The organism is Vagococcus sp. WN80Y (assembly GCF_059621045.1).
On the sequence record NZ_JCAQHY010000001.1, the window covers coordinates 115343 to 230685 of the forward strand.

Annotated in this window: 108 protein-coding genes, 1 tRNA gene, 7 pseudogenes and 1 other annotated feature (2 of these 117 running past the window's edge); of the genes and pseudogenes, 82 read left to right on the forward strand and 34 right to left on the reverse strand. The window is 38.8% G+C overall.

The window, feature by feature from the left end; translation table 11 throughout:
- The 5 genes and pseudogenes from AC5KOD_RS00550 to AC5KOD_RS00570 form a co-directional block, all read left to right on the forward strand.
- Positions 1 to 704 (forward strand): annotated as a pseudogene (locus AC5KOD_RS00550) (transposase) (its annotated part extends 169 nt beyond the left edge of the window); the annotation flags it as partial.
- A 143-nt stretch (positions 705 to 847) separates the two neighbouring features.
- A complete protein-coding gene (locus AC5KOD_RS00555; protein WP_496912604.1) occupies positions 848 to 988 on the forward strand; it encodes a hypothetical protein in 141 nt (46 codons plus the stop codon).
- Between the two features lie 21 nt (positions 989 to 1009).
- Positions 1010 to 1168 (forward strand): annotated as a pseudogene (locus AC5KOD_RS00560) (transposase family protein); the annotation flags it as partial.
- Positions 1169 to 1327: 159 nt separating this feature from the next.
- Positions 1328 to 2080, forward strand: a complete 753-nt coding sequence (locus tag AC5KOD_RS00565) for a transposase (protein WP_496912750.1) — start codon at positions 1328 to 1330, stop codon at positions 2078 to 2080.
- A 948-nt stretch (positions 2081 to 3028) separates the two neighbouring features.
- Positions 3029 to 3247 (forward strand): annotated as a pseudogene (locus AC5KOD_RS00570) (transposase); the annotation flags it as partial.
- Between the two features lie 203 nt (positions 3248 to 3450).
- Here the strand turns inward: AC5KOD_RS00570 and AC5KOD_RS00575 are convergent.
- The 6 genes from AC5KOD_RS00575 to AC5KOD_RS00600 all read right to left on the reverse strand — a co-directional run bounded on the left by AC5KOD_RS00575 (position 3451) and on the right by AC5KOD_RS00600 (position 10690).
- Positions 3451 to 4173 (reverse strand): amino acid ABC transporter ATP-binding protein, encoded by a 723-nt coding sequence (locus AC5KOD_RS00575; RefSeq protein WP_496912605.1) that lies wholly within the window; start codon positions 4171 to 4173, stop codon positions 3451 to 3453.
- The gene (locus AC5KOD_RS00580; protein WP_496912606.1) at positions 4166 to 5608 is read right to left on the reverse strand and encodes an ABC transporter substrate-binding protein/permease; all 1443 of its coding nucleotides are present in this window, start codon (positions 5606 to 5608) and stop codon (positions 4166 to 4168) included. Before AC5KOD_RS00580 ends, AC5KOD_RS00575 begins: the two co-directional genes overlap by 8 nt.
- A gap of 138 nt (positions 5609 to 5746) precedes the next feature.
- Positions 5747 to 7198 carry an ABC transporter substrate-binding protein/permease gene (locus tag AC5KOD_RS00585; RefSeq protein WP_496912607.1) on the reverse strand — a complete coding sequence of 484 codons (1452 nt, stop codon included), beginning with the start codon at positions 7196 to 7198 and terminating at the stop codon, positions 5747 to 5749.
- A 201-nt stretch (positions 7199 to 7399) separates the two neighbouring features.
- Positions 7400 to 8779, reverse strand: coding sequence for an argininosuccinate lyase (argH, locus tag AC5KOD_RS00590; protein ID WP_496912608.1), 1380 nt, complete (start codon positions 8777 to 8779; stop codon positions 7400 to 7402).
- A 6-nt stretch (positions 8780 to 8785) separates the two neighbouring features.
- Positions 8786 to 9991, reverse strand: coding sequence for an argininosuccinate synthase (locus AC5KOD_RS00595; protein ID WP_496912609.1), 1206 nt, complete (start codon positions 9989 to 9991; stop codon positions 8786 to 8788).
- Positions 9992 to 10168: 177 nt separating this feature from the next.
- Positions 10169 to 10690, reverse strand: coding sequence for a DNA-3-methyladenine glycosylase I (locus AC5KOD_RS00600; protein ID WP_496912610.1), 522 nt, complete (start codon positions 10688 to 10690; stop codon positions 10169 to 10171).
- 261 nt (positions 10691 to 10951) lie between these two features.
- Between AC5KOD_RS00600 and AC5KOD_RS00605 the strand changes: the two genes are divergently transcribed.
- Positions 10952 to 11917 carry a ribose-phosphate diphosphokinase gene (locus AC5KOD_RS00605; protein WP_496912611.1) on the forward strand — a complete coding sequence of 322 codons (966 nt, stop codon included), beginning with the start codon at positions 10952 to 10954 and terminating at the stop codon, positions 11915 to 11917.
- Positions 11918 to 12018: 101 nt separating this feature from the next.
- Here the strand turns inward: AC5KOD_RS00605 and AC5KOD_RS00610 are convergent, their stop codons facing one another.
- Positions 12019 to 13203 (reverse strand): DNA glycosylase AlkZ-like family protein, encoded by a 1185-nt coding sequence (locus AC5KOD_RS00610; RefSeq protein WP_496912612.1) that lies wholly within the window; start codon positions 13201 to 13203, stop codon positions 12019 to 12021.
- Positions 13204 to 13337: 134 nt separating this feature from the next.
- Between AC5KOD_RS00610 and AC5KOD_RS00615 the strand changes: the two genes are divergently transcribed.
- The 6 genes from AC5KOD_RS00615 (at position 13338) to AC5KOD_RS00640 (ending at position 21379) form a co-directional block, all read left to right on the forward strand.
- Complete coding sequence (locus AC5KOD_RS00615; protein ID WP_496912613.1) at positions 13338 to 14117, forward strand: suppressor of fused domain protein; 780 nt, start codon at positions 13338 to 13340, stop codon at positions 14115 to 14117.
- A 38-nt stretch (positions 14118 to 14155) separates the two neighbouring features.
- Entirely contained in the window at positions 14156 to 15232 is a 1077-nt protein-coding gene (locus tag AC5KOD_RS00620; protein ID WP_496912614.1) for an ABC transporter substrate-binding protein, read from the forward strand.
- A gap of 9 nt (positions 15233 to 15241) precedes the next feature.
- Positions 15242 to 16849, forward strand: coding sequence for an amidohydrolase (locus AC5KOD_RS00625; RefSeq protein ID WP_496912615.1), 1608 nt, complete (start codon positions 15242 to 15244; stop codon positions 16847 to 16849).
- Between the two features lie 1140 nt (positions 16850 to 17989).
- Positions 17990 to 19378 (forward strand): guanine deaminase, encoded by a 1389-nt coding sequence (gene guaD / locus AC5KOD_RS00630; RefSeq protein ID WP_496912616.1) that lies wholly within the window; start codon positions 17990 to 17992, stop codon positions 19376 to 19378.
- A 7-nt stretch (positions 19379 to 19385) separates the two neighbouring features.
- Positions 19386 to 20735, forward strand: coding sequence for a uracil-xanthine permease family protein (locus AC5KOD_RS00635; RefSeq protein WP_496912751.1), 1350 nt, complete (start codon positions 19386 to 19388; stop codon positions 20733 to 20735).
- 374 nt (positions 20736 to 21109) lie between these two features.
- A complete protein-coding gene (locus AC5KOD_RS00640) occupies positions 21110 to 21379 on the forward strand; it encodes a hypothetical protein (RefSeq protein ID WP_496912617.1) in 270 nt (89 codons plus the stop codon).
- A gap of 112 nt (positions 21380 to 21491) precedes the next feature.
- Here AC5KOD_RS00640 and AC5KOD_RS00645 read toward each other — a convergent pair whose 3' ends face one another.
- On the reverse strand, positions 21492 to 22196 hold the full coding sequence (locus tag AC5KOD_RS00645; protein WP_496912618.1) for a TIGR00266 family protein: 705 nt from the start codon (positions 22194 to 22196) through the stop codon (positions 21492 to 21494).
- Positions 22197 to 22382: 186 nt separating this feature from the next.
- Between AC5KOD_RS00645 and AC5KOD_RS00650 the strand changes: the two genes are divergently transcribed.
- Together AC5KOD_RS00650 and AC5KOD_RS00655 are read left to right on the forward strand one after the other, a co-directional pair.
- Positions 22383 to 23264 carry an SPL family radical SAM protein gene (locus AC5KOD_RS00650; protein ID WP_496912619.1) on the forward strand — a complete coding sequence of 294 codons (882 nt, stop codon included), beginning with the start codon at positions 22383 to 22385 and terminating at the stop codon, positions 23262 to 23264.
- 296 nt (positions 23265 to 23560) lie between these two features.
- Positions 23561 to 26188 carry an HAD-IC family P-type ATPase gene (locus AC5KOD_RS00655; RefSeq protein WP_496912620.1) on the forward strand — a complete coding sequence of 876 codons (2628 nt, stop codon included), beginning with the start codon at positions 23561 to 23563 and terminating at the stop codon, positions 26186 to 26188.
- A 278-nt stretch (positions 26189 to 26466) separates the two neighbouring features.
- On the opposite strand, the gene mafR is transcribed toward AC5KOD_RS00655, so the two are convergent.
- Complete coding sequence (gene mafR, locus AC5KOD_RS00660; RefSeq protein WP_496912621.1) at positions 26467 to 27924, reverse strand: global transcriptional activator MafR; 1458 nt, start codon at positions 27922 to 27924, stop codon at positions 26467 to 26469.
- Positions 27925 to 28192: 268 nt separating this feature from the next.
- Between mafR and AC5KOD_RS00665 the strand changes: the two genes are divergently transcribed.
- Together AC5KOD_RS00665 and AC5KOD_RS00670 are read left to right on the forward strand one after the other, a co-directional pair.
- Complete coding sequence (locus AC5KOD_RS00665) at positions 28193 to 29713, forward strand: flavocytochrome c (protein ID WP_496912622.1); 1521 nt, start codon at positions 28193 to 28195, stop codon at positions 29711 to 29713.
- A 467-nt stretch (positions 29714 to 30180) separates the two neighbouring features.
- Positions 30181 to 30396 carry a helix-turn-helix domain-containing protein gene (locus tag AC5KOD_RS00670; RefSeq protein WP_496912623.1) on the forward strand — a complete coding sequence of 72 codons (216 nt, stop codon included), beginning with the start codon at positions 30181 to 30183 and terminating at the stop codon, positions 30394 to 30396.
- Between the two features lie 289 nt (positions 30397 to 30685).
- Here the strand turns inward: AC5KOD_RS00670 and AC5KOD_RS00675 are convergent, their stop codons facing one another.
- Positions 30686 to 31714: a zinc-binding dehydrogenase gene (locus AC5KOD_RS00675; protein WP_496912624.1), complete on the reverse strand. Its 1029-nt coding sequence runs from the start codon at positions 31712 to 31714 to the stop codon at positions 30686 to 30688.
- A 202-nt stretch (positions 31715 to 31916) separates the two neighbouring features.
- Between AC5KOD_RS00675 and AC5KOD_RS00680 the strand changes: the two genes are divergently transcribed.
- The 11 genes from AC5KOD_RS00680 (at position 31917) to lpdA (ending at position 42743) form a co-directional block, all read left to right on the forward strand.
- Positions 31917 to 33980: a BglG family transcription antiterminator gene (locus AC5KOD_RS00680; protein ID WP_496912625.1), complete on the forward strand. Its 2064-nt coding sequence runs from the start codon at positions 31917 to 31919 to the stop codon at positions 33978 to 33980.
- Positions 33961 to 34428 (forward strand): PTS sugar transporter subunit IIA, encoded by a 468-nt coding sequence (locus tag AC5KOD_RS00685; protein WP_496912626.1) that lies wholly within the window; start codon positions 33961 to 33963, stop codon positions 34426 to 34428. The genes AC5KOD_RS00680 and AC5KOD_RS00685 overlap by 20 nt, the downstream gene beginning before the upstream one ends.
- Positions 34429 to 34464: 36 nt before the next feature.
- Complete coding sequence (locus tag AC5KOD_RS00690; RefSeq protein ID WP_496912627.1) at positions 34465 to 35826, forward strand: PTS galactitol transporter subunit IIC; 1362 nt, start codon at positions 34465 to 34467, stop codon at positions 35824 to 35826.
- A 28-nt stretch (positions 35827 to 35854) separates the two neighbouring features.
- Positions 35855 to 36133, forward strand: a complete 279-nt coding sequence (locus AC5KOD_RS00695) for a PTS sugar transporter subunit IIB (RefSeq protein ID WP_496912628.1) — start codon at positions 35855 to 35857, stop codon at positions 36131 to 36133.
- A gap of 15 nt (positions 36134 to 36148) precedes the next feature.
- Positions 36149 to 36910, forward strand: coding sequence for an SDR family NAD(P)-dependent oxidoreductase (locus AC5KOD_RS00700; protein ID WP_496912629.1), 762 nt, complete (start codon positions 36149 to 36151; stop codon positions 36908 to 36910).
- A 20-nt stretch (positions 36911 to 36930) separates the two neighbouring features.
- On the forward strand, positions 36931 to 37206 hold the full coding sequence (locus AC5KOD_RS00705; protein WP_496912630.1) for a PTS sugar transporter subunit IIB: 276 nt from the start codon (positions 36931 to 36933) through the stop codon (positions 37204 to 37206).
- Positions 37207 to 37226: 20 nt separating this feature from the next.
- Positions 37227 to 38045, forward strand: coding sequence for a Cof-type HAD-IIB family hydrolase (locus AC5KOD_RS00710; protein ID WP_496912631.1), 819 nt, complete (start codon positions 37227 to 37229; stop codon positions 38043 to 38045).
- A gap of 16 nt (positions 38046 to 38061) precedes the next feature.
- Positions 38062 to 39051 carry a thiamine pyrophosphate-dependent dehydrogenase E1 component subunit alpha gene (locus AC5KOD_RS00715; RefSeq protein ID WP_496912632.1) on the forward strand — a complete coding sequence of 330 codons (990 nt, stop codon included), beginning with the start codon at positions 38062 to 38064 and terminating at the stop codon, positions 39049 to 39051.
- 15 nt (positions 39052 to 39066) lie between these two features.
- Positions 39067 to 40050 (forward strand): alpha-ketoacid dehydrogenase subunit beta, encoded by a 984-nt coding sequence (locus AC5KOD_RS00720; RefSeq protein ID WP_496912633.1) that lies wholly within the window; start codon positions 39067 to 39069, stop codon positions 40048 to 40050.
- A 75-nt stretch (positions 40051 to 40125) separates the two neighbouring features.
- A complete protein-coding gene (locus tag AC5KOD_RS00725) occupies positions 40126 to 41322 on the forward strand; it encodes a dihydrolipoamide acetyltransferase family protein (protein WP_496912634.1) in 1197 nt (398 codons plus the stop codon).
- A 32-nt stretch (positions 41323 to 41354) separates the two neighbouring features.
- On the forward strand, positions 41355 to 42743 hold the full coding sequence (lpdA, locus tag AC5KOD_RS00730; protein ID WP_496912635.1) for a dihydrolipoyl dehydrogenase: 1389 nt from the start codon (positions 41355 to 41357) through the stop codon (positions 42741 to 42743).
- A gap of 69 nt (positions 42744 to 42812) precedes the next feature.
- Here lpdA and hisJ read toward each other — a convergent pair whose 3' ends face one another.
- On the reverse strand, positions 42813 to 43637 hold the full coding sequence (hisJ, locus tag AC5KOD_RS00735) for a histidinol-phosphatase HisJ (protein WP_496912636.1): 825 nt from the start codon (positions 43635 to 43637) through the stop codon (positions 42813 to 42815).
- A 219-nt stretch (positions 43638 to 43856) separates the two neighbouring features.
- On the opposite strand from hisJ, the gene hisZ reads away from it, so the two are divergent.
- From hisZ to AC5KOD_RS00790, 11 genes are all read left to right on the forward strand, one after another.
- On the forward strand, positions 43857 to 45056 hold the full coding sequence (hisZ, locus tag AC5KOD_RS00740) for an ATP phosphoribosyltransferase regulatory subunit (protein ID WP_496912637.1): 1200 nt from the start codon (positions 43857 to 43859) through the stop codon (positions 45054 to 45056).
- Positions 45049 to 45693, forward strand: coding sequence for an ATP phosphoribosyltransferase (hisG, locus tag AC5KOD_RS00745; RefSeq protein ID WP_496912638.1), 645 nt, complete (start codon positions 45049 to 45051; stop codon positions 45691 to 45693). The genes hisZ and hisG overlap by 8 nt, the downstream gene beginning before the upstream one ends.
- Positions 45694 to 46968, forward strand: a complete 1275-nt coding sequence (gene hisD / locus AC5KOD_RS00750; protein WP_496912639.1) for a histidinol dehydrogenase — start codon at positions 45694 to 45696, stop codon at positions 46966 to 46968.
- A gap of 43 nt (positions 46969 to 47011) precedes the next feature.
- Positions 47012 to 47599, forward strand: coding sequence for an imidazoleglycerol-phosphate dehydratase HisB (gene hisB, locus AC5KOD_RS00755; RefSeq protein WP_496912640.1), 588 nt, complete (start codon positions 47012 to 47014; stop codon positions 47597 to 47599).
- A complete protein-coding gene (gene hisH, locus AC5KOD_RS00760; RefSeq protein ID WP_496912641.1) occupies positions 47600 to 48208 on the forward strand; it encodes an imidazole glycerol phosphate synthase subunit HisH in 609 nt (202 codons plus the stop codon).
- Entirely contained in the window at positions 48205 to 48921 is a 717-nt protein-coding gene (gene hisA / locus AC5KOD_RS00765; protein ID WP_496912642.1) for a 1-(5-phosphoribosyl)-5-[(5-phosphoribosylamino)methylideneamino]imidazole-4-carboxamide isomerase, read from the forward strand. The genes hisH and hisA overlap by 4 nt, the downstream gene beginning before the upstream one ends.
- A complete protein-coding gene (hisF, locus tag AC5KOD_RS00770) occupies positions 48921 to 49682 on the forward strand; it encodes an imidazole glycerol phosphate synthase subunit HisF (protein WP_496912643.1) in 762 nt (253 codons plus the stop codon). Before hisA ends, hisF begins: the two co-directional genes overlap by 1 nt.
- Complete coding sequence (gene hisI, locus AC5KOD_RS00775) at positions 49676 to 50011, forward strand: phosphoribosyl-AMP cyclohydrolase (RefSeq protein ID WP_496912644.1); 336 nt, start codon at positions 49676 to 49678, stop codon at positions 50009 to 50011. Before hisF ends, hisI begins: the two co-directional genes overlap by 7 nt.
- Positions 49986 to 50315 carry a phosphoribosyl-ATP diphosphatase gene (hisE, locus tag AC5KOD_RS00780; protein WP_496912645.1) on the forward strand — a complete coding sequence of 110 codons (330 nt, stop codon included), beginning with the start codon at positions 49986 to 49988 and terminating at the stop codon, positions 50313 to 50315. Before hisI ends, hisE begins: the two co-directional genes overlap by 26 nt.
- A 20-nt stretch (positions 50316 to 50335) precedes the next feature.
- Complete coding sequence (gene hisC / locus AC5KOD_RS00785) at positions 50336 to 51421, forward strand: histidinol-phosphate transaminase (RefSeq protein ID WP_496912646.1); 1086 nt, start codon at positions 50336 to 50338, stop codon at positions 51419 to 51421.
- A gap of 113 nt (positions 51422 to 51534) precedes the next feature.
- Complete coding sequence (locus AC5KOD_RS00790; RefSeq protein ID WP_496912647.1) at positions 51535 to 52206, forward strand: DUF5680 domain-containing protein; 672 nt, start codon at positions 51535 to 51537, stop codon at positions 52204 to 52206.
- A gap of 75 nt (positions 52207 to 52281) precedes the next feature.
- Here AC5KOD_RS00790 and AC5KOD_RS00795 read toward each other — a convergent pair whose 3' ends face one another.
- The 3 genes from AC5KOD_RS00795 to lpdD all read right to left on the reverse strand — a co-directional run bounded on the left by AC5KOD_RS00795 (position 52282) and on the right by lpdD (position 53954).
- The gene (locus tag AC5KOD_RS00795) at positions 52282 to 52779 is read right to left on the reverse strand and encodes a flavodoxin domain-containing protein (protein WP_496912648.1); all 498 of its coding nucleotides are present in this window, start codon (positions 52777 to 52779) and stop codon (positions 52282 to 52284) included.
- 17 nt (positions 52780 to 52796) lie between these two features.
- On the reverse strand, positions 52797 to 53417 hold the full coding sequence (locus AC5KOD_RS00800) for a TetR/AcrR family transcriptional regulator (protein ID WP_496912649.1): 621 nt from the start codon (positions 53415 to 53417) through the stop codon (positions 52797 to 52799).
- Positions 53418 to 53582: 165 nt separating this feature from the next.
- Entirely contained in the window at positions 53583 to 53954 is a 372-nt protein-coding gene (lpdD, locus tag AC5KOD_RS00805; protein ID WP_496912650.1) for a prenylated flavin chaperone LpdD, read from the reverse strand.
- A gap of 145 nt (positions 53955 to 54099) precedes the next feature.
- Here lpdD and AC5KOD_RS00810 point away from each other — a divergent pair, with 145 nt between their 5' ends.
- Positions 54100 to 54963, forward strand: coding sequence for a LysR family transcriptional regulator (locus AC5KOD_RS00810; RefSeq protein ID WP_496912651.1), 864 nt, complete (start codon positions 54100 to 54102; stop codon positions 54961 to 54963).
- 22 nt (positions 54964 to 54985) lie between these two features.
- Here AC5KOD_RS00810 and AC5KOD_RS00815 read toward each other — a convergent pair whose 3' ends face one another.
- The 7 genes and pseudogenes from AC5KOD_RS00815 to AC5KOD_RS00845 all read right to left on the reverse strand — a co-directional run.
- Positions 54986 to 55546, reverse strand: coding sequence for a UbiX family flavin prenyltransferase (locus AC5KOD_RS00815; protein ID WP_496912652.1), 561 nt, complete (start codon positions 55544 to 55546; stop codon positions 54986 to 54988).
- The gene (locus AC5KOD_RS00820) at positions 55546 to 56274 is read right to left on the reverse strand and encodes a DUF554 domain-containing protein (protein WP_496912653.1); all 729 of its coding nucleotides are present in this window, start codon (positions 56272 to 56274) and stop codon (positions 55546 to 55548) included. The genes AC5KOD_RS00815 and AC5KOD_RS00820 overlap by 1 nt, the downstream gene beginning before the upstream one ends.
- 16 nt (positions 56275 to 56290) lie before the next feature.
- The gene (locus AC5KOD_RS00825) at positions 56291 to 57775 is read right to left on the reverse strand and encodes a UbiD family decarboxylase (protein ID WP_496912654.1); all 1485 of its coding nucleotides are present in this window, start codon (positions 57773 to 57775) and stop codon (positions 56291 to 56293) included.
- Positions 57776 to 58016: 241 nt separating this feature from the next.
- Positions 58017 to 59021: an aspartate--ammonia ligase gene (gene asnA, locus AC5KOD_RS00830; RefSeq protein ID WP_496912752.1), complete on the reverse strand. Its 1005-nt coding sequence runs from the start codon at positions 59019 to 59021 to the stop codon at positions 58017 to 58019.
- 309 nt (positions 59022 to 59330) lie between these two features.
- On the reverse strand, positions 59331 to 60398 hold the full coding sequence (locus AC5KOD_RS00835; protein ID WP_496912655.1) for an LCP family protein: 1068 nt from the start codon (positions 60396 to 60398) through the stop codon (positions 59331 to 59333).
- Positions 60399 to 60617: 219 nt separating this feature from the next.
- Positions 60618 to 61271: a CPBP family intramembrane glutamic endopeptidase gene (locus AC5KOD_RS00840; protein WP_496912656.1), complete on the reverse strand. Its 654-nt coding sequence runs from the start codon at positions 61269 to 61271 to the stop codon at positions 60618 to 60620.
- A 246-nt stretch (positions 61272 to 61517) separates the two neighbouring features.
- Positions 61518 to 61724 (reverse strand): annotated as a pseudogene (locus tag AC5KOD_RS00845) (transposase); the annotation flags it as partial.
- 418 nt (positions 61725 to 62142) lie between these two features.
- Between AC5KOD_RS00845 and AC5KOD_RS00850 the strand changes: the two are divergent.
- On the forward strand, positions 62143 to 62679 hold the full coding sequence (locus AC5KOD_RS00850) for a GNAT family N-acetyltransferase (RefSeq protein ID WP_496912657.1): 537 nt from the start codon (positions 62143 to 62145) through the stop codon (positions 62677 to 62679).
- Between the two features lie 46 nt (positions 62680 to 62725).
- Here the strand turns inward: AC5KOD_RS00850 and AC5KOD_RS00855 are convergent, their stop codons facing one another.
- The 3 genes from AC5KOD_RS00855 to AC5KOD_RS00865 form a co-directional block, all read right to left on the reverse strand.
- Positions 62726 to 63055, reverse strand: a complete 330-nt coding sequence (locus tag AC5KOD_RS00855) for a hypothetical protein (RefSeq protein ID WP_496912658.1) — start codon at positions 63053 to 63055, stop codon at positions 62726 to 62728.
- A gap of 72 nt (positions 63056 to 63127) precedes the next feature.
- Positions 63128 to 63328 carry a DUF4177 domain-containing protein gene (locus tag AC5KOD_RS00860; protein WP_496912659.1) on the reverse strand — a complete coding sequence of 67 codons (201 nt, stop codon included), beginning with the start codon at positions 63326 to 63328 and terminating at the stop codon, positions 63128 to 63130.
- Between the two features lie 267 nt (positions 63329 to 63595).
- Positions 63596 to 63667 (reverse strand) — tRNA-Arg (locus AC5KOD_RS00865).
- Between the two features lie 90 nt (positions 63668 to 63757).
- Here AC5KOD_RS00865 and rpoN point away from each other — a divergent pair.
- From rpoN to yqeK, 8 genes are all read left to right on the forward strand, one after another.
- Positions 63758 to 65086 (forward strand): RNA polymerase factor sigma-54, encoded by a 1329-nt coding sequence (rpoN, locus tag AC5KOD_RS00870; RefSeq protein WP_496912660.1) that lies wholly within the window; start codon positions 63758 to 63760, stop codon positions 65084 to 65086.
- A gap of 395 nt (positions 65087 to 65481) precedes the next feature.
- Entirely contained in the window at positions 65482 to 66522 is a 1041-nt protein-coding gene (locus AC5KOD_RS00875; protein ID WP_496912661.1) for a sugar-binding transcriptional regulator, read from the forward strand.
- Between the two features lie 77 nt (positions 66523 to 66599).
- Positions 66600 to 67604 carry a type I glyceraldehyde-3-phosphate dehydrogenase gene (gap, locus tag AC5KOD_RS00880; RefSeq protein ID WP_496912662.1) on the forward strand — a complete coding sequence of 335 codons (1005 nt, stop codon included), beginning with the start codon at positions 66600 to 66602 and terminating at the stop codon, positions 67602 to 67604.
- A 162-nt stretch (positions 67605 to 67766) separates the two neighbouring features.
- Positions 67767 to 68963 (forward strand): phosphoglycerate kinase, encoded by a 1197-nt coding sequence (locus AC5KOD_RS00885; RefSeq protein WP_496912663.1) that lies wholly within the window; start codon positions 67767 to 67769, stop codon positions 68961 to 68963.
- 92 nt (positions 68964 to 69055) lie between these two features.
- Positions 69056 to 69811, forward strand: a complete 756-nt coding sequence (gene tpiA, locus AC5KOD_RS00890; protein WP_496912664.1) for a triose-phosphate isomerase — start codon at positions 69056 to 69058, stop codon at positions 69809 to 69811.
- A gap of 1 nt (position 69812) precedes the next feature.
- Complete coding sequence (gene gpmI / locus AC5KOD_RS00895; RefSeq protein WP_496912665.1) at positions 69813 to 71342, forward strand: 2,3-bisphosphoglycerate-independent phosphoglycerate mutase; 1530 nt, start codon at positions 69813 to 69815, stop codon at positions 71340 to 71342.
- Between the two features lie 377 nt (positions 71343 to 71719).
- A complete protein-coding gene (eno, locus tag AC5KOD_RS00900; RefSeq protein ID WP_496912666.1) occupies positions 71720 to 73018 on the forward strand; it encodes a phosphopyruvate hydratase in 1299 nt (432 codons plus the stop codon).
- Between the two features lie 222 nt (positions 73019 to 73240).
- Positions 73241 to 73837, forward strand: coding sequence for a bis(5'-nucleosyl)-tetraphosphatase (symmetrical) YqeK (gene yqeK, locus AC5KOD_RS00905; RefSeq protein WP_496912667.1), 597 nt, complete (start codon positions 73241 to 73243; stop codon positions 73835 to 73837).
- On the opposite strand, the gene AC5KOD_RS00910 is transcribed toward yqeK, so the two are convergent.
- Complete coding sequence (locus AC5KOD_RS00910) at positions 73792 to 74253, reverse strand: hypothetical protein (RefSeq protein ID WP_496912668.1); 462 nt, start codon at positions 74251 to 74253, stop codon at positions 73792 to 73794. The genes yqeK and AC5KOD_RS00910 overlap by 46 nt on opposite strands.
- Positions 74254 to 74344: 91 nt before the next feature.
- Positions 74345 to 75220 (reverse strand): MurR/RpiR family transcriptional regulator, encoded by an 876-nt coding sequence (locus tag AC5KOD_RS00915; RefSeq protein ID WP_496912669.1) that lies wholly within the window; start codon positions 75218 to 75220, stop codon positions 74345 to 74347.
- A gap of 193 nt (positions 75221 to 75413) precedes the next feature.
- Between AC5KOD_RS00915 and AC5KOD_RS00920 the strand changes: the two genes are divergently transcribed.
- The 4 genes from AC5KOD_RS00920 (at position 75414) to AC5KOD_RS00935 (ending at position 77995) form a co-directional block, all read left to right on the forward strand.
- Positions 75414 to 76433, forward strand: a complete 1020-nt coding sequence (locus AC5KOD_RS00920) for a Gfo/Idh/MocA family oxidoreductase (RefSeq protein WP_496912670.1) — start codon at positions 75414 to 75416, stop codon at positions 76431 to 76433.
- 10 nt (positions 76434 to 76443) lie between these two features.
- Positions 76444 to 77421: a Gfo/Idh/MocA family protein gene (locus tag AC5KOD_RS00925; protein WP_496912671.1), complete on the forward strand. Its 978-nt coding sequence runs from the start codon at positions 76444 to 76446 to the stop codon at positions 77419 to 77421.
- A 135-nt stretch (positions 77422 to 77556) separates the two neighbouring features.
- Positions 77557 to 77826, forward strand: coding sequence for a 30S ribosomal protein S14 (gene rpsN / locus AC5KOD_RS00930; protein ID WP_496912672.1), 270 nt, complete (start codon positions 77557 to 77559; stop codon positions 77824 to 77826).
- 49 nt (positions 77827 to 77875) lie between these two features.
- The gene (locus tag AC5KOD_RS00935) at positions 77876 to 77995 is read left to right on the forward strand and encodes a putative metal homeostasis protein (protein WP_496912673.1); all 120 of its coding nucleotides are present in this window, start codon (positions 77876 to 77878) and stop codon (positions 77993 to 77995) included.
- Positions 77996 to 78091: 96 nt separating this feature from the next.
- On the opposite strand, the gene AC5KOD_RS00940 is transcribed toward AC5KOD_RS00935, so the two are convergent.
- Positions 78092 to 78937, reverse strand: coding sequence for a GNAT family N-acetyltransferase (locus AC5KOD_RS00940; protein WP_496912674.1), 846 nt, complete (start codon positions 78935 to 78937; stop codon positions 78092 to 78094).
- 121 nt (positions 78938 to 79058) lie between these two features.
- Between AC5KOD_RS00940 and AC5KOD_RS00945 the strand changes: the two genes are divergently transcribed.
- The 8 genes and pseudogenes from AC5KOD_RS00945 (at position 79059) to AC5KOD_RS00980 (ending at position 86813) form a co-directional block, all read left to right on the forward strand.
- Complete coding sequence (locus tag AC5KOD_RS00945; RefSeq protein ID WP_496912675.1) at positions 79059 to 79658, forward strand: flavoprotein; 600 nt, start codon at positions 79059 to 79061, stop codon at positions 79656 to 79658.
- A gap of 162 nt (positions 79659 to 79820) precedes the next feature.
- A complete protein-coding gene (locus tag AC5KOD_RS00950) occupies positions 79821 to 80312 on the forward strand; it encodes a prolyl-tRNA synthetase associated domain-containing protein (protein WP_496912676.1) in 492 nt (163 codons plus the stop codon).
- Positions 80313 to 80568: 256 nt separating this feature from the next.
- Positions 80569 to 81402, forward strand: a complete 834-nt coding sequence (licT, locus tag AC5KOD_RS00955) for a BglG family transcription antiterminator LicT (RefSeq protein ID WP_496912677.1) — start codon at positions 80569 to 80571, stop codon at positions 81400 to 81402.
- Between the two features lie 120 nt (positions 81403 to 81522).
- Complete coding sequence (locus AC5KOD_RS00960) at positions 81523 to 83382, forward strand: beta-glucoside-specific PTS transporter subunit IIABC (RefSeq protein ID WP_496912678.1); 1860 nt, start codon at positions 81523 to 81525, stop codon at positions 83380 to 83382.
- A 27-nt stretch (positions 83383 to 83409) separates the two neighbouring features.
- On the forward strand, positions 83410 to 84813 hold the full coding sequence (locus AC5KOD_RS00965) for a glycoside hydrolase family 1 protein (protein WP_496912679.1): 1404 nt from the start codon (positions 83410 to 83412) through the stop codon (positions 84811 to 84813).
- Between the two features lie 754 nt (positions 84814 to 85567).
- Positions 85568 to 85849: an NUDIX hydrolase gene (locus AC5KOD_RS00970; RefSeq protein ID WP_496912680.1), complete on the forward strand. Its 282-nt coding sequence runs from the start codon at positions 85568 to 85570 to the stop codon at positions 85847 to 85849.
- A 478-nt stretch (positions 85850 to 86327) separates the two neighbouring features.
- Positions 86328 to 86372 (forward strand): annotated as a pseudogene (locus tag AC5KOD_RS00975) (hypothetical protein); the annotation flags it as partial.
- Between the two features lie 315 nt (positions 86373 to 86687).
- Entirely contained in the window at positions 86688 to 86813 is a 126-nt protein-coding gene (locus AC5KOD_RS00980) for an ArsR family transcriptional regulator (protein WP_496912753.1), read from the forward strand.
- Positions 86814 to 87284: 471 nt separating this feature from the next.
- Here the strand turns inward: AC5KOD_RS00980 and AC5KOD_RS00985 are convergent, their stop codons facing one another.
- Positions 87285 to 87629, reverse strand: a complete 345-nt coding sequence (locus AC5KOD_RS00985; protein ID WP_496912681.1) for a hypothetical protein — start codon at positions 87627 to 87629, stop codon at positions 87285 to 87287.
- Positions 87630 to 88225: 596 nt separating this feature from the next.
- Between AC5KOD_RS00985 and AC5KOD_RS00990 the strand changes: the two genes are divergently transcribed.
- Positions 88226 to 88582 (forward strand): winged helix-turn-helix transcriptional regulator, encoded by a 357-nt coding sequence (locus AC5KOD_RS00990; protein WP_496912682.1) that lies wholly within the window; start codon positions 88226 to 88228, stop codon positions 88580 to 88582.
- Positions 88583 to 88928: 346 nt separating this feature from the next.
- Positions 88929 to 89093 (forward strand): hypothetical protein, encoded by a 165-nt coding sequence (locus AC5KOD_RS00995; protein WP_496912683.1) that lies wholly within the window; start codon positions 88929 to 88931, stop codon positions 89091 to 89093.
- Positions 89094 to 89405: 312 nt separating this feature from the next.
- On the opposite strand, the gene AC5KOD_RS01000 is transcribed toward AC5KOD_RS00995, so the two are convergent.
- The gene (locus tag AC5KOD_RS01000) at positions 89406 to 91190 is read right to left on the reverse strand and encodes a vWA domain-containing protein (RefSeq protein WP_496912684.1); all 1785 of its coding nucleotides are present in this window, start codon (positions 91188 to 91190) and stop codon (positions 89406 to 89408) included.
- 11 nt (positions 91191 to 91201) lie between these two features.
- Positions 91202 to 92254: an AAA family ATPase gene (locus AC5KOD_RS01005; RefSeq protein WP_496912685.1), complete on the reverse strand. Its 1053-nt coding sequence runs from the start codon at positions 92252 to 92254 to the stop codon at positions 91202 to 91204.
- A gap of 217 nt (positions 92255 to 92471) precedes the next feature.
- On the opposite strand from AC5KOD_RS01005, the gene AC5KOD_RS01010 reads away from it, so the two are divergent.
- From AC5KOD_RS01010 to AC5KOD_RS01020, 3 genes are read left to right on the forward strand one after another with little or no spacing between them, the layout of a single operon-like run.
- Positions 92472 to 92891 carry a helix-turn-helix domain-containing protein gene (locus AC5KOD_RS01010; RefSeq protein ID WP_496912686.1) on the forward strand — a complete coding sequence of 140 codons (420 nt, stop codon included), beginning with the start codon at positions 92472 to 92474 and terminating at the stop codon, positions 92889 to 92891.
- Positions 92892 to 92910: 19 nt separating this feature from the next.
- On the forward strand, positions 92911 to 93633 hold the full coding sequence (locus AC5KOD_RS01015; protein WP_496912687.1) for an ABC transporter ATP-binding protein: 723 nt from the start codon (positions 92911 to 92913) through the stop codon (positions 93631 to 93633).
- The gene (locus AC5KOD_RS01020) at positions 93630 to 94361 is read left to right on the forward strand and encodes an ABC transporter permease (RefSeq protein ID WP_496912688.1); all 732 of its coding nucleotides are present in this window, start codon (positions 93630 to 93632) and stop codon (positions 94359 to 94361) included. The genes AC5KOD_RS01015 and AC5KOD_RS01020 overlap by 4 nt, the downstream gene beginning before the upstream one ends.
- 44 nt (positions 94362 to 94405) lie before the next feature.
- Here AC5KOD_RS01020 and AC5KOD_RS01025 read toward each other — a convergent pair whose 3' ends face one another.
- On the reverse strand, positions 94406 to 94732 hold the full coding sequence (locus AC5KOD_RS01025) for a hypothetical protein (protein WP_496912689.1): 327 nt from the start codon (positions 94730 to 94732) through the stop codon (positions 94406 to 94408).
- Between the two features lie 194 nt (positions 94733 to 94926).
- Positions 94927 to 95172: a binding site (T-box leader), on the forward strand.
- A 58-nt stretch (positions 95173 to 95230) separates the two neighbouring features.
- On the opposite strand from AC5KOD_RS01025, the gene AC5KOD_RS01030 reads away from it, so the two are divergent.
- The 4 genes from AC5KOD_RS01030 to AC5KOD_RS01045 are packed head-to-tail and all read left to right on the forward strand — an operon-like array spanning position 95231 to position 99186.
- Positions 95231 to 96079: a MetQ/NlpA family ABC transporter substrate-binding protein gene (locus AC5KOD_RS01030; RefSeq protein ID WP_496912690.1), complete on the forward strand. Its 849-nt coding sequence runs from the start codon at positions 95231 to 95233 to the stop codon at positions 96077 to 96079.
- 28 nt (positions 96080 to 96107) lie between these two features.
- Positions 96108 to 97133 (forward strand): methionine ABC transporter ATP-binding protein, encoded by a 1026-nt coding sequence (locus AC5KOD_RS01035; RefSeq protein ID WP_496912691.1) that lies wholly within the window; start codon positions 96108 to 96110, stop codon positions 97131 to 97133.
- Complete coding sequence (locus tag AC5KOD_RS01040; protein WP_496912692.1) at positions 97133 to 97792, forward strand: methionine ABC transporter permease; 660 nt, start codon at positions 97133 to 97135, stop codon at positions 97790 to 97792. The genes AC5KOD_RS01035 and AC5KOD_RS01040 overlap by 1 nt, the downstream gene beginning before the upstream one ends.
- 35 nt (positions 97793 to 97827) lie before the next feature.
- Positions 97828 to 99186 (forward strand): FAD-binding oxidoreductase, encoded by a 1359-nt coding sequence (locus AC5KOD_RS01045; RefSeq protein WP_496912693.1) that lies wholly within the window; start codon positions 97828 to 97830, stop codon positions 99184 to 99186.
- Between the two features lie 167 nt (positions 99187 to 99353).
- Here the strand turns inward: AC5KOD_RS01045 and AC5KOD_RS01050 are convergent, their stop codons facing one another.
- Both AC5KOD_RS01050 and AC5KOD_RS01055 read right to left on the reverse strand, forming a co-directional pair.
- Complete coding sequence (locus tag AC5KOD_RS01050; protein WP_496912694.1) at positions 99354 to 99470, reverse strand: hypothetical protein; 117 nt, start codon at positions 99468 to 99470, stop codon at positions 99354 to 99356.
- A 75-nt stretch (positions 99471 to 99545) separates the two neighbouring features.
- Positions 99546 to 99842, reverse strand: coding sequence for a hypothetical protein (locus AC5KOD_RS01055; protein WP_496912695.1), 297 nt, complete (start codon positions 99840 to 99842; stop codon positions 99546 to 99548).
- A gap of 199 nt (positions 99843 to 100041) precedes the next feature.
- Between AC5KOD_RS01055 and AC5KOD_RS01060 the strand changes: the two are divergent.
- Positions 100042 to 100566: pseudogene (locus tag AC5KOD_RS01060) on the forward strand (nucleotidyltransferase family protein); the annotation flags it as partial.
- 1142 nt (positions 100567 to 101708) lie between these two features.
- On the opposite strand, the pseudogene AC5KOD_RS01065 reads toward AC5KOD_RS01060, so the two are convergent.
- A pseudogene (locus tag AC5KOD_RS01065) lies at positions 101709 to 101978 on the reverse strand (helix-turn-helix domain-containing protein); the annotation flags it as partial.
- A 326-nt stretch (positions 101979 to 102304) separates the two neighbouring features.
- Between AC5KOD_RS01065 and AC5KOD_RS01070 the strand changes: the two are divergent.
- From AC5KOD_RS01070 to grdD, 12 genes are all read left to right on the forward strand, one after another.
- Positions 102305 to 103408: a M20/M25/M40 family metallo-hydrolase gene (locus AC5KOD_RS01070; RefSeq protein ID WP_496912696.1), complete on the forward strand. Its 1104-nt coding sequence runs from the start codon at positions 102305 to 102307 to the stop codon at positions 103406 to 103408.
- A 25-nt stretch (positions 103409 to 103433) separates the two neighbouring features.
- Positions 103434 to 104273, forward strand: a complete 840-nt coding sequence (locus tag AC5KOD_RS01075; RefSeq protein ID WP_496912697.1) for a YitT family protein — start codon at positions 103434 to 103436, stop codon at positions 104271 to 104273.
- Between the two features lie 18 nt (positions 104274 to 104291).
- Positions 104292 to 105455 carry a hypothetical protein gene (locus AC5KOD_RS01080; protein ID WP_496912698.1) on the forward strand — a complete coding sequence of 388 codons (1164 nt, stop codon included), beginning with the start codon at positions 104292 to 104294 and terminating at the stop codon, positions 105453 to 105455.
- 678 nt (positions 105456 to 106133) lie between these two features.
- On the forward strand, positions 106134 to 106514 hold the full coding sequence (locus AC5KOD_RS01085; protein ID WP_496912699.1) for a GrdX family protein: 381 nt from the start codon (positions 106134 to 106136) through the stop codon (positions 106512 to 106514).
- A gap of 107 nt (positions 106515 to 106621) precedes the next feature.
- Positions 106622 to 107908: a glycine/sarcosine/betaine reductase component B subunit gene (locus AC5KOD_RS01090; protein WP_496912700.1), complete on the forward strand. Its 1287-nt coding sequence runs from the start codon at positions 106622 to 106624 to the stop codon at positions 107906 to 107908.
- 29 nt (positions 107909 to 107937) lie between these two features.
- On the forward strand, positions 107938 to 109239 hold the full coding sequence (grdB, locus tag AC5KOD_RS01095) for a glycine reductase complex selenoprotein B (protein ID WP_496912701.1): 1302 nt from the start codon (positions 107938 to 107940) through the stop codon (positions 109237 to 109239).
- Positions 109240 to 109320: 81 nt separating this feature from the next.
- Complete coding sequence (gene selB / locus AC5KOD_RS01100) at positions 109321 to 111201, forward strand: selenocysteine-specific translation elongation factor (RefSeq protein WP_496912702.1); 1881 nt, start codon at positions 109321 to 109323, stop codon at positions 111199 to 111201.
- Between the two features lie 26 nt (positions 111202 to 111227).
- Positions 111228 to 112184 (forward strand): NAD(P)/FAD-dependent oxidoreductase, encoded by a 957-nt coding sequence (locus AC5KOD_RS01105; RefSeq protein WP_496912703.1) that lies wholly within the window; start codon positions 111228 to 111230, stop codon positions 112182 to 112184.
- A gap of 17 nt (positions 112185 to 112201) precedes the next feature.
- Complete coding sequence (gene trxA / locus AC5KOD_RS01110; protein ID WP_496912704.1) at positions 112202 to 112525, forward strand: thioredoxin TrxA; 324 nt, start codon at positions 112202 to 112204, stop codon at positions 112523 to 112525.
- Between the two features lie 20 nt (positions 112526 to 112545).
- On the forward strand, positions 112546 to 113013 hold the full coding sequence (gene grdA, locus AC5KOD_RS01115) for a glycine/sarcosine/betaine reductase complex selenoprotein A (RefSeq protein WP_496912705.1): 468 nt from the start codon (positions 112546 to 112548) through the stop codon (positions 113011 to 113013).
- Positions 113014 to 113151: 138 nt separating this feature from the next.
- Positions 113152 to 114687, forward strand: coding sequence for a glycine/sarcosine/betaine reductase complex component C subunit beta (gene grdC / locus AC5KOD_RS01120; protein ID WP_496912706.1), 1536 nt, complete (start codon positions 113152 to 113154; stop codon positions 114685 to 114687).
- A gap of 10 nt (positions 114688 to 114697) precedes the next feature.
- Positions 114698 to 115343, forward strand: the 5' portion of a protein-coding gene (grdD, locus tag AC5KOD_RS01125; RefSeq protein ID WP_496912707.1) for a glycine/sarcosine/betaine reductase complex component C subunit alpha. The gene runs 503 nt beyond the window's last position; the window shows 646 of its 1149 coding nt (coding positions 1-646); its start codon is at positions 114698 to 114700; the stop codon falls past the right edge of the window.

The window sequence follows — 115343 nt, forward strand, 5'->3', positions numbered from 1 at the left end:
AATTTACTTTAGCTTATAAACGGTATCCCAATCCAACTGACACGCGCACACTTCCTGATTTTCTAGCCACCTATCAAAAATTACATCGGGAGTTACCAGAGTATATTGTTGCAGATGCAGGATACGGGAGTGAATCGAATTATCAACATATTATCGATGATTTAAATAGAATCCCTCTTATTACTTATGGGTCCTACTATCGAGATAAAAAGAAGAAACAAAAAGAGAAGCCATTCGTTAGTGATAACTGGATTTATCTTGAAACAGAAGACTTATACATATGTCCATCTAAGCGCCCAGTTTCATTCAAGCGGTATAGTAAGCGCAAAGACATGTATGGATTCGAGCGCAATTTTAAAGTTTATGAATGTGAGGACTGCCGTGAGTGTACCTTATGGTCACTTTGTACAAGAGCGAAAAGTCATCGTAAGCGGCAAATTCACCTTAATCCAACATGGGAATACTTCAAACATTATACTAAAGACAAACTTTCAAGTAAGAAAACGAAAGAAATCTATAAACAACGTAAAGTTGATGTAAAACCAGTTTTCGGAAATCTGAAGGCTAATTTAGGTTTCACTCAATTTCATGTCAGAGGGCACCTACAAGTGACCAATGAAATAGGATTTGCCTTAATGGCACTAAACTTGAAAAAATTGGCCATAAATTGGCCTAATCTACTCAATGCACAAAAAATATCTTGACGATTATTAGTCATTCTGATTTGCACCAAGATATTTTTCTGTTTTAAGAGAATTTTGTCTCACTCTCTTTTTTTGTGATTTCAAAGATTTTTCTTGTTCAATTTGAGATAATGGAGTTAGAAAAAATAAAGGATGGTATGGTTGTGTTAAACTTTCAAAATGAGTTAGATATGAGTCTCTATTCAGGCTTGTATGATAGTTTGGTAAAGGAAGATCATTTGCTTAGAAAGTTAAATAATCTTGTGAATTTTTCGTTTATCATCAATGAAGTTAAAGACAATTAGTGTTTAGACGATGGACACAATGCAATTGATCCAGTTCAATTATTTAAATATCTGCTACTGAAAGTCATTTATGATTTATCCGACCGTGATTTAGTTTCTCACACATTTACAGACTTATCATTTAAATATTTTCTTGGTTTGGCTCCTGAAGACAACGTTATTTACCTCACTACGCTCACGAAATTTCGGCGCCTACGTTTAAAAAATGCTGACTTTTTAGATAAGCTTATTTCGAAATCCATTAAAATAGCTAGTCAAAAAGGAGTCATCACATCGAACACCATTATTATTGATGCAACGCATACGAAATCCGCTTATAATGCCAAGTCTCCGATTGAAATATTAAGAGAGCGGTCAAAAAACTTACGAAAAAAAGTGTACCAAATTGACGAAACACTGAAAGAAAATATGCCGAAAAAATGCACTGGTACTGAGTTGACAGATGAATTAATCTATTCAAATCAATTATTGAGAACGCTTGAAAAAGAACCGAAGGTAGCTTCAATTCCTGCCATTAAAGAGCGAATGAATTTTCTAGAAAAAACTATCGAAGATGAGTTAGAACAGATAAAAAGTATCGTTGATCATGATGCAAAAAAGACAAGCATTAAGCTTGTCGCAAAATTAAATCCCAACGTGTCAAAAGGTGGGTGTAAAGATAGTGATGGGATTGCCTTTAATAAAGATGCTGACATGACGGCCTGCCCTGCGGGAAAATTGGCAGTCCGAAAAGCACGCCAAGGAAAGAAAACTCAAAATGCAAATCAAGTTATGACGTACTATTTTGACGTTGAAAAATGTAAAAAATGTCCTATGTGTGAAGGTTGTTATACAGATGGCGCGAAAAGTAAAAGCTACTCGATTTCAATCAAGTCTGACTTACATCAAGAACAAATTAAATTTGAAAATACCGAAGAATTTAAAGAACTAGCTAAAAATCGCTATATGATTGAAGCTAAAAATAGTGAAATAAAAAACCGGCACGGCTATGCAACAAGCAAAAGGGATAGTTTATTTGGCATGAATATTCAGGCAGCCACGACTCTGTTTGTCGCGAATTTGAAAAGAATTATGACCCTAATCAACGAATGAAACCTTATGTTTTTATGTCTAAAGATTAAAGTGATAGAAATCTGTTCGTTTTTCAGCAGCCTCCAGCTAACTCACGCTTTTTTAACTCGTTCCTCCTTAGGGAAAACCTCCGTAACACCTGATATAACACGCTTTCTTGACAATTCTTATCTCAAAAACAACAACCTTATTAACCAAAAGGCACGAGTTAGCCACTTTTACATTGACTAATAAATATGTCAGAATGAACACAACGCACCATCTTGACCGTTTCTCCTAATTACAAAGAGGAGAAAATGCACACATCTATTGCTTTTTTTGAATCAGGCACATTAAATTTATCTTGCTACACTGTCAGCGAGAACCATCTCCTCACCTACCTAGCCAAGATACCTATAACAGAAATAATACGCTAAGAAGATATCAAGATAGCTCGTGTCAGGTCAACTAAGATAACCTAACACGAGTCTCCTATTGTCTTCATCGCTAATCAAGTTAAGATAACACTATCATCAATTATTAACTTACAGAAAAGTATTTCAGTTGACAGCTAATAAATAGTTGCCTATCTGGCCGATTCATTGATACATCAACATTTCTCGTCCAACCAACTAATCGCCTATGTCAACTGATTCCAGACGTGAGCTAAATTACCCTCTTCAATTAAATAACATCTTTAAAATAAAAAAATCTAGTATTCTTTATCATTTAATAACATGCTATTCAACTATCGACTTACTAAAAAGTCGTTCAGACGACAGCTTACAAACATGAGGAAGAGTTTGGGACGTAAGTCCCAATGAAAAATCCAGATACCAGTCAAATTGATTGGCATCTGGATTATTTTTTTGTACAAAAATAAGAACACCTTTGCTAAAATAAAAGTGACAAAACAAATAAACTAGCGAGGTGTTCTTATGTTTAAAAATTATACCACAAATCAAGTCATTCTTCCTCNAAATTCACCTTAATCCAACATGGGAGTACTTTAAACATTATACTAAAGACAAGCTTTCAAGTGAGAAAACGAAAGAAATCTATAAACAACGTAAAGTTGATGTAGAACCCGTTTTCGGAAATCTGAAGGCTAATTTAGGTTTCACTCGATTTCTTGTTAGAGGGCACCAACAGATGACCAACGAAATAGGATTTGCCTTAATGGCACTAAACTTGAAAAAATTGGCCTAATCTGTTCAATGCACAAAAAATATCTTGGCGATTATCAGTTATTCTGATTGTCACCAAGATATTTTTCTGTTTTAAGAGAGTTTTGTCTCACCTTCTTCTTTGTTTTCATAATTATTATGTCATAAAGACATTTCCAACGTTAGCTTACTACTCATTAGTTTGTTATCTCAGTTTTCTTAGCATTTGTTAGCAACAAAAGGATGTTACAGTACCTTGCTTAAGAAATCTTGTGTTCTTGGATTTTGCGGATGATTAAAAATTTCTTCAGGTGTTCCTTCTTCTTGGATGATTCCTGCATCCATAAAGATGACACGATCAGCCACCTCTTTTGCGAAGCCCATCTCATGGGTCACAATTACCATAGTCATCCCAGATTCAGCGAGAGATTTCATGACGGCTAGAACTTCGCCAACCATTTCAGGATCAAGCGCTGAGGTTGGCTCATCGAAGAGCATGACATCAGGGTCCATTGCTAAAGCTCGTGCGATGGCGACCCGTTGCTGTTGTCCCCCAGATAAGCTACTAGGGAAGCTGCCACTTTTATCTTGTAGCCCAACCTTAGTTAAAAGCTCGGTAGCTTTCTTTTCGGCTGCTTCTTTACTTTCTTTTTTTACCTGAATCGGGCTAATTGTTAGGTTATCCAATACCGTTTTGTGTGGGAAAAGATTAAAACTTTGAAAAACCATGCCCATCTTTTGACGCAACTGATTGATGTCAGTCGTTTTATTTGTTAAGTCTTGTCCTTCAAATTCAATGCTGCCACTAGTCGGTTCTTCTAATAAATTTAGGCAGCGTAAGAAGGTACTTTTACCACTACCAGAAGGGCCGATAATAACAACGACCTCACCTGCATTAATCGTTAAATCAATCCCTTTTAAAACCTCATTTTTGTCAAAGCTTTTATGTAAGTTAGAAATTTTAATCACTTGTACTCATTCTCCTTTCAGCTACCCCAACCAAGCGAGAGAGGGTAAATGTTAAAATAAAGTATACGATTGATACGAGAACTATTGGTAAAAAAGGTTTAAAACTAGCCCCTTGAACAACGCCCGCTTGGAACATCAATTCAGAGACACCGATAACAGATACTACCGAGGATTCTTTAATAACAGTGACAAATTCATTTCCCAAAGCTGGTAAAATATTCTTGATCGCCTGAGGCATGATGATGAAGCGCATCGCTTCTAATTGGTTCATCCCTAATGAGCGGGCGGCTTCTAATTGACCTTTGTTGACTGCGTTGATTCCTGCGCGAATAATTTCAGCCACATAAGCTCCGCTGTTAAGTGCTAAGGCAAGACAGCCAGCAGTTAGGGCGTTAACATCTAAGTTTAAAGCGGTGGAGCCGAAGTAAACTAAGAAAATTTGAACTAATAAAGGTGTTCCACGGACGTATTCGATGTAAATAACGGCTAACCATTTTACTGGTTTAGTTTCTGATAGCTTCATTAACGCTAAAAGTGCTCCGATGATAGCTCCTGCAAAAACACCAACAAAAGCTAAGAAAACAGTGTAGCCGGCACCTTTGAGATAATTAAAGCCGTATTTCTTGAAGAAGCTCTCTTCGCTAAACATCAGTTTGCCCGCTTCTTTTTTGTACTCGTCCATTAGATTTTGATCTTGAATTTCTTTAACTGTTTGATTGACATGCTCCAGTAGCATAGGGGCTTCTTTTGAAACCGCAATGGCCATATCGGCTTGCCCATCTTCAAAGGTGATGTCGGTTAAAGCTAGACCAGGATTTTGTGAGACATACGCTTCGGCGACGGGGCCCTCAATGACAGCACCATCAACTTTTTTGTTTTGTAAGTTCAGGACAATATCTGTGACTTTTTGTAAAGAGACAACATCAGCTCCAACTAATTCACTTTTTGCCAAGGCTTCTTGGGTGGTCTGTTTTTGTGCGGCCACTTTTAGACCATCAAAATCAGTGACCTTGGTGAAGTCATCCTTATCTGCCTTGCGAACAACCACCTTTTGGTTAATCGTGATATAGGTGTCGGAAAAGTTGACCTCTTGACGTCTTTCTGGTGTGGGCGACATGCCGGAAATAATTAAATCAATTTTACCAGTTTTTAAAGCACCAAGTAGTGCATCAAACCCCAGTTCTTCTATTGCTAGGTCTACACCTAAGTCATCAGCGATTTTTTGTCCCATAGAAATATCCGCTCCGACCACTTTATCTTTGCCGTCGACAGTCGCATGAAATTCATAGGGCGGATAATCTGCTGAAAGGCCAATTGTTAATTTCCCGCTCTCCTTAATTTTATTTAGCACTGGATCACTTTCAGCCGCTACAGCTGTTGTGCCAATTAGCAAAATAGCTAAACCAAGTATGGCACTGATTAATTTTCTTTTCATTATAAAACCCCTAACATTCTCTATTAAACATAAGGTATTATATGACGAAATGAAAAAATATGCAAGAAAATCACGAATAATTCTACTTTTTATTAATTTTATTCAATTAAAAATGAATATATACATCTTTTTTATTTTCTAGTCACTAAGAGAGAGCTTTTTTTCTAACCCTCCAATTAAGCGGGATAGAGTAAAGGTCAGAATGAAATAAATTAAAGAGATACAAAGAATTGGTAAGAAAGGTCTAAAACTAGCACCTTGAACCACACCTGCTTGAAACATCAATTCAGATACACCAATTACGGAAACAACTGAAGACTCTTTGATGATTGTGACAAATTCATTTCCCAGAGCAGGTAAGATGTTTTTAATTGCTTGAGGGAACAAAATGAAACGTAATGTTTGATTTCTAGTCATTCCTAAAGAGCGAGCTGCTTCTGTTTGTCCTTTATTGACAGAGTTTAGACCCGCTCGAATAATTTCGGCTACATAAGCCCCACTGTTTAAAGCGAGAGCCACACAGCTTGCAGTAAAAGCACTTAACTCTAGCCCGAAGACTGTTGAGCCAAAATAAACTAGAAAAATTTGCGCAAGGAGCGGGGTTCCTCTAACGAACTCGATATAGATACTAGCTAGTCCACGTAAAACAATCGGTTTGGCTAATTTCATGATGGCTAAAAATGAGCCAAGGATAGAGCCGACCAAGACACCGAAAATAGCTAAAAGAATCGTTGTTAGGGTCCCTTTTAAAAAGTAAGTGTAATACTTTTTGAAGAAGCTTTCTTGTTGAAACATCAAATCATTGGCTGTCTTTTGATAACCTGGTAAGAGTTTTTCAGTAATAATTGTGTCTATTGATTCATTGATTTTAGCTTCAAGAACAGGTGCTTCTTTAGGTAAAGCAATAGCTGTTTCTTTTTGTCCATCAGCAAAGGCAACATCCGAGATGATGAGAGTAGGGTCTTGAGAAGCATAGGCTTCGGCAACCACACTTTCTAGTACGGCAGCCGCTACTTTTTTATTTTGTAAGTTGAGAACAACATCTGCGCCCTTAGCTAATGAAACCAATTGGCTACCGATTAACTCCTTTTTGGCAAGTGCTTCTTGAGTCGATTGTTTTTGTACACCTACTTTGACTTGATTGAAATCGTCAACTGTTTTAAAGGTCTCTTGATCCTCTTTACGAATTAGAATTTTTTGTTCGACTTCCATGTAAGAATGAGAGAAATTAACTTCTTTTAGACGTTCGGGTGTTGGTGACATACCAGAGATAATGACGTCAATTTTGCCAGTTTTTAAAGCGCCGAGTAGGGCATCAAAATTAAGCTCGACAATTTTAAGGGTAACACCCATATCGGCAGCAATTTTTTCTGCGATGGAAATATCAAAGCCGACAATGGTGTCTTTTCCGTTAACGGTGGCGTGAAACTCATATGGGGCATAGCCAGCAGATAGTCCAACCACTAGCTCCTTGTTATCCTTGATTTTTGTATAGAAGGGATCTTCCTCGGCTGCTTTGGCAGTCACTGCGGAATAGCCTAAAACTAGTAAGCCTAATAATATGACAACAATCATTTTTTTTCTGCTCATAATGCTCCTCCAATATGTTTAAAAATGAAGCAGAGACGTTTGGTTGTTCTACTTCGATCTCTCAGAAAAGAGAGAGATCCCTTATTTCTATGCAGTAAGTAGCTAGGAATAGGGGATACTCGTGATACGTTTGTATGTAATAATTTAGAAGAAAGAAAAGCTAGTTACTTCTACTAGAGTATTCTGTCAAATAGACTGAATTTAGCGACTTGCTAAGTTGTTTTTGGCTTGTTTAATTGCTTGATTTACTTGGTGGCTTCCCGTGCCTCCAAAGGAATTACGACGATTCATAGCCGTTCGTGATGCGAGGACCTCATAAATGTCTTCACCAATCTTCGGTGAAAGAGCTTGGTAATCAGTTAAGCTGATGTCTTGTAAGTAGATCCCTTTCTGTAGGCAGCTATAAACGAGTTGCCCGACTATTTCGTGGGCTTCTCGGAAAGGAATGCCTTGGTTAGCCAAGTAATCAGCCAATTCTGTCGCGTTTGAAAAGTCTTTTTCTGTTGCAACTTCCATTACTGTTGTATTGACGGACAGCGTCTCAATCATGCCAGCCATCACATCAAGACTAACAGAGACAGTCTTAACGGCATCAAACATTCCTTCTTTATCTTCTTGTAAATCTTTATTGTAAGTTAGAGGGGTTCCTTTTAGGACGGTCAATAAACCAAATAAATTTCCATAAACGCGGCCTGTTTTACCACGAATCAACTCTGCATAGTCAGGATTTTTTTTCTGAGGCATAATCGAACTTCCTGTGGCGTACTGATCGGCCATCTCAATAAATTGAAATTCAAAGGAGCTCCAAAGGATTAATTCTTCGCAAAGCCGGGATAAATGCATCATGATTAAGGAACAATTGCTTAAAAATTCAATGATAAAATCACGATCGCTGACTCCGTCAAGGCTATTCTCATAAATAGCACTAAAGCCAAGTAAGTCAGCGGTTTGTTGGCGGTCTATCGGAAAAGTTGTTCCAGCCAAGGCGGCGCAGCCTAAAGGAGAAATATCTATTCGTTTAAGACTTTCATCTAGCCGCTGATAGTCACGATTTAACATCTGATAGTAGGCTAATAAATGATGACCAAAGGAAATAGGCTGAGCATGTTGCAAATGGGTGTAACCCGGCATGAGAGTGTCAACATGATCAGAGGCTTTAGTAACTAGCACCGTCTGCAAATGAGTTAGCTTCTCACACATAATTCCCACCTGCTGTTTTAAATAGAGATGCATATCAGTTGCAACTTGATCGTTCCGACTGCGCGCAGTATGTAGCTTACCAGCAACGGGCCCAATCTGATCGTGTAGAGCTTTTTCAATATTTAAGTGAATATCCTCGTGAGCCAGAGTGAACTCAAATAATCCGTCTTTAATTTGTTGCTTAATGGCTGTTAGTCCCGTGATAATCTGTTCTTTTTCATGGTCATCAATGATTCCGCAGCTAGCAAGCATCGTTACATGAGCAATGCTGCCTGCAATATCTTCTTGGGCTAACTGATAATCGAAGGGGATTGATGCCCCAAAGCTGTTAACCCAGTCTTCACTTTGTGCTTGAAACCGACCACTCCATAGTTTTTCCATTAGTTACTACTCCTTTTTTACTAGTGCGGCCTGAACTTCTGCATGAACTTTAGATGGGAGGCCCCATAGCTTGATAAACCCAATAGCGGCGTCTTGATCGAAGGTGTCGGCAGACGTGTAAGTCGCTAGCTTTTCGTGGTATAAGCTATTCGGTGACGTCCGTCCCTCAACAATAGCGTGGCCTTTAAATAACTTCACCCTAATCGTTCCATTAACATAGCTTTGAGTGGACTTGATGAAAGCAATCAAAGCGTCTGTCAAAGGATTGAACCACAAGCCATTGTAGATGACTTGACTAAGCTGATGCTCGACGATTGGCTTGAAGTGAGCGAGCTCACGAACTAAAGTTAAATCTTCTAATTCTTTATGAGCAAGCAATAAGGTCTGAGCGCCAGGGCATTCATATACTTCACGAGATTTGATTCCCACGAGCCGGTTTTCTACGTGATCAATCCGTCCAACACCATGTTTGCCAGCCAAACTATTTAATTCTAAAATTAGTGTGGCTAAGCTCAGTTGTTTCCCGTTAAGTGAAACAGGGATTCCGGCTTTAAAGTCTATTTCTACGTAGTCTGGCGTATCGGGTGCTTTTTCTAGACTAACCGTTAACTCATAAGCATCCTCTGGCGGAGTTACCCATGGGTCTTCCAAGATACCACATTCATTTGCCCGCCCCCATAAATTTTGATCAACAGAATAGGGACTGTCTAAATCAATTGGAATCGGAATTCCTTTTTCTTTAGCGTAATTGATTTCCTCCTCACGGGACCATTTCCATTCACGAACAGGAGCAATAATCTTTAGATTTGGGTCAAGTGTTGAAATGGCAACTTCAAACCGAACTTGATCGTTCCCTTTTCCAGTACAGCCGTGAGCGATGGTAGTTGCTCCAACTTCATGAGCCAACTCAACTAATTTTTTAGCAATAAGAGGGCGAGAGAGTGCTGAAACCAATGGGTATTTATTTTCATACATAGTATGAGCCTGCAGTGAAATTAAAGCAAAATCATGGGCGAACTCTTCTTTTGCATCAATTGTATAGGATTTGCTTGCGCCAACTGTTAGGGCTTTTTGCTTAATAGCCTCTAAGTTTTTTCCTTCACCTACATCTAAACAACACGCGATGACATCGTAACCTTTCTCGACTAACCACTGGACTGAGACCGATGTATCCAAGCCACCTGAGTATGCTAATATAATTTTTTCTTTCATAATTATTCCCTCCATATACAATTTTTATTTATATTATCACTAAATATACATAAAAACAAGCTTAAAAAGAATAAATATTCATAAAATGCAAAAAAAGAATGAAATGAACGAATTTATTTCGTTCATCTCATTCTAAAAATAACCGTGTAATGAAAAAGCAGTCACTGACAGTCGTACTTAATCTAAGACAATGTCCTGAACTAAGCCACTAGCTTTCATAAACATATAGGTAATAATTGGGCCAACAAATTTAAAGCCTCGTTTTTTCAATTCTTTTGCTAATTTAGCGGAAAGAGCACTTTGATTTGGGACCTCGCCCTCTTCAGCATAATGAAATTGAAGAGGCGTATTGTCTACAAATGCCCATAAAAAATTAGAAAAACTGCCATACTCTACTTGAATCTTCGTTATGGCTTGGGCATTAGTGATGGTGGCCTCGATTTTTCGCGGGTTGCGAATCATCTCCGGATCGTTGATAATGCGTTCCAAATCATCGGGCATAAAACCTGCCACAATTTTTGGCTCGAAGTTAGCAAAATTTCGTAAGAAAATCGGACGTTTCCCAACAACTACTTTCCAGCTTAAGCCTGCTTGAAAGGTACCAACGGTAAGCAGTTCAAAAAGCTGACGATCATCGTAGGTGGGTGTTCCCCATTGAGCGGAGTACCAAGCGGTTTTATTGGGTGATCTATCTGACATCAGCGTATCATCCTTTCTCTGTAGGGGGATGACTATAGCATAGCACGATAAAGAAAAATAGTCAGTAGGATGTTTGTTAGGCGGAGTTCGCCGAGAGGGTCAAATTAACATAAAAGAACAAATCTAGAAAATGTTCTGGTCAATTTGCTGATTTTTCTGTATTTCCAGTAATTCTAGATGATATTTCACAAAAAATTTGTTAGAATAGAACTGATGTAGGAAATGTTGGGGAAAGCCCAAAATAGTTAAATGGAGGACGTTATGCCAAAATCTTATAAGGATCCATGTTTAAAGATTTTTAGTTTAAACTCTAACAAACCTTTAGCAGAAAAAATTGCAGCGGTTGTTGGAGTAGAATTAGGGAAGAGTAGTGTCCAAAAATTCAGTGATGGCGAGATGACTATCAATATTGAAGAAAGTATCCGCGGAGATGAGGTTTATGTCATCCAAGGGACAAGCTATCCTGTTAATGACCATTTATTAGAGTTATTAATCATGATTGATGCTTTGAAGAGAGCGAGTGCTAAGACGATAAATATCGTCATGCCTTATTACGGTTATGCCCGTCAAGACCGAACAGCTAAACCAAGAGAGCCGATTACGGCAAAATTGGTGGCAGATTTACTAGAAAAAGCAGGGGCAACTCGTGTTTTAACCCTTGATTTGCATACTGTTCAGTTACAAGGCTTTTTCGATATCCCAGTTGATAATTTGTTTACAATGCCTCTTTTCGGCAAGCATTATCAAGATTGTCAGTTGACAGGTGAGGATATTGTAGTGGTTTCTCCGAAAAATAGTGGGGTTGCTAGGGCTCGTGTACTGAGTAAATATTTAGATGCCTCTTTAGCAATTGTTGATCAAACGGACAGAGAAGCAGAGGTTCGCAGTGGTTATGTGATCGGTGATGTGACAGGGAAGACTTGTATTTTGGTGGATGATATCATCAATACAGGCGAAACACTGGGGATTGCTGCTAATGTATTATTAGAAGCAGGAGCCAAAGAAGTGTATGCGTGTGCCTCTCATGGCTTATTCTCAGCCAATGCTAAAGAGCTATTAGGTGCGATCCCATTTAAGAATATCTGTGTGACTGATTCAGTTGATTTGCCAGAAGAAGTTAAGTTACCTAACTTAGAAATCATTACTTGTGCTGAGTTAATGGGAGATGCCTTGAAACGTATTCACGAAAATACTCCGATGAGTCCGCTATTTGGCTATCGAGCTTAATTAAATAAAAAGAAGCAGACTTTTGGAACGCGTTTTTCGCATAATATACGTGAAAACAACGAGGGTGAGACTTTTGTCTCACCCTTTTTTAATTATTTGGATCAAATAAGAACGTCCCAAGTAATACAATCATTGAAAAGCGCTAATCGCTTTATTGCTTGATTTAGGGCCTTTTGACTGGTTTGTGTAAGTTGGGCATCATCTTCTAGCCAGTAGTGGTTGAGTTTGAGATGCTTTTCTTGGCGGTTGTTCTTTAACTCGATGCGCCCGATAAACTGCTCACCATAAAGAACTGGTAGTACATAATGACCGTATTTTCGCTGTGTTTGTGGGGTATAGACCTCCCATTTATAGTCAAATTTAAATAGAGCGCTGATTAATTTACGATCCCAAATTAAAGAATCCAGAGGAGCGATAAATTCAAGTCGCGAGCTAAATGATCTAGCCTCTAAGATAGTGATCAAATAGTGTTGATCTTTTTTCAGCAAGTAGAGTGGTTCGGGTATTCCTTCAACAGCTAATTCAATGAGAGCCTCTTTGGCAAGCAGTTCTTTAAAGGCATGCTGTCGATGATGAGACTTAAAGCCGGGGATTCCTAGCCAAGCATCAGACGCTTTATTCCAAAGAAAGCCAACGTTGGAAATGCGCCGTTGTACGATCCAAGTGTAGAAGTCTTGGAGAGTCGGAAAGGGATTTTGATCCTGAGCAAGTTCAGGTTTATCCAGAACAATTTCTGGTAGGGTATAAAATTTACGAGTGTTATCCTTATGATGGATCAGTAAGTCACCACAATGATAGAGATATTCAAGGGCAGCTCTGGAGAGTTTGTTTTGTCCCCAGTCCCAGCTGACTTTTTGGTTTAGTTCAAAATCACTCGTTGATACATATCCTTTTTCGTGAATAGCAGTTGTGATCATCAGACGAAGCTCGTCAATATTGGTCAATTGATGGTGTTGTTCTCGTCGTCTTTTTTTTGTATAGTGGAACTTTTGAAAGCTTTCAATGGGATAGATTCCTAAGTTTTTGTCAAAGTAATCAATGAGCTGTCGATCCTTATAAAGGAGCTCGTCCAAATGAGGTTTACGATAATTTTTTACTCGTGCTAGTAACGCTAAATCAGCGGTTCTGCCACAGATATCAATCGGATCAAATTGTAAGGAACCAATCTCACGAATATAGGCCAGAGTACCCGTTTTTCCTTGATAGTTCTTAGCACCTAATAACCCTTGTCGCAGTAACAATAATCGGCGGGCCTGTTGATTCGTCAGATAAACGGTTTTTGTCATTTTTCCCCTCCTTATTTTTGTCTTTAACCTGATTATACAGGGAACGTACGTTTGTGTAAAGGGGCTGACAGTGATTTACATCCCATCCACTCTATGAAATAATGAGAGAGAAGAAAGTATTTTAGGAGGATAGAATGACATTTTGGAGTTTATTTAAAAAGAAACAACAGTCGGAGGTGGCGACTAATTCAGCCCCTCCATTTGAAGAAAAGAAAGAGGATTTATTTGGTCAATTAACGTATCAAGCGTATGTAGAAGCGGCAAAATCTGAGGATTATTCCCCAGGATGGGCTGCGATTGATGAAGCCTTTGCTGAGGTTTATGGTAATCAAGAACCAAATCATTATGGTACTTTGATTACCTCCAGAGCGATGTTTGGTGGAACAGAGTATTTAGAGGGCTATTCGATTTATCAGGCAGCAGATTATTTTCATATTGTGACGTATGGCATGAGTCGACTGCATGGTGATATTGGGCACTATGGTGATGAGTATAGCCGCTGGGGATACGAAATGACGTTTAAATTAGTCGCCGATTCAGTAGAAGAGTGCCATTTTGCCATGAATATGTTAGGAAATTTGGCCCGTTATACCAACGAATCAGGAAAGTATTTTGAAGAAAATCATTATGTTCTGGGAAATGGAGAGCCACTTAAAGTGGGAGCGGACTCGAAGATAGCGTCTTTGTTAGTCGTGAAAGATTCAACGATTAAGGGGCGACAAACGGTTCATGGGAGGCTTGATTTTTTACAACTGATTGGCGTAACCTATGAAGATGCGCAGGCTGTACAGATGAGTGGTAAAGGGAGTGAAGCTGTCGAGGCGTTACTTGAAGTAATCAAACAAGAGAATCCTGATTTTGTCACAGATTTAAATAGTCAACGCTCATACAGTCAAGAGAGTTCATTTTTTTAAGCCAGACTATTGCTTTTTAGTCAAAAAGGGGAACGACTGTGAAGCAATTAACTATTTTTTTGATCAGTATCTGTGTGATTATTTTAATTCTATTTGGCAGTAATCAGTTACTAACAGCGGCGACACCGCAATCAGCTGATCCTAAAGCTAAATTAGTTATGTTTAATTGGGGAGACTATATTGATCCAGAGCTGATTACAGAATTTGAAAAACAGACAGGGTATCGAGTGATTTATGAAACCTTTGACTCAAATGAAGCGATGGAAGCAAAATTGAAGCAAGGAGGCACTCAATACGATATTACTGTACCAAGTGAATTTATGGTTGAAAAGTTGGCTAAGGAAGAGTTATTGCTACCGTTAGATCATCGTAAAATAAGAAGGTTAGAGAGCGTTTCTAGTTATTTGCTAGATGGGGAGTTTGATCCCAATAACACTTATTCAGTGCCTTATTTCTGGGGAAGCTTTGGTATTTTATACAACTCAAAAGAAATAGATGGTGCTAAGATTAAGGAGTGGGAGGATCTTTGGCGGCCAGAATTTAAGAATCAGCTGATTTTATCTGATGGCGCGCGTGAAACCTTAGGAATTGCGCTACAATCTTTAGGTTATTCAAGTAATACTAAATCTGAGGCGGAGCTTCAAGCTGCTTATGGCAAATTAAAAGAGCTACTACCAAACGTTAAGGCGATTTTAACCGATGAAATTAAGACCTATATGAAAATTAATGAGGCTAACTTAGCAGTGGCTTATTCAGGTGATGCGGGAGCGGTTATGGCTGAAAATTTAGATGTTCGGTATGTGATTCCTCGTAATCAGAGCAATATTTGGACAGATAATCTTGTAATTCCGAAAAATAGTCGTAATCCAGAGGCCGCTTATGCGTTTATTAATTTTATGTTAGAACCAGAACATGCTGCACGTAATGCTCAGTATGTTGGCTATGCGACGCCAAATGAGCAAGCAAGAGCCTTTTTGCCGAAAGAGGTAACCGCAGATCAGGGAATGTACTTACCTGAATCTCAAATTAAGCAAATGGAGCATTACAATTTACTAGATCAAGCGACATTAGAACGATATAATGAGCTTTTTTTAAATTTAAAGATGGCTCAGTAGGTTGAAAGGGTGGAACAAGACGTGCTTGTATTGAAAAGTAATCACATCTATAATGCTGAGAAGGGAACAACGTTTTCTGGGTATCTGGGGGTTAAAGGGCAAAAAATTGCTGCTTATTTAAGTGAAGTAGAGGTACAGAACTGGTTAGCTGAAGGAGCGAATTTATTAGATTATAGTGAACAGATGATTGTTCCCGGGTTTATTGACGCGCATACTCACTTTTTTTTGTCAGCACTGATTCATCAAAAAAAGCTTTATCCTTTAATAACTAGTTCGGAAGAAGAGTATGCCAAGGAGGCGAGTCGCTTTCAGCCATATGCTGAATGGACTGTTGCGATTGGTTGGTATAGTAGTGAGTGGGAGATTGATCAACTGCCTACGAAAACATCCTTAGATCGCTATTTTGGTGAGCGACCTTGTGCAATGGTCTCAGGAGATGCTCATACCTTGTGGCTTAACTCTGCTGCGATGGCTCGTTTAGGTATTACACCAGAGACAATTCCCGAGGAAATTGGTGGCGAGGTTGTCATTGATAAGGGAGAATGTACGGGTGTTTTTTTTGAGGCAATTGCGATTTATTATTTAGGAAAAATTTTAACTGATTATCGACGAGAAGCGGTTTCAGATTATCAAGCCTATATGAGCTATTTGAATCGATTTGGACTGACTAGTTGTACAGACATTGCCTTAACTGGTGACGGTGGCGATGATTTAATCTATCCTGAGGTCTATCAAGAGATTTTAAAGGAAACAGAGCCGACAATGAGGATGAGTCTTTATCCAGCGATGCGACTAGACGTTGAGCGGATTTTGGCGATGAAAAAGTGTTTGACGGGTGATTATGTGACGTTAGGTGGGGTTAAGCAATTTTTTGATGGTGTTACTAGTACGCGAACAGCGTTAATGATGGCTGATTACCCTAATCCTCATTATTCTGGTGATAGAGGTCAGTCATTAATTCCACTTGAACAAATGCGTGAGTTTATTTTAACGGCCAATCGTTTAGATTTGCCTATGCGCATTCATGTGGTAGGTGATCGAGCAACACATTTGGCCTTGGATTACTATGCTGAAAGCTATCAAAAATTTCCTTTATCAGCAGGTAAATTCAATACACTTGAGCATTTGGAATGTGTTTATCCATCTGATTTTAATCGACTTGGACAACCACAGTTAGTTCTATCAGTTCAGCCAAGTCATGTTTTAGTGGGGTATGAGAGTTTAGCCGAGGAGGTTGGAGTAGAGCGGCTACCGTATATGTTTGCTTTTAAACAATTTATCGATAATCACGCCATCTTAGGCTTTGGAACGGATACGCCTGTCGTGCTAGATGTGACACCAATTGAAAGTATTTACTATGCTGTTTTCCGTCAAGGAATGGACGGTTTACCTGTTGAGGGAATTAATTCAATAGAAGGATTGACTATCTCTCAGGCGTTGACAGCCCATACTTTGGGGGCTGCTAAAGCCATGAGTCGATCAGATATTGGCCAGCTTACAGTTGGGAGTTTAGCTGATTTAGTTATTTTGGATCACAATATTTTGGAAGACGGTCCTGAAGAATTGAAACATACGCAAGTCTTAGCTACGTTTATCGGCGGAAGAAAGCTTTATTAAAATAAATGGCATCTGACAATTAGCAGTTTTTAGCTAATTGTCTTTTTTGTTGAAAATGGATGAGTGTTATTTAACGGAAAAATCTCGACTGGTTCAAATCCCCAAAAGCGTACATCGAGTTGGTCGCATCTGTTATTTAAAAAGTGTTTTATCAGAAAGAAAGGCCGATACAATCAGTCTTTAATAGTATAACGTTTAAATTGTATCGGTTGTTTCAAACATGCCCTCCTTTAGCAGACATGTGGGTTGAAATTATTCCAAAATCTGTTATTAAACTAATTCTCTAAATATGATAGAAAAAAGGTAATTGTTATTGAGTAAAAAAATCTCGACCGGTTCAAATCCCCAAAAGCGTACATGGAGTTGGTCACAGTTGTTATTGAAAAAGTGTTTTATCAGAAAGAAAGGCCGATATAATCAGCTTTTAAATGTATAACACTTAAATTGTATTCGTTGTTTCAAACATGCCCGCCTTTAGCGTACATGTGAGTTGAAATTATTCCAAAATCTGTTATTAAACTAATTCTCTAAATATGATAGAAAAAAGGTAATTGTTATTGAGCAAAAAAATCTCGACCGGTTCAAATTCTCAAAAGTGTACATGGAGTTGGTCATAGCTGTTATTTAAAAAGTATTTTATCAGAAAGAAAGGCCGATACAATCAGCTTATAAATGTATAACTCTCAAACTGTAGCTGTTGTTTCAAACATGCCCGCCTTTAGCGTACATGTGAGTTGAAATTATTCCAAAATCTGTTATTAAACTCACCCTGAATAAAACTGTGACAAAGGGGCTTAACTTTAGTTTTATCATGTCTCACACGAATTGTCTAATCAATGCCTATCCTTAAAAGGGGCTAACTTGCCTAAAAAGAAGTCTGCTAACTGTTACTTTAATTTTAGATTGGCATAAAATAAGGCATCATAAGAATTTAATGGCGTTTTATAAGAAATAACGAGGGAAAAAGGGAAATTTAGCAGTTTTTTGGGGATATTGGTACTTTTCACATGATATAAGCTAATACACGAACGTTCGTAGTTTTTTTGTGCTATATTTACGGATTTATCTTGATTTTCTCTTTTCTTTTATCGTATAATAAACTCTACAAAAGATAACTCGAACAATAAAGGAGCTGTTAGATTGAATTATTCGTTAATTGTTAAGGGGACTGCTTTTACCAGTCAAAATAAGCAAACAGTTGAAGTATTGAGAGAGGCATTATTTTTGATTGATGAGCAAGGTATCATTGCGGAAGTCATTCAAACAAGTAACCCAAGCTATCAAAAATTATTAGTAGAATACGAACAATCTGATCGTTTCATTGCTTTAGCTGATAATGAATATTTATTGCCTGGGATGGTGGATTTACACATACATGCTCCACAATGGGCTCAATCAGGAACGGCTTTAGATATTCCTTTAGCTGATTGGCTTAATACTTATACGTTTCCGTTAGAGGCAAAGTATAGCGACTTAGATTTTGCAGAGCAAGTTTATTCTGATTTAGTTGATCAATTATTAGGAGCTGGGACAACAACGGGGCTTTATTTTGCGACAGTCCACCAAGAAGCGAGTTTTCGCTTAGCTGAAATCTGCGCTCGAAAAGGTCAGCGTGGGTTGGTCGGAAAAGTTGTTATGGATGATCCTGAGCAAAATCCAGATTACTACCGAGATAAGTCAACAGCCGAGGCGTTAGGTGAGACTGAACAATTCATTCAACGCGTTCAAACCTTGAATAAAACGACCAAACAAGGGGTTTATCCAGTTGTAACACCTCGTTTTATACCGAGTTGTACGGATGAAGCTTTAGCTGGACTAGGTGAACTGGCAGCAAAGTACGATGTTCACATTCAATCTCATTGTAGCGAAAGTGATTGGGAGCACGGTTATGTTAAAGAGCGTTTTGGAAAAAATGATGCGTTTGCTCTCAATGATTTTGGTTTGTTGGCTGATAAAGCAGTAATGGCTCATTGTAACCATTTAACGAAAGACGATGCCAAGCTATTTGCCGAAACGGGCACTGCTATCGCTCATTGCCCGATTTCTAATGCTTATTTTGCCAATGGGGTTATTCCATTAAAAGAATATGCCGATGATTATGAGGTGGAAATTGGCTTAGGAACAGATATAAGTGGCGGCTTTTCAAAAAGTATCTTTGATAATATTAAGCAGGCGGTGATGTCTTCTCGTTTATTAGAAGATGGTGTCGATACACGCTTGGCTAGTAGCCAACGCGGTGTTCCTGATTCTAGAGTGACTTTAAATGAGGCCTTTTATCACGCAACTGCTGGCGGTGGTCAAGCCTTATCCCTGCCGATTGGTAAATTAGCGAAAGGGTACGCTTGGGATGCCCTTGTAGTTAAAACAGATGTTCCAGAGGCCCGACTGCCTATTTTTGATTTAGAAGAACCGCTAGAAGATCGCTTTCAAAAAATAATTTATCTAAGTCAGGCTGCAAATATTCGACAAGTTTGGGTTCAAGGTCAACTTGTTCATACAAAAGGAGTTAACAATGGAAACCACAATTAAGAAAGAAATTAATGAAAAAGTAATCCCGACTAATACACGTTTAACCGTTGGGCCAGATGAAACTGTCTCAACCCCTCAAGCGATTTTATTGGGTATTCAACATGTTCTTGCGATGGATGTTTACGTTGTACCATTCATTATTGCGTCGATTATCGGCTTAAGTGGGAAGGATACGTCAAGCCTGATTCAAGCAACCTTCTTGGCAGCGGGGATTGCGACAATTATTCAATCTTATTTCTGTATGAAATTGCCAGTTGCACAAGGGCCGTCATTTATTCCGATTGGAGCAGTCGCAGGGATTTATTTTGCTAATGGCAGCGGTGCTGCTGGGTGGTCAACGGTGTTGGGCGCTTCACTTGTAGGAGCGATTTGCTTGACTGTTTTAGGGTTTACTGGAATTTTTAATAAAATTATCCGCCAGTTTGTCCCACCAATTGTTGGGGGAACTATTATTTTTATTGTCGGGCTTTCGTTGATGCCAGTGGCGTTGAATGACAACATATTTAATGGTGCAGGTGGTTCCATCAATCAAAATTTGATTTTGGCTAGTCTGTCAGCGTTGGTCTTAGTTGTTTGTTCCTTAGCTGCCACTGTTTTTCCAAAGCAAGGTCGTCTCGTTAAAATAGCTTCAGTGATTTTAGCGTTGATTGTCGGATCAGTGACTGCTAATTTTATGGGGATTTTAGATCTTTCAGGTGTGGGCAAGGCAAGTTGGTTTTCAATGATTAACCTACCATTTAAAGATTTTGGTTTTAGTTTCAATCCTTCTGCAATCATAACGATGTTAATTATTTACGTGGTATTGATGGCTGAAACAACAGGGACTTGGTTTGCAGTGAGCAATGTCTGTGATGAGGAATTAACAGATAAACAGTTAAACCGAGGTGTTTTAGGTGAAGGAATTGGTTGCTTGATTGCGAGTCTGGTTGGTTCAACACCAGTTACTGGCTATTCAACTAATGCGGGAATTATTTCAATTACTGGCGTGGCAAGTCGTAAAGTGTTTGTTGCTGCAGGGATCTGGTTCATTATTTTTGGTTTTTCAGGTAAATTATCGGCGTTGATTTCAGCGATTCCTTCAGCCGTAATTGGCGGTGTTTTTGTAGTCGTTTGTGGTATCATTGCAATAAGTGGTTTTCAGATTATGAAAGCAATTGAAATTGGCGAAAAAGAAACCTATGTTATCGCGATTCCAATTATTATTACTCTAGCCCTTACATTTGTACCGAAAGATTATGTGGCAAGCTTGCCACAATTTTTACAATATTTATTAAGCTCACCTGTTGCCACTGCATCAATTGCGGCAATTGTTCTTAATAAACTATTACCTAATGAAAAAAGAGGCGTACTAGCTTAAATAGTGAGTCTCACAGAATTAGAGACATAAAGTCGTTTTACTTTGAGTCTAATGAGTAAAATTCGATAGCTAAATAATGTGTAGTGCTCCTTATTGAGGGTGGGACTTTTGTCTCACTCTCGTTTTTTTGGAACTAGTTGTGATTTAATTAATTTAGGCTATTGACTATCCGGAATTAGGAAACTTCAAGAAAAATTAGTACTTCAATGAGAGTAGCAATCCCTTGTTCAAATAAATTATTTTTTAATACGATATTATCAGATTTATTCTTACTTGTAGTCATAGTTTATACATAAAAAAAAGTTCAATAACAGTCGTTTTAATTTACGAAAATATTTTTTTGTGGTAGTTTATGGCTAAAGGAGATGAAGGTAATGAGACATCAAATTACTAATCTCAGACGAAGCGACCATACTCATGAATCAACTGAAAGTATTTATGAGGTAAAACTAGCACAAGGTGACTATCTGGGAATAAAAATATTAGTGACCTATCTTGATATGGGGGTTACTTACTTTTATTTTGATATCGACGGCAACGAAAGAGAAATAGAGCCTGTTCAATTGTTTTATAAAGAGCCTTATGTTCGAACTAAAAATGTGACAGAGGAGTACGATCCGCTTCTTGATCTACCGTCATTTTGACTAAAAAATAGCGTAAGTATCGCCACATAAACCATGCGGGTTATCTCAATAAAAAAGCGCAAAATCAGTTATTCTGATTTTACGCTTTTTTGTTTTAAATGGTGAATGATGATTATTTACTGCTTGAGCTTGGAATAAATTTAGCCAAAGCACCAGCCAACCCTTGAATATTACGAGTTTGGATAAGAACTTTACCACGACCGTGGAATTCGTTAACAAGACCTTCACCAGTCGTAAAGCCAAATGTGCCAGAAGCGACTCGGATATTATAATCAAGAGCGTCTTCCCATGCAACTACATGCTCATTATCAATGATAAATGGCACACTGCCATCCAGTGTTAATTCAACGATGTCACCAAAACTAGTTACAAGTAGAGAACCACGACCAGAGGTTTCCATAACGAAAAAGCCACCTGTGCCACCAAATAAAGCGCCACTTAATTTTTGTTTTTTCATGTTATAAGTCACACTATCATCACAGGCTAAGAAGACGCCAGTGTTTAGACGCCAGTGAACATCACCGACTTGCAGTTCGCGAATTGATCCCACAGAAGGAGGGGCAATAGCAATTTTAGCATTATCTTCAAGTCCGCGTGCTTGGGAAATAAAGAAGCTTTCGCCACTAGTCATTGAACGGCCAAGTGCGCTGATGACGCCACCTAAACCAGCCTTGCCGTTGCTATTCATCTTACCTTCCAGTTCGATTTGCCCGTTGTGATAAACCATGGCACCTCGTTCCATTTTAATTTGTTCACCACGGTCTAAACTAATTTCAACTAAGGGAAACGCTGTTCCTGCTGTTAAGTTGTATTTCATGTATTATCCTCCATTTTTTATCGTCTATTGTCGATACTTTTTATGTAAACACTGTTACTTATTATTAAGTTTAGCAGAGTTTTGGCAGAATACAAAGTATATCTTTAAAGGAACTTATTTTATAACTGAAAAGACTTGACTCTCTCATAGTGTTAGCTTTTATAATAACTGATAGAGGTGACGTGTATGGATTATGTGCCAGCGAAATCGATTTTAATGAAGAATAAAACATCTGAGTGGTTTGGAACAGATTATACCGTGAATTTATATAAAGGCTGCCATCATGGGTGCGTTTATTGTGATTCTCGTAGTGAGTGTTATCAAATTGAAGAATTTGATCGGGTCCGTGGAAAAGAAAATGGGATTAACTTGTTGCATCAAGAACTTCAAAGTAAGCGAGAAAAGGGAACTGTAGGTGCTGGTTCGATGTCAGATCCATATAATTATTATGAGCGTAAGGAATTATTAACACGGAAAACGCTAGAATTAATTGATTATCATGGTTTTGGAGTATCCTTAGCCACTAAAAGTCAGTTAGTTGTGAGGGATATCGCATTATTACAGGAGATTAAGGGGCATTCGCCTGTCAATGTCAGCTTGTCCTTGAGTACGGCTGAGGATGGCTTAGCTAAGCAACTTGAACGAAATGTCAGTCTACCTTCTGACCGATTACTTGCATTAGAAAAACTAGCGAAAGCAGGGATTTATTCAGGAATCATGTTGATGCCTGTATTGCCTTTTATTACGGATAATTGGCAGATGATTAAAAGAGTTATTGAAAAAGCGAGTCAAAATGGTGCTCGTTATGTATATCCGATGTTAGGAATGACACTAAGAGATCGTCAACGAGATCATTATTTTGCTTTTTTGGCGAGATATTTTCCTGAGAAGTTAGCAAAGTATAAACAGATATATGGGAATCAGTATTATTGTGGGAGTGTTAATCAGCGAGAATTAGAGTGGCGATTAAAAGAGTTATGCCAAACCCTTGGTTTAGTCTATGAAATGCCAAAAATCATCGAAGGGATCCATAGTCCATACAAAATTGAACAAGGGCGATTGTTTTAATGTATTAGTTGCTTCTTATTATGAAATAAGTAAAGGAGAGAGGCGTTTACTCTGTCCTTTTTTGCGTTGAGTAGAAACGTATAGATGAAAACCTGAAAATTTGCAGAGCTTTATGAAAAAGTTGCAATTAATCATCTCTATTTTCACTATATACTTAAAAAGTAATCAAGAGTGGCTTCACGAGCTAGCTCTTCAGGAAAAGATAAAAAGTGACGTGACCATTACCTCATTTTTTCTGTTTTTCTATAAGAGCTAAATCACCTTCGAGAAGCAGATAATAGAAGGGAGCGGATACTATGAAATGGTATCAAGTAAAAGTAAGTGAAATCTATAAGACGTTAAAGAGTTCAGCAATTGGGCTAAGCGAGAGTGATCGTCAAACACGTTTAGCGGAGAACGGTGAAAATAAATTAACAGGGAAACAGGAAATCAAGGAGTGGCAAAAAATAGCCAAGCATTTTAAGGACTTGTTGATGATTATCTTGATGGTAGCAGGGGTATTAAAGGCTGTTACGGGTAGTTATGCAGAGATGGTTATTATCTTCGCAGTTGTTATTATCAATGCGTTGATTGGGTATTGGCAGGAGAAAAAGGCGGAAGAATCACTCAATGGAATTAGTCAACTTTTGGGAGCTGAGGCAACGATTCTTTCTGAAGGACAGCGCACGACTATTTCATCAGAAGCCTTAGTTGTTGGTGATGTTATTGTCTTGAAATCTGGTGATATCGTCCCTGCGGATGTACGATTAGTTGAGACGCATCAGTTAGTAATTGAAGAAGCTATTTTGACGGGGGAGTCATTACCTGTCGAGAAGAGTCATCATGTGCTACAAGGTGAGGCGACAATAGGTGATCAAGTAAATATGGCTTTTTCTGGGACCCAGATTCAGTCTGGTTCTGGTAGTGGAATTGTCGTGGCGACAGGTGATGGAACAGAGATTGGTCAAATCAATCAAGCGTTACAGGCTGTTCCGAAACAGGAAACACCGTTACTGCGCAAGATGAATACCTTGAATAAGCAGATTTTTAAAGGGTTGATGTTTTTCAGTATTTTCTTGATCTTCTTTACTTCGTTTCGTTATGGCATGGAATTGAATTTATTGGTATCAGCTGTAATCGCGTTAATTGTAGCGGTTGTTCCTGAGGGGTTACCAGCGGTTCTATCGATGATTTTATCAATGGGAGTAAGTCGAATGGCAAAGGAGCAGGCTATTGTAAAAAGCATGCCAGCAGTTGAGACACTCGGTTCAATGACAGTGATTTGCTCTGATAAGACAGGAACACTAACTAAAAACGAGATGTCGGTTGTTTCAATTGTCACGCCAGATGAGTCGGTTAATGTGCAAGAGAATCAGGTGCTCGATAATCAAGATCGTTTACTTAGCATCATGGAGAATTGTCAAGATACTCTTGAGCATGAGGGGCAGGAGTTGGATTCTGTTAAAGGAAATCCGACAGAGACAGCCTTATTGCATTATTCAAAAGAGTATCAGGTGCCTCGTTTGTCAACGATTAACAAGTGTCCATTTGATTCAAAGCATAAGTACATGGCGACAGTCCATGAGGTTAACGGTGAGAAGCTACTTTATGTCAAGGGAGCACCAGATGTATTATTTCAGTTTGCTACGTCCGAGTTACAGGCTGAGAGTGGTGCAACTACTGCTTTTCGTTCAGATTTTTGGCAAAATAAGGCGAGTGAACTGGCGAAGCAGGGGCAACGGGTTCTGGCCTTTGGTTACCGTAAATTAACACCGACTTGTGGTGAGTTGAGTCATGAGAGTATAGAGCAGGAGCTAACGCTAGTAGGAATTGTGGGGATTATTGATCCGCCGAAAGCGTCAGCGATTCAAGCGGTGGCTGAGAGTTTAGCGGCTGGTATTCAGGTGAAGATGATTACTGGTGATCATATTGATACTGCCTCAGCTATTGGTCAGCAAATTGGTTTGAAGCATGTGAAAAATGGTCTTGAGGGGTATCAAATTGACACGATGAGTGATGAAGAGCTACAGCAACAAGTCAGAACTCATGATATCTTTGCTCGTACGACACCTGCTCATAAGTTGAGAATCGTTACGGCTCTGCAAGCTAACGGTGAAGTAGTTGGTATGACTGGCGATGGTGTGAATGACGCACCGGCTTTAAAGAAGGCTGATATTGGTGTTGCTATGGGGATAAAAGGGAGTGAAGTAAGTAAGCAATCTGCCGATATGGTTTTAGCAGATGATAATTTTGCGACAATCTCAAAAGCAGTTAAGGAAGGTCGTCGTGTTTTCGATAACTTGAAAAAGACGATTAATTTCTTCTTACCGACGGCATTGGCACAGGGACTTGTTGTAATCGTGGCGCTACTGACAAATCATCCGTTACCTCTTACACCGATTCAAATTTTATGGTTGAACATGGTCACTACCATTACGCTTTCTTATGCCTTAGGCTTTGAGCCTGCACATAAGGATACGATGAAGCGTAATCCTCGTGACCCAAAGGAGAATATTTTGTCGGGCTACGCTCTCTTTAGAATCGTTTATGTCTCAGTGATGATAACAGGTCTAGGATTCATCTTGATGTACCAGTTTGAGTCAGCAGCCGTTCAACAAACTATTTTGCTACAAAGCATCGCCATGTCTCAAGCTTTTTATATGATAAATTGTCGCGAGTTAACGGATTTCTCATTGAACAAAGGGCTATTGAAGAATCGTTCAATCTGGATTTCTTTAGTAATCTTGGCTGTTTTACAGTTGATTGTAATCTATGTGCCAGTAGTTCAAGGCGTAATAGGCACTACAGGTCTGACTATGCAACAACATGGTTTAGTCTTAGCAATTGGGGTCATTATCTTCGTAGTTGTAGAGCTTGAGAAAATGACAACAAAGTGGATTAAAGGAAAACTTAGCCAAATGAAAGAGGCTACAGAGGCTGCTTAGGAATTACTAGATAGTAGCTTTAACAAGGAGCTGTGACAAAAGTCGTTTTGCTCCGAGCACTACGTAAACTTCGATATCTTAACTCTCTTCGATGTCCCTCATTTCTAAGGGCTAAAGTCCAAAGAATGATGGCTTGCAACTTTAATTGCTTAGAAGTTTAGGACAACGAAGCGTAGCGTAGTAAAACGTAGTGAGTAGACTTTTGGAACGCGTTTATCGCACAATATACGCGAAATAAAATTGGGGCGTGACTTATGTCACAGCCCCTTGTTTGTTTACTATAACCCTGAAAAATACAAAGCTGAAAAGTGTTCTTTAATTCGGTTTAGATCATTTTTTGTAGGGATGGTGGAGATATAGAAAATTTTATTCGGTAAGGTTTCATCAACGGGTTGATTAGTGACGATAACATCTTCCGTGGCCAGCTTTTTCGTCAATAATTCTTCCATTTCGATGGAAGTCAGTGAAATTCTTCCACCAAAAATAGCGTCTAATTCGTTAGCTAAGTAGGCCTTCCAAGCAGGTTCGCCTTGGTAGATGAAGTAGATATGGCGACGAGCGCTAGTTTCTTGACTGATTGCTTCTGCTAGAAGTAACACTGCTGAGCTGATAAAGTGTTCAGGATAAGCAAGTGCTTGGTAGAAAGGTGATTCTGGTAAAAAGCGAGCTAATACTTGCCAATAATCTGGATAGGTTTGTTTGCCGTAATTAAAAACTTCGAGATGAGCTAAGACAAATTTCTCAGATAAACTAGTTGACTCAGTGTATTTCAAAAAGAGTAAGAGTAAATTTTTTGAGAAAAAGGTATGAGTTAGGTCACGATCAAGGGCTTGCGAAAGCTGAGCAACAGTTTTGATACAAGCTTGTTGCAGGTCTTGATAATGAGCTCTAACATAATTTTCAGTTTTAGTTGGCGGGGTGGCACTGAAATTCCAACTTTCAATAAAGCAATAAAAAGCGAAGAAACCTTCTTCACCATCGAGATAGATGCCTTCTTTTTGATAAAGTTGAGTGATGTAAGGTGAATAAAGTTGAAAAAGTGGGTCATTAATATGAGTGCCTTCAATATCAATTCGACAATTTGCTTTGATGCGAATCGTATTAATGAAATACCAACAAATTCCCCAGATGCGCTCTACAGAGGGAGCTAACTGTTGGTTATCTAACTCATTTAGAAAGTCAGAATAAAAATTTTCGTGAATAGGGTAGTCATCAAAAAAGAAATTTGTGTGGGTAAAGGGTAAAAGTAGGCGGTGATAAAAAATCCGGATATCCGCTTCTGACCCTTCTAAAACGACGTTATTTTTAGTTGAAATAGTCAAATGATAATGGAAAAGCTCCTTGTTTAGAAAAGCAATCAGACGTCTTAAACTTTCTGGGGAGGTGCCTAGATGAGTGGCTACCGCGCTTTCCGAAAGTTTTTGACCACGAAAAAGCAGTTTGAGTAATTGAAAGCTGATGGATTCTTCCACAAGTTCTTCCCAAAGGCTGATGATAGGAACAGAGCCTTGTTGGCGCAAACGAATGCCGGAATTTCCTAGGGAATCAATCTGCCAGCCCTTAGGCAGCGAGTCACGCAATTGTTGAATATCAGATGAGATCGTTCGAGCTGAGGCGCCGATTTGATCCGCAATTTCTTTGACCGTGACTGTTTCAGCATGTGTTAAAAATTCCAGTAAACTAACTTTGCGAGCGAGGTCTTTTTCTATGATTAAGCTTTGAGCCAATTGGTACATATCAGAGTCTCCTTATCTATTAAAAGTGGCCTAAGGTAAGTTAAATAGGCCTGTTGCTTCATAGTATATCACTGATTAGCTGTTGCGGAAAAGAAGAAGCCTTGTTTAATAAGGGAGGATTAATCAGTCAAATTATTAAGAAAGAATGAGAACTTGAAACTTTGATTGATATTTCACAATCTTTTTGTTAAACTAAGATAGTGGTAAACAAGGGTTACAGGAGTACGGTAGCCAGGTTTATCTAGTTTTTAATCAAGGGGGAGTTCAAATGAAACGCAAGTTAGGAATAGGATTAGTCTCATTAGTATCAGTCATGATGTTGGCTGTGGGGTGTGGTAAAGCAGAACAGAAAGCAACGACTGAAACAAAGGAAACAACAGAAAAATCAGATGCAACATCAGGTGCTTCTGAACAGAAAAAAACATCATTAGATGAATTGAAAGATAGCTATGATGTCATTATTGTTGGCGCAGGTGGCGGCGGTATGGCAGCAGCAATTGAAGCGAAGGAAAAAGGCTTGAACCCAGTTATTTTTGAAAAAATGCCTGTAGCAGGTGGAAATACGGTTAAGGCTTCGGCTGGGATGAACGCTTCAGAAACGAAGTATCAAAAAGCAGAAGGCATTGAAGATTCAAATGATTTATTTTTTGATGAAACGTTAAAAGGCGGCAAGGATACGAATGATAAAGAGTTATTACGTTATTTTGTTGACCATTCTTCAGATGCGATCGATTGGTTAGATTCTATGGGAATTGAATTAAGTAATTTAACAACAACCGGTGGTATGAGTGTTAAGCGAACTCACCGTCCCGCTGATGGATCAGCCGTTGGTCAGTATTTAGTAGACGGTCTTTTGCGTAATGTTCATGAGCGTGAGATTCCATTGTTTACAGATGCGGATGTCAAAGAAATTGAAGAAAAAGATGGCGCTGTTTCTGGTGTTAAAGTAACCTTTAATGGAAAAGATGAGAAAGAAATTGCTGGTAAAGCTGTGATCGTGGCAACTGGTGGTTTTGGAGCCAACTTAGACATGGTGACTGAGTATAACAAGGATCTTGAAGGGTTTGTGACAACAAACCAAGAAGGAAGCCAAGGTGACGGCATTAAGATGATTGAAAAACTTGGTGGGGCAACAGTTGATATGAAAGAAATTCAAATTCACCCAACGGTTGAGCAAGAGACTTCTTACTTAATTACAGAAGCGGTTCGTGGTGAAGGCGCGATTCTTGTTTCTCAAGATGGGAAACGATTCATCAATGAATTAGAAACTCGCGATACTGTTTCTGCTGCAATCATTGCGTTGAAAGAAAAAGCGGCTTACTTAATTTTTGATGCTGGTGTAAAAGAGCGGGTAACAGCGATTGATTTTTATCAAAAACAGGGCTTTGTAAAAGAAGGCAAAACGATTGAAGAGCTTGCAAAAGAAATTGACGTTGATCCTGCAACTCTAACAACGACTGTTGACACTTGGAATACAAGTGTTAAGGATAAGAAAGATGGCGAATTTAACCGTGAAACCGGTATGGATAATGACCTATCAAAAGCCCCTTACTATGCGATAAAAATCGCACCAGGAATCCATCATACAATGGGTGGGGTTAAGATTAATACTAAGACAGAAGTCTTAAAAGAAGATGGCACGTCAATTAAGGGCTTGTATGCCGCTGGTGAAGCTGCAGGTGGCCTTCATGGACAAAATCGGATTGGTGGAAATGCTGTTGCCGATATTATTATCTTCGGACGTCAAGCAGGCGATCAGTCAAGTGAGTATGTTAAAGCAGCTAAATAGTTTGCTTAATTAAATCGCAAGAAAGCAACTCTGTCAGTGATAGAGTTGCTTTTTTTGACTAGATTAAGAAGGAACCGAATATTGTCAAACGTTGACTTTTTCTTTTAGCAATAATTGATCAATTTGATGTTCTAATTTATCAGTACAGGTTAAAAAATCGTCAATAAATGGTCCGTAAATTTGAGATAAGGAGTAAAATTCTCTTATGATTTTTTTCTTATCCAAAGGCATCAGTCGATTATCAAAAAATTTATTTAATAATTCAAGTATAGTTGACCATGATTGAAGTTGTTACTTTTATCTGGTACAGCTCTTGGTGAGACACGGCTTTGATTGGTTGCTTATTTTTTGTCATAATTTATATCTCCTTTTTTATTTATTATGGTTAATAAATTTATAGTATCTTTATTACAGATAAAAGTCAATATCTTTATTACAGATAATTATAATAAGGTTGGGTGATAAAAATGAACTATTTAACTATTCGTTCGATAAGAGAAGATAATGATGTAACTCAGCAAGAAATGGCAAATCTATTGAATGTTTCACAAAATACATATTCTCAATATGAAACAGGAAAAATCGAATGGACTGCTGGTACATTGGTGAAAGTAGCTGATTATTTCGGTGTGAGTATTGATTATTTACTTGATAGAACAAAAAATAAAACAGTACTGAAATAGTTGTGTTAAAGAGGCCTTTAGCGGCATAAATTAAGTTAAATGAAACGTTTATCGCTATGTGACAGGCTAAATTCACTAAAGGGCAGTCGGCTGATTATCATGATTAAAAGGTAACTAAATATAAAATAACAGGAATAGTGAAAAAGGGTGTCAATGAAATGCGTACATGAATGATATCAAGCCTGTAATCTAGTTCGAAAATTTATTGTCATTGTGAAAACTAATAGAATCAGTAAAAAGAGTTGCACCCAAAAATGGGTACAGCTCTTTTTGTTTGTTACTCAACTAACTACGGTTGTAGCAAGACTTTGATCTCATTGCCTGACATGACTGCGTGGAAGGCTTCCTCCCATTGGACTAAGGGATAAATAGCAGTGATGAGCGGATCTAGGTTGAGAGTTCCTTCTTCTAAAAGAGCGATTGCTTTTACCCAAGAACTTGGCTTCTGTGTGCGTGAACCGACAAATTCAATTTCTTTATGGATTAAGTGGTCGATGGTTAGTTCAATTCGATCGGTTGCAAAGAGTCCCTCTTGGATAACACGTCCTTTTTTCTTAACAATTTTAAAGGCGTTATCAAGAGCGATTGAGTTGCCAGAGCATTCGAAAACTTGGTCAACTCCCTGATGATTAGTTAAGGTGAAAAGCTCAGCTTCCCAATTGTCTCCTTGACTATCAATCACCCAATCGATTCCAAGGGTTAAGGCTAGATCAAGCCTTTTTTTATCTGCAGTAATTCCGATTAAAACAACTGTAACATCGTAGGTTTTTAGGACTAATGACATCAATAAGCCAATCGGGCCAGGGCCGAAAACAGCGATAACTTGCTTAGGCTGGATAACGGTTTTTTCCATTACAGCATGGACGCAACAGGCTAGTGGTTCGAGCATGGCAGCCGATTGGGGGGAGATATTTTGGGGAAGTTTGTGGCAGCGGTCCGCTTTTGCCAAAACATAGTCGGCAAAGCTCCCATCTACCTGAGTGCCAATACCTTGACGGTCACTGCAAAGATTATAGTCTTTCTCTAGGCAGTAGCTACATTTTTCACAAACTGAGAAAGTTGTTTCACTGCTAACGTAATCGCCAATCGCTAGAGTGGTGACATTTTTACCAATAGCAGTGATTTGACCAGAAAACTCATGGCCAAGTGTTAAGGGCGTTACTTTGGTATATTCGCCCTTGAAATTATGAATGTCAGATCCGCAAATCCCAGAGTAAAGAACCTTGATTTTGACTTCGTTGACTCCAGGTGCCAGATCTGGCACCGTTTTGTAGGTCATGTGGGCATAACCCGGTCTCGTTTTTTGTAAGGCTTTCATAGTATAATTAGCTCCTTAGTTAAGTTTTAGTCGGTACTAAATAATGAACTAAAGAAGAGGATACTGGATAAATGGATCATAGCATGGGCTGTTTTAAAACTCAATTTTGTGGCTAACACAAATTGTTTGAAATCGGTATCAAAGGAATTGGTCTTGTGAAAAATGTGTTCTAAATTATAATGAAATTGTGGAGGTGCCCAAGATGAACAGGAGAATTAATAAGATTATACTGGATATTTTACATGGCAAGAAACAAACGCTTCAGGATTACGCAAAATTATTTAAAGTATCGGAACAAACAATTCGTAATGATATCAATGAAATTAATCAGCAATTCGAAGTAGATAAACAAGGTCAGCTTTACTTTGATGAGAATGGAATGATCACCTTTACTGTTGATGTCGATTGGACGAAAGCGCTTAAAACGTATACCTCCTTTCAGCATTATCGCCTATCACAAAACGAACGGCGAACCATTTTAGCGTTGTTATTATTAACCTCAAAAAGCTATGTTACAACTTATTATTTGTCTGAATATGTGCTAGTTAGTCGCAACACTTTGATTAGTGACATTGAAGAATTGAAAATCTGGTTTAAGAAAAATCAATTGGAGCTTTTTTCTCAAGTAGGCAAAGGGTATCAAATACATGGGAGAGAGGTAGACATCCGCCAAGCTATGTTGAAATTGATTTTAATGAATGGATTGTTCGCTAGCGATTATGATTATACATTTGGAAATGAGTATCATATTTTTCAAAACTTGTTGCTGAATATTATTGATAAGCAGAACATCTATCAAAAGATGAAGCAGCTGTTAATCGAAGCCGAACGAGAAAATCAGTTACAGCTATCCGATTTTTCGTATCAAGAGGTGGTTTGTTATTTAGTACTTGTGGTCGAACGCTTACGTTTATCGCAAACGGTTGTTGAACTTGATAACCATGAGCAGTTAGTTAACAGTTCAAAGTACGGCCTTGCTAAGTGTTTGGCAACCAAAATTGAAGAAGCGTTTAAGGTGGTATTTTCTAAGAATGAATTGCTTTACTTAACAGCCAATTTACGCCAAAAAAGTTATTTGAAAAACAATGGCCGTAAGATTGATTCGATTGAAATTCAAATTTTGATTAATGAGTTCATTTTTAATTTGTCTCATAAGTTAGCTATTAAATATTATTTAAATAGCGATCTCTTTGAATTATTGGAAAATCACTTAAAATTATCTATCTTGCGGATTAAAGAAAATACGACGGTTGAAAATGAATTATTGCCAGAAATTTTTGAGTCATACGGCGATATTTTCCCAATTGTGAGAAGTGGTTTGCTGAATTTGGAGACGTATTTACAAAAGTCTTTTTCAGACGATGAGGTCTCTTTTATTGTGATGTATGTGATGGCTATTATTGAAAACAGTACCAGTGATCAGCCAATTATCAAGGTACGGCTAGTATGCAACTCAGGTAGGGGAACGGCGCAATTGCTAAAAGCGAAAATCAAGACAATTTTTCCGCAGATAGATATTGTCTCCGTTGCGTCATCCCATGATCTTTTCACGAGTCCACAGTTGTTACAGGATTTAGTTATTTCGACTGTGCCGATTAGTCAATTTACAGAGCCGTTGGTGATTGTTAAGCCAATTTTAACGGAAGCCAATATTATGGAAATTCAGCGACAAGTGTATCATTTGCAGGCTCAAAAAGTAACAGAGAATCAAGTCGTTGAAACGGTCTTTTTTTCTCATTTTGATGCTGATAAGGAATCCAGACCAACGAGAGAGATTGCCAAATTATCTGATATCTTGCCTCCTCAGCGGGTTCTTTTAGATGGTCAGGCCAGTAATTGGCAGGAAGCGGTTACTCTAGGTGGGCAGTTATTGTTAAACGACCATTTAATTACGGATACTTATATTGATTCGATGATTGAGATTATTGATGAGTTGGATTCTTATGTGGTGATTTATCCGGGAGTCGCGATTCCCCATGCCAACGCTGAGAATGGGGCGCTAGTGACGGGAGCGAGTTTTGTCAGGTTAGAAATACCTGTTAATTTTAATCATCAAAAAAATGATCCAGTCAAATATGTGATCGCTTTTAGTATTGCAGATCAGGATAATATTGGCAGTTGTTTGTATAATTTAACGGAAATATTAGGTAGAGGAAAGTTTGACGAACGATTGGATCAGTGTCAGACCGAGGCCGAGATACTGCAGCAGATTAAACTATTAGAAAATGAAGTGATGGGGATAATTAATGAAAAAATTACTGTATGATGCCAAAGAACAATTTATGTATGGACAGTTCGACGCAGAAGAACGTGTCACACTTTTGGAAAAAATGAGTGAGGTTCTGATTGAAGAAAAATATGTTAAAGAAAGTTATAAGCAGGCGGTGGTTCTTCGAGAACAGGAGTTCCCAACAGGTTTGCCAACAAAGGGAATCAGTGTTGCGATTCCACATACCGATAGCGAGCATGTCATTCATGAAGGATTTCTCGTTGGGATAGTTGAAAAACCAGTAACGTTTGAGGTGATGGCGAGTCCTGGTCAAGAGGTAGAGGTAGAAATTGTGTTTATGCTTGCGATTAAGGAGCCCGAAAATCAATTAGTGATGTTACAGAGATTAATTGGCTTATGTCAAAATGAAGCCTCTTTAAAATTAATCAAAGAAGGGACTGACATGGCAAGAATCAATCAATTGTTAGGGGAAATAAGTTGTTAGTGGTGGGAAGAAAAATATGATAAGGGAGATGTAAGCATGTTAGAAATTATTAAATCAGCTGTTAATTATATTCTTGATTTAGGAGCAACGGCAATGTTGCCAATTATTTTAACAGTTTTTGGCTTGATTTTAGGTCAATCATTAAGTAAATCATTTCGAGCGGGGTTGACTGTTGGGATAGGGTTTACTGGGTTAAATTTAGTCATTGGTCTTTTGTCTGATTCAGTTGGAACGGCTTCACAAGCAATGATTGAGCGTCTAGGGTTGAATCTCGACATTCTAGATGTTGGTTGGCCGATTGGAGCGGCGATTACGTTTGCGACACCAATCGCAGTTTTGCTGATACCGGTTATCTTTATATTTAATATTATTTTACTTCGTTACAATATGACAAAAACAATGGATGTTGATTTATGGAATTACTGGCATTTGATTTTTCCAGGAGCGATGATTTACTACGCGACAAAGTCAATCTGGATTGCGATAGTTTGTTCGTTGATTAATGCGTTTGTTATCTTCAAATTGGCTGACTGGACAGCACCGGCGGTTGAGAATTTCTTTGGACTACCGGGGATTTCACTGCCTCATGGTGAGACAGTCAACTTTGCTCCGATTACGTATGCCCTCAACAGATTGTGGGATAAAATACCGGGTTTGAACAAAATCGATATCAATGCCAAAAATTTAAAGGATAAGCTCGGTTTGTTTGGAGAACCGATGATGATTGGGTTGATTTTAGGAATAGGCATGGGATTCTTGGCAGGCTATGATTCTCAGGCAATCATTCAATTAGGGATTCAAATGTCGGCCGTTATGATATTAATGCCAAGAATGGTCGCATTATTGATGGAAGGACTGGCGCCGATTGCGGATGCCGCTAAGAGTTTTATTCAAAAACGTTTCCCTGGGAAAAAAGTTTATATTGGGTTAGATGCAGCTGTTGTGACTGCGCATCCAGCGATTATTACAGTTGCCTTGATTATGGTACCAATTACGATTCTTTTAGCAGCAATTCTGCCATTTAACCGTTTATTGCCATTTGCAGATTTAGCCGTGTTACCTTTTACAGTTATTTGGTCTGTCGCAGCTTCAAAGGGCAATATTTTCCGTGGGTTGTTAAATGCGATTGTCTCTATTTGCCTGGTGCTCTTTATTGCCACTAACCTAGGCGCGTTAACGACGACTATGGCACATGCAGTTGGCTTTGCTTTTCCAGAAGGAGCTACGATGATTTCTGGGATTGATATGAGCAGTCACTTAACTCTCTGGATCATGCTAAAACTAATTGATCCAACCAATGTCCCGGCCTTTGCCTCAGGAATAGTTGGGTTGGTCCTATATGGTGGCCTGTGGTATTGGGTAAGAAATGATATTAAAAAACAATTTCCAGAATCATAAAATAATTAGAAATTAGGAGAGTGTCATCATGAATAAAAAACATATTTTAATTGCTTGTGGAACAGGTGTTGCAACATCAACGGTTGTTAGTATGCGCGTTCAAGAGGAGTTAGCAAAAAACAATATCAATGCAACCGTGGAACAATGTAAGGTAGCGGAATTGCCATCAAAAATAAACGGGGCTGACCTAGTGGTGACTACCACGTCTTATGAAAGTGATGAGATTCCAGTCATTAGAGCTCTTTCTTTTTTAACAGGAATAGGGATGGATGAAGATATTGCTAAAATCATTGAGATCATGAAGTAGTTAGGAGCTGAAAGAATGGGTGAATTTAGCGAGAAAGTCGTTGTGGTGACAGGAGCAGCTAAAGGAATTGGGCGTTGTATTGTTGAAAGTTTTGCTAAAAAGGGCGCTAAAACGGTTATTTTAGACTTTGATTCAGTGGCAGGCGAAGCTTTAGCAGTTGAGCTGAGTGAGATGTATGGTGCATCGCTTTTTGTCAAAACGGATGTCAGTAAGATGGCGACATTGACTGCTGCAAGGGAAGAAGTTATGCGCGTTTTTGGACGGATTGATGTGTTAGTTATTAATGCTGGAATCAGCTATCGTCATACAATTGCTGAAATTGCAGCAGATGAATGGGAGCGCGTTTTGGCAATTAATTTGGGGGGCTCCTTTTATACGGTAAAGGCCTTCCATAACGATTTCTTAGAGAGCAGTCAACAGAACCGTCCGGGGAAAGTTATTTTTATTACCTCGGGATCGGGGATTACGGGGACTGGTGGAGGCGCACACTATGCGGCTTCAAAATCTGGTCAGCATGGGTTGATGCGAACTGTTTCAAAAGAGTTGGGTCCTTTAGGAATTAATGTTAATGCGATTGCTCCAAGGGTAATCCAGACGGAGATTTTAGATCATCTGTATCCGACGGAAGCGAGTCGCGACGAGCTGATAAAAAAAATTCCGATTGGCCGTATTGGTCAAGCTGAGGACATTGCGAATTTAGCGCTATTTTTAGCGAGTCCTGAGAGTTCTTATATTCATGGTCAGATCATCTTAGCAGATGGCGGACGTACTTATTAAATGGAAAGGTTACGAGAAAAATGAAAAAAATTTTAGTAGCTTCAGGTACATCGCAAAATAAATTAAATTTTGCTACAGAGTTTATTACAACCTATTTAAAGGAACAAAGGATTGAGGTTGAGGTGATTGGTGGGAGTATTTATGAGGTATCACTAGCTGAGATCAATCCAACTGTAATCGTGGCGATTGGGCCACATTCTTTTAATGATGAGTGCCCAATTGTTAATGGGACAGCCTTCATTACTAAAATGGGGATGGAACAATGCTGTGATGAGATTATTCATCACTTATCATAACGGTGAAGGCTTGAAAAACAATGACAATAAAAGTAATTGCACTAGATATTGATGGTACCTTACTGGATGATCGCAAGGTAATTTCAGTAGTTAATAGAGAAGCGGTTTTAGTGGCACAGCAACAAGGGATTGAGGTTGTTTTATGTACAGGACGACCGATTCAAGGGGTTCAGAAGGTCAGCGAGCTTCTTCGTTTGCCCACCGACTTATCTTATTATGTGGCGTATAACGGGTCGTTAGTTATGAATCGGAAAGCTAAAATGCCTATTTTTTCTAAGCAGTTGTCTAGACAGACCGCTGAAATGATTTGTCAGCTGATAGAACCTTATTCAGTAGGTGTCCATGGTTTTACGGAAAAGGGGATTGTTTCATTTAAGTCGGAGATCAATTCTTACACAGTTAGAGAAAGTTATTTATCTGCGGTTCCTTTGCAGTATTGTGAGGTATCGCAGTTAGACAGGCAGACGGCCTTTTATAAATTTATGATAGTAGGGAAGCCAGAAAAACTTGAGCAATTTTATCAAGCGACACATTCAGAACTTTTACAATCAGTAGATTGTTATTTTAGTGAGCCGCATTATTTGGAAGTTGTCCCAAAAGGAATCAATAAGGGAACGGCTCTGCAACAGTTGTTGACTCATTTGAACCTGTCGACGGATCAACTATTAGCAATTGGCGATAATTACAATGATTTAGAGATGCTACAGTTAGCAAGTGTTGGCGTCGCTATGGCAAATAGTCCCCAGACAATTAAAGAGCTGAGTGATTATGTGACGAAATCAAATAATCACTCAGGAGTCGCTGCGGCGATTAAACAGTTTACTCGAAATGATGATTAAATGGAGGAAAATGATGATGACAATGTCAATACCGAATAAAGCTCATTTAAGCGATGATGAATTAATTAGTTTATATGAAACTATGTGGACCATTCGTTTCTTTGATGAAAAAGTGGATCAGCTGTTCGCTCGTGGACTTATTCACGGAACTACCCATTTGGCTGTTGGACAGGAAGCAACGGCTACAGGTAGTGGCGCAGTTCTAAGGCAAACGGATTGGATTACTGCGACTCATCGAGGGCACGGTCAGACAATTGCTAAAGGGACCAATGTCAATGGAATGATGGCGGAACTCTTTGGTAGGACTAATGGAACGAATAAAGGGAAAGGTGGCTCGATGCATATCGCCGAGTTGGAGACGGGAAATCTCGGGGCTAATGGAATTGTCGGCGGTGGTTATCCGATTGCAACGGGAGCGGCGTTGACTGCCAAGCTTAAGAAGCAGGATAGAATTGCTCTTTGTTATGCGGGAGATGGTTCGACTAATGAGGGGAGCTTTCACGAGTCGATTAATCTAGCGGCTGTTTGGGAGTTACCTGTGGTCTTTTTTGTTGAAAATAATAAATATGGGATGAGCGGACCCGTTGAAAAAATGACTCGGGTTGCTAATCTTAGTGACCGAGCAAGCTCTTACGGCATAGAGGGACTCACGATAGATGGCAACGATTTAATTGCTGTGATTGATGCGACCTATGAAGCGGTTGAAAGAGCACGAAGAGGTGACGGTCCAACGCTGATTGAAGCCTTGACCTATCGGTGGAAGGGACATTCAAAATCGGATGCCAAAAAATATCGAACGAAGGAAGAGGAAGAGGATTGGCGGAAGAATCGAGATCCAATTAAATTAGCTAAAGAACGATTTATAGCCGCAGGGTTATTTACTGAAGAAGAAGCCGAAGAGATTCGTTTGCGGGCGAAAGAATCAATTGAGGAAGCGGTCAGATATGCTGAGGCAGGCGAGATGCCAGCGGTGACGGCATTGTATGACGATGTATATTCAGATTAAGGGGGAACTAAAAGAATGCGAGAAATTACTTATTTAGAAGCGGTAAGAGAAGCCTTAACTGAGGCCATGGATGAGGATCAGGATGTTTTCTTAATGGGGGAAGACATCGGTGTTTATGGCGGTGCTTTTGGAGTAACGCGAGGGATGCTAGAAGAATTTGGCGAAGAGCGGATTCGGTCGACACCCATCTCAGAAAGTGCGATTGCAGGCACAGCTGTGGGAGCGGCTATGACCGGAATGCGTCCAGTTTATGAGTTACAATTTTCAGATTTTATTACGATTGCCTTGGATCAGATCGTTAATCAAGCAGCAAAAATTCATTACATGTATGGCGGGAAGGCGATGATTCCACTAGTGATGAGAACACCGGGAGGCTCAGGGACCGGGGCTGCTGCGCAACACTCACAAAGCTTAGAGAATTGGACAGCTCATGTACCTGGACTCAAGGTGGTTCAACCTGCGACGGCTTATGATGCTAAAGGCTTATTACATGCGGCGATTGAAGATAACAATCCTGTGATGTTTTATGAGCATAAGCTTTGCTATAAAACGAGTGGGGATGTGCCAGAAGGAAAGTACATGATTCCTTTAGGCGTAGCTGATATTAAACGAGAAGGTGGGGATATTACTGTTGTTGCAACAGGGATTATGGTGCACAAAGCATTAGAAGCAGCAGACCATTTAGCTGCAGAAGGGATCGAGATTGAAGTGGTCGATCCACGGACGATTGTGCCACTAGATAAGCAAACGATTATTGAGTCAGTTAAAAAAACTGGGCGAGCTATTGTTGTGACCGAAGCAGTTAAAAGAAGTGGGTTTAGTGCAGAGTTAGCCAGTGTTATTGTAGAAAATGATTCGTTTGATTTCTTAGATGCACCAATTGTTCGCCTAGCAGGTGAAGAGGTTCCGATTCCCTATCATCCTGAGCTGGAAAAATTGGCCGTCCCTCAGGTTTCAGATATTGTTGAGGCGTGTCGCGAGATGATGGCGAAAGGTTAATTAAGACCCAACTCGAGAGAATGAAGGACTTTTGATTAAAAGAGTAGCACTAGTGTGGATAGAGGAGGACTGAGAATGGCTCATGAAGTACTTATGCCGAAATTAAGCTCAACGATGGCAGAGGGAAGTATTACTCAATGGTTCAAAGAAGAAGGCGATTCTGTTGAGGTTGGTGAGGCAATTTTTGAAGTGATGACAGATAAAATTGCAATAGAGGTTGAAGCCTATGAAGAAGGGATTTTGCTTAAGCGGTATTATAAAGAAGATGAAAGTGCTCCGATAAATTCGATTGTCGCGTATCTTGGAGTTGCTGGTGAAGAGGTACCAGAGACGCCACCTAGCGCCGAGGAGAGTGTGATTTCAGAAACGATTCAAGCGGATCATTTGGAAAAAACAGTTGTAGTAACAGCAACAACGAAGTTGCTCCATGATCAGAAGCAGCCAGCGACTCCAGCCGCCCGTAAGCTTGCTCGGGAGCGAGGGCTTGATTTAGCGAAAATCATAGGTAGTGGGCGTAATGGTCGTATTCATAAAGAGGATGTTGCGAATTTTTATCAGTCAGTTAGACAGGAGCTTGATCAAGAGACGCTTATTCCTTGGCAAGGAATGCGAAAGGCCGTCGCGGATTCAATGGTAGCAAGTAAAGCAACTATCCCTCATGTGACAATGAATGCCCAGGTTGATTTAAGCCAATTAGTTCTTCTTCGAGAACAGCTATTGCCTATTGTTGAGGACAAAGCGAATAAGCGCTTGAGCTATATGGAAGTAATTGTTAAGGCAGTGGGAATCGCATTGCAGGAGTTTCCGCGATTAAATGCCCATGCGTTAGCAGATGGTATTCACGAATTTGGCCAAGTGAACATTGGATTGGCAGTGGCTTTATCGGAAGGATTGGTTGTTCCTGTCATCAAGGATGTGGCTCGAATGACTCTAAGTGAACTGGCAGTCGCGGTGAAGAGTGTGACTCAAAAAGCGCGAGAGGGTAAGCTGACGGGAGAAGATATGTCAGGTGGCACCTTTACTATAAGTTCTTTGGGAGCAGGGGTGGTAAGGCAGTTCAATCCAATTATTAATGCACCAGAAGTTGCTATTCTTGGAGTTAGTAGCATATTTGACGGGATTTATAAAGGTGCAGAGGGGCAAGTTGAATTGCGCCCAAGTGTAACATTAAGTTTATCATTTGATCATCGTGTTAGTGATGGCGCACCTGTTGCCAGTTTTTTAGCAACCCTTGTCGCGCTACTAGAGTGTCCCTACAAGTTACTTGTATAGATAATAGATAAAGGTGGAAAGAAGGGGACATTATGACTAAAAATAAGATTGAAACACTTGTAATTGGATCGGGACCTGGTGGATATGTGGCTGCAATTAGGGCGGCACAGCTGGGGCAACACGTTACAATTGTCGAAAAAACGGCAATTGGTGGGGTTTGTTTGAATGTCGGCTGTATTCCTTCTAAAGCGTTAATTACTGCTGGACATCGTTACCAAGAAAGTTTACATTCTGACTTTTTAGGTCTTCGTGTGAAGCAGGTGAGCTTAGATTTTCAGCAAACTCAGGTCTGGAAAAATGAGACAGTGGTCAAGTCACTCACAAATGGAATTGAAGGTTTATTAAAAAAGAACAAGGTAACTGTTTTAAAAGGGAACGCGACGTTTATTAATGCTAATACAATCGCCGTTGATTCAGAAGAGCGGAAGGAATACACCTTTAAGCAAGCAATTATCGCAACAGGAAGTCGCCCGATAGAGATCAAAGGATTTCCTTTTGGTGACCGAATTATTGATTCGACAGGTGGTTTGAATTTGAGAGAAATTCCGAAGCGACTTGTTATCATCGGTGGTGGTGTAATTGGGTCTGAGCTAGGTGGGGCTTATGCTAATCTTGGAACAGAGGTTACCATACTTGAGGGCTCTTCGAGTCTGTTACCAAGCTATGAAGCAGATATGGTAAGGCATGTTGCGCGTTCCTTTAAGAAAAAAGGAGTAATGGTTCATACAAATGCACTTGCAAAGGAAGGGATTGTGACAGAAGATGGTGTCACTGTTCGATATGAAATCAACGGCCAGTTACAAGAGGTTGAGGCTGATTATGTAATGGTTACAGTCGGAAGACGGCCAAATACTGATCAGCTCGGTTTGGAAAAAGTAGGGATTAAGGTTGATGAGCGAGGTTTGATTCCAGTTGGTGCTGATTACCGAACGAAGAAGTCCCATATTTTGGCAATTGGAGACGTGATTGAAGGCTTAGCCTTAGCTCATAAGGCTAGCTACGATGCCAAAGTTGCTGCGGAGGTACTTTCGGGTCATAAGGTTCAAAAGGATTATCAAGCAATGCCAGCGATCTGTTTCACTGATCCAGAATTAGCAAGTACTGGCTTGACATTGAAAGAAGCAACGGCCAAAGGACTATCGGCCAAAGCGTATCAATTTCCTTTACAAGGAAATGGTCGTGCTCTTTCGCTTAATCAATCTGAAGGGTTTATCCGTTTAATTGTTGATCGTGATTCGACGATCCTTGGCGGACAGGTCGTCGGTGTAAATGCGAGTGAGCTGATTACGGAGATAACCTTAGCTGTTGAAACTCATTTAACGGTCGAGGATTTGGCACTAACTGTCCATGGCCATCCCACGCTTGCTGAAGCGATTATGGAGACAGCAGAGCTAGCTCAAGGTTTACCTATTCATATGTAAATAAGGGATTCATCTAAAAATATAAATGTAATAAGTAGAGGGTGAGACGAGTGTCTCACCCTCTACTTATTAATGTTCGAGAAATTTGTAATAGTAACGCCCAACTTCGGCGATTTGATGAGCGTCTGAGCCGTAGCATCCTGAAATACCCAAGCTTTGAGCTTTTGATAGAATATCTTTAGATGGGTAGAGCTGTTTGTAGAATGGTTTATCTAGTCCAGCAGTGTTAATATCTAGTTGATAATTGGCTTCTGCAATCTGCTTTAGGAGTTGAGAAATTGTCAACCAGTTGTCCTTTGTAAAGTCAGTTTCAGCTGAGAAGAATGTTTCAAATTTTTTAATAAGGGTTAGATGTCCTAGTCGTTTTGGTTTATAGGGGCCTAAATCAGCCTGTATGGAGTCCGCAATTAAGCGAAAATAAATATCATAAATGGCTGAAAAATCAGAATAGTAGTTAACCAACCCTTTTTCAAATTCCTCAGGTGTATAGTCTAAACACCACCATCCCGCTATCCCAGGTTGAAAGTGAACAGAAAGGACGCCATCTTGAGTACGTGGCCCATATTCGTCAAGAAAGGCTTTTGTCCAACCCTCAAAATCTGGTAAATAGTCTATTTCAAAGCCAATATTTACTTTAAGGTCACTGGCATATTTTTTTTGCAAGGATTCCATTGTGGTAAAGTAAAGTGGCAGATCATTAAAAGCCATACTGGCAGTGGCTAGCCCTTCCAATTTTCCTCCATATATGTTGCCAAAATCAGGTGGTAACGGAGCGTGCTCTGTAATAGAATATTCTGTAAATCCAAGTCGAATTGCCTGTTGAATCATTTTTTCTGTAGGTTCAAAACTGCCGTGTGGGCAAAATTCGGTATGAGTGTGTCCATCTTTTTTCAATTGACTGACCTCCATTATCATCAGTGAGTTTGGACAAATTATACCACTAGATGGCTCCTAGTTGGGGAGGAAATGTCGAAATTATGAGAAAAAATGATTTTTTACATGGAAAATGATTTACTTTAGTCGTGATAATTGCTAGGATAGATATAATATTCTGTGAGTTTTATCATTGTTTTGTCTTTATTTTTTAATTAAAAATCAATGAGGGGTGACGAGATGAAGTGGAATCGTAGTTTACCAAATGGAACGAAAGACAAATTATTTAAAGAGGCCGTTCAGAGCCATCGACTTGAAAGTCTGGTTAATCGACATTTTATGGGACGCGGTTATCAACGAATTGAAACACCGCTGATTGAATTTGAAGAGGTGTTTGATGGAATGGCTCAAAAGGCGACGTCTCGGTATCGTTTTTTTGACGATCAGGGACGAATTGTTGTACTGCGTCCAGATATGACATTACCAATTGGGCGAGTCATTAGCACAACCGGTGTGATACCACCTGTGCAACTTTCTTATAGTGGCAAGGTTTTTCGAATGAATAAAGGGCATTCAGGTGAATATAATGAGCAGCTACAGGCTGGAATGGAGTTAATCGGTTATGATTCCTTAAAAGCTGAAACAGAATGCTTAATCAATGCGATTAGTGTGTCTCAAAAAAGTGGACTGACTAATTTTCAAATAGAGTTAGGGCATGCGGCAATTTTTCAAACAATTACGAAAGAATTTGGGTTAACAGGTGAGGCTGAGGAACAATTTAAATGGTTGCTTCAGAGTAAAAATTCTTCTGGGATGCAGACTTTTCTAGCCGATTATCGAGCGCATGAGTTATACCCACTAGTCTCAAAATTACCACGACTATTTGGTTCAATTGATATTTTAGCAGAGGTTCTGGATGTTACGACGCACCCTGTTATTATATCGGCTATTTCTGAGTTAGAGTCGTTAATCAAGCAGGTTCAGCAGGTGTATCCAACTCAATCACTGACGGTAGACATTGGATTAGTGCAAGAGTTTAATTATTACACAGGATTGACTTTTAAAGGGTATACGGATCAGTCTTCTGATTGTTTTTTAAGTGGAGGTCGCTATGACAAGTTATTGGCTGAATTTTCAGTGGAGCCGGTGCCGGCCGTTGGTTTAGTCTTTTACTTAGATCGAATTATTTATATCAAAGAACGAAAAGGTGAGCTGGATAAGCCTAAGGGGATTCAAACCTTGATTCACTTCGCTGATGATTCCTTGAGAGCGGCAGAGGAGTTACTGGAAAATGTGCCTGACAGTAGTTTGAGTTTACACCGAGAATTGAGGGATACAGTGGCACATGCTAAAAAGTGGCAAATTCCTCGTGTGTTAGTTGTTTCGCAAGAAGGGATTAGTGAGCAGGTGGGAGTAGATGGAGGTCTAGGGCATGAATAAATTGAAAATTGCCTTAACTAAGGGGCGTATCGAACAGAAAACCATTGATTTATTGGAAGAAGTGGGGATTAAGTGTGATTTTTTACGTAATAAGAAACGTAAGCTAGTTTTTGAGAGTCCTCATGATGATTATGAGTTTATTTTAGTTAAAGCTGTTGATGTCCTGACATATGTACAACAAGGTGTGGCGGATATTGGGATTGTTGGGAGTGATGTCTTGTATGAGGATGAAAACGAGCATTTTGAAATGCTAGATTTGGAAATAGGTCAGTGTCAGTTTTGTGTGGCTTCGATTCCTTCTTATGAAATGACTGATTATCGTCGAAAAATTATTGCAACCAAATATCCGAATACCGCAGCTCGTTATTTTCGTGAAAAAGGCGAGGATATTGAGATTATTAAGATTGAGGGATCAGTTGAAATTGCCCCCATATTAGGGTTGGCTGATGCGATTGTTGATATAGTTGAAACAGGTGATACGTTACGAGAAAATGGCTTAATTATTTTTGAAGAGATGATGCCAATTTCAACCCGATTAATTGTCAATCGTGTGTCCCTTAAAAGAAATAAGCAAGCGGTTTGTCAGTTAGTCGATCAACTGGAGGAACATATCCAAAGAAAGAAGGCAGGCGTCTAAATGAGAATAATAACAGGTGATTTAGCTGAATTGAAGGCGTATGTGGCTGATACAGTAAACGAAGCACAGGACTTAGTTATTGAAGAACAGGTTAAGGCGATTATTGGAGAGGTCAAGAAGCATGGTGATGATGCATTGCGACGGTACACGAAGCAGTTCGATCAAGTTGAACTTGAAGAGCTTAGGTTAAGCTGTGAAGAGATTGAGGAAGGCTATCGAAGGACGAATGAACAGGTGATTGAAGCGTTAGAGGTAGCGAAAGGCAATATTGAATCTTTTCATTTAAAACAAAAACAACAAGGCTTTGTTGATGCTGAAACAGCTGGGGTTGTTCGAGGCCAGCTTGTACGACCAATTGAGACGGTCGGAATTTATGTCCCAGGTGGAACAGCTCGTTATCCGTCTTCGGTTTTGATGAATGCATTGCCTGCTAAAATTGCTGGTGTTAAGCGGATTGTAATGGTGACACCAGGTTCACCTGAAGGATTGCCAGATGGATTATTGGCCGCGGCTAAATTATGCGGAATTGAGGAAATTTATCAGATTGGTGGAGCTCAGGCGATTGCGGCGTTGGCCTATGGGACTCAATCAGTTCCCAAAGTTGATAAAATTGTGGGTCCAGGCAATATTTACGTCGCCACAGCTAAGAAAATTTTATTTGGAACGGTTGCAATTGATATGATTGCTGGCCCTTCAGAAGTCGTTGTTTTAGCGGATGAATCGGCCAATCCCGCGTTTATTGCCGCTGATCTGCTATCTCAAGCTGAGCATGACGTGTTGGCGCGAGCTATTTTAATCACGACTAGTCAAAAGCTAGCAGAAATGGTTCAAAAAGAACTTGATAAACAATTAGCTAGTTTACCTCGTGAGACTATCGCTCGACAGGCATTAGTTGATCATGGGGCAATCTTTATTGTGCCTGATTTGGCGACGCAGTTTGCGTTGATGAATGACATTGCGCCAGAGCACTTAGAAATTCAGCTTGTCGATCCGATGGCTCATCTAAGTCGAATCAAGCACGCGGGGTCAGTTTTTCTTGGTGCGTACGCTTCAGAGCCGTTAGGTGATTACTTAGCGGGTCCCAATCATGTCTTGCCTACAAGTGGGACAGCGCGTTTCTTTTCACCTTTGGGAGTGGAGGACTTTGTTAAGCGAACGGCTTTTATTTCTTACACAAAGGAGGCGCTGGCTTTAGAAAAAGAACAGGTTATGATTCTAGCACGAGAAGAGGGATTAGAAGCTCATGCACGTGCAATCCAGATCAGATTTGAGTAGATAATATGAAGTAAGTTATTAGCAAACTATGAGGAGAGATGTTATGAGAAAGGCGTCATTAGAGAGACAGACAGCGGAAACGTCAATTGGCATTTATTTGGCACTGGATGAGCGTGATCCAGTTTGTGAGATTTCCACAGGTATCGGTTTTTTGGATCATATGCTTACGTTATTTGTTCGTCATAGCCGAATTAGCTTTAAATGTCAGGCCGAGGGTGATTTGGCAGTTGATAGCCATCATACCACTGAGGATATTGGGATTGTGATTGGCAAGTGTTTGAAAGAAGCCCTTGGTGAAAAGGTTGGAATTAACCGTTACGGTCATGAGTATGTGCCAATGGATGAAAGTCTTGGGTTTGTTGCACTGGATTTGAGTGGTCGTTCTTATTTAGTATTTGAGGCAAATTTTGATTCGCCAAAAGTAGGGGAGTTTGATACAGAGTTAGTTGAGGAATTTTTTCAGGCGCTTGCTTTTAATGCGGAAATGACTCTTCATTTGAAGGTTCTTTATGGCAAAAATACGCATCATAAGATTGAGGCACTGTTTAAAGCTTTTGGTCGAGCGTTGCGCCAAGCGATTGAAGTGAACCCGGCTATTAAGGGCATCAATTCTACTAAGGGTGTGCTTTAGATGATTGTTATCGTAGATTATGATACAGGAAATACACGCAGTTTGAGTAAGGCATTTGAAAAAGCTGGGATGGAAACGATTATTTCAGCTGAGCCAAAGACCCTATTGGCTGCTAAAGGGTTAGTTTTACCAGGAGTTGGAGCTTTTCCTAAAGCCATGGCAACTTTAACAGAACGGGGGTTACTTGCTCCGTTATTAGGAGCAGTTGAAAAAGGAATTCCTCTTTTAGGAATTTGCTTGGGCATGCAGTTATTATTTGAAGAAAGCTCGGAATATGGTGAAACGGCAGGGCTAGGGTTAATTCCTGGTCGGGTGATTCCATTTCCAACCAAGCTCGGGTTACAAATTCCACATATGGGATGGAATTCGTTACAGGTGACTGGGACTAATTCGTTAGTCAATCAGCTTGATGGTGAATATTTTTATTATGTTCATTCATACTTAGTTGAGTGTTCAGAGGAATATCTTTTAGGGACAAGTGATTACGGGGGGCTAGTTCCTGGTGTGGTTACTAAAGGTAATGTTTACGGCACACAGTTCCATCCCGAAAAAAGCGGTGAGGCGGGGCAGAAACTATTAAGAGCATTTAGGAAAGTGGTGGGGGTATGATAGTCTATCCAGCGATTGATTTAAAAGAAGGGCGATGCGTCCGACTCTATCAAGGTGACTTTGCTCAAGAAACAGTGGTCAATCCTGATCCAATTAAGCAAGCGAAGGCATTTGCTGATGAAGGGGCTCAAGCATTGCATATTGTTGATCTTGATGGCGCATTGAGTGGGGATTTGACTAATTTAAAGGTAATTAAAGCGATTTTGACAGCTGTTGATATTCCTATTCAAGTAGGCGGAGGGATTCGGTCGATGGAACAAATTTCGACGTATCTTGAGAGTGGCGTGTCGCGTGTGATTATTGGTTCAAAGGCTGTTGAAGATCCTGAATTTGTTGCTAAAGCTGTGCAGACACATGGGGCTAAAATTGCAGTAGGGATTGATGCAAAGGATGGTTTGGTAGCGACTCGTGGATGGCTCGATGTCTCAAATCGTGATTACTTAACGGTTGCTCAAGAGATGGCAGCAATAGGTGTTAAGACGATTATTTTTACAGATATTGCTAAAGATGGGACTCTTTTAGGGCCAAATCTGGTTCAGCTAACCGGCTTAACGGAAAGAGTACCGAAGCTTAATTTGGTTGCTTCAGGAGGTATTAGTTCTCGAGCTGATTTAGAAGCTGTTAAGTCATTAGGTGTCTACGGTGTCATTAGCGGTAAAGCTTTATACAATGGAAATTTGACGATGTCGGATGTTGTGGAGGTTGGTGATTAATGTTAACTAAACGGCTAATTCCTTGCTTAGATGTGACGGCAGGGCGAGTGGTGAAAGGGATCAATTTTGTTGATTTACAGGATATAGGAAATCCTGTTGAGATTGCGAAGGCTTACTCAGAAGCAGGTGCCGATGAGCTAGTTTTTCTCGATATTACAGCGACTGTAGAGGGACGGAAAACGATGGTGGAAGTTGTTCGTGAGACTGCTGCAGAGGTTTTTATTCCGTTGACTGTTGGTGGTGGCATTCAGTCAGTTTCCGATATGCAGAAACTATTAAGAGCGGGTGCTGATAAGGTTTCTTTAAATTCAGCTGCGATCAAACGGCCAGAATTGATTCAAGAAGGAGCTGAAAAATTTGGTAATCAGTGCATGGTAGTTGCGATTGATGCTAAGTTCAACCCGTCGTCTAAGAGGTGGCATGTCTTTAGTCAAGGTGGCCGAGTTGATACAGGGTTAGAGGTTGTTTCATGGGCAAAAACGGTGGTTGAGCTGGGAGCAGGAGAATTATTATTGACTAGTATGGATGGAGACGGTACCAAGGATGGTTACGATTTGGCTTTAACAAAAGCTGTAGCAGAGGCGGTTAGGGTGCCAGTGATTGCTTCTGGTGGCTGTGGCACAGTTCAACATATTGTAGATGTCTTTAAGAAAACAGAGGCATCAGCAGCATTAGCCGCTTCGATTTTTCATTACGGTGAGTTGACGATTGATGAGATTAAGTCGGAGCTAAAACAGGAAGGAGTGGCAGTTAGATGGTAGTGCCAGATTTTTCTAAGGGACTAGTACCTGCGATTATTGTGGATAACAAAACGAAAGAGGTGCTGATGCTTGCGTACATGAACGAAGAGAGTTATGAGCAAACATTGGCAACAAATGAGACGTGGTTCTATTCTCGGTCACGACAAGAGCTGTGGCATAAAGGCGCAACTAGTGGACATCTTCAAATTGTTAAAAGTATCACCTTGGATTGTGATTGTGATACCTTATTGATTGCAGTCGAGCAAAAAGGGGTGGCCTGTCATACGGGCGCACATAGTTGTTTTTTTCAAAAAATCAGAGAGGATGAGCCTCGTGACAAGTTTGACTGAGCTATATCAAGAGATTTTAGAGAGGCAAGTAGCTCCTAAGGATGGAAGCTATACGACTTATTTGTTTTCAAAGGGATTAGATAAGATATTAAAAAAAGTAGGAGAAGAAGCGACAGAGGTTGTGATTGCCGCTAAGAATGGTGATAAAGAGGAGTTGATTGCTGAAAGTACGGATTTATTATATCACTTACTAGTTGTGCTAGTTGAGCAGGGCGTCAGCTTGATTGAGGTCGAACAAGAGCTACAAAAACGTCAAGGGAAAATCAGTAAGACGCAAGACCGTGCAGAAATTACGGATTTATAGATATAGAAAGAGGGAGTTCTATGAAAGAGAAAGTGACATTAGCTAGTCTAAGTCCTTATGTACCTGGAAAGCCGATGACAGAGGTTCAGCAGGAATTTGGCTTGAAAAGAGTCGTTAAATTAGCTTCCAATGAAAATCCTTTTGGGTCGTCTGAAAAAGTTCAAGCCAAGTTGAGAGAATCGTTAGCAGAGTTAGAATACTATCCTGATGGTGGTGCCAAAGCGCTGAAGGCTAAGTTAGCTGAGTTTCACCAGATAAGTGATGATCAGTTATTGATTGGCGCTGGCTTGGATGATGTCATCCAAATTATTTCTCGCTCTCTGTTGAGCTTTGGGGATGAAATTATTGTGGCTGATCCGACTTTTTCTCAGTATGAACTTCACGCAGTGATTGAGGGGGCGGAGGTAATTAAGGTCCCTGTTGATGAGGACAGTGGTCAGATGAACTTGAGCGCGATGTTAGCGGCGATTACCCCTCGTACTAAAATTATTTGGTTATGTAATCCCAATAACCCGACTGGGACATATATCCCGCAGACAGAGATTCGGCATTTCATCGAGGCGGTGCCAACAGATGTGCTAGTAATTAGCGATGAGGCATATCAGGAATATGTGACTGTCGAAGATCGGCCAACTAGTTTGCCATTAATGTCTTCGGTAGCGAATTTATTAGTTATGCGAACGTTCTCGAAAGCTTATGGGTTAGCTGGACTTAGAATTGGTTATGCGGTAATCCCTGAGAGCTTGAGACATGCGTTTGAAATCGTCAGACCGCCATTCAATACGAGTAGTTTGGCTCAGGTTGCTGCCATAGCTGCGATAGATGATCAAGCGTTTATCAAACGAACAGTGGCTGTTAATCAAGAAGAGCTTGGAAAATGGACAATTTTTTTGACAGAACAATCGTTGAAATATTACGTATCCCAAGCAAATTTTATTTTCTTTAATACAAAAAGGGATAGTGTAGCCCTAGCAAAGAAGCTGATGGCCGCTGGTTTTATAGTTAGATCGGGACTAAAGCCAGAGTGGTTGCGACTTACGATTGGCCATCCAGAAGACAATCAACAATTGCGAGACGTTTTAGCTGATTTATTAAAGAGCGAGTAACATAATAAAGTCACTTGTTATGCAACTTAAGAGTGTCATTTTTGCAACAGATGACTGCTTGTGAGACGCTCTGAGATGATTTAGACTTAAGGTAATTAAGGGAGGCGATTTTTATGCTGAATGATAAACTGAAATTACTAAGGAAACAGCGGGGCGTGTCACAAGAAGGATTAGCGGAACAATTGGCAGTGACGAGACAAGCAGTTACTAAATGGGAGAGTGGACTGGTTATTCCCGATATATATAATTTACTTAAAATGAGTGAAATTTTCAATGTCACAATCGATTATCTAGTCAGGGAAGATGATGAGTGTCAAGTTGAAGTTAACAAAAAAATAGTTGATAAGACAGGATTGGTTGGGTTTGTCTATGAAGCCAAGATGTCTACTTACGCGGCTGATGGTCAACAAGATCAATTAACGTTGCGCCAAACATCAAAGGATTATCGGTTTAGAAAGAATGACACTTATTATCATGATAGTTATGTAGGCAGCCAGACGTTTATTGGGGAAGAGTTGATTTATAAAGGGGAACAACCTGTTTGGGGGCTAGCTTATTCTGGCAAGGTTTTAGCTGATACTTTTTCTTCTCGTTTTCTTAAAGAGTCGCTATTGTTAGTTTCAGAAGAATTACCGATTCGCGGACCAGTTTATTATAGTCAGGGGAGTTATCATTATCATTGTGAGATCGAAGGCGATTTTGACTGGTTTAAAGGAACAGAAGCTGTTTACTATGAGCAGAAAAGAGTATTTGAGTTGCATTTTCATGGCGGGGTACTTGATTAGAGGGTTGCTAAAATAACTACAGGTAAAGGAGTCGATCTATCGCAAATTGGTGTAGATTGACTCCTTTGTTGAGATTTATAATGAGTGAGCAAAGTCAATCAATACTGTTTCATTTAGAAAAGAGTAATCGGAATTGTCTTCAAATGAGGGTAGATTAGGAGCTTGTTTACTGACCATCTTCATAATCTTTTTATCAATAAAGCTTAACTTTGAAAAGGTGACATGTCCTCCAAAGGCGGCTTTATTTTTTGCGTTGTTTTGTAAGTTTTCTGTAAAGGCCTCAGTTAACTCTTTTTCTAGTTCAGCTTGAGAGTGTAGACCATCAATGAATAGGGACAGTTGCTTTTGGCACAAAATTATTTCGAATTTTTCACAAAACTTTTGCATATCTTTACGAATCTTCCCAATGTAGATAGCGCTACCTAAAACAATCGTGTCGAATTGAGCAAGAATCTCAGCCGTGACTTCGTTTACATTTTTGCAGGTGACAGCGTGATTAGCATGTTGTTTTATCATCTCAGCATACCGCTTGGTTGTGCCGTATTTAGTTGAGTAAATAATCAGTGTTTTCATTTTTTCCCTTCTTTCTGTTAATTAGGCCGATAGCCTATGCCGTTAAGCAGAAAATCAATATATGCGCAGGACATTTGTTCAATTTGGTGTTGGTCTGAGAGTTGGTTGCTAACAATATTGAAGATGAATCCCATAAGAGAGATAAGAATTAGCTCTGCGGATTCATTTTTAACAGCAAAAAAGAAATTTAAACGTTCTCCTTCTAGTAGAATCGTTTGTAATAGTTGTTGTCCTTTGAGTAGTTCCTCAGGATTTTTTTCTTTGAGGTAATCATTTAAAGAAATACCACTCGTTAGCATTACTGCTCGAAATTTTTCGGGATTAGCCAACATGGTTGAGATATAAGTTCGACAGCCTAATTCAAACTTTTCTTTTGGGGTTAGGTTATCTGTTGTAGCCAAGGCTTGTTCGACATTTATCACAACATCACGATACACATCGTAAGCGATGTTTGCTAAGATATCGTCTTTATTTTTAAAATAGTTGTAGATGGTGGTTGGGGAATAGTCGATAGTAGCAGCTATTTTTCGAATGGATAATTTTTCGTATCCTTCAGTGACCACGATACTAGTGGCAGCATCAAATATTTTTTTGTGTAAGTGACGTTTTTCTTTTTCTTTGCGGGTCAGTCGTTCCATCTTAATTCACCTCTTAGTTAACAGTGTATTTTTTATTTACACTGTTAACTATACAGGTTATTTTTTATCTGTCAAGGAATAGTTGCGGTCAAAATGTAAAGACACCACTTAGGAGGGGGCTAAAAGCTCTCAAGTGGTGTCACGAATGTTAATTTATTTTCTTAATTATGAATCATTATGTAATAAATTTGAGGGTAATACAGTTAACTCATTCATCATTTTTTTAATATCATGAGTGACCCAGTGCTGAATCTGAGTGAGTTCATCGGGAGTGATTGCATCTAAATGAATGCCGCAGATACAACAAACAGTTTGATTCAGGGCTAGTGCTGCGGCTTTTGCATACTGACTTGCAATGAGATCATCCTTATGAGTCAAACGATTGATTGTATTGAGGGTGACATGATGGCTGTTGTCTCGCTCATATATTTCTGCCATAACACACGAGCCGATATGAGCGCCTTCCAAATTATCGAGGCAAATAACTAAATCTTTCCCCATGATAACCATTTGTCGATTAATAGTGATAGAACGCAATAAAAACATCTCCCTAGTATAAGAGTTTAAAGGCTTGAAAAAGAGCTGGTTTAGTCATGTTACTTGTGGGAATTAAGCTATTACAAACAAGCAATGAATATGCTATACTTGGCTCATTAATTAGGAAGCACAAGTAGGTGACCAAATGACAATTGAACAACTTCAATATTTCTACTCAATTACGCAATTAGGCACATTTTCGGAAGCTGCGGTGAAGTGGAATATTACGCAGTCAGCATTATCTAAACAAATTGCTAAGCTTGAAAAAGAGTTAGATGTTAGCTTGTTTGATCGATCGCATCGACAGGTTAGTTTGACAACTGCGGGACAGACGTTAAAACATGATGTAAAGTTCCTTTTAACAGATTATGAGCAATTGATCGCTAATTTGGAGCTGATAAAGTCAAATGAGGCTTGCCAATTGAACATTGCAATGGCCCCAATTTTTTCTTATTACAATCTATCAGAGCGGTTGTCAGCATACGGTGAAACTTACCCATCGATGAAGTTGGACATTCAAGAAGTTGAGGAACGAGATCTTTTTTTACAGACGGACGCTCCATTTGATATTTATATTTTACGTGATTATGATGCGTTAGCAAAAGGGTTTTATAGCCAACTATTGTTTCAAGATCAAGTGGTGGCATTGGTAGCAGATTCTCATCCATTGGCTCAATACTCATCGTTGGCCTTAACAGACTTAAAGGATGAGAAGCTCTTATTGCCACCTCGCTATACAGCTATTTCAAAAAAAGCGTTACAGGCCTTTGAAGCTGCTGATCTCCATCCGTCTTATCGTCATCGGCGGTTAGAAACGCTGATCGGAGCAGCACGAGCAAATGAGGGGGTTGCGTTAGTAATGGAACAATCACTGTCTATTTTCCAATTGGAACAGCTACATGTCTTGCCGTTTGAAGAGTCTATCTCAGCGCATATCTACCTATATTATTCTCAGTCATGTGCTAAAAAGCAACAAGTGAGACAATTCGTTGATTTTTTATTAAGCTAGAATTCTTACTTGTTAAATACGATTAACTCCAAGGTTTGAAGTGCTCTATTTTTAGATTGAAGCGTGATAACAGTTTTCCAACAATATGTATTTCCATGTCTTCAATTGACTTAGGGTGATTATAGTAGGTTAAGACTGGTGGCGTAATCATGACGTTAGAAAGTTTTGAAAGTTTTAGCATATTTTCGAGATGGATGGGGCTTAAAGGAGTTTCTCTAACAGCTAAGATTAATTTTCGTTGCTCTTTAATCATGACATCACATGCTCGTAGTAAGAGATTGTCTGAGTAACCATGAGCGATTCCTGAGACTGTTTTCATGCTGCAAGGGACAACAATCATCCCTTCAACCTCAAAAGTCCCGCTGGCAATCGCAGCGCCGATATTATGATTATCGTAGATAACATCAGCTAGTTCTGTCAGGTCGTCAAAGGATAGGTCTGTTTCTTGGAAAAGAGTCATTTCTGATCCTTTAGAGATGACCAGATGGGTTTCCACATCTGGCATTTTTTTTAGGGTTTGAAGAAGGCGAATGGCAAGAGGTGTCCCGCTTGCGCCACTAATTCCAATCACAATTTTTTTCATTATAATAACCCCATTACGACATTGACCCAGAAATAACTTAGTGGCATGACGATAATCATTGCAGGAATCATATCAGCGATGGGGAATTCCTTGATCTTAGTCATTCGGAAGCCAGTTGCTAACATAATAAACCCGCCACAGGCCTTAAAATCTGCAATCATTTCAGGGGTTGTTAAAGGGTAAATAACTTTTGCTGCTAAAAATAACAAGAAAAAAATAATAAATTGTGGGATGGCTATTATGGATACCACATAGCCTAAATTACAAGCAAAAATAGCCGCGGTAAAGAAATCAAGAATTGATTTGGAAATAAGTACTGTACTGTCACCGGTCATACCTGCATCAAGTGAACCGTAAATCCCTGTTCCACTGGCGCAAAATAGGACAATAATGGTCACTAATGAAGCAAGAAATTCATCTTCAGGTAAATTACTTTGTTTGTTTTTAACTAATTTTGCGATTGGTTTTTGCATCAAAGAAGCACCACTATTGATTAGATTACCCAAGTGACATGCTAATCCAATGATCGTGCCAAGAATAATCGCGAAGACAACAGCAGGCATATTTTTCATTAATCCAATTGAACTGATTCCCATAGCCATTGAACAAATACCAAAAACGAGTGAAATTTCCGCTTTAAATTTCGGACTGAGTTTATGACCGAGAACGGCACCAAATATACCTCCAAATAAGATTGAACATGCGTTAATAATAACTCCAGTTGGCATACATTTTCCCTACTTCCTATTTTTCTCCAAACATCTCAGGTAACCAATGATTAGGGTCTACGTCCATAAATTGTGCGCGTTCAAAACGATCTTTTTGATCGAAGGGAACGGTACAATCAAAAATGGCCTTACAAGCAATTCCACTTGCACGAATAGTTGGGCTGTACTCTGGGTGATTGGAGGGGTCAAGTGGATGACACTGAACGCCAGGAATGGTCACGATATCACTATCGGCCTGGAAGCGGGTAGTCATGGCCCACATAACATCTTTCATATCAAAGCAATCGACATCTTCATCAACGAGGTAAACATGTTTTAATTCCGAAAAAGTACTGAACGCGAGTAAAGCGGCTTGTCGTTGCCGTCCTTCATCGGAAGGGACCATCTTTTTGAATTGCATAACCGCGATATATTTTCCGCCACCGCTTGAGGCACAGTAGACATTTAATAATTTACCGGGCATAGCTTTATCAACCATACCTAGAATCGACGCTTCTGTTGGTATTCCCGCCATTGAAACGTGTTCTTCACTTGGCCCAATGCAGGTTTGCATGATCGGATTTTTGCGGGTAGTAACAGATTTTACTTTGATAATAGGTAATTCGGGGTTAGCGGGTCCGCAATAGCCAGGAAATTCAGGCATTGCTTTACCTGTGTCAGAATTTTGATCTTCGCGAACTCGAACATGTGGCAAAATTTCGCCTTCTATGACGTATTCAGCGTTGGCAATCGCTTTTTCATTGATAGTTAGACAGTTAACAAGTTCAACAGGTCGACTGCGTATAGCGCCAGCAGCTTGAAGTTCATCGTAGCCCAAAGGAGTTGTCGGCGGTTCAAAGCATGCGGCGATTTCTATTGCAGGATCGACACCGATGCTGATTGAAATTGGTAATGCTTCTCCTTTTGCCTCAGCTAATTCTCTAAAATAACCAATATGACGAGCGCCAGGCATTAAAAAAATTGAAATCTCGTCTTTCGATTGTAGACACATTCGATGAATGGTCACATCGGATTCTTTGGTTTCAGGATTTGAAGCGTAACACATTCCCAATGTAATATAAGGGCCAGCATCTTCTAGCGTATTAGTGGGAGCTGGTACGAGTTTGCGAACATCAAAGTCCTTGTCAGTTGCATAGTGAATTACTTCTTGACAAACAGCCTGTTCGTTTGGAATTGTAACGGGTGGGAGCGGATTGGCAACGGAGTCTTTTAACAAGAAACCGAGCTTTTTAGGGTCACATCCCAATAAATGACCTACTCGTTCGCGACTTGCTAAAAGACCGATTAAAACACGAGCATCTTCGTGACCCTTGACGTGGTTAAAAATCATCGCAGGACCTTCTTGAGTAGGACGCATGACTGTCCCGCCAGCACCGACATGGCGGTAAACTCCAGAAAGTTCACCCATTGGATCAACGGGTACATCTGTTTCGACTAATTGTCCAGGTAGTGACTCTAAGAGTGCTAAAGCAGAACGTAAATCAATAACATTGTTTGACATGAAAAAACTCCTTTCATTTCTGTAGTTTTTTGTGAAATAAGAAACATGTTTCTACAAGTTGAATTCTAAGTCATTTTAGTTGTGAGAACAATTCAAATTGTGAGTTGATACATTCCTATTTGGAATAGAATAGTTAAAGTAAAGGGCAGTCGATTTTGGTCAATGTTTTAAATGGTGGGTAACAAAATAGGGGTGAGGCAACTGTAAAAGACCGTTGCCTCACCCTCAAAATGTTTAATTGTTATAGTAGGAAAATTTTGTCTTGGCAAGCATCAAGCGTTTCCTGATCCCATAGAGAGACTTGGACTTCACCAATATGGGCCTTACCTAGAAGTAACATACACATTCTACTTTGACCAATTCCGCCGCCAATGGTTAGGGGAAGTTCATTATTCGCCACTTGCTGATGAAAATCAAAGGACATGCGATCTCCAGCGTTAGCTTTTTCAAGCTGTTCAAGTAAAGCTTTGTCATCAACTCGGATTCCCATACTAGAAAGCTCCATAGCGCAGTTTAGAGGCTCATGCCAGAATAATAAATCACCATTGAGTGACCAATCATCATAGTCAGGCGCTCGATTATCATGAGGTTCGCCACTGTGTAAAAGATCCCCAATCTGTAAAATAAAAGTAGTAGGATGTTCCTTGACATAGGCATGTTCTCGTCCCTTTGAGTCAAGACTAGGGTATAAATCTGCTAATTCTTGACTAGTGATAAAAGAGACAGTAGTGTCGATTGTCAGGCTAATACTTGGGTATTTAGTCCGCAAGCGGCTAGCAGTTTCAGCCATGGCATTGACCAAGCTTTGAACCACTTCTTTTAGATAGCCAATTGTCCGCTGCTCTTTCGTAATCACACGTTCCCAATCCCATTGGTCAACATAGATGGAGTGAAGATTATCTAAAACCTCATCACGACGAATGGCATTCATGTCTGCATAGAGGCCATTTCCAGGATGAAAATCATATTGTTTTAAAGCGACACGTTTCCATTTGGCTAAGGAATGAACCACTTCGCCATTGTCATTTAATGATGGAACGTCAAATTGAACAGGACGTTCAACACCGCTTAGATTGTCGTTTAAACCAGACTGCTGGTTAACAAAAAGTGGGGCTGATACTCGTTTAAGTTTTAAGCTTCCAGTCATGGCTTCTTCAAAGCATCGCTTGATGAAACCGATGGCAGTCTGTGTATCATAGACACTTAAGACTGATTGATAATTGTTTGGGACGATAGTTTTACTGATAGGTCATGCACCTCATTCTAATTGTATTCTCATTATTTTACCACAAAAAAGTCAGCAGTGCAGATTCTTTTTACAATAAATCATAGGAAATAAGTTATTAAAAAGGGGATGTTATAAAAAATCCAAGTTGACGGTGGTTTGCTGTGAGGTTATGGTCGTTATGCTTATTATCGTCTTCTAAAAATAGTACAGGCTCACATTTATGAGTTATTAGCAGGTTATCTTTGATCAACGAGCATCAAGATGTTATGAAAGAAAAAAACTGACATCCATTTCGTGTATTATAAAATGGGTGTCAGCTTCTATATGTTATTGGTAAAACCCTAAGCCATTCGTTTCAAACTGATAATCGGCTGTATCGCGCTCGTCAGCTTCATCTAAGCCTAAACCTACCCTGAATCGATGACTGATAAAATCGACACTATCTGGGAATAATTCGACCATACTTGCCCCATCTAAATCAAAGGATTGCCAATCGAACAGATAAGAATTGAATGTGTACTTCTTTTTGATGCCTGATTGAGCAAGTGAAATCATTTCATCAAAAGTTAGATTTGTTTGCATATTCTTTCCGACGGTTTGAATGATTTCTGAGTATTTGTTAACAGACCCCAAGCTTGTTGCTTGATCGACAATTGCCTTAATTACCAGTTGTTGACGTTCACCACGTTTAATGTCATTGTCAATATGACGAGTTCTGGCTAAAGAAAGGGCTTGTTCGCCGTTTAGATGTTGTCGACCCTCGTTTAAGGTTACTTCACCATTTCCTTTTGTATTGGTGTCAGTAAAGGTGATAGGAACATCGACATCAATTCCTCCAAGCGCATCAACGATTCCCAAGAAAGATTGGAAATTGAATGAGATATAATGATTGATTGGGACATTTAACAAGTTTTCAACTGCATCAATAGAAGCTTCTTCTTGGCCGTAGGTAAAAGCTGCATTGATTTTATCTTTACCATTGTACTCATCAGAAAATATGTCCGTATAAGTATCTCGAGGAATGCTTATCATATTAATAGCATGATTTTTTGTGTCTATGGTTAAGTAAAGTAAAGCATCTGTGCGAGCACTTCCTAATTGACGAATAGAATCATCATCAAGCCCCATAACTAACAGTGAAATTACCCCATCAATTGGTTTAACAGCTATTTCTTTACCATCTTTTGTGATGGTATTTTTTGTTTGTTTTAGTTCTTTAAAGGAATCGTCAACGGCCGATTTTGCGTCTACATATATTTTAGCTCCATAGGCAATTGTTCCTAAAAAAAGAACAGCCAATAATAGGAGTAAAGGGGTATAGTTTCGCTTTTTCTTTTGGTGGAGTTCAACCCTTGTAGGGCGAGATACTCTTTTTTTTCTCGGTTGTTTTTTCATGAAATAGTCTTCCTCCATAACTAAAAGTCTACTGGTAGTTTAGCATGTAATAGGGAATTATGACAATAATATCCGTAAAATTAATAAAAATTCAAAGGTTGAGATAAAGAGAGAGGAGTTGAATAAAGCGAGTGCTTACCTTCATGTTGTCATCGATAACATTCTAGACAAAAAAATAAATTAAGGTCCAATATAGGCTCTTAATTTATTTTTTGATTATTAGCTTAATAAAATAGGTAGGAAAGAAAAAACATCAAAGGCAATGTGAACAATTAGAGTGACCCAGATAGAATTAGTTTTTTTAAATAAATAATTTAAAACAAGTCTACTGGGGGTGATAGTAACAAGGCATTGCAATAAATTGAAATCATAGGAAGAGAGATGCCAAACGGCGAAAAGAAATGCACATAGAAGACTAGCTTGCCAAAATTGCCAATTCAGTTTTTTCCATGCTCCATATAAAATCCCGATTGAAAGTAATTCTTCGCCTAAAAGCATGAAGGGGACATTTGTTATCACATAAGACCAAGATAGTATCGAATCGACACTATTTGCAGCCATTTTCCCTGCTACGGCGGTCCAAATAGTTCCTGATGATATTCCAACCACAAGTAAGAGTGGTATTCCGATTATTAGCCATTTTATACTAAAGTGTTTAAACCAATCAAAAAATTCGTCTTTGATAATAAGATAAATTAATAACCCCATTATAATAGCATTAAAGCCGCTACCGATAATTGTTAGTAGCGAGGTAAGCGAGGTAGAACTAGAATTAGTTGCAATTATTTCTAGAAACTGGAAGAGGATACCAACTAAAATACCACTTCCGATTAATAAGAGTCCTTGTTTTTGAGTATTTGACTGTTTTTTCATAAATAACCTCCTGCAAAATTTTTATTTGCTATGACTTTCTAACTAATGAATAAAAGCTGCGAAATGTTAAGTACAACTTAGTCACTAGTTTTGTGACCAACGTTATTTAATTGTCCTACTGTTACTCATGGTGCGATTTGACAATGAGCTGAGGCATGGTAACCGCTAAGCGTTGTAGGGCAGGCTTTTGGTCGAGTTAAAACCAAGAAAACGCCCATACCACACCATGCTGAAGGAGGCTCGTTGTCAAATCGTGTCCCCCACTAGCTCTAACTGATTCAACTCTTGAACAAAACAATCATGAGGCGTTTGGTATCCTAAAATCTTACGTGGCAAATCATTCATCCATTGTTGAACCCGTTTGATACTACTGTTAGAAACGGGGCTCATCGCTGTTCCTTTCGGAATGAACCGTCGAATCATTCCGTTGTGTTTTTCATTTGTCCCACGTTCAGATTAATTATCTACTTATGTCCCACCCTCGTTTTCCTTGGCGTCGTTGTGTGTTATTATGTGTATGCGTCATAGCGAATTCATCCTTTATTGTTTGGTGTCGGAACCTCAATAATACATGATATTTCGCTATGATGTTTTTTTATTGTCTCAAGTGGCTAACTTGATTATAAAACTTGCCATGAATAAAAGCTGGGAAATGGTCTATTTAATTAATAATAAAATAAGTATATAATTAATTAAAAAAATAACAAGAAATTTTACTTGAAAAGTAATGACAAATAGAAAAAAATACTATTTAACCGACGTTATAATAACGTTTTGTTATTTAGATAGAGGATTGTTATTGAAAAAATGATTTGAGTTTGATATGATTTTCTAAATTAATAATTAAAAAGAAAGGGGACTTCATTCAAGTATGACTATCAGATTAGCTCGGGAGGAAGATGCTGAGGCGCTATTAGCTATTTATGCACCTTATGTGACAGGAACAACTATCTCTTTCGAGTATGAAGTTCCTACGCTTGATGAGTTTAAAGAGCGGATAAAACCGACTCTTATTGATTATCCGTTCTTTGTAGCTGAGGATTTAGATGGAAAAATTGTTGGTTATACCTATGCTCATGCTTATAATTCTCGACCAGGCTATGCCTGGTCAGCTGAGGTGACGATTTATTTAGCGCAGGGAAAAGTCGGGAAAGGTTTAGGAAGACAGCTATATGAAAAGTTAGAGCTTGAATTAACCAAGCAAAATGTGAGTAATTTAGTTGCTTGTATAACAGGAGATAATGAGGCAAGTCAAAACTTTCATAGACATTTGGGGTATGAGTTTATTGGATCATTTAAGCAGTTTGCTTATAAATTTGATAATTGGTATGATATTGTTTGGATGCAGAAAACATTGAGAGAAATTATTGTAAATAAGTCGCCCTTAATTCCTTTTTCATTACTATGAAAACGTTCAAGATCAGTGCACTTAATCTGATTTTAAGTGTTTTTTGTTAGTTAATAGTGCTTTTCATGTAAGAAATAATACGGGAGCCATCAGTTTCGTGGTATTGGAGACTAGTGAGTTGAATAATTTTTTCGGTGGGAGTATTTTCCTTATAAAAGCTTTTTACTAAGGTGGGCAAAACAACGACAAGGTCAGTCCCATTATCAAGAATTTCTTCAGAATTTGCTTCACTTTGATCGAAGGTAAATTGCCAGTTCAATTGATTTTCAGCAATTTCTTTTGAGACAGCTTCAATTAGTTTTTTATTATTGCCGACTTTGAAAAAAGCTGATAGCGCATTTTGTTTATTAACGCCGAGGCCGATTCCAATCCTCATGATGAATAAACTGTCTTGTTAATCTTCACGATAATAAAAAACTCACAGTGCATATGCTGCGAGTAAATGTTACTAGTCCGATTTTCTAAATGTAATAAGAAATGCACTGCGTGTGGATGTAACATTAGGCATATAACCATGAGTTACCAGTTCCCACCCTTCTTTAGCTCGCGAATTAATGAGAGCATCTAATTGAATCAAATCTTTTTCGCTGGCACTGTCCTTTGCCCATTTGATAGCTGTTTCTAAAATTTCAGTTTTGTATTCAAACATAAGTATTACTTCCTAATATTTTATAAGGTAATAATACATGAAATGATTAGCTAGTGAATGAAAAAATCTTAAATGGTCTATAATTTAGCTTAAGTGGTAAGAAAAATAACTTTCTAATTGAAAAAAGCTAGCATCTCACAATTGAAATGTTAGCTCTTTGTTTTTGATATAGCATAGATTTTTTCATAAAAAAAGGGTAAACTAATTATGAAAGAATAACTTAGCGAAGAACCCGATAGAACCTCTGCTATTAAATTAGTAGTTTAACGCGACCTAAGGGAATCGAACCCCTGTCTCAAGAACCGGAATCTTACGTGATATCCACTACACCAAGGTCGCAACACATAAACTAGTTTAACTAATTATGAAGCAAATAGCAAGTGTATTTTTATTATTTTCTCTGATAGAGAAAGAAAGAAGTGGAAAAGCATGCAATTTAGCCAAAATTTGAACCAACAGCAGAAGCAAGTCCAGAAAATGGCCATGACACAGCAACTGCAGCAATCGATTCAAATGCTTCAATATAATTCTGAAGATTTGCGTACTTTTTTAGAAAGTAAAGCGTTGGAAAATCCATTAATAGATGTAAAAATAGAAAGTGATTACGTTGATCTACCTGTCCATCAATCTTCGAAACAAAGTTATGATGGACCTGATTCTAATTATATGAATCAAATTCCAGATAAAGGCGTGTCTTTGTTTGAATCATTACTTGAACAAGTGCATCTTAATTATCGAGATACCTATTTGAGACAGTTAATCATTTTTCTTATAGAATATATTGACGTCAATGGTTACTTAACCATTACTCTAGAAGAAGGAATCCGTCAAACAGGAGCGGATTATATCCAAATACTTGATGCCCTAACACTATTACAGCAATTAGATCCAGCAGGAGTTGGAGCGCGTGATTTACAGGAATGCCTGCTATTACAAATTGAACGTGATGATGAAGCGCCAGATTTGGCTTATGTGGTGATCGAAGAAGAATTTGAAAATTTTGCTAATCGCAAATGGAAAGAAGTTGCCACTCGCTATGAGGTCGATTTAATAACCATTCAAGAAATTCATGATTACGTTCAGTTGCTAACTCCTTTTCCAGGTGCCGCTTACGGTGATACGACAGAGCAGTACATTAACCCTGATTTGTTGGTAAACGTTAAGAAAGAGACCATTGAGGTTCTTTCTACTAAAAGTGGTGCGCCAGTTATAGAGTTTCAGCAACATTATTTTGATAAAATGGCTGAGACGGGAGACCGTGAAGTTAAGAAATATATCAAGGAAAAAAAAGCCGAGTTTGATTGGATCAAGCGGAGCGTTACTCAACGTGGCGATACTATTTTGCGCGTAGGAACAGAAATTGCCACTCGTCAAGCGGCTTTTTTCTTAGAAGCGGAGCGTCCCCTCAAACCCATGACGTTAAAAGAAATTGCAGAAGAATTAGAAATTCACGAATCAACGGTCAGTCGAGCGGTTAATGGCAAGTATTTACAAACAAGCTTTGGCATTTTTGAACTTCGGTCATTCTTTACCACGGGGTTAACTCAAAATAGAGAAGGGGAAGATATTTCGGCAGCAGATGTACAAACACGCATTAAGCAATTGGTTGAGTCAGAAAATAAAGCAAAACCCCTCTCTGATCAAAAAATTGTTAAGTTGTTGACAGCAGAAGATGTTGATATTTCTCGACGAACTGTTGCTAAGTATCGTGATATTCTTGGAATTCCTGCCTCGAGCAAGAGAAAAAGGTATGATTAATTAGAAAATTATTAAAGACGAACAATCTTTTACCAAGAGGTTCGTCTTTTTAGGCAGTTATTTGAACCCCTTTCCAATTGTAACAGATGTTACTGATAAGGCATGATTGAAGTGTCACAAACTTTAATCGTTTTCGGAGGTTTATTGTTCGATAAATGGCTGGTTAGCTATTCAATAATTTTCACAAGGAGTGTGAAGAATAGGTGAAGGATAATCATTTAAACTGTTTTTCGCTTGCTAAACATTTTTTTTGGTGTTACACTATTCATGTAAGTTGATAGAGACGAATAAAGTAAGAATTACTTACTTATCTTCGAATTTATTATTTTTTTGGAATCGATGGGTCGCCAAACGACGCACTTGGTCATTTTTAGTCCAACGAAGGAGTCCAACAGATGGAAAACCAATTAGAATTAATTGAAAAAATAGCGCCAGATGTCATGGATATCGTTCAAGAACGCTTCACCATTCTGCGCAATATTAATTGGATGTCACCAGTTGGTAGAAGAACGTTAGCGATGAAAATGGACATGACTGAACGGGTTTTGCGGACTGAGACAGATTTACTTAAAAGCTTACATTTGATTGAAACATCTAAGAGTGGCATGACTCTTACATTAGAAGGCGAAAAACTGATGGTTGGTTTGGAGTCATTGATGGGAAAATATTCAGGTATGAAACAAAAGGAACGGAAATTAGCAGAATACTTTGGCGTTGAAAAATGTATCATTGTGGCTGGTGACAGCGATGATGAGAGCAAGGTATTGGCAAGTTTCGGCCAGATCATTTCTGAATCTTTAAGTACACTTTTACCTGACAAAGAAAATGTAATTGCAGTAATGGGCGGTACTACTATGGCAGCTGTTGCTGAAAACATGCTGATGTTGGATCATAATATTCGCAACAATGTGTTTGTACCAGCACGAGGGGGTATCGGCGAAACTGTTGATATTCAAGCAAACTCTGTCAGCGCTATGATGGCCTCTAAAACAGGTGGCACGTCGCGCCCGTTGTATGTTCCAGAGAGAGTCAGTCATGAAACATATCAGAGTTTACTTCAAGAGCCATTTGTGCAACAAGTTTTAGGGTTAATCGATGAATCAACTTGTGTGATTCATAGTATTGGACGAGCCTTACACATGGCTGCTAGAAGAGGAATGAGCGAGCAAGAACTTGTTATGCTAAAAAACAGCGGAGCAGTAGCTGAATCATTTGGTTACTTTTTCGATGAAGATGGTAAAGTTGTTTATAAAATACCTCGCATTGGCTTACAATTGAAGGATCTAGAAAAAGTTCCTTATATATTAGCTGTAGCTGGTGGCAAATCAAAAGCTAAAGCCATTCACTCGTATATGAAACATGCGCCTAAGCAAACATGGTTAATTACCGATGAAGGTGCTGCAAATGATATGTTGAAGTCAATTAATTTTGGTTAAGGCACTAATAATGATTTTAAAAGGGTTCGCCCTTTAAAATAAATAATTTTTCGATTTTCTAAAGGAGGAAATCTCGCATGACAGTTAAAGTAGGTATTAATGGATTTGGACGTATTGGACGTTTAGCATTCCGCCGTATTCAAGAAGTAGAAGGTATTGAAGTAGTAGCAATCAACGATTTAACAGATTCAAAAATGTTGGCTCACTTATTAAAATATGATACTACACAAGGCCGTTTCAATGGTGACGTGGAAGTTCATGATGGTTATTTCAATGTTAATGGTAAAGAAGTTAAAGTTTTAGCTAACCGTAACCCTGAAGAATTACCATGGGGCGACTTAGGTGTTGAAATCGTCTTAGAATGTACTGGCTTCTTTACTTCTAAAGAAGGCGCTGAAAAACATCTTAAGGGTGGCGCTAAACGTGTTGTAATTTCTGCTCCTGGTGGAAATGACGTTCCAACAATCGTTTATAACACTAACCATGATATCTTAACAGGTAAAGAAACGGTTATCTCTGGTGCTTCATGTACTACTAACTGTTTAGCTCCTATGGCTAAAGCTTTACAAGACAACTTTGGTGTTGTTGAAGGATTAATGACAACTATCCATGCTTACACAGGTGACCAAATGACTCTTGATGGACCTCACCCTGGTGGAGACTTCCGTCGTGCTCGTGCTGCTGCTGCAAACATCGTACCTAACACAACTGGTGCGGCTAAAGCAATCGGCTTAGTAATCCCAGAATTAAACGGTAAATTAGACGGAGCTGCTCAACGTGTTCCTGTTGCAACTGGTTCTTTAACTGAACTAGTAACTATCCTAGATAAGAAAGTTACAGTTGATGAAGTAAATGCAGCAATGAAAGCAGCAGCTAATGAATCTTACGGCTATACAGCTGACGCAATTGTGTCTTCTGATATCGTAGGTATGACTTACGGTTCTTTATTTGACGAAACTCAAACTAAAGTAATGTCAGTTGGCGATGCTCAATTAGTTAAAACTGTTGCTTGGTATGATAACGAAATGTCATACACTGCACAATTAGTTCGTACGTTAGAATACTTTGCTAAATTAGGTTAATTAGAACGATTGTTTTAGTTGACTGAACAGATAAGCGGGGAAGCATCGCGCTTCTCCGCTTATTTTTATGAGGTAAAATAGATAGAGGGTAACTTAGTGGATATACTGAAAAGAAGGCCTCTCATCTATACTCGGATTCATCACTACTAGGAGGTTAGCTTAATGGCTAAATTAACTGTCAAAGATTTAGAGTTAAAAGATAAAAAGGTACTAGTTCGCGTTGACTTTAACGTTCCATTGAAAGATGGCGTTATTACTGATGATAATCGGATTTCTGCTGCCTTACCAACGATTGAATATATTCTTGATAATGGTGGAAAAGCAATTCTATTTTCACATTTAGGGCGTGTTAAAGAAGAAGCGGATAAAGAAGGCAAATCACTACGTCCAGTAGCGACTCGTTTAAGTGAATTATTAGGAAAAGAAGTTATTTTTGTTCCTGAAACTCGCGGAGAAATCTTAGAAACTGCTATCAATGAGTTAAAAGCTGGTGAAGTATTATTAGTTGAAAACACACGCTTTGAAGATATTGATGGTAAAAAAGAATCTAAAAATGATGCTGATCTAGGCAAATATTGGGCGTCTCTTGGCGATGATATTTTTGTTAATGATGCGTTCGGTACAGCTCACCGTGCTCATGCTTCTAATGTTGGGATCTCGTCAAATGTTTCTAAAGCAGCAGCCGGATTCTTAATGGAAAATGAAATTAAATTTATTAAAGAAGCTGTTGAAGCGCCTGTACGTCCATTCGTAGCAATTTTAGGCGGGTCAAAAGTGTCTGATAAGATTGGTGTTATTGAAAATCTATTAGAAAAAGCTGATAAAGTAATTGTTGGTGGTGGAATGACTTATACGTTCTATGCTGCCAAGGGAATTGAAATAGGTGATTCTTTAGTTGAATTAGATAAAGTCGAATTAGCTAAAACGCTCATTGAAAAAGCTGGCGATAAATTAGTTTTACCAGTTGATTCAATCGAAGCAAATGCGTTTGCCGGTTACACTGAATTAAAAGCTACTGAAGGTGAGGCTGTTGATGAAGGGTTCTTGGGGCTAGATATTGGTCCGAAAACAATTGAATTGTTTAAAACAGTCATTGATGGTGCAAAAACGGTAGTTTGGAACGGCCCAATGGGAGTTTTTGAAAACGAGGATTTTGCTAAAGGAACAATCGCCGTGATGGATGCTATTGCAGCTCAAGAAGGTGCGACTTCAATCATCGGTGGTGGTGATTCAGCGGCGGCAGCGATTAACCTAGGTCGTGCGGACAAGTTCTCATGGATTTCAACTGGTGGCGGCGCTTCTCTAGAATTATTAGAAGGCAAGGAACTACCAGGTTTAACAGCTTTAACAGAAAAATAAACATACAAATTGAAGACTTAAATGCATCAAAGGAACGGCGATTAAACTGCTTTCCTTTGATACATCTAAACAAATAGAAGGAGTTATTAATCATGCGTAAACCAATTATTGCAGGTAACTGGAAAATGAACAAAACAGCTGACGAAGCCTTAATCTTCGTTGATGCGGTTAAAAATAACATCCCAGCTAATTCAGCTGTTGATTCAATTGTTGGCTCACCAGCTTTATTTTTACAAGGGTTAGTAGAAGCGACTAAAGGAACAGACTTACAAGTTTCTGCACAAAATTGCTATTTTGAAAATGCTGGAGCTTTTACAGGTGAAAACTCACCAGCAGCAATTGCAGATTTAGGAGTTCAGTATGTGATCATTGGTCATTCTGAGCGTCGTGAGTATTTCCATGAAACAGATGAAGATGTTAACAAAAAAGCGAAAGCAATTATTGCTAATGGAATGACACCAATTGTTTGTTGCGGCGAAACTTTAGAGCAACGTGAAGCAGGTGAAACAGAAGCATGGATTAAAGGTCAAGTTGAAAATGCACTTGACGGTTTAACTAATGAGCAAGTAGCTAATTTAGTTGTTGCTTATGAACCTATTTGGGCTATTGGGACAGGTAAATCATCATCTGCTACAGATGCTGACGAAACATGTTTCGTTGTCCGCAAAACAATTGCAGATAAATTTGGTGCAGAAGTTGCCAACAAAGTACGTATTCAATACGGTGGTAGCGTAAAACCAGAAAACATCAAAGAGTACATGGCACAAGAAAACATCGATGGAGCATTAGTGGGTGGCGCAAGTCTTGAGCCAAAATCATTCTTAGCTTTATTGGAGGCTGTTAAATAGTATGAGTAAAGCACCTGTCGCGATTATTATTTTAGATGGTTTTGGTCAACGAGAAGAAACAGTTGGCAATGCTGTCGCACAAGCGAATAAGCCAAACTTTGATCGTTATTACAATGAATTTCCTCATAGTACAATGAAGGCAGCTGGTTTAGATGTTGGTCTTCCTGATGGGCAAATGGGAAATTCTGAAGTGGGGCATACTAACATTGGTGGCGGACGAATTGTCTATCAAAGTTTAACAAGAATTGATAAGGCAATCACTGATGGTGAATTCCAAACAAATGAGGTTTTGAATCGTGCAATGGCATATGCTATTGAGAATAATTCTGCTTTACATTTATTTGGCTTGTTATCTGATGGCGGTGTTCATAGTCATCAAAATCACCTTTACGCATTGCTGGAAACGGCTAAGGCTAAAGGGGTTAAAGAAACTTACGTTCATGCTTTCTTAGATGGCCGTGATGTTGCACCAACATCTGGCGCTGGTTTCATGAAAGAGTTAATTGCTAAAATGGCAGAACTAAATTATGGTCAAGTGGCAACTGTCTCTGGACGTTTTTATGCAATGGATCGTGATAAGCGTTGGGAACGAGTAGAAAAAGCTTATAATGCTTTGGTTTTAGGCCAAGGGGTAAAAGCAACTGACCCGGTTGCAGCGATTGAAGCATCTTATGCAGAAGGTATTAATGACGAATTTGTTTTGCCAATCGTTATTGAAAAAGATGGCAAACCAGTTGCGACTGTTAAAGAAAATGATGCAGTAATCTTCTTTAATTTCCGTCCAGACAGAGCCATCCAATTATCAAATGCCTTTACAGATCTTGAGTGGGAACATTTTGAGCGTAAAAATCATCCAGCGAATGTGAAGTTTGTGACGATGACACTTTACAATCCAAGTATTGTGGCTGAAGTTGCCTACCCACCAATTGAAATGAAAAATGTGATCGGTGAAGTTTTGTCAAATCACGGCTTAAAACAATTACGAATTGCTGAAACTGAAAAATATCCTCACGTTACCTTCTTTATGAATGGTGGTCGTAACGAAGAATTCGAAGGGGAAAGTCGTATCTTAATCAATTCACCAAAAGTTGAAACCTACGATTTGAAACCTGAGATGAGTGCTTATGAAGTGACTGATGCACTTGTAGCTTCAATTGAATCGGATGAAAACGATGCGATTATTTTGAACTTTGCTAACCCTGACATGGTAGGTCATTCTGGTATGTTAGAGCCGACCATCAAGGCGATTGAAGCAGTGGACGAAAACTTAGGTCGAGTGGTTGATGCGATTCTTGCTAAAGGTGGCTATGCGATAATCTTCGCTGACCATGGCAATTCTGAGACAATGTCAACACCAGAAGGTAACCCTCATACAGCGCATACAACAGTGCCTGTACCAGTGATTGTGACTAAAAAGGGTGTGACATTAAGAACAGACGGTCGTTTAGCAGATGTTGCTCCAACAATGCTAGATTTACTGAACATTGCTAAACCAGCCGAAATGACAGGTGAATCATTAATCGTTAAGTAAAAAATTAAAAAAAGTAGCAGTATAAATTGCAACTTAAAGCAAAACGTATTATGATGAAACTACGGTAGAAATGCCTAAGCTCTAAACAAATATGAAATGGAGAGCCGTTCCCCTTGTTGCTTTAGCAACTTAGGAGTAAGGGACATCGAAATGTTTATAGGCGTTTGAGGAAATCATCAAAAGAGATACTACGGTAGAAATACCTTAGCTATAAAAAACAAATATGAAATGGAGAGCCGTTGTTCTTAGCGATTTATCGCATAGAGACAAGGGACATCGAAATGTTTATAGGAGTTTGAGGAAATTATCAAAAGAGATACTACGGTAGAAATACCTTAGCTATAAAAAAACAAATATGAAATGGAGAGATTTATAACATGTCAATTATTACAGACGTTTATGCACGCGAAGTCCTTGACTCACGTGGTAACCCAACAATCGAAGTTGAAGTATACACAGAAAGCGGTGCTTTTGGTCGCGGTATGGTACCTTCAGGCGCTTCAACTGGTGAATACGAAGCTGTTGAATTACGCGATGGCGACAAAGACCGTTACTTAGGTAAAGGTGTTTCTAAAGCAGTTGACAATGTTAACAACGTTATCGCTGAAGCTATCATTGGCTTTGATGTTCGTGACCAAATGGATATCGACAAATTGATGATCGAGTTAGACGGTACTCCAAACAAAGCTAAATTAGGTGCTAATGCTATTCTAGGTGTGTCTATTGCATGTGCTCGCGCTGCAGCAGATTTCTTAGAAATGCCTCTATACCACTACTTAGGTGGATTTAACACGAAAGTATTACCAACTCCAATGATGAACATCATTAATGGTGGATCACATGCTGATAACAGCATTGACTTCCAAGAATTCATGATCATGCCTGTTGGCGCACCAACATTTAAAGAAGCACTACGCATGGGTGCAGAAGTATTCCACGCATTAGCGTCAATCTTAAAAGCTAAAGGACTTTCAACTGCAGTTGGTGACGAAGGTGGTTTCGCGCCTAACTTAGGTTCAAATGAAGAAGGTTTTGAAGTTATCATGGAAGCGATCGAAAAAGCAGGCTACAAACCAGGTAAAGACGTTGTTCTTGCAATGGATGCTGCTGCTTCAGAATTCTACGATAAAGAAAAAGGTGTTTACATTTTAGCTGATTCTGGCGAAGGTGAAAAAACAACTGAAGAAATGATTCAAGTTTATTCTGATTTAGTTGCTAAATACCCATTGATTTCTATCGAAGATGGTTTGGATGAAAACGACTGGGATGGCTTCAAGAAAATGACTGAAATCATGGGCGATAAAGTTCAACTTGTTGGTGACGATTTATTTGTTACAAACACAGCTAAATTGGCTGAAGGAATTGAAAAAGGCATTGCTAACTCAATCCTTATCAAAGTGAACCAAATTGGTACATTAACGGAAACATTTGAAGCAATTGAAATGGCTAAACAAGCTGGTTACACGGCTGTTGTTTCTCACCGTTCTGGTGAAACCGAAGATGCAACTATTGCAGACATCGCTGTTGCAACTAACGCTGGTCAAATCAAAACGGGTTCATTGTCACGTACTGACCGTGTTGCTAAATATAACCAATTATTACGCATCGAAGACCAATTAGGCGACGTTGCTGAATACAAAGGTTTACAAGCTTTCTACAACTTAAAAAATAAATAGTTTTTAAGTAATGAAGCAGTTGATTAGTTGAAAAATTGCTGAAAAGACTCTCTGTTTTAATTGTTTTGACAATTAGAACAGAGAGTTTTTTGTTAGTTGGGGAGATTATAAGGGCGCATTTACTAAAATTGTAAGGACTAACATTGATCAGATATAATAAGAAAAAAGCCTGTGTTTAGTAAAAGAATACTGGGTCTGTCACTGAAATGAGGAATAGCTGAAATGAAAAAAATTAAGGACTATCAACTAGCGTTTACTTCTAGTAATTTGAGTGAGCAAGTTGCAGAATTTTTTGCTTATTATGATAAATCGGCAACAGCAATCCATTCACTTGAAGTTGCTGAGGAGGCAAGGAAATTAGCCAAAAAATATGGTGTATCTGAAGAGAAGGCATATATTGCTGGATTACTACACGATATTAGCGTGGTTATTCCTAATGAGGAGCGTATTTCTTTGCAGATATTTTTAGGTGAGGAAGTTTTGGAAGAGGAAGTACTTTTGCCAATGATTTTACATCAGAAGCAATCGGTTTTTGTAGCAACAGATATTTTTTCTGTTAGGGATAAAGAAATTCTATCTGCAATAGAGTCTCACACTACTTTAAGGAAGAACGCTTCGGATTTAGATAAAGTGGTGTTTCTTGCAGACAAAGTTAGATGGGATAGAACTGATAGTGCGCCTTATTTAGATGACTTATATGTAGCTTTAGCTAAATCGTTAGATGAAGGGTGTCGTGTTTACATTAAGTGGGCACTATCAGATATAATGGTCCTTCATCCTTGGTTAAAGGAGGCGATGGCTGAGCTGGAATTAGTATAAAACATAAATGCTTTTTCGTATAAACTTCTCGTTTGTTGCGCATCACCATAAGATAAACAGTCATCAGCGTAACCTAATGTCCAAAAGGGTTCGATTTGTTGGAGTGATTCAGGGAGGTATAAATTCCAAATGGTGTACATTTTTCTACCAAAATCATGAAGAGAAAAAACACTAGAAAGATATATTTTTTCTGTTTCAGTCAATAGAAAAACGCCAAAAGAATCATAGTTTAGTGAAGGGTGATTAGCAAGCGTAGCTATGACTTTAGTTGTGTTACGATAAAAGAACTCTAACTCTAGTAGGAGCTCATTGTCGGAATCATTTATAAAATGCTCATCCAATACTTCAGGGTACTGAGCAGTTGGTATCATAGCTAATTCAGATAGAATTGCGAGCGCCAATAGGTGTTCAAGCATTAGTAATCTCCATTCATAGTCATGTGTTTTGAAAAAAATTTAAGAATAAATTGACGAGCCGGCAGTTTCTTACTTAAAAAAAATAGCTAAATCAAGTCCCAATTGTGTCTGATAAGAGACCATTTTGAAGTAATTGTTGTTTGTTTTTCAAATTTAGCACATTTTTTCGATATTCTTTAGCATATAGAATCGAAAATAGTGTGTCTAATATATACTCAAAGGCAACCTGTGATGAGAAGGTGCTGATTTTAGCGTAATCATATTCATCTTGAATCGTAACTAGGGTGGTTGCGGCTAAATCAACAAGCGGTGACTGACTATTACCGGTAAGTAAAATGGTGGGAATTTTTTCGACATTAAAATGAGTCAAGATTTTTGTATATTGAGGCACGATGCCACTATAAGATAAAAAAAGGGCACAATCTTTTTTACTAAGGTTAGCTGCATTCCAGTATCCATCAGAATTGTCTTCGGCCAAAATATAAAATTGATTGATTTTCACCAGTTTGTTTTGAAAGCTACGTGCTCTAATCTGAGAGTCACCTCGAGCGAAAAGAAAGACTCGTTCTGCCTTAGCCAATTTGTCGACGATAGTATTAAGAACCACCTCATCTAGTTGAATCAAGGTTTTTTTTACGGCATCAATCGTTAAATCTGCCATTTTCTTGGCGATAGTCATAGCGGAATCCTCTTCCGTAAAGGGAAAATTAACATCGATTTTTCCGGCTGTATGTAGCTGACTGTGAACAATCGTTGAGATTGCTAGTTTAAAATCTCTAAAGCCATTAAAACCGATCTTTTTGCATAGGCGAATAATGGCTGAGTGAGAGGTATAGGTTAATTTAGCTAAATCCTCAATATAAATTGAGGGGATTTCAGCAAGATGTAACAGCAGATAATCTGCAAGCCGCCTCTCTGTCTGAGTAAAATTCACTTGTTCTTTTAGTTGATCTAAAACGACTAACATTGACTCATCTCCTCTTGCTACAATTTTAACTGATTTACTTGTTTTTTTCCATGATTCTAAACATTATGTTTAAAGACTTGGCAGTGTTGGACAGATTCTTGAAAAGAAGGTCCTGTTTGGTGTGTAACCCTTGTACTAGATAATCAGTGGCTTATAATGAATGAGTGCCAAGCTTTTAAAGGAGGAAAATTATATGTTAACAATTGCTTATATTGCTAATGGTAAAAGCACCAATCGCTATCATTTGCCATTTTCTATGAAATTGGCTGATAAAATCAGGGTAAAAAGTATCTACTCTAGGACTGAAAAAACGCTTTGGAAAAAAATAGAAGGAATCAATTATACAACCAATCTTGCTGATATTTTTAATGATCCTGAAATTCAGTTGGTGGTAGTGGCAACTCCGAGTCCCCTTCACTACTACTATGGCAAGCTGATTTTGGAGCACGGTAAAAATGCTCTGGTGGAGAAACCTTTTACTGAAACATCAGCAGAAGCAAAAGAACTATTTGCTTTAGCAAAAGAAAAAGGACTTTTGATTCAATGTTATCAAAATCGCCGATTTGATTCGGATTTTTTAACGGTTCAAAAGGTAATTGAAAGCGGCGTGTTAGGCGATATTTTAGAAGTAGAGATGCACTATGATTACTTTCGACCAGAAGTGCCAGAAAGTGTGACAGACTATTCTCAAGTTAATAGCTATTTGTATGGTCATGGCTGTCATACAATCGATCAAGTTTTATCTTATTTTGGTGAGCCTGATGAGAGTCATTATGATGTGCGTCAATTATTAGGAAAAGGTCGAATGAATGATTATTTTGATTTAGACTTTTATTATGGTGCAATGAAGGTATCAGTTAAATCCAGCTATTTTCGGATAAAGGAACGTCCAAGCTTTGTTGTTTATGGGAAAAAAGGCTGTTTTGTGAAGCAGACAAAGGATCGTCAAGAGGAACATCTGAAAATGTTCTATCTACCAGATCATGCTGATTTTGGCGTTGATTTACCAGAACATTATGGCGTATTGACTTATTTAGACAGTCAAGGAACGTACCATGAGGAAAAGGTAATCTCTGAGATTGGTGATTATAGTCGAATCTATGAAGGGTTGTATGAGTCAATTATTAATAGCAAAGAGAAGATTGTGAAGGATGAAGAAACCATTTTTCAATTAGAAGTATTAGAACAAGGAAGTCAACTTCTTTTTCAATAGGAGGATAAAAATGAAATTAGCTATTTTAGGTTCAGGAATGATTGTGAAGGATTTTTTAACAATGGTCAAAGACTTGCCAGAAATTGAGTTAAGCGCCATTCTCGGTACAGAGCGCAGCTATGATAAAGTGATCGACCTCCAAAAAGAGTATAGGATCAAAGATGCTTATACAGATTTTGAGCGTTGTTTAGTAGGAAGTGAGTGTGATACAGTTTACGTGGCCCTTCCTAATCATTTGCATTATGAGTATGCCAAGAAAGCTTTAGAGCATCAAAAACATGTGATTTGTGAGAAACCCTTTACGTTAAGGCTCAGTCAATTTATTGAGCTAAAACAGATTGCCTTAGATAATAATTTGGTCTTAATCGAAGCGATTACTAATCAGCATCTTGCTAATTATCAGGGAATTAAAGAAAGTTTATCGGAGTTAGGCGAGCTTAAAATTATTGAGTGTAATTACTCTCAGTATTCTTCACGGTATGATGCTTTTAAGGAAGGCACTGTTTTACCTGCTTTTAATCCCAAAATGGGTGGGGGAGCCTTGATGGACATCAATATTTACAACATTCATTTAGTCGTTGGTTTACTTGGAAAACCAGATCATGTGACATATTTGGCTAATATAGAACGAAATATTGACACGTCTGGTATCTTACTTATGAATTATCCTCAGACCAAGGTTGTCTGTATTGGAGCAAAGGATTCTACTTCTGAGATTCGTTCGACAATTCAAGGGAATCAAGGTGCGATTATTATTAACGGGGCAACTAATGTGCTAGAGAGTTTTGATAAACAACTTAAAGGAAGGCCAAGTGAAAGAGTCGATCGCAAAGTTAATTCTCATCGTATGTATGAAGAATTTAAAGAATTTAACAGGATAATAGACGAGCAGGATAGTGTAACAGTGGCTAGGAATTTAGCTCATAGTCAATTAGTTATGGAGGTTGTTGAACAAGCTCTTGATAGTGCGGGGATTAAGTTAGGGTAATGCAATAAGAAAGAATCAAGATATCTAATATCTTGTTTTTTTTTGTTAAAAGTTTTGTCTTGTAATTTTAATTGAAGCATGTTATTCTTGTTTTTAAAGTGTAATTATTACGATTTATTGAAAAAGGAGGAAATGATGGCTAAAAAATCTAAGCAAGTAAAAGCAGAGCGACAACGTGAGTTAGTCAATGCTTACGCGGCTATTCGGTTGGAATTGAAACGACGAGGTGATTATCACGGATTAGCTAAACTACCTAAAGAGTCGCATCCCAATCGCTTACGAAACCGAGATCAACTGGATGGTCGACCACGTGGCTATATGCGTCAGTTTGGCTTATCGCGGATTAATTTTAGAGAATTAGCTCACAAAGGCCAATTGCCAGGAGTTCGCAAAGCGAGTTGGTAGGATTGATAGATGATTATGTTTTAAATTAATTGTTAGAAAGGAGTAGAGGATGGAGAAGACGGATATTTCTAGCGCTTATAGACGATTAAAAAGTCCTAATATTAAAACTAGAAAACGAGCCCTTAAACTTATTAAGGAATACAAAAAGAAAGGTCGTAAAATTGCTTAGAGGTACTTAACGAGAATTCATAATAGACGGTGAAACAAAAGCATTTAACTCCGATAAAAAGTCGATGCTACTGTTCAACCGTTTATTTGCTGTCTATTAATGGAATACAGATGCTATTTTAAGCTGATAATAATCAAAGGTGGCTTCTTTTTCAAAACCTGAGCGTTCGTATAGCTTTAGTGCCGAGGGGTTAGCGAGGGCTACTTCAAGATAAATATAAGAAAAACCAGCTGCAAGTTTTTCTTGAATAATGCGCGAGATTATTTCTGTTCCGTAGCCTTTTCCACGTTCAGCTGGAGACACTACAAACCCAAAAATGCCAACAGTTTCTTTTGTTTGTTCTAGTCGGACCTTGCCGATGATCTGCTGATTCACTTCTGCTAAGTAGCATAGCGGAATATCGTCGAGTGCAATATTAGCAGATTCACCGAAGGCTTCGGTGTCAAGTTCATCGAGAATGATTTTATCATCTGTTGTAGCCTGACGTAGGCTAACTTCCGGTCGTGATGAAATAGGAGGCTTGTTGTTTGTAAGAGCCAGACGGAATTCTGAAAACTCATGTTCCATGCCAGCCTTTTTTGCTAATAAAACAGTTTGCTGATCAGATGGATCAATAGCTAAGAGAAGGGTTGATAACTGATGGTTATTCGCTTCTTTTACAGCCAAGTCAAATAAGACCTCGAAATTAGAAGTGTCGCTGCCAACAATGGTTACTTCTAACTCTGTTTTATTATAGAAGGTTGTGAGCATATAGGCTGTTAAGTTGTTATTAGTTCGGACTAAAAAATGTGATGTATTTTCAGCGTCCGTGCGTTCAAGAACATTGGGGTCTACTTTAAATCGCCAGCCATGAGTTGTGTGATACATGGTAATTAATTGTTGAATGCCATCTTGTTCCTGAGTAGTCAGTGTTTTCACAAGTTGAATTTGAGCTTGAGTCATATTGTTTTTCACCTCTTATGTTATATTAGCTATATTTTACCATGGAATAACTAAATCCGCTTACTATGTTCAGACTGAAGAATTAGTGTTAAAATGAATTTAATACAAAGCAACTTGACGAATGGATTGTGAATTAAGTCACGTTGTTGTTAATGAAAGGAAGGATTACATGAAACGAGTGCTTTTAGGTGTGACAGGGAGTATTGCAGCATTTAAAGTGGCAAGTATCGCAAGTGGACTGAAAAAACGTGGAGTTGACGTCCGTGTCGTGATGACAGAAAGTAGTACTCATTTTATCACACCCTTAACAATGCAAATTCAATCAGAAAAAACTGTTTATCTTGATGTCATGGCAGAACCGATGCCCAGTAAAATCACACATATCGAGCTGGCTCAAAATTGTGACTTGGTTTTAATAGCGCCAGCAACTGCGAATATTATTAGCAAATTAGCTATGGGAATAGCTGACGATTTATTGTCAACGATTTGCCTTGCTGTTCCACCAACAGTTCCTAAATTAATCGCTCCAGCTATGAATACCAAGATGTATTTACAGCCAGTTATTCAGGAAAACTTAGAAAAAATTAACCGGTACGGGTATCAGGAAATTACTCCTGTATCACAAAAACTGGCTTGTGGAGATGTTGGGATTGGTGCTTTAGCACCTGTTGAGAAAATTATTGAAGAGGTTATGAGCCAGTTGAGTCTAACATCTGCTTAAAAGCTAATTAACAAAGACTAAAAAGAGATAGTGGGATGGATAATCAATATGAAATTTTAGTGAAAATGACTGATGAAGTATTATGACAGAAGCTAACAAAGCATAAAGTGATCGATTGGTGAGAGTAGTGAGTTAATTAAAGTGAGAATGGAGATAGAGAAGATGACAAATCAAACAGAGATTGTATTAGAGAAATTGAATCAGATGGGGATCGATTATCGACAAGAAAAGCATGAGGCTGTTTATACGATTGAAGAGATGGCGGATATTCCGTTAAACGAAGGAGACGTTATAGCTAAAAATTTATTTCTTCGTGATGCTCGTGGTAAAAAACACTTCTTATTGTGTTTACCAGGTGGTAAGCAAGTTAATCTGAAAGAAATTCGGACAAAAATTGGCTCAACACCTTTATCTTTTGCTTCAGCAGATCGCTTGAAAAAATATCTTGGGCTAGAAGCGGGAGCTGTAACACCTTTTGGAGTGGTCAACGATACGGAAAATAATGTTCAGGTTTATATTGATAAGGGACTCACTAGAGCAACTGCTGTAGGCTTTCATCCAAATGATAATACGTCGACGCTTTTTTTATCGCTTAGAGACGTTGAGGCTTTTATCAAGGAGCAAGGCAATACGGTCAGCATTTTAGACTTATAACAGAACGACTTAAAATAGACCTGAATAGATCGAATTACTGCTGTTCAGGTCTGTACTTTTTAAAGTAAAGTTGACATAGGAGTGGAAAGATGGTAATTTAGTATAAGAATATAGATGTTATTACTTCGGGTAAGCATGCTATATCTGAGAAAAAATTATTGAGATGGATGTTATCACTATTGTGAGCATGACCTATTTGCACTGCTTATTTATTAAGCAAGTAAATGGGATTTTTTTGTATAGATGGAGATGTTTTATGATCATAAGGCGAGTACTGAATAATAATACAGTCATATCTGTCAATAGTAGCGGTATTGAAGTGCTCTTAATGGGTAAGGGGATTGCGTTTGGCAAAAAGAAAAACCAACAGGTTGACATGGAGTTGGTTGAAAAAACATTTTTATTAAGAGATAAAGCTACTCAAAGTAAGTTTACTGAGTTACTTATTGAGGTGCCGATGGCCCATATTTTGGTGGCAGAGAAGATTATTAATTTTGGAAAAATCAAGTTAGGGAAAAATTTAAACGAAACGATTTATGTCAATTTGACGGATCATATTCACTCTTCAATCGAACGATATAAAGATGGAGTCATTTTGAAAAATCCTTTGCGTTGGGATATTGCACGATTTTATCCTGATGAATATTCAGTGGGAGAAAAAGCCATTGAAATAGTTCGAAATGATTTGGGCATCGAGTTCGAAATCGATGAAGCAGCGTTTATAGCTATCCACTTTGTTAATGCGGAGCAGGATAAAAACTTCACCTTAGCTTATGAAGTAACAGAAATTACGAAAAAAATTGAAAATATTATCAAAGACGCTTATCGGACAGAATTTGATGAAGATTCTTTGGATTATTATCGCTTTATTACCCATGTTAAGTTTTTTGCTCAGCGATTATTAGTAGGAGAGCATTACGATGATGAGGATGTTGAATTATTAGAGACGCTGCAGAAAAAGTATGTCTCTGAGTATCAATGTTCATTGAAGATTGGCGATTATGTCAATCATGAATTTGATTTTGAGTTGAGCTCGACAGAACTACTTTATTTAACCGCACACATTCGTAGAATAACTAAAAATTTATAATTAGATAATAGGATTGTTATCCGTCAGGAGCATGACCTAAAACGACTTGCCTTAGCGCAGTTATTTTAGGTTATTTTTTATTGGTCGATAGCATTAATCAAACGAAATGAGGAATAAAAAATGAGTTATAAAGAGTCTGCAAAAGTAATCCTTCAGTTAGTTGGGGGAGAAGAGAATGTCAAAAGCGTCACCCATTGTATGACGCGTTTACGTTTTGTTTTAAAAAATGATGGTCTTGTCAATGATGAAGCTGTTAAAAATAGTGAAGGTGTCATGGGCGTCATGAAAAAAGGCGGTCAATATCAGATCATTATGGGAAATGACGTAGCGTCTTATTATAAGGAGTTAGTTAAATTAGGACACTTTACAAGTGAGTCTTCTCAAGAGCCAGAAGAAAAAAAGAGTATTTTTGATGCGTTTGTTGATGTCATCTCTGGGTGTATGTCCCCTTTAATTCCGGCTATGTTAGGTGGCGGGATGATCAAAGTTTTGCTGATTGTGTTGCCGCTAGTCGGTTGGTTGAGTGACGCTAGTCAAACCTTTGCAGTGTTGTCATTTTTCGGAGATGCACCTTTCTACTTTATGCCGATGATGTTGGCTTTTACAGCAGCACAAAAATTTAAAGTATCACCAATGCTAGCCGTAACTGTTGCAGGGATTATGCTACATCCTAATTTTACTGCAATGGTTGGAACAGGCGAGCCGATTCACTTTTTTGGTTTACCTGTCACATTAGCTTCCTATGGCTCATCAGTTATCCCAATTCTAATCATGGTTTGGTTGATGTCATATATTGAAAAGGGGATTGATAAAGTAATTCCTGCGGTTATTAAAAGTATCGCTCAGCCCTTGATTATTTTGTTGATTTCAGGAACCTTAGCCTTAGTAGTGGTTGGGCCTTTAGGAATCTTTGCGGGGCAAGCGTTGTCTGCTACTATTATTTGGGTTCAAAGTAAAGCAGGGTGGCTAGCGCTTGGATTGATGGCAGCATTTATGCCGCTAATTGTGATGACTGGAATGCATTGGGCATTTGCACCAATCTTTTTAATTGCATCGCCAGCGACACCGGATATTCTAATTTTACCGGCAATGTTAGCAGCAAACTTAGCTCAAGGTGCGGCTGCAATGGCTGTTTCAGTGAAGGCAAAAGATAAAAAGTTGAAACAAGTCGCGATCGCTTCAGGAATCTCTGCTTTAGTAGCTGGAGTAACAGAGCCAGCTTTGTATGGTATCACATTAAAATATAAACGGCCATTATACGCTGCAATGATTTCAGGTGCGATTTGTGGTGTTTATATGGGGATTACTGGTTTAGAATCATACGCTTTTGCTGTGCCGTCTCTTGTTTCATTGCCACAATTTATTGGTGGTGAAGGCAATCAAAATATTATCAATGCGATTGTTGTGGCAATAATGTCGATTGTTTTGACATTTATTTTAACGTTAGTTTTGGGCATTGAGGAAGAAGCGCCACTTGCTATAACCGATGAAGGGGTTATCTCGGAATCAGTGGAAACGGGAAGTAGTGATCCAAAGAAGATCTATGCACCGATTAAGGGACGTGTAATTTCTTTAGAACAGGTCAATGATTCTGCTTTTTCAAGCAAAATGATGGGAGCGGGTATTGCTATTATTCCTTCAGAAGACACCTTTGTAGCGCCTTTTGATGGAACTGTCACTGCCTTGTTTCCAACGAAACATGCGATTGGGCTTACGAGCGCGAGTGGCATAGAGTTACTGATTCACATTGGTATTGATACTGTTGAGCTACAAGGGAAGTTTTTTGACTCTCACGTTGAAGCAGGCGACATGATTAAAAAAGGTCAGCCATTGTTGACTGTGGATATTGCTCAGGTCAAGGCCGCGGGTTACGATGTGGTAACTCCTATAGTCGTTACAAATACCGCTAACTATATAGACGTAGTAGCAAAAGAAATTGAGCAAACTGAGAGTCAAAATGCGATTATCTATGTGGTTTAGTTATTAAAAATTTAGGAGGATAACAGAATGTCAAAATTTCCAAAAGGGTTCTTATGGGGCGGAGCAATTGCGGCTAATCAGGCTGAAGGGGCCTATAACAAGGATGGTAAGGGGCTTAGCGTGCAGGATGTGGCGCCAAATGGCTGGAAGGATCAACCAACTTCAGAGCCAACTCAAGATAATTTAAAATTAGTTGGAATTGATTTTTACCACCGCTATCAAGAAGATATTAAGTTGCTAGCTGAAATGGGCTTTAAAGTGTTCCGCCTGTCAATCGCTTGGTCGAGAATATTTCCAAGAGGGGATGAGCAAGAGGCAAATGAGATGGGGTTAGCTTTTTATGATCGAGTGTTTGATGAATGTGCTAAATATGGCATCGAGCCTCTTGTCACTCTTTCTCACTACGAAACCCCTTTACACTTAGCTAAAACATATGGAGGCTGGCGAAGCCGTGAGCTTATCGACTTCTTTGAGCACTATGCCCGAACAGTGTTTAAGAGATATCGTCACAAAGTTAAGTATTGGTTGACCTTTAATGAAATCAATTCAATTGGCCATGCACCTTTGTTAAGTGGTGCTATATTTACACCAAAAGAGGAGCTCTCTAAGCAAGATATCTATCAAGCAATTCACCATGAATTAGTGGCAAGTGCTAAAGCAGTGAAAGCCTGTCACGACTTACTGCCAGAGGCGAAAATTGGCTGTATGGTGTTAGGGATGCCTGTTTATCCATTGACACCTGCTCCAGATGATGTATGGGCAGCGATGGAAACAGAAAGAGAGAGCTTTTTCTTCTCAGATATCCAAGTAAGAGGCGCTTATCCTGCATACAGTCAACGGTTCTTCCGAGAAGAAGGGATTGAGCTAGAGATAACAGAGGAGGATCTGGAGACGCTAAAACATACAGTGGATTTCATTTCCTTCAGTTACTATATGAGTACTTGCCAGTCAGTTGATCCCACAGTGGAAACGAGCGAAGGCAATATCTTGGGAGGTGTTCCTAATCCGTACTTGAAGGCGAGTGAGTGGGGATGGCAAATCGATCCAAAAGGGTTACGCTATTACTTAAATATATTGTCTGATCGTTATCAAAAACCAGTTTTCATAGTTGAAAATGGGCTAGGTGCAGTTGATGAATTAGTCGAATTAGCTGATGGCACGAAGACAGTTTTAGATGATTATCGAATCATTTATACGCGTGAACATTTGGAGCAAGTTGCTGAGGCTATTGAAGATGGTGTTGACGTTATGGGATATACGTCGTGGGGATGTATTGATTTAGTTAGTTTTACCACGGCTGAATTAAAAAAACGTTATGGCTTTATTTACGTGGATCGTCATGATGATGGTAGTGGTACGCTAGCACGCTACAAAAAGAAAAGCTTTGGCTGGTACCGTGAGGTAATTGCTAGTAATGGTGAAAATTTATAGAGAACCTGGCTTAGATTTATAGCATGAAGGAAGAAGCGACTCTTTCGATTGCTCGGAGGTTGAGAAATTGCTGAGCCTTCACTCTTAACGTGTTTATCGTGAAATAAAACTGGGGCGTGACTTATCTCACAGCCCCCTTTTTAATTATTGTGAGGCTGTATTCCGAGGAGATAATTTTGTTATTTATCAATAAAAGGCTAATAGTTTTTTGTCTGCTAAAAGCGTACATGATTTAAAATGAGACTGTGATGTTATTAAGTAGTATTTTTTATAGTAGTTAGTAACAGAGGGGCTGAATGACTTATTAGTAAAATAATAACGGACATTCATGTTATTTACTAATAAAAAGCTAATCATTCAGTGTGAGCTAAAAGCGTACATGGCTAAAAATAGGCTTGTCATGTTATTATGTACAAATCATTTATATATATTTATTTAAGGCATGTCACGTTAGTTCACGATCGTTGCTTCTTGTATCCGCGATAAGACAGACCTACTGTTAGTTATAGCATTCTTAGTTAGGCGATGTCAATTTAGTAAGGGGCTGTTATTGCTGTAATCTTGCTTAATTGTCAGTATCTTGGTCGGATATTTTCTAATAGCACTTAAATGAGTGCGGTGAATAGGTAATTTAGCCACTTTTATGGTAAGTTAGTGGGATTTACGGTAACTTGTGGCTAGCTTAACAGGTGATTCAAGAAAGCGTGGGGATCATCTGTTATAATGAAATCAATGATGAACTAGGAGGAAGACTATGTCAGAGAGTTATGACGATACAAATAAACTAGTCGATACGGCCACGAATAAAGAAAAGAAAGCAGCAGCGGGAGTCGTCATCGTTAATGAAAAAGGTAACTATTTAATGACGAAAAGACAGCTAAACAAAAAGATGGGAGGTTTGTGGGAAATACCTGGCGGTGGAATTGAATCAGGCGAATCCAGTATTGAAGCTGCTCGGAGGGAAATTTTAGAAGAAATTGGTTATGTTATTCAAGAACCGATGATTGCTCTTGGCACCGTGTTATATGCCCTTTAAATTTGTCGATTGAGTTGTTTCTTGTTTTCGCAGATATTAATCTGAGACAACTTTCCTTACAAAAGGAAGAAGTTATTGATGTAAGAATTAGCTCATTTGATGAGATCAAAGAATTAGCAAATAGAGAATTGTTTACCCCTTATGATTGGGAATGTTGCAAATGTGTGGAAAAATACTTGAAAAACACCACTCTGTCTTAGGGCGTGGCAGAGATACCATAAAAAACAATGGAGAAAGTCATGTAACAAGAAGAAATAATGGTGAGAAGGTGTATCCCAGAAGGCTGGCAAGACTTGTTTGATTATTTAATGGAATACAAACAGAAGCAGAGTGCCAAAAGGAAGCAAGTCGGCGTACAACAGATAAGAACTTTTGGGCCGTGTGTATAGAAACGGGTCATAAGCTTATTGGCAATATTTATTTTGCGGAATAAGAATTTTCAACTTGGGAATTAGGGTATGTCTTTAATTCAAGCTATCAGGGAAGAGGATATGCAACGAAAGCGGTCAGATTAGTGATTTAAAATGAATTAGAAAAAGGGAATATCCACTGGGTAGTAGCGATGTGTGACCCGAAAAATGACACATCTTGGAAGTTATTAGAGCGTATATGGATGGAACGGGAAGGGCACAAGAGACAAAATATTTTCTTTCAACGAGATGAAAAAGGAGCTCCCCTTTGGAAGGATACCTATGAGTATGCCATATTGGCCTCGGAATGGTCTGAGTGAAAGGCGATTTAGTTAATAGTTCGATGGTCATCAATTGATAAATGCCTCATACTATAAAAAAGGTGATGATTGTGTGGAAGGAATCCCAGATCGGGCTGAGGTGTCAAAATACAGCGTGATCTCTCACGGCTTCAACTATTATCAACGTTGATGGATGGGCGCTATTACACAGTAAATGAACCAGCCAAGTTGACAAAAATTACGGCTAGTACAACTTCTTATCACTTAAAATAATGATGGTGATTTCGCCGAAAAAACCGATAAACTCTTACAAACAAAAACAGGCGCTTATTTCCATGAAGAGAGCTCGAACATGTTACCGACATTTGGCAAGGGGGAGATGTCAGTTTTTTGGATGAGTTATTGGCAAAAAAATATGCGTTTATTTCTAATCAATAAGTCTTTATAACTAAAAAGGGGATTATTTATTTTGAAGAATTGGAAATTGATGTTACTGCTTAGCAGGTAATTTAGGCAATGAATTGTATCGGTTTGTTCACAGTAGCCAAAATCGAAGCGTTAAACCAACTGCTTTAGGACGAGAGATAATCGAAGTATTTAGAGATAACTAAATAAGAACTATCCATTATTATCAGGATAGTTCTTATTTTTGATTAGCTTAATGGTTGGTTTTTTTGAAATAATAAAGAGCCAATATAAAAATACTAATAATGCCGCTATAAAGAAATATGAATTTTAAGGCATTCATTCCAATAAAGTACCAAAAACGACAGGCTCAATGGGTGAAGAGTTGAGTAACACATACAGGCATACATTTTCTAACCAGTCGCAAGACATAGCCAAGAGTGGTGAGAGACTCAGCTTGTTTAGCCATGTATGAGTTAGCCGTTGTTTAGTTAGCAACTGCTGAATAAGTGATGAATAAAACAATGCATAAGTTAAAGGATAGAAGGTATCAACTACTAAAAAAATATGGCTGTAAAACATGCGACCTTGAGTCCCAAGTTGTTTTAGATGAGTGTTAATAATAGTGGGAGAGTAATTAAAGGTTAAGTCTAATATCCCATACCCACCTGAGAGTTTTGACAATACCAAAGCTGCTGTTCTCATAATAAACATAGAACTTATGAATAGTGAAAAGTAGCCTACCAGTCTTTTAAGAGAGGAATGATTAGTCATGATCAGGTTGTCTACTCACCAGTAAAAGTGAAAAACTAGCAAGGAAAGTGATCAGAGCAAGAGGTGTCATTAAAAGTCGTTCTTTGACACTTTCTGTAATAAAGGCATTGGAGCCAATTGCCACGAACATAAAAAGGGTACTAAGAATGATAAGTGTTCGTGTAGGCTGTGTTTTTTTATGTGGAAGCAGTCCACCTTGAATGAGGTAATTGTAGCCGACATACCCCCACAAAAGAGCGAATCCCACAGTTAACAAGCGCATATGACCAGAAAAGACAGTATAATTACCACCTAATACATATTCCCCAAAAGGAGCCCCAAAAAGTAATGTGAGATGTAGAAGAGTGTTGGAGAAAAAATTAAGTGCACAGATAATCGCTAACGTTTTTTTAACATGATAACCTCCGTTTTATTGAATTTCTTTGACAATCCTATTATAATTGAGTCATTCCCAAAAAGTTAGTACGCACTTTTTAGGTAGATACTATCAAAAAGGAGAGTGCTGATTGAAAAAAGATCATGATTTTTGTCCGGTTGAAGATTATGGCTACATTGCTATAGAAAAAGTAGTTGATATGATTGCTGGAAAATGGAAGCTAAGGATATTGTATTTATTAACAAAGGATGAGAGCTTAAGGTATGGTGAATTAAAGAAAAAGCTGCCTGGTATTACTCATAAAATGATGAGTATGCAGCTTAAGGAGTTAGAAAAAGATCGATTCATTCTCAGAACAGAATACCCCCAAGTGCCGCCAAAGGTTGATTATCGTTTGACTGAAGTGGGTTGGGGATTGGTGCCAATTTATGAACAACTAGGAAAGTGGTTGGTAGCTTTTAAAGAAGAGTTTCAAGAATTTACTTAACAAATTGAATGAATCTGTCGGGGATGAGATTAACCTTTGACAGGTTCTTTTGTATAAGAAATTATTTTCAGAAAGGAATTGTAAAAATGACAAGACTGACGTTAGTAGAGCCTACTCTAGCAGATGAAGAAGCGATTCTCAGTTACCGTTCGGAATATCCGTTATTTCAACACATTGACGGGACATCTCAATTGACTTAATATAAGGATGTTAAACAGTGGCTAAGTCCATGTGGTTGAACGTAATAATGGTGTTTTAGAAGACATACGATTTGACGAAAAAAGTGGCAAGTTAATCAGGCATTACTGGATTAAGTTATAACGCTAGTGATGGAGGGAGAAAAGATGTGAATGAACCACGAGATAATTTTATTGAAAGTGTTATTTTGGAATTAATTAGTAAAAAAGTTGAGAGAGTTGAAGAGTTGCCAAAAATGTTAAAGAATGTTGATTCTCTAATCGATAAAGAGCGACAATTCCAGCTAGTGATGTATTGTGAATTGTTTGATTAAGATGAATTAGAACTCACAAAAGTGGTGAAGGGAAATCAGTTAGACATTACATTTTAGTATCTGTTTGGATTGATGGAGCAAATCCGGCGTGTAACAGCCTCTGTTAGTGGAGCTTGTCAAGCGCTTTTAGTCATTACAGGGACAAGAGCGTTAGCTGAATTAGAATAGTGCACACTTAAGGAGACCAGTCGCCCTCTTGAATTTAGCTATAGTGATGTTGAGTGTGACGATGTTAGTTTGTTATTTTGAAGGAGGAGGAGGGCTAATCTCAGCCTCCTTCTCTTTTTTTGTGAGCAGCAAGAATAACGTCTTCTACGTGATTCTAAAAATTTCTCCCTTGGCATTTCTAGGGAGCCGTCCTTTAGTTGACATTAAATAGGCATGAGGTCTTTTAATAGTTAATTCGTCACAATAGCCATCAGTAATGATTAGAATAGGACCATCTTTGGGGAAATCAGTTTGTCTGAGCAAAAAATCAACAGCAGGCTGTAAGACCGTTCCACCACGCCCTTGAATTTGAACAGTTCCTGAAATATCCTCAGGTGATAAATAACCGACATCATAGGGCATTGCATCGCAAAAAATCACTCTGACAAGTGGGACATCTCTAGCACGAGCATAACTCGAAATGGCTCCCAGCCCCTTAGCGATAGTTCGTTGATCCATGGAGCCGGAAGTATCAATAATGACGGCAAAGGTGCGATTTTTCAGCTCGTCTTCATGCCAGTGATACGAAGGTCTTGGAATAGCTGGTGTAGCGCTTTGACGGCGACTGAGGCGAGTGTATGTCCGCTTCTTTTCGATGGGAGAAAAGTGACTGTCAAACCAATGTCCCAGCTTAACATCCCAAGATATTGGTGGCAGATATAGCGCTTGAATTTCAGTAATTAGACCTCGGGGTAAAAATCCGCGGCCTTGTTCTTGATGATAGGTTAAGCCAAGAGAAATAGCATTGCGACAAAAGTCGTCAATTGATTGCGCATTGATTGTTGAAATTTGTGTGACGTGTTTGTCGGAAATGATATCTCCTAAGCCAATACCGCGAAGGGTTCTAACTTTTCGATAAAAGCGGATATCTTGAGTTACTCGATCATAAATACTTTCAGCTGAGAGGCCACGCACCTCCTCATCCCACAATAAACCAATTTTAGGTACGCTTCCTACTTTCATTTGAATGAGCCAATCATTGATCACATAGTCGCAAGCTACATTCCAAAAGTATGGATCTCGTCCGTTTAGTCGAGAGGCATGACCTAGGCCAGCGTGTAAAAATTCATGAGCCATGACAAATTTCAATTCTTCAAAATTTAAATTTGCGGCAATATTGATGTAAATGAGTTGTTGATAGACATCTATTGCGGCAACTGATACATCCTGTTCTTGGCAAATTCGAGGGTCTTCGACCAGTTTAAAATTACTAGCAAATGCGCCTAGAAGTGGGTAGTGGTCAACAAACCACTTTTTTGCTTTTTCAGCTAGTGAGTGATTTGTTGAGAAAGAGTCACCAGAAATTTTTGCCATTGCTTCGGAAACAGATTCAGAGATTCCGATTGCAAATAAGCGTGAATAGTCATTGATTCTTTCTAAATCAAATGAATTGAGCTCGACTGCTTTCAGATCAAGTTTTCCTTTGCCATTGGTACTCACAAAGTCAAGCTCTTGATTGTAGCCGTTTAGCAAAAAATGCTCGTACCATTCTTCTTCGGTTTTTCCTTGAAAAGGCAATGAGACTTGTAAATCATCTGGCGCTTTCATCCCCATATCAGCTAAAAATTGAAATATATAGCAATCGCAGGCGCGGTTCCATAGTTGGGGCTGCTCATGCCAAGTAAAGTGTTCCAATGCTAAATGAAGCAGACAATGAGCTAAGACATAGCACCAATCTTCTGGGGAGGCACGGCGTTGACTATTCAAATAAATGTGGCCTTGATTTGTCACATAACCATAGGATTTATCATGATCAAAGCCATTTTTAGTGATGACGATAGAGACACGCTGGAATAGGAAGCTAAAAATGGTTTGTCCTTTTAATCGGTCTCGGCCTAATTCTGCTAGTTCTTGGTTTGTGATTTTTTTATTTTTTGTTTTCTTTTTCACGCAGTAGCCTCCTATTTTTTCGCCAAACGAGGCAGATCCCGAACAATATCAATTAGAAACCAATCTGGTAAATCTTTCTGACTGTTCTCTTTTGCGACCACTACTTGTGCCATTTCTAAAGAAATTTGAGCTAGATCCTTCATTAGTGATTTAATTCGATGAACGTATTGTTTGCCGCGATTATCGAGCATTTCTTTATGGGAGGGCAGTTGTTGCTTTAAATCGGCTCTAAAAGCTTGTGCCAGAAAATAAAGTAAATCTCGATCTTTCGGATCAGAAGGAAAGTGACTTTCTCCATCAATGATGTTTTTTAGTGTGTATTTACTGCTTCGATTTTTTCTAAAGGCAGTGAATTGGACAGCGTGACTGGGTGTTAAGCAACCGCTGGCTAGGACTGCAAGTGAGGTAGCTGTCAACTCATCGCCATATTCTAGCATAGCGTCACTTAGCATGTGCCAAGAGCGCGGTGTGGAGAAGGGCTCTTCTGTTTTAGGTGGCTGAGACCAGAGGTGATCGGGTCTAGTTTGGATATAATCTAAAATATCCTTGTGAAGCTTGGCAGAATAAGCCCACTCTAGCCACTCTTCCGCTGATACGCCCATTTCGACGCAGAACATGCGGTTAACAAGTGCAGATGACATTGTTTTAACAATTGCGTTATCTTGTGCGCGGTTACCAGCTCCAATAATAATTGAACCTTCTGGTAACTCATAATTACCAACTCGTCGATCGTGAATTAAACTGTAAAAGGCTTTTTGTACCTCAGTTGAGCACGCATTCAATTCGTCTAAAAAGAGACAGTAAGGCTCGTCTCTAGCAATCATTTGTGGGGGACAAAATTCTGTTTTGCCATTGATAATTTGTGGGACGCCCATAATATCTTCTGGCGCGAGCTGAGAGCCTAACAATGAGACACATGGAAGCCCAACCTCTTCCGCAAACTTTTCTACTAAGGCGGATTTTCCGATACCTGGCGCGCCGACAATGAAGACAGGTCTAATAACTGCGACATTTAATAAAATAGATGTTAACTCGTTTTGAGTGATTGTTTGTGATAAATTCATAAGGACACCTGTTATTCTTTTTATTTATCCTCCATTATACGATAAAACAGCATATAATGGGAATAATTTAACCAATTCGATTACTTGATTTTTATGCGGTTATTTTAGAGAAGGAGGATGATAATAATTAGGCAACTAAAACGTACAAATATGTTAGGATGAGTTGGTAGAGTATTTTGTTATAGAGATTAAACTAATAGTAGGAGGTAAGCATAATATGTTAAGTATGAATTTATTGAAATTACGAAAAGTTCATGGCTATACACAGGAAAGACTAGCGGAAATCGTTGGAGTATCACGACAAGCTGTTGCAAAATGGGAGGGCGGTGAGTCACAGCCAGATTTAATTAGCTGCCAAAAATTAGCGGAGGTCTATAAAGTGACACTTGATGACTTAGTTAATTATTCAGAAGAGGGAGCAGGTCTTATGATACCTCCAAAAGGAAAACACTTTTTTGGTTCAGTGACTGTTGGGGAGCGTGGCCAAATAGTGATTCCTAAAAAAGCAAGAGACGTTTTTAAAATTGAAGCTGGGGACCAATTATTATTGTTAGGTGATGAAGAAAGAGGGCTAGCGATTATGCACCAACGAAGCTTGATGAATTTTATTGATCTAACGGGAGGGGACATCAGTTAAAAAAGGAGCTTGAAACGTATTGACAAAAAAAGGAATTGTTATGTCTCATCTAACTAAGACCTATGGAAAAACTGTGGCAGTCGAGGAGGTGTCTGCTACCTTTAAGAAAGGGGAAATTACCGCTTTACTAGGCTTAAATGGTGCAGGAAAAACGACCTTAATTAAACTGCTAGGAACATTGGCGAAACCAACTAGTGGGGATGCGACGGTTTTAGGAAAAGGAATCGTAACCGATTATCAGCAGATTAAGCAATTGATTAGTATTTCTCCCCAAGAAAATGCATTTGCGGGTAATTTATCTGTGAAAGAAAATTTAGAAATGATGGCAGGGATTTATCATCCAAAAAGACGAATGGAAGCAAAAGTTAGTGAGATGATTGAGTTGTTTGATTTAGCGTCAGTTATCAAAAAGAAGGGCAAAGAATTATCAGGAGGCTGGCAAAGAAGAGTCAGCATTGCTATGGCCTTAATTAGTGAGCCGAAGGTCTTGTTTTTGGATGAGCCGACATTAGGATTAGATATCGTTATTAGACGGCAACTGTGGCAAGCAATTGAACAACTAAAAGGGAAAGTGACGATTATTTTGACGACACACTATTTAGAAGAGGCGACGGCTTTAGCGGATAACATTTGTGTGATGAAATCTGGAAAGATTATTGCTTTTGGAACAGTTGCCTCATTAAGGGAAGAAGGAAAATCCTTCGAAGAAATCTTTATGGATATGGTAGGTGAAGGTTTGTGAGAACGAAAGTATTTGCAGTTAGGACAGCCAAAGAAATTTTAAGAGATCCGCTTAATTTATTTTTCTGCTTTATCTTTCCGTTAGTACTATTGCTACTTTTATCAGCCATTCAGCAAAAAATTCCAGGAGATGTTTTTAAAATAGAGTTGCTTGTTCCAGGGATTGCCATTTTTGGTTTGTCTTTTATGTCCCTATTTAGCGCTTCTTTACTTGCTAAAGATCGAAGTTCGTCGTTGTTAACGCGGCTTTATACGAGTCCAATGACTGCCACAAACTTTATTGTAGGCTATTGCTTACCATTAGTGCCAATTGCCTTGATTCAGAGTGGATTGTGTTATCTTACTGGGATTTTTTTAGGGATGAAAGTGACGATAGGAGTGTTCTTTTCATATGTGTTAGTCATCCCAAGTAGCGTTGTGTTTATCGGCCTTGGGCTACTGTGTGGGACTGTATTGAATGAGAAGCAAGTAGGAGGTGTCTGCGGCGCGTTGTTGACCAATTTGACTGCTTGGTTTAGTGGTGCTTGGTTCAATCCAGATATGGTTGGTGGTATTTTTAAACGGCTAGCAGATATTTTGCCATTTAGCCATGGAGTTGAGATGGGAAGACTGTCGATTAGTTTGGATTATCAGCAGGTAGGCCCACACTTGATTGTTGTGTTAGGTTATGGTGGTGTCCTGATGTGGCTTGCTGTGAGTCTTTTTAGACAAGGGATGCGACGAGAATAGCGTGAGTTGAGATCGGCTCGATTAAAAAATGCTCGAGCCCTAAATTATGGGTCAGTTTGGTAGGTTTTGTCTTTATGGCGAGTTTGCGGTTGATTTTTTTTTAAGCTTGTTCGTAAAAGCCGAGAAATTTTGACATATTTTTTTAATTGTTGGTAATTTCGTTTAGAAATATAGACTTTTTTTGTAAAAGGGATTTTAATGATTTGTTGAAAAATGTGCTGTTTATCTCTGTATATATAGGATTCTACAGTAATGCGGTATCTAAAGCCCCAAGTTTCATTTGGAAAATGTTTCTTGTATCTTGACCAATTTCGTTCAAGGTGTCTAATTGAGCGAATTCGTTTTTGAAAAGTAGCTTCTTTTATGAACATTATCATCACTTCCTATATATGTTGATTATATAAGGGATATTGAGCAATTGCAATTGCAATGTCTTAATTATAGGAAAACTTTTAGTTTTGTTTAAAGTTAGTTTAATGGTGAAAAGGACTAAAAAATCTTGACTTTCTGGCAGATATTCTATATAATTAGTAATTAATGAGAAAATGATTAATAAAAATGAAGAAAAAATGCAGTGATAAGAAGAGTATAGAAGACCTATTTTACAAGAGAGTCTCGGAAGCTGAAAAGAGATAAAATGGTTGTATTCTAGAAGATGGACTTTGAGCAGAGTTGGTGAGCGAGTTGTAAGCTAACTACGGGAGCGCCCGTTATAGCGAAGCAGTCAATGACTGTTTAAGGTTGGTATTGTGAAATACTGACAAATTAAGGTGGTAACACGAAACGAGTCTTTTAAGCGTTCGTCCTTATAGTGAATTGCACTATATGGGCGAGGGCTATTTTTATACAAAAAATTGGAGGAATTTAACATGAAAAAATGGAAAAAATTAGTATTAGTTGCAGTAGTAGGCTTATTGTCAGTGAGTGTTGTTGCTTGCGGAAAAAAAGAAGAAAAGAAGGTTGATGCCAATAAAGCTAGTAAAGAGTCGAAGGAGTTAGTTATTGGTGTTTGTCCTGGACCATACGGTGACATGGTGACAGACGTCATTGCGCCATTATTGAAGGAGAAAGGATATGCGGTGACAACTAAATTATTTAATGATTATGTTCAACCAAATAAAGCTTTGGCAACGAAAAAGATTGATGCCAACTTGTTCCAGCATACTGCTTATTTAGAAAAGTTTGCAGCAGATAACGACCTAGACTTGACAGCAGTTGGTCAAGTACCAACATTAGGTATGGGGATTTATTCTGACAAATTAAAAGCGTTGGCCGATTTATCAGAAGGAGCAAAGGTATCAATTGCTAATGATGCGTCTAATTTAGCGAGAACACTGCAATTACTACAAGCCAATCAATTGATCACGATTAAAGATGGAATTGATGAAACTAAAGCAACGGTTAACGATATTGATGAAAATAAGAAAGAATTAGATTTTAAAGCGTTAGATGCCGCGCAGTTATCTCGTTCGCTAGAGAATGTTGATATTGCTTTAATACCTGGTAACTTTGCATGGGCGGCTGAATTAAACCCAGCAGATGCTCTTGCTTTAGAAACGTTGCAAGAAAAATATAAAAATATCGTTGCAGTTCGTACGGAAGATAAAGAGTCTGATTTTGGTAAAGCGTTGGCCGACGTTCTAGCTAGTGATGAATTTAAAGCAGCCATCAAAACATCTGATTTTAAAGATTTTGATCAGCCGGAATCTTGGAAATAGTTGGCCTTAATTATAGAGGAGCATAAGTATGAGTAAAATAGAATTAAGAAATGTGTCAGTTCACTTCCAGCAAAAAAAACGTCAAATTACAGCGGTGGATGATGTCTCTTTAAAAGTAGAAAAGGGAGAGATTTTCGGAATTGTTGGTCTGAGTGGTGCCGGTAAGAGTACGGTTGTGAGGACCATGAATTTGTTACAGGTTTCAACGAATGGGCAAATACTAATTGATGGGCAAGATGTGACTCAAGTACGAGGGAAAAGTTTAAGTGACCTGAGAAAAAAAATTGGCATGATTTTTCAGCATTTTAATTTAATTAGTAATAAGACGATTGGAGCGAATATTCTTTTTGCTTTGAAGGCCGCTAATTACCCTAAGGAAAAACGAGAAACGCGCGTAAAGGAGCTATTAACGTTAGTTGATCTCAGTGATAAAATTAACGATTATCCTGCTAATTTGTCAGGGGGGCAAAAGCAGCGGGTGGGGATTGCTCGAGCTTTAGCGAATAACCCAGAGATTTTATTATGCGATGAGGCGACTAGTGCGTTAGATGTGGAAACGACGGAGGAAATTATTAATTTACTAGAAAAAATTAATTGCCAGTTAGGACTAACAATTGTTTTTATTACCCATCAAATGGAAGTTGCCAAACGCCTTTTCCATCGTGTAGCAGTTATGCAAGATGGAAAGATAGTTGAACAAAATGAGACATTTGAAATATTTGGTAAGCCTCAACACCCTTTTACACAGAAGCTGGTGGGTCGACATATGAATTTGGTTATTCCAAATGAATTGTTGCAGAAGTTTTCATCAGGTGTACTTTTGGAACTGACTTATTTGGATGATAATGCATTAGAACCGCTAATCGCTAACGTTTCTCGCCAAATCCCTGTGCTGCTCAGCATTACTCATGGCAAAATTGAATACATTCAAAATAAAGCCATTGGGCGACTTATTATTCATGCTGATGGCGAGCCTGAGGAGATTGAACGAGCGATTGGTTTGATACGTGAACAAGTGGATACCTTAAAAATCATTGGAAAGGAGAAGGTTTAATGAATGAAACGTGGCAGATTCTTCAACAAGAATTACCCAAAGCACTGTTACAAACAGCGCAAATGGTGTTGATTGCAACAGCGATTGCCTTAGTAATTGGTGGTGCGTTGGGATTATTACTCTATTATACTAGCCACCCGCTTTTCATGAAAAAGGGTGTTCTTTACTCGATGATGAGTTTTATTGTGAATGCAGTTCGCTCTCTACCTTTTCTGATTTTGATGGTGGTATTAATTCCTCTAGCAACCATTATTGCTGGTGACCCTTACACACCAAGTGGTGGGGCTGTCTCATTAACAATCGCTGCGATACCTTTTTTTGCTCGAATTGCAGAAGGAGCTTTTGCGGAAGTTGATCACGGAGTTTTAGAGGCAGCTATTGCAACAGGGGCAAGTAAGTCCTTGATTTTTAAAGAGGTCATCTTTCCTGAGAGTCTTCCTAGTTTAATTAGAGGGATCGTTTTGACTATTATTAGTCTGATTGGTTACTCAGCGATGGTTGGAACAATAGGTGCTGGTGGTGTAGGCGATTTAGCTATTCAATATGGTTATTACCGTTACGAAACAGGCGTATTAGTTGTGGTTATTATCCTACTGGTCATTATTGTGCAGGTCATTCAGTGGATTGGTGATTTTTTTGCACGTGCTTTGAAGAAGTAAGTACTTATTTTGTGGCACATCGTGGGAGGGATAGAATGAAACGTCTAATTGAGATCTGTGGCGAAGAACGTGTCATTAAATCTGAGTTGATACCGGATCGCTATTTGGTAGATTCAGTAACAGGTAGAAAAGGAGAGGCATACGCTTTGGTTTTTCCTCTGACAACTGAAGAAGTCGTTGATTTAGTTGTATATGCTAAAATTGCTGATTTAAGTCTGATTGTTAGAGGCGCTGGAACTGGGTTAACAGGTGCTACTTTACCTGTTCGCTCAGAAGTGTTGTTGGATTTCTCTCAAATGAACCAGATTATTGACTTTGATGTTGAAACTCTGACGTTGACTGTGGAACCTGGTGTGACTTTAGCAGAAATTCAATCATATGTAGCTGAAAAAGGGTATTTTTATCCGCCAGATCCAGGCTCTAAAGAGGCAACTATTGCGGGAACAATCGCGACAAATGCAGGTGGAATGAGGGCTGTAAAGTACGGAGTAACTCGGAATTATGTGCGTAGCTTAGAAATAGTCTTGTTGAGTGGAGAAACTTTACCAGTAGGAAGTATCACTGAAAAGAACAGTTCAGGCTATGATTTAAAAGATCTTTTTATTGGTTCAGAGGGAACATTGGGAATTATTACAAGGGCTCAATTACGGGTTATAGTACCGCCAAAGGTTAGTCAATCAATGTTAATTTCTTTTGCAAATTTAGAAGCAATTTCCAAAACGGTTCTAGATATAATTTCAAGCCATGTTGAGCCGACAGCATTGGAGTTTTTTGAAAAAGAGGGCATTGCGTATAGTGAAAAAGACCTTGGATTTCAGTTGCCACTAAGTTATGGCTCTGCTTATTTACTATTAACGGTCGATGGTCAGACGATTACTGAGCTGACGGACCGGATTAACCAGGCAGTTCAGCTTGCTAATAATAATGGTGGTTTAGACAAACTGACACTGTCTGGTCAGTTTGCAGATCAAGTTTGGCAGTTGCGAGGTAACATAGTTGCGGCAATTGAAAAGATTAGTCAACAAGAACCGTTAGATGTAGTCGTACCAATTAATAAGATCACGGAAACCATAAGCTTCATGAAAGCTTTAGGTGACCATTACGAACTGCCGATTGTCTGTTTTGGCCATGCAGGCGACGGGAACATTCATGCGTGCATCATGCGACGAGAGTTGCCAGAACAAGAGTGGGAGACTCGCTTAGCTCAATTATTAAGTGACCTTTATCACTATATATCTAATCAGAAAGGGTTGCCTTCGGCTGAACACGGTATTGGATTGTTGAAAAAAGAGTATTTCTTGAAAGAGACAAATCCTGTTTATCTCAAGTATCTGAGTGAAATAAAACAAGTTTTTGATCCCGATAATCGGTTGAATCCGACGAAACTTATATAGAAAAAAGCAGCGATTAGCCTTTGTTGGCTTTGTAGTGACCCCTAAAAGTTGGACTTTTTGAGCTTGGGACATTAGTCTCAAGATAAATAAAACAGAAGGCCGAAAATCGTAAAAATGATTTTCAGTCTTCTGTTTTTTAGTTTATTGGGAGAATTCGTCTTGTTTGATCACTTACTTAGCCTATACTTCCTCAAATATACAGCCATTAGCGCAAACCCAATTTCATTGTGCGTCTGCTGTTTTCCTCGAACAGAGAACCGAGTGAAACCTAAACAAGCCTTCAAATGGCCGAAAGCTGGTTCAACGTCAATTTTTCGTTGACGGGAGTTGTTGTATCGTTGCTTTAAAGTATTCCCAGTTCATGTTCTTTTGAATCTCGCGATTCTTATCACTTTTCGCCCATCAGGACAAAGAAACGTATCATCTAATTCCTGATAAGGCCAGTTTGCGGGAAGGAACGGGTTTTGTTTAAATTTTTTCTTTTGTTCTTTATGATACATGGCATAAGTGATGAGCGGTGTTCGCTCATGCTCTTCTAAAACAGCTTGATAATTTTCTTCTCCTCCGTAGCCTGCATCTGCGATATTATTGTTTTCTAACTGAAAACTAAAATCTAGAGGAAGAATGACTTGATTTGTGGTATAATTTTTAAACATAAGGACACCTCGTTAGTTTATTTGTTTAGTCACTTTTATTTTAGCAAAGGTGTTCTTATTTTAATACTAAAAAATAATCCAGATGCCAATCAATTTGATTGGTATCTGGATTTTTCGTTAGGACTTATGTCCCAAGCTCTTTACTAATTTCATTGACAGGATAGAATAAGACTGATTTGTTGGAGAGGAGGGAGATTGAATGAAGAGCTGTGGCATTATAACAGAATATAATCCGTTTCATAATGGACATGCTTATCATTTAGCGAAGGCTCGTCAGGTTAGTAAGGCCGATGTGGTTGTGGCAGTAATGAGTGGGAATTTTTTACAGCGAGGAGAACCAGCTATCTTAGATAAATGGCGTCGTGCGGAAGTTGCGTTGAATTATGGGGCGGATTTGGTAATAGAATTACCGGTTGCTTATGCTGTTCAGTCGGCTGATTATTTTGCTGAGGGAGGAGTAAAGCTGTTACAGACTCTTGAGGTTGATAGCCTATGCTTTGGAACGGATTCCGATGAAACCCTGAACTATCAGGCTTTTGCTGAGTTTAATGAGGAACACCAAGAGGCGATATCCCAAGCTTTTCAACAGATTCGCAATAAGGGAATGAGCTATCCTCAACAAATGACAGAGGTCTATCGTGAGCTTTATCCTGCTGATCGAGAGCCCTCCTCAGGATTATTACCGAAAACCATTCTATTTGAGATAATCAAGAAAAACGCTTCCAATTAGGCGGTGAGCGTGATATAATGAGTAAATTACATGAAATAGTTGGCTAAAGTGTTATTAAATAACAGATTGACTTTCCAATTTTTACCGATGCGTGATGAAATCACGCAATAGATGATTTGTGATTAAAAGTTAATCTGAAGTCAGTGGTAATAGTGAATTTGGATTAATTTTTCGTTATTTTATGCATGATACTATCACGCATGATTTTGGGTTTCTATTTTTGAAGGATAACGATAGTGGTCAATTTTCCTATAAATTTGAGAGGCTCAAATTGAAATCGTGTTGCGAGTTAACTGGGTATAAATTAATTAAAAAAATGGAGTGGTGTCACGCGGCATGTGACAAAAAAGTGGTGGTATGGTTGAGCTATGTGAGTGAGATGTAGGAATTTAATCCGTATAGCCAAGTATAGAGCCTTGAACAAGTGTGTGTAGAATAGATGTCTCCCATTTTGAGCAATTAAAAGCGATTAAAAAAATGGAGTGGTGTCACGCGGCATGTGACAAAAAAAGTGGTGGTATGGTTGAGCTATGCGAGTGAGATGTAGGAATTTAATCCGTATAGCCAAGTATAGAGACTTGAACAAGTGTGTGTAGAATAGATGTCTCCTATTTTGAGCAATTAAAAGCGATTAAAAAAATGGAGTAGTGTCACGCGGCATGTGACAAAAAAGTGGCGGTATGGTTGAACTACGTGAGTGAGATGTAGGAATTTAATTCGTATAACCGAGTAATAGCGCCTTGAACTGGGGCTTGTGTGGAATAGATATTTCCGATTTTGAGCAACTAAAAGTTATTAAAAAATGGAGTAGTGTCACGCGGTATGTGACAAAAAAGTGGTGGTAAGGTTGAACTACATGAATGAGATGTAGGAATTTAATTCGTATAACCAAGTAATAGCGCCTTGAACTGGGGCTTGTGTGGAGTAGATATCTTCCAATCTGAATAATTAACAAGTAAACAAAAAATTAAGTAGTGTCACGCATCATGTGACACGGTGAGAAAATAATTAGCTAAACGTAATGATCGGCTCAGGTAATTCTTTAATGAGTCTTTTTACAATGAAGCCGAAGAGGGTGGGATAAAAGTAGATAATTAATCTGCTTTTATCCCACTTTTTTCGTTAGGACTTATTGAAGAGAGTCCTTCGATGCCTTCTTCTCGAAACTTCCGCATCCAGTTCGCAATCAGTGATGGATTAGTCATTCCAAGTTTATTGGCCATTTCACGATAGGACATCTCACTTGTTTGATATAACTCTATCGCATCTAGCTTAAATTGACTAGTATAACCCTCATTTTGTCGCTTGCGTATCAAACCCTCTTCACCAAATTCTTGATAGATTTTTATCCAATCGCGAACTTGCCACACATCTTTAATCTCATGTTTTTTTTGTCTAATATTGGAAATTTGTTTAATGATAAAAGTCATAATAAATAACGATCGTTTTATTTTTTTATAGACTATCTTTATTTTTTTACTGTGTTTTATAAGCGACGATAGGTGATAAGGAGATGGCAATAAATAACAGATAAGTTGGTTTTTGTGCAAGTTTAATTAGTAGCTTTATTTATCTTTTTTTGTCATAATGTGTAAAAAGTAACAACAGAAAATTAACTTAGAACATGGTAACCTGACCCTTGGGTAATAAGAGAGAAAGGAGTTAGTTGTTTTATTGCTTTTGGGGCTTTAAAGAGTAGATAGTTTAATTTAAAAAGGAGGTTGTAACAGGTATGGAACGTGTCGTGGAGACTTTTATTGAATTGGTTAAGATTGAGTCAGAGTCAGGAAATGAAGGGAGGTTTCAAGCCTATTTAAAACAGCAATTTGAACAATTAGGGTTGACGATAATTGAAGATGATTCTATGGCTAAAACAGGACTAGGGGCTAATAATTTATTATGTCAGTTAGAAGGAACATTAGAGGTTTCCCCTCTTTTTTTCTCGGCGCATATAGATACGGTCACACCTGGCGTGGAAATCAGGCCAGAGATTCGCCAAGAAGTCATTTATTCTGATGGGACAACCATTTTAGCAGCGGATGATAAAGCGGGAATTGCGGTAATGTTGGAACTAATCAAAGTACTTCAGGAAGAGCAATTGCCTCATGGGTTAATTGAGTTTGTATTAACCCCTGGTGAGGAAATCGGATTAGTTGGTGCTTCTGCTTTTGATGTTGCTCAGTTGAAATCGAGTTTTGGATTTGTGTTAGATAATGGAGGACGTGTCGGCAGTATCACGATGGCTAGCCCGACATTAATGGGGTTAGAAGTTGAAATTGTTGGGCAAACAGCTCATGCTGGTTTAGAGCCAGAAAAAGGTGTATCTGCCATTGAAATAGCAGCTAATGCGATTTCTAAAATGGCCTTAGGTCGATTGGATAGTGAAACTACGGCTAATATTGGAACTATTAACGGTGGAACCGCAACAAATATTGTTGCCGATAATGTTTTAGTGACCGCGGAAGTTCGATCGCTTTCTCGTGAGGCCTGTACGAAACAAATGATGGCAATAGTGACAGCATTTGAAGAAAGTGCTCGAGACTTTGGTGGTAAGATCAACTATTCAACGGATATTAAGTCAATTGGCTATCGGTTCAGTAAAGAAGAGTCTGTAGTAGGCATGGCCGTATCTGCAATAGAAGCTATTGGACGCGAGGTTCGCTTTGATGTGAGTGGTGGCGGGAGCGACGCCAATATCTTTAACGCTAGAGGGAAAAAGGCTGTGAATTTGTCGATTGGATATGAAAACATTCACACCTTACAAGAATCTATTCCCATTAACGAGCTGTTAAAAGCAGTCGAACTTGCCGTTCAACTGGTTAAAAGCGCTTACTGAATTTGTGAGAAAAGAGGCGAGTAGGATGAAAAGTTTGGTGAAGCAAGTGCCAATTGTGGCACTTGCAATTGGGTTAATCGGGATTAGTATTAACATGTTTTTAGGGCCCCATCATATTGCGGCAGGAGGTGTCAGCGGTATTGGAATTCTGGCTGAACAATTTTTTGGTATAGATAGAGCTCTTGTTGTCTTGGTATTGAATGGGTTAATGCTGATTATTACTTACTTATTTTTAGGTAAAAGTTATCTAGTTCATACTGTAATTGGGAGTATCCTATTACCAATTTCTCTTGCTCTTGTGCCGGAAATAATGGTAACGACTGATCGCTTATTGTCAGTTCTTTTCGGAAGTGCTATTTTTGCTACTGGTGTAGCTATTTTATATAAAATTGGCGCTTCAAGTGGGGGAACTACTATCCCACCCTTAATTTTTAAAAAATATTTTGGATTAAGTACGTCGATCGGGTTATTAGCAACCGATTCTGTGATTGTGTTATTCAATATTGTGGTGTTCGGATTTGAAGAATTTCTGCTCGCTATCTTTTCTTTAGTGATTACCTCGATTGTCATGACTTACATTGAGACTGGATTAAAGAGGCGAAAGGCCGTTATGATAATGAGCGAAAATCATGTAGAAGAAATCAAAGAAGCGCTTTTTAGTCAAATGAACAGAGGGATTACTGTTTTTTCAGTGGAGGGTGGTTATACTGGTCGCGAAAAGAATATGTTGATGATTATATTAAGTAATCAAGAGTATCCAGCGATTTTAAAGGTTATTGATGAAATTGATAATCAGTCATTTGTGATCGCTTATAATGTTTCAGAGGTTCATGGGTTGGGGTTTACTTATTTGCCATTAAGCTAAAAATTAGGAGTGATAAAAATGAATCCAGTCTTAGCGTTTACGATTATTATGTTGGTATGGACAATTAGTGATTTTGTTTCTAAAAAAACGAATTCTTTGATTTCATCATTATTGGTTGCGTCACTTATTTTTCTAATTGGCTTTAAGACAAAATTTTTACCAGAGGATATCTTAACTAGCTCATCCTTATTGCCACTTGGAACGACCGTTGTTGGCTTTATTATTGTTCATATTGGAACGATGATTAGTTTGGACGAGCTTAAGCAACAGTGGAAAACAGTCGTGATTGGTATTTCTGCGATTATTGGGATTACCGTTGCCTTACTGTTGGTAGGCCCGTTATTTGAAAGTAGAAATTATGCGATTGCGGCTATTGGAGCAGTTAGTGGTGGTACAATTTCAATTATTATTGTCCAAGAAGCGGCTTTAGCTGTTGGTTTGGTTTCAGTTGCAGTGTTACCCGTATTGATTTCAGCTCTTCAGGGGCTGATTGGCTTTCCTTTTACCTCACTTATTTTGCGAAAAGAGGCGAAACGCCTGCAAATGGAGTATCGTGCAGGGACATTAAAAATACCTCAGAAAAAAGCAGATCAAGTAAACGAAAAAGGCAAACTTCCAGAAATGTTTCAAACAACTGCCGGAACTCTTTTTGTAGTTGGGGTGATAGTTTTAGTTTCAACCTTCATAAATAACGCAACTAATGGCGTGCTAAACACATTTATAGTGGCGTTATTGTTAGGTGTAACGTTGAGAGCGTTAGGAATTCTTAAAGCGAATATTCTGACTGGAATTGATGCTTATGGGTTGATGATGTTGGGAATTTTGATTATTATTTTTGGTCCGCTAGCAACGATTCAACCACAGGATTTATTCGAATTAATAGTTCCCATAAGTCTATCATTTTTAGTTGGAGTTAGTGGGAGCATTTTGTTTTCAGTCATAGCCGGGAAACTACTGGGATACAGTCTACTGATGTCGATTGCTGTTGGTCTAACCTCGCTCTATGGATTTCCGGGCACAATGATTTTAAGTCAAGAAGCAGCTAAAAGTGTGGGAGAAAATGAAGCTGAAGTAGCCGCAATTGAAGGACAGATTTTACCTAAAATGATTATTGCTGGTTTTTCTACTGTTACAATTACGTCTGTCCTTGTTACGAGTGTAATTGCTGGCTGGATTGGTTAGCTCATTAAAATTATAGATTGTCTATGATAATTCGGTCAAGCTAGGATGTGCTACTAGCTTGACTGCCTTATCTTAGAAGAAATTCCTGTAAAGTAATAAATAGATGACCTTTATTATAACGTTAAATAAAAACAATAATGTATTTTAAATGATTTTAGAACACTATATGAAAAGTTTTAATTAATAATTAGCTAGGGTCAATCGATTAAAGCGTCGATTGAAAGTGAAAACGTAACAGAGGATTTGATAGTAACTGTAAAATAGTTTATAAAAAAGGCTGATATTACTGGGATTAATCAATGATGAGGGGTTAAAAGTAATTTTAAAATAACGAGATCACGCTATCTTTTGTGTTTGGTCGAACTTGATTGAAAGATAGTAAATAGGGGGCATTATAGATATTTTCACTATCAATCCTTATTATTTGTGATATACTTAACTTGTTAAATGAAAGGGTGTTCATTGTGATAGATACTCAATTAATAATTTTTAATAATTTGTGACAACTGAGCAATGATGAGCGGTTGAGCTCTAAGTTGTTCAAAATTTTTAGTCAGTTTAAAAAAAATTATCAGGACTATGTTTTTCATCATGCCTGTCCAAAAGTAAGAGATATTGCTTATTTTAGGACAACTATTGCGGATGAAAGAATAGTTCTATTTGGAGTGAAGAAAATCAATGTTTCTTATAACAAATAATCCGATGGTTGCAAATTGTGGAGCCTCCTTGCTAATCAATTATTATGAAGTAGAGCTTGGAGAGATTTTAATCAAAGTAAAAAGGGCTGTAATAGATCAACACATGGTGTTATTGACCCACCCTCTAAGCGGTAGTATCAAGCCAAATGAAACCTATTATAAGTCAATTATCCTAGGTGAAAATGATAGAAAAGAGATTGATTTGTCTAGCTTAGAGTATATTGAACAAGCGTTAGAAATCTATGAGCTATTTATTTCAAACAAGCACCGTCCCAATTGGTCTACGACAGTGCTAAAGGATTTTGCGTATGTTGATTATTATTTAATGGAAAGTACATTTGAGCGAATGCTAATACGTTAAATGATGTTAGTATGTCTCAAATTTATAAATAAACTAAGGGAGTGAACTTGCAACTCAATTGTACTGAATGGATACTGGTAACAAAAAAACTGAATTGAGGTGAAGAAATGAGACTTGAGCTAGGTAAGATTATAATTAAAGATGTTGTTATTGGGAAAGTAGCAAAGGTGGTTGATGGCACTCTTTATCTAAATGAAGAAGAAATTAATCATCTGGTACTAAGTGATGAACGGATTAAGTCTTGTAAGATTGAGCTTGCGAAGCCAGGAGACAGTGTCAGAATCACGCCTGTCAAAGATGTGATTGAACCACGATGCAAAGTTTCCGGCAGTGGTGGGGTATTTCCAGGAGTCATTAATAAGGTGAGTATCGTAGGATCTGGAAGAACTCATGTGTTAAAAGGATGTGGTGTTACAACTGTAGGGAAAATTGTCGGCTTCCAAGAAGGAATTGTCGATATGACAGGTCCTGGTGCGGAAAAGACCCCTTTTTCAAAACTGATTAATATTTGTCTTGAATTAGAACCAGCAGCAGGATTAGAGCCTCATAGTTATGAAGAAGCCGCGCGTTTTGCAGGCCTGAAAGTGGCGGAATACTTGGGCAAATTAGGACAAGAGATTGAGCCTGATGAGTTAACGGTTTATGAGACGCTGCCGTTATTTGAACAAGCAGCTCAGTATCCAGATTTACCAAAAGTTGGTTATGTTTATATGTTGCAAACACAAGGGTTATTACACGATAGTTATGTGTATGGAACGGATGCCAAGCATATTGTCCCAACTTTTCTCTATCCAACAGAAATCATGGACGGAGCTATTATTAGCGGTAATTGTGTTTCTGCTTGTGATAAAAATACAACTTATCATCACTTGAATAATCCAGTTATTGAGGAGTTATATGAAAAGCATGGAAAAGAAGTTAATTTTGTTGGGGTCATTATAACCAATGAAACTGTCTATTTGGCTGATAAAGAACGTTCTAGTGATTGGACAGCAAAACTGGCTGAGTACTTTGGCTTAGATGGTGTAATTATAACGCAAGAAGGCTTTGGCAACCCAGATACTGATTTGATTATGAATTGTAAAAAAATTGAACAAAAAGGGATTAAAACGGTCATAGTGACCGACGAGTATGCCGGTCGTGACGGAGCTAGCCAATCCTTAGCAGATGCTGATAAATTAGCAACTGCGGTGGTAACTGGTGGTAATGCAAATGAAACCATAATTTTACCGCCGATGAAGCGACTTATTGGTCAGTATGATTATGTGGATGTGATTGCTGGTGGTTTTGATGGTAGCCTTCGCGAAGATGGAAGTATCGAGGTAGAAATTCAAGCAATTACTGGAGCAACTAATGAGTTAGGCTTTAATAAGATGTCGGCTAGAGGGAATTAGGAGATATAAAAAGTTATAAGGAGGTTAATATGACTAGATATAGAGTCGTTCATTACATCAATCAGTTTTATGCTGGGATTGGTGGTGAAGAATTTGCAGGAACAGAACCATTTAAGAAAGCTGAGATTATTGGACCAGGGATGGCTTTTGCAGGTGCCTTGGGAACTGATATTGAAATCGTTGGAACGGTTGTCTGTGGCGATAGCTATTTTGGCGAAAATATGGAGCAGGCTGAGAGTAAAGTATTAGAGATGATTCAATCGTTTGAGCCTAATTTGGTCATTGCGGGACCTGCGTTTAATGCTGGTCGGTATGGCGTAGCTTGCGGAGCAGTTGCTAAAGCTGTTAATAAAAAATTAGGGATTCCAGTTGTAACAGGAATGTACGAGGAAAATCCAGGAGTTGATTTGTATAAAAAAGATGCTTATATTGTGTCAGTCGGTAAATCTGCCGCAGCAATGAGAAAAGCAGTGCCCTTAATGGCAAGTTTAGTGAAGAAGTTACTTGCTGGTGAATCAGTTGATCCGCTTGCCGATCACTATGTGGTTCGTCATCGTAAAAATTTTGAAGCAGAAGAGCGGGGAGCTGCTAGAGCTGTTGATATGTTGGTAAAAAAATTGCGAAATGAAACCTATCAGACCGAATTTCCGATGCCCGAGTTTGACAATGTAGAACCAGGGAAAGCAATTAAGGATATGGCCCATGCTAAAGTAGCTCTTGTTACTTCCGGAGGGATAGTCCCCAAAGGGAATCCTGACCATATTGAATCTTCGAGCGCGTCAAAATATGGTGAGTATAGTATTGCTGGAATGACCGACCTGACAGAGGAAACCTCTGAAACGGCTCATGGTGGGTATGATCCGATGTACGCCAATCAAGATGCTGATCGTGTGCTACCGGTGGATGTTATGCGTGATTTGGAAAAAGAAGGACGTATTGGCGAATTACACAATAAGTTTTATACCACAACTGGCAATGGGACATCTGTAGCAAATGCCAAAAGTTTTGCGGCTGAGTTTGCTCAGAAATTAGTTTCTGATGGTGTTCAAGCGGTTATTTTAACCTCAACCTGAGGAACCTGTACCCGTTGCGGAGCAACCATGGTAAAAGAAATTGAAAAAACTGGCCTACCGGTCGTCCATATTTGTACGGTCGTACCAATTTCATTGACGGTTGGAGCGAACCGAATTGTCCCAGCAATTGCTATACCTCATCCTCTTGGAAATCCGAGTTTGAGCTCAGAGGATGAGAAAAAATTACGTCGAGGGATTGTTGAGAAAGCGTTGGTTGCATTAGAAACCGACATTGATACTCAAACCGTTTTTGAATAATTACATGAAATTTATCTACCCCTTGTGACACATTCTTACTCATAAAGTTATTGATTGAGCCCGACGGAGGAGGAAACTAGCATGTTAACGAAAAATATTGTTATAGGGACTGCAGGACATATCGATCATGGTAAAACAACGTTAATTAAGGCGTTAACGGGGATTGAAACAGATACAACAGTTGAAGAGAAAGAAAGAGGCGTATCGATTAATCTTGGTTTTGCTTATCTTGACTTACTAGATGAGCGTATCGGCATTGTTGATGTTCCAGGACATGAACGTTTTGTAAAAAACATGTTAGCCGGCGTCACTGGCATCAATTTGGTTGTGTTGGTAATAGATGCTAATGAAGGGGTTATGGCTCAAACGAAAGAGCATATCGATATTTTAACATTATTAGGCATTGAGGCATTTATTGTAGCAATAACTAAAATTGCAACAGTTGATGAAGAGTTGCGTGAGTTTGTATTAGAAGATATTCAAAATGGACTGGTGGAAACTCTTTTGGCGGATGCCCCAATAATCGAAACAGATGCGCTGATCGGGATTGGTTTGGAAGAGCTAAAGCAAGAAATTCAGAAAAAGGTTAGCTTCATCAAGGCCACACATAACGAGAGTTGCCCACGTCTAAATGTTGATCGGACTTTTTCAGTTAAAGGACATGGCACGATTGTGACTGGTACATTGTTAGATGGTTCTATTAAGGTTGGCGATGAACTGAGTATTTATCCTAGTGGAAAGCGGACTAAAGTTCGAAGTATTCAAGTTCATGATTCCTCTCAGAAGCAGGCTTTTGCTGGTCAGCGTACGGCTCTAAATTTGAGTAAACTTAACTTGGCTGAGATTAAGCGTGGCGATGTTTTGACTGTTAAACATAATGTTGAACCGACTTGGATGATTGACGTTAAATTATCAATACTTGCTACAACTGAGGGTGGAATAGGTTTATGGGACAGAGTTCATGTGCACATTGGAACAAATGAGGTTTTGGCTCGTGTCGTGCCTTTAGGGACAGAAAAACTTTCGGCAGGTGCTGAAGGTTTCGTACAATTACGCTTAGAGGAACAGATTGCGGTTAAACAAGGAGATCGATTTATTTTAAGGTCTTATTCACCGATGGTTACGATAGCTGGTGGTGTTGTTTTAGAAGCTAATGCGGTAAAACATCGACGCTACAGTTCTTCTATTTTAGAGAGTTTGGAAGTAAAAGAAACTGGAGATTCTGGAGCAGTCTTGCTAGATTACTTAAACAAAAAGGTGACAAGTTTTGTGACTGCAAAGATTTTAGCGGAATATCTGAATAGTAATCTGATGTCAATTAATGAGGAATTGTCAGGATTAATTCAAAGAGGACAAGTGATTAAAGTTAATCAAACTTACATCGGTGCTCAGAAATTGAATGAGATTGGAGAAAGGATGCAAGAACTGCTAAGTCAATATCACCAATTGTATCCTCTTCAGCAAGGAATGCCTTTGGAAGAACTTAGATCGCGTTTGGCTTTGCACCAACGAGAAGCGGAAGCGATAGTTGAATTATTGAAAGAGAAGCGACTTGTTGAAACGAATCATACATCAATTAGGTTGGCAAACTTTAGGGTGGCATTTACTAAAGAACAATTAAAAGTAAAAGAGAGAATCGAGCGTATGCTGCTAGATGCTGCTTTGATGCCACCTAGCTTGTCAGAATTACTTGATGATGATCCAGAGGCATCGGCTGTTTTGGAAACATTGATTGGGGAGAGCGTTTATTATCTTAATCAGGAAACAGTTATACACATGGAAATCTATCGGTGGGCAGTCAAGCAGGTGCAGGATTATTTGCAAAAAAATGAAGCTATGACTTTGGCAGAGTTTCGAGATATGTTACAAACAAGTCGCAAGTATGCCAAAATATTTTTAGAACATTTAGATGATTTACATATAACGAAGCGAATGGACGATAGTCGAGTATTAGTTGGCTGAGTCTCACGTGTGAGGAAGGTGAAAAAATGACTGAAATATACGATGTAATCATTATTGGAGGTGGCCCAGCTGGTTTAACGGCAGCTCTTTATAATTCTCGAGCTCGTTTGAAAACATTAGTTCTCGAGCGGGAAAAATTGGGTGGTCAAATAATGTCAACCCATGAAATTGCGAATTTTCCAGGTTCAATTGTCGGAAAAGAGGGTGAACCTTCTGGCCCTGAATTAATTGCACGGATGGTAGAGCAGGCGAAGAAGTATGGGGCCAATATAGAGGTAGGCAAAGAGGTAATCGAGATTGAGATTGAGGCAGAAGTGAAACAGGTTGTATGTCAAGATGGATCAGTCTATAAAACACAAGCAATCATTGTAGCAAACGGTGCAGTCCCACGTAAAATTGGCTGTCGAGGTGAGCGTGAACTGCAAGGTAAAGGGATATCTTACTGCGCTACGTGTGATGGAGCTTTCTTTGAAGAGCTAGAGGTTTTCGTAATTGGCGGTGGTAATTCAGCAGTTGAAGAAGCAACTTTTTTAACTAATTTTGCAAGGAAAGTGACTATTATTCAAAATTTGAGCTATTTGACTGCAGATGCGATTGCAATTGAAAAAGCAGAAAAAACTGGAAAAATTACAGTTATTTACGAATCAATTGTTGAAGAAATTAGTGGCGATGGCTTAGTGGAATCAATGATTATTAGGAATACTAGAACTGATGAACAGCAGACGATTGTGGCAGATGAAGAGGACGGAACTTTTGGAATTTTTGTCTTTATTGGGTATCAGCCAAGAACAACAATCTATAAATCTAATTTGAAGTTAAATGATTGGGGCTATGTCGAAACATCTGAAGATATGGCCACAAATAGATCGGGAGTCTTTGCTGCTGGAGATGTGCGTCCAAAGCTTCTACGACAAGTAGTAACAGCGACTGGAGATGGCGCGACAGCAGCCTTTGCAGTTCAACGATTCTTAGAAGCAAAATAACAAATAGGGGTGAAAAGATGATTGAGCTAACATTGGAGAATTTTGATGAAGAAATTACAAATTATGAACAACCTGTCTTAATTGATTGGTGGGGAGAAACTTGTGAAAGTTGTTTGGCTTTGATGCCAACAGTTAAAGCTTTAGCCGAGACTTATGGGGATAAATTGAAATTTACGAAGTTTAATACATCTCAAAAAGGCGTTCGTCGGTTTTGTATTAAACACAAAGTAATGGGACTACCAGTTATTTCGATTTATCAAAAAGGAGAAAAAGTTGCTGAATTGGGTAAAGAGGAAGTGACGAAAGAACGTTTGGAAGCATTAATAAAAGAATATTGTTAAAAGGATGGAGGAAGAAACAGATGTCATTAGAAAACAAAAAAATTGTTGTAATGGGTGATCGCGATGGTATTCCTGGTTTAGCTATCGAAGAATGTTTGAAAGGAACATCAGCAGATGTGGTATTTTCATCTACTGAGTGTTTTGTTTGAACGGCTGCAGGGGCCATGGACTTGGAAAACCAAAAAAGAGTTAAGGAAGCAACTGAAAAGTACGGGGCAGAGAATGTCGTTGTTCTTTTAGGTGGGGCGGAATATGAGGCGGCTGGTCTAGCTGCTGAAACAGTTACAAATGGCGATCCGACTTATGCTGGGCCGTTGACAAATGTTCAGCTAGGTTTAGCTGTCTATCACATATTTGAACCTGAATTTAAAGAATTTGTTGATTCGGCTGTTTATGATGAACAGATTGGCATGATGGAAATGGTCTTAGAAGTAGATGAAATCATTGAGGAAGTTTCTGGCATTCGAAAAGAATTTTCAACGTATTAGATTAGTAAAAGAGACTGTTATGGAATGTTAGGTTATGGCTGACTTCAGAGCAGTCTCTTTTCTGCTAGTTAGCGTCATAATTAAGTTAAGTGAGAGCGTTAATAATAATTGAATGTATAGATATTAAGGAGGAAGCTTATGGATTACGCAACATTAAGAGCTGCGAGTTATGTTTTGGTTCATACACCTGACATGGTGGAAAAGAATGGAACGACTCAAACAACTGAGCGGATTGTCAATCCAACTAGTGAATATTTAACAAAGATTAGAAGTCATTTGCGATCATATGATGATGTTGTAAATTACGCGCCTAACCAGACTTATATTGGCAATATGCATTATAGTCAATTGAAGAAAATACCTCAACCTTGGAATGAGCAAATCATCAAGGGCGAGCGCTATAGTAAACTAGGCGAAATTATGCCTCAAAAGGAATTCTACGGGGTTTTGCATATTTGTGATGTTTTTGAGTTAGTTCATTTAGAAGATAATTATGCCAAAACGGTCAAAGAGGCTTTGTCTAGTCATCCATTATTTAGTGAAGAAGTTGAAAAAATTAAAGAGGGACATACGCAAGAATGGATTAGCGAACAAGTGGCAGAACATCATGCAGAGGGACTGTATGACAATTATCATTTGGTAGGGTGTGTCCAAAAAGCTCACGATATAGATCCTAATTTGAATGCCCATGTGATGTTAGAAAACCTTGTGGTGAAAGCCGGTGGTGTTATGTCATTACGTCATCTGTTGTCGCAACAAGGCATTGATCCGGTGGATGTTGATTATGTGATCGAATGTAGTGAAGAGGCATGTGGAGATATGAATCAGCGTGGCGGAGGTAATTTTGCTAAGTCAATTGCTGAGCTATCAGGTTGTGTTAATGCCACGGGTTCGGATATTCGTGGTTTTTGTGCAGCACCTACTCATGCTTTAATCAGCGCAGCGTCACTTGTGCGATCCCAAACGTTTAGAAATGTGGTGATAGTGGCTGGTGGGGCAACGGCCAAGCTTGGGATGAATGGTAAGTCTCACGTAGAGAAAGGTCTACCAATTTTGGAGGATGTTTTAGGCGGTTTTGCAGCATTGATAAGCGAAAATGATGGTGAACATCCTATATTACGATCGGATTTAATAGGTCGTCATAGTGTGTCGAGCGGTTCTAGTCCTCAGGCTGTCACAACTGCATTGGTGGCGGCACCTTTAGATGCTGGTGGGTATACAGTGAGTGATGTGGATGCCTATTCTTTAGAGATGCAAAACCCAGATATTACTAAACCAGCTGGAGCGGGTGATGTACCTGCTGCTAATTTGAAGATGATTGGTGCAATCGGTGTGATTAGAAAAGAACTGGAACGCAGTCAATTACAGGGATTTGTGAATGAAAAATCATTGCCAGGTTGGGCACCCACTCAAGGTCATATTCCAAGCGGTGTTCCCTACTTAGGCTTTGCTGTCTCTGATTTAACAAGTGGGGATAAAAATCGAGCGATGATTGTTGGAAAGGGTTCTTTATTTTTAGGAAGGATGACCAATCTTTTTGATGGCATGTCGATTATTATTGAACGAAATAGTGGTGAGCTTGGTCAGGAAAATACAGCTGATTTAAAATCAGAAGTTAAAATAGCTGTTGCTAAAGCGCTACGAGAATTTTCAGTTAATTTGTCTGATGAATAGAGGTGAGGATATGTCAAATCAAGTAACAACTACGATTAAGGATGTTTTCAATGAGATGGCTCAGGCTTTGGAAACCGGAAAGTTGGGTCCGAAAATCAAAATTGGACTTACAATTGATGGGAGTGAGCATGGGAAAGACGTCATGTATCAAGCTGTTGTGTTGGCTCAATCTCATCAGTTATTTGAGATAGTCGTGATTGGTTCAGAAGTAAACTGGGTGGGGGTGGAGGCTTTTGCTACAACCTGTGAGGCAGACAATTATACTAAAATGGAAGAGCTATTAGCGAGCGGTTATATTCAGGGATGTGTGACTCTGCACTATTCGTTTCCGATTGGTGTTTCAACAGTTGGTCGAGTAGTGACACCAGCGTTAGGAAAGGAAATGTTCATTTCAACAACAACTGGAACGACTAGTTCTAACCGAAATGAAGCAATGGTTCTAAATGCGATTAATGGTATTATTGCGGCCAAAGCGTCTGGAATTACACAACCAACTTTAGGGATTTTAAATGTGGATGGGGCTCATAGCGTTGAACGAGCGTTAAAAGACTTGTCTGAGAACGGCTATCCAATCAATTTTTCTGAGAGTCGTCGAAGCGATGGTGGCGTAATTATGAGAGGGAATGATTTATTACTGGGTAGTGTTGATGTGATGG

Excerpts from the sequence above, each read along its gene's own strand:
- AC5KOD_RS00580 (WP_496912606.1), bottom strand. The coding sequence starts at position 5,608 with ATGAAAAGAAAATTAATCAGTGCCATACTTGGTTTAGCTATTTTGCTA.
- AC5KOD_RS00585 (WP_496912607.1), bottom strand. The coding sequence starts at position 7,198 with ATGAGCAGAAAAAAAATGATTGTTGTCATATTATTAGGCTTACTAGTT.
- argH (WP_496912608.1), bottom strand. The coding sequence starts at position 8,779 with ATGGAAAAACTATGGAGTGGTCGGTTTCAAGCACAAAGTGAAGACTGG.
- AC5KOD_RS00595 (WP_496912609.1), bottom strand. The coding sequence starts at position 9,991 with ATGAAAGAAAAAATTATATTAGCATACTCAGGTGGCTTGGATACATCG.
- AC5KOD_RS00600 (WP_496912610.1), bottom strand. The coding sequence starts at position 10,690 with ATGTCAGATAGATCACCCAATAAAACCGCTTGGTACTCCGCTCAATGG.
- AC5KOD_RS00605 (WP_496912611.1), top strand. The coding sequence starts at position 10,952 with ATGCCAAAATCTTATAAGGATCCATGTTTAAAGATTTTTAGTTTAAAC.
- AC5KOD_RS00610 (WP_496912612.1), bottom strand. The coding sequence starts at position 13,203 with ATGACAAAAACCGTTTATCTGACGAATCAACAGGCCCGCCGATTATTG.
- AC5KOD_RS00615 (WP_496912613.1), top strand. The coding sequence starts at position 13,338 with ATGACATTTTGGAGTTTATTTAAAAAGAAACAACAGTCGGAGGTGGCG.
- AC5KOD_RS00640 (WP_496912617.1), top strand. The coding sequence starts at position 21,110 with ATGAGACATCAAATTACTAATCTCAGACGAAGCGACCATACTCATGAA.
- AC5KOD_RS00645 (WP_496912618.1), bottom strand. The coding sequence starts at position 22,196 with ATGAAATACAACTTAACAGCAGGAACAGCGTTTCCCTTAGTTGAAATT.
- AC5KOD_RS00650 (WP_496912619.1), top strand. The coding sequence starts at position 22,383 with ATGGATTATGTGCCAGCGAAATCGATTTTAATGAAGAATAAAACATCT.
- AC5KOD_RS00655 (WP_496912620.1), top strand. The coding sequence starts at position 23,561 with ATGAAATGGTATCAAGTAAAAGTAAGTGAAATCTATAAGACGTTAAAG.
- mafR (WP_496912621.1), bottom strand. The coding sequence starts at position 27,924 with ATGTACCAATTGGCTCAAAGCTTAATCATAGAAAAAGACCTCGCTCGC.
- AC5KOD_RS00665 (WP_496912622.1), top strand. The coding sequence starts at position 28,193 with ATGAAACGCAAGTTAGGAATAGGATTAGTCTCATTAGTATCAGTCATG.
- AC5KOD_RS00670 (WP_496912623.1), top strand. The coding sequence starts at position 30,181 with ATGAACTATTTAACTATTCGTTCGATAAGAGAAGATAATGATGTAACT.
- AC5KOD_RS00675 (WP_496912624.1), bottom strand. The coding sequence starts at position 31,714 with ATGAAAGCCTTACAAAAAACGAGACCGGGTTATGCCCACATGACCTAC.
- AC5KOD_RS00680 (WP_496912625.1), top strand. The coding sequence starts at position 31,917 with ATGAACAGGAGAATTAATAAGATTATACTGGATATTTTACATGGCAAG.
- AC5KOD_RS00685 (WP_496912626.1), top strand. The coding sequence starts at position 33,961 with ATGAAAAAATTACTGTATGATGCCAAAGAACAATTTATGTATGGACAG.
- AC5KOD_RS00690 (WP_496912627.1), top strand. The coding sequence starts at position 34,465 with ATGTTAGAAATTATTAAATCAGCTGTTAATTATATTCTTGATTTAGGA.
- AC5KOD_RS00695 (WP_496912628.1), top strand. The coding sequence starts at position 35,855 with ATGAATAAAAAACATATTTTAATTGCTTGTGGAACAGGTGTTGCAACA.
- AC5KOD_RS00700 (WP_496912629.1), top strand. The coding sequence starts at position 36,149 with ATGGGTGAATTTAGCGAGAAAGTCGTTGTGGTGACAGGAGCAGCTAAA.
- AC5KOD_RS00705 (WP_496912630.1), top strand. The coding sequence starts at position 36,931 with ATGAAAAAAATTTTAGTAGCTTCAGGTACATCGCAAAATAAATTAAAT.
- AC5KOD_RS00710 (WP_496912631.1), top strand. The coding sequence starts at position 37,227 with ATGACAATAAAAGTAATTGCACTAGATATTGATGGTACCTTACTGGAT.
- AC5KOD_RS00715 (WP_496912632.1), top strand. The coding sequence starts at position 38,062 with ATGACAATGTCAATACCGAATAAAGCTCATTTAAGCGATGATGAATTA.
- AC5KOD_RS00720 (WP_496912633.1), top strand. The coding sequence starts at position 39,067 with ATGCGAGAAATTACTTATTTAGAAGCGGTAAGAGAAGCCTTAACTGAG.
- AC5KOD_RS00725 (WP_496912634.1), top strand. The coding sequence starts at position 40,126 with ATGGCTCATGAAGTACTTATGCCGAAATTAAGCTCAACGATGGCAGAG.
- lpdA (WP_496912635.1), top strand. The coding sequence starts at position 41,355 with ATGACTAAAAATAAGATTGAAACACTTGTAATTGGATCGGGACCTGGT.
- hisZ (WP_496912637.1), top strand. The coding sequence starts at position 43,857 with ATGAAGTGGAATCGTAGTTTACCAAATGGAACGAAAGACAAATTATTT.
- hisG (WP_496912638.1), top strand. The coding sequence starts at position 45,049 with ATGAATAAATTGAAAATTGCCTTAACTAAGGGGCGTATCGAACAGAAA.
- hisD (WP_496912639.1), top strand. The coding sequence starts at position 45,694 with ATGAGAATAATAACAGGTGATTTAGCTGAATTGAAGGCGTATGTGGCT.
- hisB (WP_496912640.1), top strand. The coding sequence starts at position 47,012 with ATGAGAAAGGCGTCATTAGAGAGACAGACAGCGGAAACGTCAATTGGC.
- hisH (WP_496912641.1), top strand. The coding sequence starts at position 47,600 with ATGATTGTTATCGTAGATTATGATACAGGAAATACACGCAGTTTGAGT.
- hisA (WP_496912642.1), top strand. The coding sequence starts at position 48,205 with ATGATAGTCTATCCAGCGATTGATTTAAAAGAAGGGCGATGCGTCCGA.
- hisF (WP_496912643.1), top strand. The coding sequence starts at position 48,921 with ATGTTAACTAAACGGCTAATTCCTTGCTTAGATGTGACGGCAGGGCGA.
- hisI (WP_496912644.1), top strand. The coding sequence starts at position 49,676 with ATGGTAGTGCCAGATTTTTCTAAGGGACTAGTACCTGCGATTATTGTG.
- hisE (WP_496912645.1), top strand. The coding sequence starts at position 49,986 with ATGAGCCTCGTGACAAGTTTGACTGAGCTATATCAAGAGATTTTAGAG.
- hisC (WP_496912646.1), top strand. The coding sequence starts at position 50,336 with ATGAAAGAGAAAGTGACATTAGCTAGTCTAAGTCCTTATGTACCTGGA.
- AC5KOD_RS00790 (WP_496912647.1), top strand. The coding sequence starts at position 51,535 with ATGCTGAATGATAAACTGAAATTACTAAGGAAACAGCGGGGCGTGTCA.
- AC5KOD_RS00795 (WP_496912648.1), bottom strand. The coding sequence starts at position 52,779 with ATGAAAACACTGATTATTTACTCAACTAAATACGGCACAACCAAGCGG.
- AC5KOD_RS00800 (WP_496912649.1), bottom strand. The coding sequence starts at position 53,417 with ATGGAACGACTGACCCGCAAAGAAAAAGAAAAACGTCACTTACACAAA.
- AC5KOD_RS00810 (WP_496912651.1), top strand. The coding sequence starts at position 54,100 with ATGACAATTGAACAACTTCAATATTTCTACTCAATTACGCAATTAGGC.
- AC5KOD_RS00815 (WP_496912652.1), bottom strand. The coding sequence starts at position 55,546 with ATGAAAAAAATTGTGATTGGAATTAGTGGCGCAAGCGGGACACCTCTT.
- AC5KOD_RS00820 (WP_496912653.1), bottom strand. The coding sequence starts at position 56,274 with ATGCCAACTGGAGTTATTATTAACGCATGTTCAATCTTATTTGGAGGT.
- AC5KOD_RS00825 (WP_496912654.1), bottom strand. The coding sequence starts at position 57,775 with ATGTCAAACAATGTTATTGATTTACGTTCTGCTTTAGCACTCTTAGAG.
- AC5KOD_RS00835 (WP_496912655.1), bottom strand. The coding sequence starts at position 60,398 with ATGAAAAAACAACCGAGAAAAAAAAGAGTATCTCGCCCTACAAGGGTT.
- AC5KOD_RS00840 (WP_496912656.1), bottom strand. The coding sequence starts at position 61,271 with ATGAAAAAACAGTCAAATACTCAAAAACAAGGACTCTTATTAATCGGA.
- AC5KOD_RS00850 (WP_496912657.1), top strand. The coding sequence starts at position 62,143 with ATGACTATCAGATTAGCTCGGGAGGAAGATGCTGAGGCGCTATTAGCT.
- AC5KOD_RS00855 (WP_496912658.1), bottom strand. The coding sequence starts at position 63,055 with ATGAGGATTGGAATCGGCCTCGGCGTTAATAAACAAAATGCGCTATCA.
- AC5KOD_RS00860 (WP_496912659.1), bottom strand. The coding sequence starts at position 63,328 with ATGTTTGAATACAAAACTGAAATTTTAGAAACAGCTATCAAATGGGCA.
- rpoN (WP_496912660.1), top strand. The coding sequence starts at position 63,758 with ATGCAATTTAGCCAAAATTTGAACCAACAGCAGAAGCAAGTCCAGAAA.
- AC5KOD_RS00875 (WP_496912661.1), top strand. The coding sequence starts at position 65,482 with ATGGAAAACCAATTAGAATTAATTGAAAAAATAGCGCCAGATGTCATG.
- gap (WP_496912662.1), top strand. The coding sequence starts at position 66,600 with ATGACAGTTAAAGTAGGTATTAATGGATTTGGACGTATTGGACGTTTA.
- AC5KOD_RS00885 (WP_496912663.1), top strand. The coding sequence starts at position 67,767 with ATGGCTAAATTAACTGTCAAAGATTTAGAGTTAAAAGATAAAAAGGTA.
- tpiA (WP_496912664.1), top strand. The coding sequence starts at position 69,056 with ATGCGTAAACCAATTATTGCAGGTAACTGGAAAATGAACAAAACAGCT.
- gpmI (WP_496912665.1), top strand. The coding sequence starts at position 69,813 with ATGAGTAAAGCACCTGTCGCGATTATTATTTTAGATGGTTTTGGTCAA.
- eno (WP_496912666.1), top strand. The coding sequence starts at position 71,720 with ATGTCAATTATTACAGACGTTTATGCACGCGAAGTCCTTGACTCACGT.
- yqeK (WP_496912667.1), top strand. The coding sequence starts at position 73,241 with ATGAAAAAAATTAAGGACTATCAACTAGCGTTTACTTCTAGTAATTTG.
- AC5KOD_RS00910 (WP_496912668.1), bottom strand. The coding sequence starts at position 74,253 with ATGCTTGAACACCTATTGGCGCTCGCAATTCTATCTGAATTAGCTATG.
- AC5KOD_RS00915 (WP_496912669.1), bottom strand. The coding sequence starts at position 75,220 with ATGTTAGTCGTTTTAGATCAACTAAAAGAACAAGTGAATTTTACTCAG.
- AC5KOD_RS00920 (WP_496912670.1), top strand. The coding sequence starts at position 75,414 with ATGTTAACAATTGCTTATATTGCTAATGGTAAAAGCACCAATCGCTAT.
- AC5KOD_RS00925 (WP_496912671.1), top strand. The coding sequence starts at position 76,444 with ATGAAATTAGCTATTTTAGGTTCAGGAATGATTGTGAAGGATTTTTTA.
- rpsN (WP_496912672.1), top strand. The coding sequence starts at position 77,557 with ATGGCTAAAAAATCTAAGCAAGTAAAAGCAGAGCGACAACGTGAGTTA.
- AC5KOD_RS00935 (WP_496912673.1), top strand. The coding sequence starts at position 77,876 with ATGGAGAAGACGGATATTTCTAGCGCTTATAGACGATTAAAAAGTCCT.
- AC5KOD_RS00940 (WP_496912674.1), bottom strand. The coding sequence starts at position 78,937 with ATGACTCAAGCTCAAATTCAACTTGTGAAAACACTGACTACTCAGGAA.
- AC5KOD_RS00945 (WP_496912675.1), top strand. The coding sequence starts at position 79,059 with ATGGATTGTGAATTAAGTCACGTTGTTGTTAATGAAAGGAAGGATTAC.
- AC5KOD_RS00950 (WP_496912676.1), top strand. The coding sequence starts at position 79,821 with ATGACAAATCAAACAGAGATTGTATTAGAGAAATTGAATCAGATGGGG.
- licT (WP_496912677.1), top strand. The coding sequence starts at position 80,569 with ATGATCATAAGGCGAGTACTGAATAATAATACAGTCATATCTGTCAAT.
- AC5KOD_RS00960 (WP_496912678.1), top strand. The coding sequence starts at position 81,523 with ATGAGTTATAAAGAGTCTGCAAAAGTAATCCTTCAGTTAGTTGGGGGA.
- AC5KOD_RS00965 (WP_496912679.1), top strand. The coding sequence starts at position 83,410 with ATGTCAAAATTTCCAAAAGGGTTCTTATGGGGCGGAGCAATTGCGGCT.
- AC5KOD_RS00970 (WP_496912680.1), top strand. The coding sequence starts at position 85,568 with ATGTCAGAGAGTTATGACGATACAAATAAACTAGTCGATACGGCCACG.
- AC5KOD_RS01005 (WP_496912685.1), bottom strand. The coding sequence starts at position 92,254 with ATGAATTTATCACAAACAATCACTCAAAACGAGTTAACATCTATTTTA.
- AC5KOD_RS01010 (WP_496912686.1), top strand. The coding sequence starts at position 92,472 with ATGTTAAGTATGAATTTATTGAAATTACGAAAAGTTCATGGCTATACA.
- AC5KOD_RS01025 (WP_496912689.1), bottom strand. The coding sequence starts at position 94,732 with ATGTTCATAAAAGAAGCTACTTTTCAAAAACGAATTCGCTCAATTAGA.
- AC5KOD_RS01030 (WP_496912690.1), top strand. The coding sequence starts at position 95,231 with ATGAAAAAATGGAAAAAATTAGTATTAGTTGCAGTAGTAGGCTTATTG.
- AC5KOD_RS01035 (WP_496912691.1), top strand. The coding sequence starts at position 96,108 with ATGAGTAAAATAGAATTAAGAAATGTGTCAGTTCACTTCCAGCAAAAA.
- AC5KOD_RS01040 (WP_496912692.1), top strand. The coding sequence starts at position 97,133 with ATGAATGAAACGTGGCAGATTCTTCAACAAGAATTACCCAAAGCACTG.
- AC5KOD_RS01045 (WP_496912693.1), top strand. The coding sequence starts at position 97,828 with ATGAAACGTCTAATTGAGATCTGTGGCGAAGAACGTGTCATTAAATCT.
- AC5KOD_RS01055 (WP_496912695.1), bottom strand. The coding sequence starts at position 99,842 with ATGTTTAAAAATTATACCACAAATCAAGTCATTCTTCCTCTAGATTTT.
- AC5KOD_RS01070 (WP_496912696.1), top strand. The coding sequence starts at position 102,305 with ATGGAACGTGTCGTGGAGACTTTTATTGAATTGGTTAAGATTGAGTCA.
- AC5KOD_RS01075 (WP_496912697.1), top strand. The coding sequence starts at position 103,434 with ATGAAAAGTTTGGTGAAGCAAGTGCCAATTGTGGCACTTGCAATTGGG.
- AC5KOD_RS01080 (WP_496912698.1), top strand. The coding sequence starts at position 104,292 with ATGAATCCAGTCTTAGCGTTTACGATTATTATGTTGGTATGGACAATT.
- AC5KOD_RS01085 (WP_496912699.1), top strand. The coding sequence starts at position 106,134 with ATGTTTCTTATAACAAATAATCCGATGGTTGCAAATTGTGGAGCCTCC.
- AC5KOD_RS01090 (WP_496912700.1), top strand. The coding sequence starts at position 106,622 with ATGAGACTTGAGCTAGGTAAGATTATAATTAAAGATGTTGTTATTGGG.
- selB (WP_496912702.1), top strand. The coding sequence starts at position 109,321 with ATGTTAACGAAAAATATTGTTATAGGGACTGCAGGACATATCGATCAT.
- AC5KOD_RS01105 (WP_496912703.1), top strand. The coding sequence starts at position 111,228 with ATGACTGAAATATACGATGTAATCATTATTGGAGGTGGCCCAGCTGGT.
- trxA (WP_496912704.1), top strand. The coding sequence starts at position 112,202 with ATGATTGAGCTAACATTGGAGAATTTTGATGAAGAAATTACAAATTAT.
- grdC (WP_496912706.1), top strand. The coding sequence starts at position 113,152 with ATGGATTACGCAACATTAAGAGCTGCGAGTTATGTTTTGGTTCATACA.